A 115,343-nucleotide genomic window follows, 5' to 3' on the forward strand; every position below is an offset into this window, starting at 1 on the left:
ATAATAATGTGACAATTAAAGCAGCAAATAGAATCGGTGCTTTTTGATCTACAAGAACACTTTTACAAATGCTTAAAAGTAGCGAAAACTTTGAACTACCAAAAGGACAAATGAAAGATTACCCAAAATTTAAGAAGAGAGGGCTTTCATTTGATGTGGGAAGAAAAGCGGTCTCAATGGATATTTTAAAAGCTATTGTTAAAGAAATGTCATGGTATAAAATGAATGAACTGCAAGTTCACTTAAGTGACAATTTAATTTTCTTAGAGGATTATGTATCAGATAAAAAAGAAGATAAAGATATAGAGAGATCATTTGATGCATATTCAGGCTGAAGACTTGAATCTTCAAAATATAAAGAAGTAGATGGTAAAAAAGTATATCTACACAATGAAGATTACCACTATACAATTGATGAGTTCAAAAAATTTATGAATGATTCAAATGATTTAAGTGTTAATATTGTTCCAGAATTAGACTTTCCAGCTCATGCTCTATCAATTACAAAAATTTGAAAAGAATTTGCAGTTAAAAAATTTGGTACAAATGCTAATGGCAAAAGAACATTGGTTGATCATATTGATATCACAAATCCTGAGGCTGTTAAACTTATTAAAGAAATTTTGGATGATTATACAAATGAAGGAAAAATTTTTGATAAAAACTCTAGAACAACAGTGCATATAGGTTGTGATGAATTCTTTGATAACCCTGACGCATATTATGACTTCGCAAATGAAATGTTTAAATACTTTATCGATAAAGGAATTCAAGTTAGGTTATGGGGTAGTTTTACACATATAAGAAGTGCTTCTAAACATATAAAAGAAGAGTATAAAGATAAAGTGGAGATGAACATTTGAAGTCTAGGTTGAGCTGATCCTTCAGCAACATATGATGAAGGCTACAAATTAATTAACACTCTTGATAGTCCTACTTATATGGTTCCCAATGGAACAGGTTCGAGAGGTGCTTACAGAGATTTTTTAAATAACAAGAATATATACGATCATTATGAAGCGAATATAATGGGTAACTCAAATATTCCGTCCGGTTCACCTCAAATGTTAGGTGGTATGTACGCTATTTGAGGCGATTCTTTATTAGATGTAAGGGCTACTGGTGTTAGTGAATATGATTTATTTGAGAGATTCAAAGATGCACTACCATATTTTGCTACTAAAGTTTGAGGCGTCGGGTCTGATGGATTAGACTCTACATTTGAAGAATATAGAGATAATGTAATTACAAAAATTGGTAGTGCCCCAAATTCAAACCCTTCTCATAAAATTAAGTTAGAGAAAAATTCTTCTCACTATTTTAGTTATGATTTCAAGGGCTCTAGTGATAGCGAAAAACTTCTAGATAAAAAGGGAAAATTTGGAATTATGAATCTTTCTTCAGGAATGAGTACTTCTAACGAAGAAGGAATTAGTTCTCTAAAGGTTTTTGACAAAACAGCAAAAGCGGCCACAAATATTGATTTACTAGGCTTTAATAATAGAATTAAGTTTGTAATTAAAAGACAAAAAGTTTCTGATGTTCAAGAAGAAGAAGTTATTTTTAGTGCCGATACTCCATATGGTCAATTAGCAATAAAAGCAAGACAAAAAGGTTCTACTAAATTTGGTTTCAGCAGGGAGTTAATGGATTATACTTTTGATTATGAATTACCATATGACAAATGGGTTGAAATTGAATTAGTTAGTGAATTTGATAATGCAAAAAAGGTAGCAATTACTAAATTGTTTGTAAATGGAAAAGAAACAGGAGGAAAACCTGTTGGAACAAATGGTTCAAGATTAATAGATAAAAAAACTGGTGAATATAAAGTTGAACATACATTCACAAATTCTTCATCACTTTTCATTCCTTTGCAATATATTGGAGATGGTAAAAACACATTTAAAGGATACATAACTAATATTGAACATTCTCTTAATGAAGCAGACAAAAATAAATTTGAAAAAAGTGTATTAGAAAATATAGATTTTTCACTTAAGTTACTAAAAAATAATAATGTAACAGCAAGTGATATTTCAATCGAAGGTATTGATAAAAATAAGATAATGAGCGACATTCAATTAATTTCTAAGGATGATAAAAAACTAGTTGTTAAAGTCACTTTATCATATAAAAATGATCCAAATATTAGTATAGTCAAGAACAAAATAATAGATTTAGAAAATAAATCAGATAGTGTTGTTGAGCCACTAAAACCAAAAAATAACAAGAATAATAAGAAAACGAAAGAAGAGCCAAATTCAACAAATAAAGAAACGCCAAAAGATTCTTCCGATAAATTGTTAGAAAAAACAAATGATGACAAAAATACGTCAAAAATTGGAACATATATAGCTAGTGCTATAGCAGCAATGTTCGGTTCAATAGCCTTAGTGCTAGGAGTATTGTTATTTAAGAACAAAAACAAATAAGAAGAGCGCATATGCCTCTTTTTTTCTTTATTAAGTCGTAAATTATAAAAGTCATATGCAACTTAAGAATGCAAAGTCAAGTGCAACAGCTTTTTATGTACCCTTATATTTTTATTGCAAAAAAATAAAATTTAATCTTAAAAGTTTTCTATATAATATGATTTATGAAACAAAATTTTAAAACTAAACAACAATTGTCAATTTTCATAATGGGATTGTTTGTTCTTTTATCAACTATGTTTTTTGTTTTACTTAATGTTTTAAGAACAAGAATTAATGGTCTTCCAATTGATGAAAAGGATAACTTTTACATTAACTTTAGTGAAATATTTGACGTTTTTGTATACTTTTTATATTACACAACACTCTCAAACATATTTTTAGGTTTTGTAATGATGATTTTATCATTTAAATACAATTCTGAAAAAGTACTTAAATGGACTTTCAACGCAATAATTTTAATCACTATAACTTTTTTAGTATATTGAGCATTAATTTCGTGAACTCAAAAATGAAAGGATATTTCAAGATCAATTGGCTCAATAATAACTCGTTGTATCAATCCAATATTAGGATTTATTTGTTTATTTATTGTTAGAAAAAAAGTGAGATTTTGCATAAAAAGTGTTTTACTTTGTTCTATTCTTGTTATTTCATATTTCTTATTTGCATTTATTGTATATTTCGCAACTGGGGCAAATGAAAACTTTAAAAATGGAGCAATAATTTATAAATTCCTTCATTTCTATCGTCCTTTCTATGTCAAAAATGGACAATTAGCGATAATTATTCCACTTGATATTATTATCTTTTTAATTGGACTTTTTGTACCTATTGCAATTGGTTATTTTTGAAAATTTGTTTACAGAATTCAAAATGCTAAATGCAAAAAACAATAAACAATAATATTTAAATTTTAATTGTTATATGCATAATTGAAAATGCATATAACTTTTTAAACAAACAAACAAAAAAAAAAAAAAAAAAAAGATCAATAATATGCTATGAAAAATTCATAATCATTTTTCAGTGGATGTGTTATTTAGCAACTTAAATTACTATGTTAAACCTTAAGAAAATACCAAAAAATGAGCAACTTTTTATTAAGAAATGAAAAAGGGGATAACTAAATGTAAAAAACAACAACCATTATTTTATTAATGATCATTGTTTCATCAACAAAATTCAAGCTGTCATTCGATTTTGCATTTTGAATATTAGAACAAAATCCGAATTCTCTCACTTTGTTCTCTCCTACAACGCGTTATTAAATCACCCCGAACAAATCTAATATACCTATAACAATAAGGAAAAACACCCCGAAGGTAATAAATTTTCATATCCATCTCATATATAATCCTTTCTATTAAAATTAATTTTAACACAAGAACAAAAATATTTATAAATTATGAAAACATATGTAACTTAAGGATAAATACAGCTTTCTTTTTTTCATGTATTCCATAATAAAATTATTTTTTTAAAAAGGGGCGCCATTAAATTATTTAAAAAGTATATATAATCACTATAAAATATCAGAAAGTATTAAAAATATAATTATATATTACATTAATTTACAAACCAAAATTATATGATGCAAAATGTTAATGAGTATAGAACATAATTTCATATAATTAAGATAATAAGTAACAATTGGTGATCGCCTAGCTTTATATTTTTTAATTTCCTCACTCTTAACCGCTATTAAAAACCATTGCCTTTTTAAAGATGTAAGTAAAAACTTACAAAAACACCTTGCTCCCTTGATTTTCTTATATATCCTTTTTGAAATAAAAACTTTAGTAAGATTTAAATAATATTTTTTACTAATAAGTTGCACATGACTTTTGGAATATATAAAAATATTTTCTTGATTATTTTAAGAAATATGATATACTAACTTTGATGCTTGCTTATGCAAGACTGTGTATTATTTAAAATATACTTCTTGAGCCAAAATATATAATGCTCCTTTCACTTGAATAATACTAAAATAAAATTTCCACTAAATGTGGAAATTTTCATATCTTTGATATAATAAATTATATGAAAAATAATAGCAATATTGATAAGAAAACAATATCATATAAAGAAATAGCTGAACAAGCTCAAACATCTATTTCTACAATTAGTAGATATTATAATAATGGATATGTTTCAAACAAAACACGAGAAAAAATATTAGAAGTTGTAACAAAAAATGAATATTTTCCAAATCATGGGGCTAGATTAATAAGAGGTAAAGATAATTCTATTTTTGTTATTATGCCAGTTTGAGCACAAAATTTATATAATTCAATCATAGGCGGTATTATCACTTCATCATCAAAATCTGGTAGAAGAGTTAATACTACATATTCAAACAGTAATACTGTTGATTATATTGAAACTATAAGATATGCATTATCATGAAGACCATTAGCGATTGTAGTTTTTGTGCCTCAATACGACAAAGACTTATTTGATTTTTTAAGAAAAGTAAGTGATACTACAATTGTGGTATATGGACACAAAATTCACGGTCTTAATTGAATTAAACCTGATTTAAAACAAGGATTTTATGAGTTAGTCCATAAATTTATCGAACCTCAATCTGTAAAGGTTGCATTTATAGTTGACACTAAACTTAGTGATAGTCAAAGAACTGAACGAATAGCAGGTTTTGAGACTGCTTGTCGTGAACTTAATGTTGAAAGCGTTATTATTCCACTTGAAAGTAAAAAAGACTTACATGCCCTAGTAGAATTAAATAAAAATCTTAAAATGCTCGGAATTAGAAACCTTGTTTGTTCAACACATGAAACATATGTTTCAATTACTACAACATTAGGTACTAAGGAATTTAATGTTACTGATATTGGATATCAATCAATTTATGATAATATCAAAAACTATAAAGCTAAAATCTTTATTGATTACCCAAAAATTGGTATGTTAATAGATAAAATGATCACAAGTATTAAAGAAACTGGTGATCCACAAGAAAAAACTATTAATACTTTAATTATTTCAACAGACAAAAACTAGCCATAATTGGTTAGTTTTTGTATTATAATTATTAAAGTCAAAATAAGGAGATATATGAATAAAAGTTTTAGGAAAAAATATGATTTTTTACTCAGTAATCTTACGAACATTGTATGAAATACTGAACTAAAAAAAGATAATACTAGCACTATATATAAAAATGCTTATCATTTGGTTAGAAATTTGTATCTATTATTAATTAGTTTAACATGTTTAATATCACTATTAACATTATTTAAACCAGGACCATCCATAGCTAATGCATGATATATTTTTATCTCTATTTTACAGATATTTTCATTTTTCTTTTTTGCTATTGATTATATATTACATCTGATAACATACAATAAGTTTTTAGAATCTAAAAGATTGTATTTAAATCACCATCAAACAATTTTTAAATATGTCTTTTCATTTAGGGGAATTATTTTATTTTTATGTGTGTTAAGCTCAATACATGTTATTTCAAACATCGGAGCAATTGATCCAAGCGTCTCAAAAGTATTTGATACATTCAAATTTTTAAACATAGCTAGAATAATACGCTTTTTTGCTATTTTATCAATTTTTACACCGTTTAAACTAATTTATGGTGTGTTCGAAAAGCAAAAAAAAGTTTTATTCAATGTGTTGATTATTTCTATTTTCTTAATAATAATTTTTGCTTTATTGATTTGAAACTCAGAAACTACTCATTTATATGAAGTTCAAGATAATTTCTTGGCATCAAATAAAATCAAAAGGGGTTGAATTAGTATTTATGAATCATACATTAATAATCATATTGAAAATCTAAAAAAAGATGAAATAATTAATTGATTAGGTTCACACAACATCAATCAAGATAACCTTGATTTAGTTAAATCTAAGTATAAAGAATTTCAAAATCTATCTAATGGTTATGTAACTTCTTTTATAGATTCACTATATTTTTCAACTATTACATTAACTACTATAGGTTATGGTGATTTTACACCACATGCTCAAATTAGTAAAGTAATTGTTTCATTAAATAGTTTATTAGCAATTGCAATTGTTGCTATTCCATCAGGGGTTGTTGCTAGTGAATTCTTATTATTAACTCAACAAAAACTAAAAAAAGAAGAACAAGAACGTAAAAAAGACGATTCATTGTCGGCATCATCAAAAACAAAAACAATCTCAAACAGTGAAAGTCCAAACTTTATTAAGCAAAAAAATAAAACTCAAACAATTATGATTGATCAAAATCAAATAGATAATAATCAAAATCTTCAAATTTTAGAAACTAAAAAACTACCTAAAAAAATAAACTCAAAACAAACAAGAAAAAATTTAAAGGAAGTAGCTAAAAATGATTAAAATCGGTTCACATATTTCATTTAAAAAACCAGGATACTTAGTCGAAGCGGCAAAAGAATCGTTAAATAATAATGCAAACACAATGATGATATATTTAGGAGCTCCGCAAAGCACAACTAGAGTTCCGGTTGAAAATTATCGCCTCAATGAATATTTAGATGAATATGCTAAATATATTCCTCAAGAAGATATTATTATTCATGCTCCATATGTAATTAATCCAGCAAATCCAGATAAAGCCCTTTATTCAAATGATTTTTTAATCAAGGAAATTAAAAGAATGAATCATATTGGCGCTAAATATTTAGTGCTTCATCCAGGCGCTTATACAACCCATGAAACACAAGAAGCATTAGATCAATTAATAGATAGTTTAAAATACATTTTAGAAAACACTCAAGATGTAGTTATTTGTCTTGAAACAATGAGCGGTAAAGGAACAGAAATAGGAATTAATTTTGAGCAAATTCGTTTCTTGCTTGATTGAGTAAATTCTCCTAGGTTAAAGGTTTGTCTAGATACTTGTCATCTTTGAGATGCTGGTTATGATTTACAAAATTATGAAGAATTTAAAACAGAATTAAATAAATATAACTTACTTGATGAAATTAAAGTAATTCATCTAAATGACTCTAAACATGAAATTTTCTCTAAAAAAGACCGTCATGCAAATATTGGAAAAGGAACAATCGGTTTAAAAACATTAAAAAAATTTGTTCATGATCCTGATTTTGATAATATTCCAATAATATTAGAAACACCATGAGTAAATGATGAACCTATCTATAAACAAGAAATTCAAATGTTACTTGATTCTAATGACTAGTTTCTAAAATAAAAATTAATATGATAGATTATAATATAAAAAGTATTCAAAATTTTGATCTAAAAAATACGGTGCTGTAGGATATTTTGTGTATTTTTTTCTTACCAACATAAGTTGCTAGAAATAAAGAATAACAACACAAATAGAATAAAATTATAGCAAAAAACAAACACATTATATGGTCTAAATATAGAGCTGCCCTATTTTAATGAATGTGTTTGTTTTTTTATTATTCTTCAAATAATATTTTAAAGTTGATTTTTAATTGTGAAGTAAACAACTTTCATAAGAGATTCTCCTGCTAAAAAATGTTTTATTTTTAAAAATTTTTCTGATATTTATATCCAGATTTCAAACCATATTTGTAATATAAATTAATTTTCTAATTTCCTTTAAAAAATTAAAAAAAGTGAATAAATCATAAGAATTTTTTTCTGCCTTCATTTTTAGACTAAAAACATTAGAAAAGCCGCATGTAAAATTATGCGGTTTTTCTAGATTGTATTGATAAATTTTAATATATAAAATTATTTAACTTTGAGAAATTTTATTGTTTAAGTGCATCTAATTCTGCTTTTTTTTGATTTGCGAGTTGGATTTTTTGATTAAGGGTTTCTTGAGTCTTTTCTTGCTTTTCTTGAGCTTGTTTTTGCTTTTGTTTAGCATCCTCTAAGTCTTTTCTTGCTTTTTGTAAATCAGCTTCTTTTTGTTTAAGTTCATTACCTTTTTGTTGATATCTAACAAATAATTCAGTTAATTTACTTTCCAATTCACTAGTATGAGTATTTAAACGCTTCTTTTCTTCTTTAATTTTTTCTAACCTATCTTGTTCTTGTTTTAGAATTTTTTCCTTTTCTTCAACATTCATTTTTTGTGCTTTAGCACTATCAAGATCTTTTTGAGCATTATTAACTTCTTCTATTTTTTTATTTTCCTCATCTGTTTTTGTTTTAGAATTTTTTTCAGCTTGCTCCAAATCCTTTTCAGCCTTTTTCTTTTGCTCTTCAGCTTCTTGTTTTTCCTTTTCAATCTTTTGTTTTTCTTCTGTTTTAGTGGCTAAATCTGTTGTTTTTTGTTCTACTTCTTTTATAGCACTTTGCAATTCTTGTTTAGCTAAATTATTAGCATTTTCTGCATTTGATTGTTCTTCTTGGGCTTCACTATATTCATTAGTTTTTTTAGTAATTGCTTCTTGCTTTGCTTTTTCGGTTGAATTATCTTTATTATGACTTTCTTTTGGAGTTGATAAAGGTGGTTTTGGTTTGCTAGGTGTATCATTATTATGAGACATTGAAGAATCTTGATTATTACCAGCATCATGCGACTTATCAGGTTGTTTTGGCGGAAGAGGGTGTGAACCCTTGTTTGCATCATTTGAAGAATTATCATTAGATGGAGGTGTCTCATTAGCAGCGCCACTATTATTATTTTCACTTGTTACTGGTGGTTTTGACATATCATTACTTATATTATTTCCATCTTTATTATTATTATTTGTCGGTGGAATCGGTGTTTCTTTTTTACCTTGATCTTTTTTATTATCACTTTCATCTGGAGTTGATAAAGGTGGATTTGGTTTGTTAGATGAATCACTTTTATTTGATTCTCCACATGAGATTAATGAACCAAATAATGTTACTGATGAAATAACTCCTAATGCACTAAAAACTTTTTTTCATTTACACATATTTCTCCTATCATTTAATCAAATATATTATGCATTTTATATTCATACAATAAAACTTAAACATAAACGATTTGCTTTTATTATGATATATATAATATTATATATAAAAATATTTTATTTAATGCCTTTAATTTTTATTGCTAATTGCTAATTATTTTAAATAAATATAAATTTCATTTTTAAAATGCCGATTATTTAACATAATTCGGCATTTTAAAAATAATTTAAATAATTTATTAACTCATTTTCTTGGTTGATTCTGCTTTGATTTTGTCTAGTTCAGTTTTAATTTGATCAAGACTATCAGCTTTTAAATCGTTTATTTTCTTTTTCAATTTCGCTTCTTTACCATTAGCATTTTTAATAATATCTTTCACTTTTGTAACAACTTCTTTTATTTTAGCAATAATATCATCAACTTCTGTTATAGTAGTTGCTTTCATTATAAATGACTTTATTTTCTCAATTAATTCAGTAGGTTTTTTATCCATACCATCTAAAATTTTATCCGCGTTTAGGTCAGCGGCTTTTTTTGCAACTAAAATAATAGTTTCGACCATTTTATTTATTTTTTCTTGTAATTGATCAACATTTAAACCATGAGTAGTTTTCTTATCTGCTTGAATTGCATCAATTCCTGATTTTTTAATAAATTCTTCTCTTTTTTCTTGCGGAATAATTCCATATTTATTAACTTTTGCTTCAAAACCTTTCGGTCTAATTGTTTCATAAATTTGTCAAATCAATTCTTCTTCGGTGTATTTTTTCTCAGGGTCATTACTAAACAATTTTGATAAACGGTTATTTAACCCATTTTTTTTATCCTCAGGGAAGCTGGCATCTAATTTAAAACCTATTTCTAAAATCTTACTATATTTTTCAATTTTTGAGCTATATTCAATAAATGTCTTTTTTAACTCATCTAATTGTTTTAACTTTTCTTCATCTGCAACATTTTGATCTTTAATTTCAGTAACTTTTGATTTTAAATAGGTCTTTGTTTCATTAGAGGATTCAATATTTGCTGGATACTTAAATTTTTCATCAACATATTTTGTTAATTCCATTGATTTTGCTTCAACTGTAACTTTCGGAGTCATTTCATTACTATTTTCACCGTTATTATTTTGTTTTCCACCTTCATTTTTTTTATCTTTTTCTGGTTCTTTTTTCATTCCTTCACCTGGTTTATCTTTTTTATCAGTTTCATTAGTATTTCCTGAGTTTTCATTTGATGAACCATCACCTTGTTGAGGTGTTTTTTCTGGTGTTTTAGGTGCTTCTGGAGTAGGATTTCCAGGTGTATTTTCTCCATCTTTTGGTTTTGATGAATTTCCTTGATTATTGTTTTGATCTATTCCTTCTGTACTAGAATCACTTGGTTTAGGTTTTTTATTAGCACAAGCTACCACACTAGCACCAACTAAAGTTGAAATTGATAATAATCCAAGACCACTAAAAATTTTCTTGTATTTACTCATTATTCTCCTTAATACTTAAAATGTTAAAAATACTTAATAATAGATTTAATAATTAGTTTTGTATGTAGTACGAGAAAATTTTAGTGGTCAATCATTATAAAAATTTATCAATTTACTTTCCAAAACGAACAAGTTCCTTTTTTTTTTTTTTTTTTAGCAAAGTGTGATATAATGTTGAATTTAACTTATTTAACTATAATTAAACATTTGAAGTTAGAATTGAACTTTATATTTTTATTAATTTATTTTATTATGATATATTAGTGATTTTGAAAAATAGCATATTTAAATAAAAAAGTCATATTCAACCTATATGACTTTTTTAAAATTATTGTTGTGAATTTGGTTTTGCTGTCATAGTTTTTGAATTAGGTTGTGTATTAGCATCAGAATTTTTCTTAGATTTTTCTTTTGCTTTTTTAACTAATTCAACCATTTTTTCTATTTTTTGTTTTAATTGATCAATAGTTATACCAGGTTTTAATTTCATTGAAACAGGAATTTGTTTAACTTCTTTATTTTCAATATATTCCTTTTGTTTCAAACTATCTTTTTCAATTTCTTTAATTTTAGCAACAAATCCTTGTTGTCTAACAGTCTCGTAAATTTGCCAAATTAATTCACCTTCTGTATAATTAGCATTATGGTCATCGCCATATAATCTGGCTAAACGAGCATTTAATCCTTTTTTATTTTTTTCTGGGAACTTTTCAAATAAACCAAAACCTAATTTCAAAATTTCATTATATTTTTTAACTTTTTCCTCTAAATCACTTGGTATGGTTCCTTTTATTTGTTCAATAGTTGTTAATGAATTTAATTTGGATTTTAAATAATCTTTCGCTAATGGAATATCATTTTTTTCTGAATTAGGATAAGGTAAGGAATCTATTTTCGAAATAGTTTTATCTAATTCTTCTTTAATTTGAATAAGTTTTTTATTTAAATCGCTTAATTCTTCAAGTTTTTTATCCTCAGTTGTACCTGATTTTTTACTAATAGTTTTAATTTCATTTTTTAAAGTTTCCTTAGCAGGTGCATCTTTTTGAGGATAAGGGAGTTTTTCTACACTTAACAATAATTCCATCGATTTTGCTTCAACAGTAACTTTCGGTGTCATTTCATTATTATTTTCGTGATTTGAATTATTCATGCCTGCTTCACCTTTATTTTGATCTTGTGTATTACCTTTTGAGTCATTACTTTGACCAGTATTACCATTTTGTTCTGGAGTAGGTGCGCTAGGTGCATCTGGCGCAGGAGTGCCTTCTTTTGGAGTCTCAGGTTTTTCTTGATTATTATGATCTGTTCCTGGTGCAGGATTTTGTGGCATTTCAGGTTTTCCTTGTTCTGGTGTAGTTGAATTTCCTTGATTATTATTTTGATCTATTGCTTCTGTGTTAGAATCTTTTGGACTAGGGTTTTTAGCACAAGCAACAACACTAGCACCAATTAATGTTGAAATTGATAATAATCCAAGACCACTAAAAATTTTCTTGTATTTACTCATTATTCTCCTTAATACTTAAAAATTGTTAAAAATACTTAATATAGATTTAATAATTAGTTGTGTATGTAGTACGAGAAAATTTTAGTGATCAATCATTATAAAACTTATCAATTTATCATCGCAAAACGAACAAGTTCCTTTTTTTTTTTTTTTTAACAAAATGTAATAAAATAAGAAAATTTAACTTTAAGATCTATAAATAAGACTAATAAGTTTTAAATATTATTAAGATTTATTTTTAATATATTATTTAATTAATAAGAAAATAGTAATATTTTTCATAAAACTTAGTTATATTTAAAAGCCGCATTAGCAATGCGACTTTTAAATATAGTATTTTATTGATTATGATTTTTTCATTTCTTTTTGGGCATTTGCATACTCTGTTTTTAATTTATTAATATTTTCTTCTAATCACTTCATATCTTTTTTATGAGTGAATCTATTACTTTTAGCATTTTTATGATTTGACGCTTTCCCATCAGGTAATACTTCGACTTTTTTATTTAAATAATTTTCTTTCATATTTTCATCTAAATTATTCAATGCAAATATTTTAGTTTTATAAGCATTTTGTCTTATTGTTTCATAAATATTTCAAATTAAAACAGCTTCTGAATGATCTAATATATATTCATCAGTTTTATCTTTTATATCTTCATCATAAAAATTAAGTAATCTTCCGTTTAAACCTGGTTGATTTTTATAATCACCTCAAAATTTATCATTAATAATCTCTTTGTATTTATTGAACTTTGCTTTATATTTTTCTGTCACAACATTCATAACATCTTCAGCTGTTTCGAGGGTATTTAATTTTGATTTAAAATAAACTTGAGCTAGCTTTTGGTAAGCATCCTTATTTTTGTTAGGATCAATATTTTTTGGTTTTGATTTTTGATTAAGCTTACTGAAATCAAATAATTCATTAATTTCTTTATTTTTTGATTCTAACGCTTTTGCTAAGTCATCAGTTTTTCTATATTCTACTAAATATGTTTCAAGATTTAAATTTTCATTCCTTTGTTTTAATTTATCTTTTGTTGGTTTTGATAATGCAACATCAGGGTATGGTAATGAATCAATTTTAGAATTTAATTCCATTTTAGCTAATGGTATTAATTCAACATAAATTGTCTTTAGAGCCATATAATTTTGAGCTGTTTCTAATTGAGATGTTAATTCGGCTTTTTTAGCATCATCTTTTAATGTTTCAGCAGAATTTTTAATTACTTCATTATATTTATTGAATTCATTAATAGCATCAGTTTTTACTGCCTCTAAATCTTCTTTTGTGGTATTTTCTTTTTCGGCTTTTGTTTTTAATTCATCATATTTAGAATGACCCTTTAATTTTTCAACAACTGTAGAAACTTCTTTTTTAAGAGCTGTTAAATCACTATGTTCTTTATCTTTATCTGTATCATTTTTGTCAGGAGTTTCTGGGTCTGTTTTTCCTTCTTTTGGAGTCTCAGGTTTTTCTTGTTCTGGTGTAGTTGAATTTCCTTGATTATTGCTTTGATCTATTGCTTCTGTGCTAGAATCTTTTGGACTAGGTTTTTTAGCACAAGCAACCACACTAGCACCAATTAATGTTGAAATTGATAATAATCCAAGACCACTAAAAATTTTCTTGTATTTATTCATTATTCTCCTTAGTACTTAAAATTGTTAAAAATACTTAATATAGATTTAATAATTAGTTATGTATGTAGTACAAAAAAATTTTAGTGGTCAATCATTAAAAAACTTATAAATTTATCATCGCAAAACGAACAAGTTCCTTTTTTTTTTTTTTTTTTAGCAAAATGTAGTAAAATGAGAAAATTTAACTTTAAGATCTATATTTAAGTAAAAAAAAGCAAAGAAACTTACATATTTTTATTATTTAATAATGCATAATTTTAAATGTAAAAAATATTTTTCTATAATTTTATATAAAAAGAGCATCATTAAAATGCTCTTTCAATTATTATCTATGCTTTATTAAGCATTTTTTGAATTTTAAGCTCCTTGTGATGAATGAGGTTTTTTATCTTCATCTTGAGCATTTTTTAAAATTGAATTTAACTTTTTAAGATTTTCAATTAATCATTCAATATTCTTACCATGATTTTGCGATTGATTATTTTTTATTTCATCTGCTTGTTTTTTAAACTTATCTTTATTTTCTTTTGATAATTTACTTAATGAATCAATTTTAGGTATAAAACCAGAACGTCTAGCGGTTTCATAAATATTAAAAATTAATAAACTTTCAGTTCTACCCTCTCCTATTGAATTATCAGTTTGTAGAAATCCTTTTTTAAAATTTGTAATTTGTGAATTATTAAGTAGGCTGCTTAAAGATGATAATACATCATTATATTTCTTAATTTTCGCTTCTCAATCTGATGGTAAAACACTCGAAATTTCATTAACTGTTGATTTATCATTTAATTTTTCTTTAAATTTATCCTTAGCTGATTTTTCTTTGTTTTTGTCTAATTTAATATCTTTTTCTGGGTATGGTAGCTTATTGATATTTGAAATAACTTCATCAAGTTTTAGTTTAATTTGATCAAGTTGTTTATCAAATTCATTTAATTTTTCAATCTTTTTATCATTATCTACGTTATCATCTCCTTGAACTTTGATTGATTCAAGCATTTTTCTTAACTTTTCTTTTGCCGGCGCTTTTTCTGCTGGGTATGGAAGTTTTTCAATTTTCATTAATAATTCCATTGATTTTGTTTCAACTGTAACTTTTGGTTCAGGCAGTTGTGGTGTAGGAGCTGGTTTATCTTCTTGTTTTGAATCATTTTTACCTGCTTCGCCTTTATTTTGATCTTGTGTATTATTTTTTGAGTCATTGCTTTGACCAGTATTACCATTTTGTTCTGGAGTTTCTTTAGGCATTTCTGGAGTAGGTGTGCTAGGCGCATCTGGTGCAGGAGCACCTTCTTTTGGAGTCTCAGGTTTTTCTTGATTATTATGATCTGTCCCTGGTGCAGGATTTTGTGGCATTTCAGGTTTTCCTTGTTCTGGTGTAGTTGAATTCCCTTCATTATTGTTTTGATCTATTGCTTCTGTGCTAGAATCTTTTGGACTAGGTTTTTTAGCACAAGCAACCACACCAGCACCAATTAATGTTGAAATTGATAATAATCCAAGACCACTAAAAATTTTCTTGTATTTATTCATTATTCTCCTTAATACTTAAAAATTGTTAAAAATACTTAATATAGATTTAATAATTAGTTGTGTATGTAGTACGAGAAAATTTTAGTGATCAATCATTATAAAACTTATCAATTTATCATCGCAAAATGAACAAGTTCCTTTTTTTTTTTTTTTTTTTTAGCAAAATGTAATAAAATATGAAAATTTAACTTTAAGATCTATGTTTAAGGACAAAAGAGATGTGTTATTTTTTAAAAAAGTGATTTTTTTATCTATTAATATTTAATCATTAATAATAAATTTTCAGCAATAAATAAAAGAGAACGCATTAACGCTCTCTATAAAATTAATTTATTTTAACCTTTCATTATTGTTTTAGCATTTTCATCTTTGGCACTTTTTAATATAGTTTTTATATTATTGATATTTTCTTTTAATCAATCAACATTTTTACTGTGGTTGGTTTTTTGATTGTTATTTAATATTTTAACTTTGTCTTTAAATTTCTCTTGAATTTCCTTTTTCAGCTTTTTAAATTCAGGCTCAAAAACTGATCGTCTTACAGTTTCATAAACATTTCAAATTAATAAACTTTCAGTAAATTCACCTTCTTTAGAATCATCAGTTTGTTCAAATCTTTTAAGTAAAGAATTAATACGTCCTTTATCAAGGAAGTTATCTAATAATTTAAACACTTCATTATATTTTTCAATTTTATTAGTTCATCCATTAGGTAAAACTTTTGAAATTTCTTCAGCAGTAGCCTTATCATTAAGTTTTTCTTTAAATTTAGCTTTGGCAGATGTTTCTTTGCCTTTTGTTAAATTAACATTTGGATATTTTAATGCGTCAATATCTTTTGTTACTTTTTCAAGTGCTTCCTTGATTTTATTAAGTTTAGTCTCAAAAGTTACTAAACTAGCTAGCTTTTCTTCATTTGTTTTATTAGTTTCTTTTTTAATACTTTCTACTTCATCTTTTAATTTTTGTAATGCTGGAGCAGTTTTGCTTGGGTAACCAGGATTTTTTTCAATTTCAGCTAATAATGCATTTGATTTTTGCTCAACAGTTTCCTTAGGTTGTGGTTGAGGAGTTGGTTTATTTTCTTGTTTTGAATCATTCTTACCTGCTTCGCCTTTATTTTGATCTTGTGTATTATTTTTTGAGTCATTGCTTTGGCCAGTATTACCATTTTGTTCTGGAGTGTCTTTAGGCATTTCTGGAGTAGGTGTACTAGGCGCATCTGGTGCAGGATTTTGTGGCATTTCAGGTTTTCCTTGTTCTGGTGTAGTTGAATGTCCTTGATTATTGTTTTGATCTGTTGCTTCTGTGCTAGAATCTTTTGGACTAGGTTTTTTAGCACAAGCAACCACACTAGCACCAATTAATGTTGAAATTGATAATAATCCAAGACCACTAAAAATTTTCTTGTATTTATTCATTATTCTCCTTAATACTTAAAAATTGTTAAAAATACTTAATATAGATTTAATAATTAGTTGTGTATGTAGTACGAGAAAATTTTAGTGATCAATCATTATAAAACTTATCAATTTATCATCGCAAAATGAACAAGTTCCTTTTTTTTTTTTTTTTTAGCAAAGTGTAGTAAAATGTAAAAAATTCTATTTCTTGTTCATTATAGACTCCAAAGTAACTATTTTTAAAATAATTAATGTCATTATTTTCAATAAATGGAATAATTCATAATAATTATTTTCATTATTAACTAAAAAAAAAAAAAAAAAAAAAGATAACATAAAAATTTAGTCTTGATAAAAACCTAACATTTTTAATTTTTTATTTTTTTAAAATTTAATAGCAAAAAACACAATTATGTAAACAGTATAAATAATTTATAATATGGAAATATTTACATATATGAAAAAAAAAAAAAAAAACGTTCATTTCTATATTGTAGTTATAAACAGTTAATAATTTTTATATATTTTTTTCTTATCTCTTAAAATGCTGAATTATTTATATCTTATAAAATGAAATCACATTTCAATAATATTCTCATTATCTTTAACTTTGCATAATCTCAATACTAAAATTATCTATATTCATACATATAGAAAGAAGAGGAGATATGTCAAAAAAATTTTATGTATTAAACACTTTGATAGGAGCTAGTATTATAGTTCCAATGATCACTATTTCACAAAGCAATACAATAAAAAATAAAAATGAAATTAAGGATAACAAAAGTAAAAATATTGCCCTTTTTAAAAAAGTTGAATCAAGTTCAGTTAATGATACTGTAACAGTTGGACCAGAGAAAGTAGTGGATGGTAAGAAAAATACTTATTGACTATCAGATAGGTTTGAAGATGCTCCGATCGGCGGAAAAACCCAAAGTGGTCAAAGTAAAGCAAAAGACGGAAAAGGATCTTGATTATTAATTGATCTAGGCGAAAAACAAAAAGTAGGCTCATTTCAAATATTCCTAGATAGAGATAATATTTCTGAATATGAAATTTACGCCTCAGATACAAAGGAAAATATTGATAAACAAAAAAATAAAGTATATAGTTGAAAAAAGTCTGATAATGATTTAGAACAATTAGTATTATTTGGCAACTTCAAACAAGTCAAAGAAAATGTCCAATTTGTTAAATTTAAAGCATTAAAGTGACAAAAACAAGGCAGAACACAGGTTTTTAAAAATGAATTTGAAAAAAGAAAATTAAAAAATAGTATTTATGTAAATGAATTCGAACTGTACGCTGATGCTATGAATCTTGATAAAAATCCATATAAAATATTACAAAAATATGAAAACTGAAATCCTGAATATGACTCAACCAAAAAACAAATAAAATTACCTGATAGGATTGATTTAGAAACTACAAAAATAAAAGCTGATTATGAACAAATAGTTGATGAAAATGGAAAGGTTACTCAACCACTTACTGACAAAGATGTTGAAATTTTATTAGTGCATACTGATGAAAATGGGAGAAGATATCCACTTAAACCAAAAAAACCAAAAATCACTATTCCGGGATTACATAAACAACAAGATAACAAAAATCAAAAACCAAAAGTAGCAGTTGAAATTGCTGAATGATGATCAGATTCATCTGAAAAACTAAAAATTAAAGATAATTTAAAAGTATTTGTAAAAGGTAATTTAAGTCCTGAAATAAAAAAAATATTAGATGAATTTAAAAAAGATTATAAAGCATTATTTAATAAAGAATTAAGTTATCAATCTTTTGATAAAGATGCTGAATTAAAGAATAATGTTATTTTAGATTTATCAAATAAAAACATTAATGGTTTTGATAATGAAACATATAAAATGTCTATTGAAGATAATGTAATTATCACAGCAACACACAAGACAGGCGCAAATTGAGCAACAAGAACATTTTTACAAATGTTGCTATTAGATAAAGATTTCAGTATTCCAAAAGGAATAATGAAAGATTACCCTAAATACAAAGTTAGAGGTTTTTCTATTGATGTTGGTCGTAAACCAATTTCAATGCAACTTTTAAAGGATATTGTTAAACAAATGTCTTGGTATAAACTAAATGAGCTTCAAGTACATTTATCAGATAATTTAATTCAACTTGATGATTATTCATCGGAAAAAAATACAGAAAAAGATATTGAAAATAGTTTTAATGCATATTCAGGATGAAGGTTAGAATCAAGTAAATATAAAGAAATTAATGGTAAAAAACATTACTTACATAATGAAGATTATCACTATACTAAAAAAGAATTTAAAGAATTTATGAATTATGCACATGAATATGGTGTAAATATTGTTCCTGAATTAGACTTCCCAGCGCACGCTCTTTCAATCACTAAAATTTGAAAAAAATTTGCTATTAAACAATTTAATGATAAAAGTCAATATGGAAGCCTACATAAACCTTTAACAGATCATATTGATATTAAGAAAGAAGGTGCAAAAAAACTTATTAAAGAAATTTTAGATGATTATACCAAAGATGGTGCAATATTTGATAAAGCTTCAGGCACAACTGTTCATATGGGTGCAGATGAATTTTATGTCGATCATGATGCGTATTATGATTTTGTTAATGAAATGTTTAAATATTTTATAGATAAAGGTATTCAAGTTCGCTTATGAGGTAGTTTTTCGGCATTTAGATCAAAAACTAGATTTATAAAACCAGAGTATCGAGATAAAGTTCAAATGAGTATTTGAAATATAGGATTTTCACATCCGCAAGATATGTACAATGATGGTTATAACATTATAAATGTAATTGATTCACCAGGATATATAGTTCCAGATGGAGAAGGACAAAAAGGCCCATACAAAGACTTTTTAGATAACTCTAAGGTATATCAAGAATATGAGGCTAATACTTACTTATGATTAAACGGAAAAGTAGAACACAAGGTAGAACTACCATCAGGTTCAGATCAGGTTTTGGGTGGAATGTTTGCTTTATGAGGCGATAAACTCCTAGATACAAGAGCAACAGGGTTAAATGAATATGACCTATATGAAAGATTCAAAGATGCTGCTCCTTATTATGCAACTAAATTATGAGGAATTGGTTCAGATGGTTTAGATTCAGATTTTGAAGATTATAAAAATAATATTGTTAATAAACTAGGACAAGCTCCAGGAATTAATCCTGAACATAAAATTAGTTTAAATAAAAATCAAAGACAATACTTTAAATATGATTTTAAAGGAAAAACAAAAGAAGAAAAATTATTAGATAAAACTGGTGATTTTGGAATTTTAAATCTATCTAATAATGTTGAATTAGTGGATGATGAAGGTATAAATGCACTTAAAATAAATGATAAAACATCAAAAGTTAATTTAAATCTTGGTTTAATCGGTTTTGATAACAAGATCTCATTTAAAATCAAAAGATCTAAGCCCAAAACTGATCAAGAAGAAGAAGTGATATTTAGTGCAGATGCTCCATATGGACAAATTGCTATTAAAGCAAAACAAAAAGGTTCAAAGAATTTTGGATTTAGTCGTGAGTTAATGGATTATACTTTTAATTATGAATTACCTTATGATAAATGAGTAAATATTGAATTAGTAAGTGAATTTGATAAAGATAAAAAGCTCGCTAAAACAAAATTATTTGTTGATGGAAAAGAAACTGGTGGTGAGGCAATCGGAACAAATGGTTCAATGAAATATAATTACAATACAAATAAACCAGAAATTCATACATTTAAAAATTCATCATTATTTTTACCTTTAGATTATATTGGAGATGGTAAAAACACATTTAGTCGTTTGATAACCGATATTGAACATGTAAGCAAATTTAAAGATGATAAAAATAAAACAAAATATGAAGCACTAGATAAAATTCAACCAAAGTTAACAACAGTAAAAGTAAATAAAGTTGAAATTAATGATATTAACATCTCAAATATTGATGAAGCAAAATATGACTATCAATCGAAAATACTTCATAAATATAGTGATTTTATTGTAGTGAACATAACTATTAGTGATAAAACAAATAAAGATATTTTTATATCAAAAAACTTTGCATTAACTTTACACAGTACTGAACTAGCTCAAACAAAACAAACAATTGAAGCTATTAAAGGTTCAAGTGAGTATAATGAATTATTAAAATCTTTAAATAAAGAAGAAACAACTATTGAACAATTAAATAGTATAAATCTTAGGGCGAATGAAATACTTAAGAATCAAAAACAAAAAACTTTTAATCTTTTAAATCAATTAAAAAATGATAATAACTTAAAGCCAGAATTAAAAAATAAATTAGATCAAGCAAAAAGTTATAATGAACTGTTAGAATTAAATAAAGAAATTTCAAAAGCTCTAGAGCAACAAAATCTAAAGTCAATAGAGAAGCCAAAAGAACCTCAAAAACCAAAAACACCAGATAAGCCAATTGACAAACCAAAAACACAAAATAAAAAAACAAAGGAAATTTCAAAAAAATCAATATCTGGTATTATAATTGGCATCATTGTCTCTATTATTACTTTATTACTAATAATTAGTGGAATTTACTTTATCAAAACAAAGAAAAACAAAAATAAAAACTAATTTAAACACCTCCTAATCTAGGAGGTGTTTAAATTTATAAAACAAAAATGAGTATAACAATATTGAATTGTTGATACAAAAATCAATGTCTAGACTAAAAAAGATATGTAAATTAGAATCTATAATTCAATGAACTTGGTGAATTATAATACTTTTAATCCTATATTATAGACTCAAAAACTTACAAGACTCATAATGCTTCTTCAGTTCCTACATAGACAAAATATATTGTAATTGTTATAATTTTAACATCAATAACAAAATATAAATAAGGAAATATTATGAAAAAACGTTCAAAACTCATATTATTTAATTCATTTTTATTAGGCGGAATAGTTGCGCCTATCATGATAGTTTCAGCAACAAATAAACCTAATAATATATCTCAAAATATTGAATACTACAATTTATCACAGCAAAAAACAGAATGAACTCCAGTTTATGACCCCAAAACACATAAAATTATCATTCCAAAAGCTAAAGGTGATGATAAAGTACGCCTTGAAGCGGACTATGAACAAATAGTAGATGAACAAGGAAATGTTTATGAACCTTTAAATGATAAAGAAGTTGAAGTTATGTTAGTTTATGAAAAGAAAGTATCATAAATTGAATAAAAACAAATAATGTTTTTAACAAAGAATACTTTTATATGTGATGTATATATAGTATTCTTTGTTCTTTTTTTATTTAATCTCATAAACAAAAAAACTTATTTTTAAGAAATAAATGCTTTATAATAGATTTACAAACAAGCAGATTAGGAAATATGTATGAAAAAAATAAGAAAAATATTTAATAAATTAGGTCTTACTACATCAATTATTTTATTAAGCACTATCACTTCTTGTACAAATCAAGAATCTAATGAAAAACCTTCAATAAAGCATAATAATAATAATAATAATAGAAATAAGACAAAAGATGAAAGCAAAAAAAGTGAAAGAGAAAATGAAAAAACAAAAAATATTAAAAATGCAAAAGAGATAGTTAAATTATCAATTCAAAAACTTGAAGAACACCCAGAATATAATAAATTATTGGATAGACTTAATTCAAATGATGACTCAATTGAGAATTTAACAAAATTAAAACAAGATATTGATGAAATTTTTACCAACGAAAAAAATAATTTAAAAAATGAATTAAATAAACTTGAATCATCAGAAAAGATTGCTATTAAACAAAAAATTGAGGAATCTAATAATTACAAAACTTTAAAACAAATAAAATCTAATATTAAACAAAAACTTGAAGAACAAGAAAAACTTAAAAAAGACGTAGAAGAATTAGAAAATACCATTGAAAATATTAAAACTAAAAAGTCTAAATTAAGTGAGTTGGATGATAAATATAAAAAGAATAAAAATGTTGTTTTAGAAGCTATTAAAGTCGATGCGACACAAATTGAATTCGCTAATCAAGAGCTAAAAAATGATCTTGATGTTGTAAAAGAAGCCATTAATCAAAATGGTGAATTATTAAAATTTGCTTCTGATGAAATTAAAAATAATAAGAATGTAGTTTTATTAGCCATATCAAAAACAGCAAATGCATATAAATATATTTCTAATATTCTAAAAGCTGATGTTGATTTAGCAAAAGCAGCATTTGCAAAAGATGGTTTATTAATTAAAGAAGCAGACTCTAAAATAAAAACAAATAAAGAAATCGCTTTAATTGCAGTAAAACAAAATGGACTTGCTTTTGAGTTTATTGATGATAAATTAAAATCTAATAGCGATGTTGCAATTGAAGCATTTAAACAAAATGGACTTGCTTTGCAATTCGCTTCTGAATCATTAAAAAATAGTGTTTTTACTGCTAGATATGCAATAGTAAACAATCCAAAAGCTATTGAATTTGCAACTGAAAAAGTAAAAAAAGATCCTGAAATTATGTGTATTCTAGCTAAATTAGGAACACATCAAAAAAATGATCCTGATAAAATTTTAGAAGAATGTGAAGTTGCTTCAAATTCTTAAATCATTAAAAAATTGGACAAAATTGTCCAATTTTCATTTTATTTATTATAACCTTTACCATCACGGATTTTTCCGTTTTCACCATGTATATAATATGTTCCATTATTTTTTTTAGCTAAATCTCTCGCATATGGAATCGCTTCTTTTTGAGTTTCAAATAAAATTGTTGTTCTTTCTGCTCCTTCACGATAAACTCTTCATTTATCTTTTTCTTTATCTTTTGTTATATGTCAAATTGGTTTTAAATCTTTTTTAATTTCTTTATTTTCCATCTTTATTCCTCTATATCTAATTGATCAATTCTAATTTGGTGACGACCACCCTCGTATTTTGTATGAATATATTCATCAATAATTTTTTTAGCATCTTCAAATGCAATTTGTCTTCCACCAAACACGAGCACATTGGCATCATTATGTAATTTAGCAAAATGAGCATCTTCAATAGAAACGACCCTTGCGGCTCTAATGTGTTTATGTCTATTTAACGCATATGAAATACCTAAACCAGTACCACACATTGCTATACCAAAATCAGGATGTTTATCATTAATATAATTGGCTAATTTATGTCCTTGTTCAGCATAACTAATTGGAATTTCATCTGTTTCTGGACCTAAATCCACAACTTGATAGCCTAGCGTTTTTACATAATCTATTAATTTTTGTTTTAATCTAAACCCACCATGATCACTTGAAAATGCTATTATTTTATTTTGCATTTATACTCCTTAAAAGTTCTTGAAAATAACTAATTAATTATACAAGAATTAGACACAAATTATTATAATTTTATATATGAAACTAATTAGAATTGAAAAGTTTATAAGTAATAATTTAGGAATTTCTAGAAATGAAATTAAGCGACTAATAAAACAACAAAAAATAAAAGTAAATAATCAAATTATAAATAAAATTATCCATATTACTGATAAAGATAAAATAACCATTAATGATGAAATAATTCAAGACTTTTCTCGTGTTTACATAATGTTAAATAAACCAAAAGGTTATATTTGTGCCAACCATGATAAATACCATAAAACAGTTTTTGATTTATTAGAACATAAATATCAAAATATCAAAAATCTTCACACCATTGGACGCTTAGATAAAGACACAGAAGGTATATTAATTTTAACTAATGATGGAGAACTTACTCATAATTTAGTATCATCAAAAAAACATATTCCAAAAACATATTATGTAAAGGTAGACAAAAAGCTAAATGATGATCTTATTTTTCAGTTCAAAAAAGGTGTTAATATAAATGAAAAAAAGCTAACTAAAAGTTCAGAATTAAAAATTCTGAATGACTTTGAGGCAGAATTAATAATTTCAGAAGGTAAATTTCATCAAATTAAAAGAATGTTTCAAGCATTTAATTATAAAGTTATTGAACTTAAAAGAATTAAATTTAATAATTTAAAACTACCTAATTCCCTAAAATTAGGATCATATCTTGTGATAAAAAAAGAAGATTTAACTAAATAAAACTAAAAAATAACAAATTATTTATTATGACTTATTAAAAAGTAAATTAAGTAGATTAATTCGTTAATAATACAATATTATCTACCTTTTTAAATATTCTAAATAAAAATATTCAGATCACACTGAATATTTTTATTATTTTTAATCTTGATCAACTAATTTTTTAGCTTCTTCTAGTTCAACACTAAAAAAGTTTGTAACTCCCCGTTTTTGCATTGTTGCACCAAATAAAGCATCAACTCTTGTCATAGTTCCTGTTCTATGAGTAATAACTAAAAATTGAGTTTGTTGTTTAAGTTCTTGTAAATATTCAGCATATCTAATAACATTAGCTTCATCAAGCGCAGCTTCCACTTCATCTAAAATACATAATGGAAGAGGTCTTGCTCTAAGAATAGCAAATAATAATGAAATTGCAATAAGTGATTTTTCGCCACCAGAAAATAATTTTAAGTTTTTAACAGTTTTTCCAGGGGGCTGAGCATAAATGCTAATACCACTTTCAAGAATATTTTTTGGATCAATGAATTCTACTTTTGCAGTTCCACCACCAAACATTGATGAGAATACTTTATGAATTTCACGATTTACATCATTAACAATATTTGTCAATCTGGTTACTATTTTTTTATCCATTTCAGCAATAGCAGCTAAGCAAATATTTTTAGCCTCAATAACTTCATCACGATTTTTGACATCATTTTGATATCTTGCATCAACCTCTTCATATTCCTGAATTGATTCAAGATTTACATTTCCTAATTCAGATATTTCTAATCTAAGATTTTTAACATTTTCAGCAGCTGCCTCTGGCGAAATTGTTAAAGGATAATTAGCCTTTGCATTTTCGAGTGTCAAACCATAATATGAAGTCAATCTTTCTTTATCGACCGCCAATGAAGCTTTAGCTTTTTCATTTGCATTAGTTTTATTAGTAAATGATGAAAGTAATTGACTTAACATTCCATTTTGCTCATTATTCTTTTTGTTCAACACTTGTATATCAGCATCTAATGAATCTTTTTGTTCAATTGCTGTTGTAAGATCAAAATCTAAAATAGCTAACTCACTTCTTTTTTGAGAAATTGTTTTTTCAGTTTCATTCAATTTAGTAAGATCATCAGTCATATCTAATGCATCATTAGAAAAGTCAATATCTGTTTTATGTTTATTTATTTGACTTTTTATATCAAAAATTTTTGACGAAAGTGTTTTAATTACAACTTCTTTATTCTTTTGTCTTTGTTCTTTAAGCATTAATTCTTGATTTTCTTTTGAGACATTAGATTTTAACTTCTCGATCATTGCTGATAAACCAGGAAGAAATTCCTCATTTTCTCTAATTTTATCGTCTAGTCCTAAAATATTTTCGGAAGCTTCTTTAGTACCACCGACCATAATACCACCGACCCTAATAATATCTCCATCAAGAGTTACAACCATATATTTCTTATCCATAATGGTTGAAATTTCATTAGCGGTTTTAATATCGGAAACAACAATAACATTACCTAATAAAAACTCATTTAATACTCTATATTCTTCTGAAACTGTAACTAACTCAGAAGCAATACCAACAAATCCAGGATTATTTCTAATCACTAATAAATAATCATCTCTAACAAATTTAGATTTAATGGTTGATAAAGGAATGAATGTTGCTCTACCACCATCATTAGATTTTAAGAAATTAATTGCTTTAACAGCTGTATCAGAATGATCAACAACTATATGTTGAGCAGCACCTTTCAAAATGGTTTCAAGTGCAGGAAGATATTCTTGTGAAGTTTTAATCAAATCAGCAACAATACCTTTGATGCCTCTAAAATTATTTTTATTATCTAAAATGGTTTTTGTACCTTTAAATAGGTTTGTCTTACTATCCCTTATTCTTTTTAATTGATTTAAATTAAATTTAATATTGCGTTCTTGTTCTAAATGATTATTTATTTCAATATTAATATTGTTTATTTTTTTTCTTAATTCATTAATTTCATTATCAAGTTCATCTTTTTCTTTTAATGAATTTTGATAATTTTCTTCAAAAGTTTTTAGGTCTATTCCTAGTGAATTTACTGTACTAATAAGAGCATTCATTCTTTCTTTTTCATCGAACTGACCTTTTCCTTCTGCAACTACGGCTCTTCTGGCTTTTGCCTCCATTATGGTTTGTTCTAATGAAGAAATATGTGCTTCTATTACTTTTTTATTAGCTGAGAATTGAGAAATAATTTTAGTAATTTCTTTTATTTTATCTGTTTTCTCATTTATTTGATCTGAAAGACTTTTGATATCATTTTTATATGCGATCTCAGTTTCAGCAACTCCTGCCAATTCTTCACTAAGCTGATTATGAATTTTGGTATTTTTTTCAATTTCATAAACTAAATAACCGACTTCAATATTTTTTAAATCATCACTTATTTGTTTATATTTATAAGCTTTTTCAGCTTGCTTTTTAAGAACCGACAATCTTTTTTCAAGTTCATTGATTTTAGTATCAACAATTTTTAAGGTTTGGTCTGCCGATTCAAGTTTTCTAGTTGCTTCAATTTTTCTAAATTTATATTTCGAAACACCTGCTGCCTCTTCAAAAATTAATCTTCTATCATCATCAGAAGATTGAGCAATGTCAGAAACTGTTCCTTGCGAAATGATAGCAAGAGAACTTTTTCCAATACCTGTTTCCATCGCTAGAGCTTTAATGTCTTTGTGTCTTGCTTTTTCACCATTAATAAAATAATCATTAATTCCTTTTCCACGTTCTAAAACACGTGAAATAGTAATAAAATCAGCATCAATAGAACTTATTCTATCTTTATTATCAAAGGTTAAAGAAACCTGAGCCTTATTCATTGGTTGAACAGTTTTAGAACCAGCAAAAATAACATCTTCCATTGTATCACCACGCAATTCTTTTGAGCTTTGTTCTCCTAAAACTCATCTTATTGCATCGTTTATATTGCTTTTTCCTGAACCATTGGGTCCAACAATTCCTGCAACCCCGCCGTCAAAGCGTAATACAATTGGATCTGCAAATGACTTAAATCCATGTGCTTCTAACTTAACTAACTTCATTTTTACCCCTTATTTAATTTTTTTAATGCATCTTTTGCTGCATTTGTTTCAGCTTCCTTCTTTGTTGTTCCGCAGCCGATTCCATAAATATTTTTATTATGTATTGCTTTCGCTTCAAAAGTTTTATTTTCCTTTTCTTCAACAAAATATGAGATATTTTCTCTACTAAAACTTTGAAAATGTTCTTGTAATTCTGTTTTTGGATCCTTGTGATCTGAAATAATTAAACTCTTATTCGAAATTTGTGAAAGCAAATGTTTTTGAACAAATTCCTTTGCTTTTAGCAATCCTTGATCTATAAAGATTGCGCCTAATATAGCTTCAAAAACATCTGCTTGCACCTTCATTGAACCGGTTACTTCATAATACATTTGACCGGGTCCGGTTCTCAAAAGTTTTATTAATCCTAGTTTTTTAGATAATTCGGATAACGTTTCAGTTTGTACTATTGATGAACGATATCTTGTTAACTCTCCTTGAGATGCTTCATTGATTTTTTTAAAAATGTGCGCAGAAACAATGAAACTTAGTATTGCATCACCTAAAAATTCTAAGCGCTCATAATTATATGCTTTTGTATCATTTCTATTAAATGATTTATGTGTAGTAGCTTGATAAAAATATTCTAATTTTTTAGGAATTATTTTTTCTTTTTTTAAAAATTCTAAAATTTTACTTTCATAACTAGACATTTTTAAATTCCCTTAATTTTTTATCAAGCTCTTTTTCAATTGCATAATACATTTGGAATAAGGCGCTATATATTGATTTTTCATCACTTGAACCATGAATTTTCAAGGCTAAATTATTAACTCCAATAACCCATGCAGCTCCTACGTTACGATAATCTAAAACATTCATAACCTTTTTAAAAGCCGGTTTCATTAATAAAGCACCAATTTTAGTTCTTATTGAAGATAAAGCAGTCGATTTAATCGCATCTTTAAAAGTAAAAATTGCTCCTTCATAACTTTTCAAAACTAAATTACCTCCGTATCCATCAATCACGGCAACATCATACATTCCTCTTAAAATATCTCTTGGTTCAGAAAAACCAATATAATTAAGTCTTTGATCATTTTCGATTAATTTAGCAGCTAATTTAACATATTCCAAGCCTTTATACTCTTCTGTACCAATATTTAAAAGTGTTACTTCTGGGTTTTTAGAACTAAAAATTGTTTTATGAAAAATTGTTGCTAATTTTGCTCATTCATAAAGATTTTCAGGCTTAACTTCCAAGTTCGCACCGACATCTAATAAAAGCACCTTTCTCCCATTCAATCCGGTAGCAACAGGCATAAATGCCGGGCGTAATATGCCTTCAATTCTTTTTGATTTAAAAATTAATGAAGCAATGTAACTGCCGCTATCACCTCCTGAAATCACACCATCATTTTCATTATTAACTACTGACATAATTGCTTGATTCATAGATGTTTTTTCTTTTAACATTGCTCTAATATTTTTTGGATCAGATGGAACTAAGCTATTTTGAATTAATTTTATCTGAGAATTTTCCATTAGTTTTAAACCATTAAAATCACCTATCAATGTAACCCTAACATCTTCAAATTTTTTTGTAAATTCTAATACTGAATTATATACCACATATGGGCCATTATCAAGACCATTTGTATCAATTATAATTTTCTTCATTATTCAACCCCTATCAAATAATGATAATTAGGTTGGTTCCCTTCTATAATTTCTACTTCAATATCATAATTTGAATTTATAAAATTTAACAATTCTTCTGACTCACTTATGCTTCCTTCATCGCCATAATAAATCGAAATTATCTCACTAGAGCTCTTAATCATTTTAGTAGTTAATGTTTTCAAGGCTTGGCTAGCTGTTCTTGTGCTAGCAATAATTTTGCCATTAAGAATTGCAAGATAATTTCCGACTTTAATCTCGATACCATCTATTTTTGTATTTCTAATTGCCTTTGTAATCATTCCAGTTTGTACATCTTCAATTGAATCAACCATAATTTCATTATTTTCTTCTGGTTCAAAATCTGAGTTAAAATTTAATACCGCTGTAATACCTTGAATTTGTGTTTTAGTCGGAATGACAATAACGTTTTTATCATCAACGACTTGTGCTGCTTGTTGAGCAACCAAAATAACATTTGAACTATTAGGTAAAATAAAAACATTATCTGCATTTACTGAATTAATTGCGTTTATCAAATCCTGTGCAGATGGATTTTGGGTTTCACCTGATTCTACAATATAATCAGCACCTAATTCCTTCATTTTACTAATGATACCGCTTCCTAAATTACATGAAACAACAGCACATTTTTTACGATCTTGATTTTTCTTTGATTCATTAAATTTTTCATTATTAGCTTTTGAATTATTAGCTTGCAAAGTCATATTTTCTGATTTAATTTTAATAAATTCACCATATTCCTGAGTAATATTTAAAAATTCTCCTGGTTTTTCAGTGTGACCATGAACTTTTAAAATGTTATCATCATTAACAACAACAAGGGAATTAACTTGTTTAGATATTTTTTTAATAAAAGATTTTTTGTTAAACTTCTCAGGTTCATTAAGATCAATTAATACCTCAGTACAATACCCAAATTCACCATCATAAACTTCTTTATCACTTAAAAATATTGATACTTCTTCTGTTGCATTTGAAATTTCAACTGGTCTTCCATTTAAATATTCATTAATACCTCAAAAAATTTTATAAAGACCTTCTCCACCTGAGTCAGTTACTCCAACTTCTCTTAATATTTTTAATTTATTAGGAGTTTCATCACAACTTTTTCTACTAAAAGTAAGTACATCAGCTCAAATCTCTTGTAATGAGACATGTCTATTTACATCTTTATATTTTGCAACTACATTTTCAGTTGTTTCTCTAATTACAGTTAAAATTGTTCCTTCAACCGGTTTAAATACAGATTTATATGCTCGATCAACCGCTTGTTCTAGCGCATCTAAAAATTCATCTAAATTTAGGTTTTCCATGTTTTCACAACCGATTGAAAAACCTTTAAAAATCTGGCTTAATATAACACCAGAATTACCTCTAGCCTCATAAATCATTGCAGTTGAAATAATTTTAGACACTTCTGAAATAGAAGTTTTATTTGATACTTGTGACATTTTAGAACCAATTGTACCAACTGTAGAAGCTAAATTAGTTCCAGTATCCCCATCCGGTACCGGAAAAACATTTAAAGCATCAATTTTATCTTTTGAGTTTATTAATGCATTAGCACCAGAAATAATTGCCTTTGCAAATGTCAAACCATCTAAAAGCACTTTTTTATTCATTAACAACTCCTTTTAAATAGATTGTAAGATTATTAAATTTAATTTTGTTCTGTTTAAATTCATAACTTAGTTTTTTATATAATTCAGTATTTAAATCTTTAACTCTAATTCCACTTAAAACTGAAATAGCTATTTGAAAATTTCAACCTTCAATAGTTTCGTTTGCAATAATCATATCTTCAAGCGGCAATAACTCATTGTCATTAATTGTCAGAATTGTATCAACATATGAAAGCTGGTGTAATTTCTTAATTCCAGGAGTTGATGTAATTATTCGGATAAAAATTTCTTTTATTTCTTTTTTATTCATAATAGCCTCATTAATAATCGATTGAAATTAATATGATATTTTAATAATATTGATATTATTATAATGCATAAATGTATTTTTTGAAACATATATATATTACTAAATAATCATAGGAGCAATATGTCCGTTAATATTGAAAAAGCAATTGTAATTGATATAAATCTCAAGAGTGATAACAATCATATTGTAACTTTTTTTAACCAAAAAGGCATTTTTAGATTAGTTGCAAGCGGGATAGATAATTTACTTTCTAAAAATCGTAATAATTTACAACTCGGTTCCATTGTTGAAATAGCATATTTCCCCACTAGATTAAAAGGCAAGATAGGGAGATTAAGATCTGCATACTTAGAAACCTTATTAAACCTTTTAGAAATATCGAATTTAACATTTTTTAAAAATATTTCAAATCTTTTAAAAAATATAAATTCATCAAATCATTTATTCGAACTTTATCAAAGAGTTTTTCCATTTATTGGTAAAAAATATAATAGCAAACTAATGACTTTTTTTTATGCTCAAAGTTTGTTTTACTTTGGTATTGATCCGAATTATAACCAATGTAGAGTATGCCATAGAAAAAATAATTTAATAAACTTTAATATTGATAAAGGCGGTTTTATTTGCAATCGCCATTCTAAAGATGAGCCAATACAAAGTATTGAATATCTTAATGCAATTTGACTATCATTTAACAATTTCAAAAAATACATATTCACAATTGGATATAACTTAAATTATAAAATAAAAAATCTATATATTAACATAATTAAAGAAGCAGGATACTATGTATAAAAAACCCGTTAGACTTTAACGGGTTCTACGACGGTATCTGCGAGCTAAATTATGGATCATATCTGTTTCTTCTCACAAGCTTTTTTTATGAACGCAACGATAAGAATTTAATTTATGTTCATTAATTAATTTATCTTTAAACATTATATCTAAATAATAGTCGATAATTGTATCATTGAAGAAATAACCATTCATGCTATATAATTCCACAACGTTTCTTACTTCTTTAAAAATTTTAGTTTTAGTTAATTTAGAATATCCATAATATCTTGAATTTTCATTAAATTCTTCTTTATCAACTATTTGCAATTCCTTAGTTGGATAACTTTTTAAATCAAGATCATAATCAATAAATTTAATAGTACGATCTTCAAAAATTGGATATGATGATAAATTAATATAATAAGATTTACCAATACCGGATTTAAATAAAACAATTGCATTATAAAATGATTTTTTTGGTATGAACCATAAAGCATCATCTTTATAAATTCAACCCTTTCTGGCTTTTAAAGTTTCGGTTACTCTAGTTCCTTTTAATGACAAAACAATATGTCTCTTATTATGAAATATAACTTTCGCATTGGTTCATTGACGATATAAAAAACCATCATGTTTATAAGCTTGGATATTTATCATTTTACCAACCTTAACTTGACTAAAATCTCATTCCATTAACTTTCTGTCCTTTTATTTAAAATTCTAATAATAGTTTTATTATCATTATTTTCTACAATAAATTTATTAAAATCATATAATGAAACATTAGTTGAACGTTGAGATGAAACTGCTCTTTGAGTTGGCAATGTGATTTTTTTATCTAACAATAATTCATCATCTGTTGCAATGTTATCATTATTGATATCATTTCACAAATATATTTCAGTATCATCATCATTAACAGTTATATAATCATTTGTAATATAACTTACATAATTTTCAGAATAACCTGCATCGGCTGGATAATATCTATTTTCTATTTGCTTTTGTCTATCAGAGGTTAAATAATACTTATTTTCATCAATTTCATATAGCTTAGCACCTTCATCATAATTTTTATGACCAAAAAAACTAAAAGTACTTAAGTACTTAAATTTAGAACTTCCATAAATACCATTTTTGCCTTTTAAAACTATACCTGATACTTTCTCATTTGCTTTTAAATAACCAGAAAATTTAATGTTGTTTGCGGCACTTCGATCATATTTCACATTATTTTTATCAACGGGTGTAACCTTATTTTCATAATAAATTTGGCTAATTGTTTTTCCATATCCCATTGTTTCTAAAAATAATTTATAAAATTCTAAAGATCTATTTTTTGATTTAACACTAGGTAATTTTGCCTTCACTTTCTTGTTATTCTTATTTTCAATATATCTAAATCCGCTAATGTCAAACACTGAATTCGGAAAAGCAATTGCATTATCTTTTCTTGTTCCATCATTAGGATTAATTCCCACACCATCTTGAAATCAATATTGTCTAGTTGGTGAATCGAAATTATTTAAATATGTTTTTGATCAATCTTCTGCATTTCCAGAAGGTGAAAAAACCTTTATTTTTCTGCCTTTTTTATCAAGAGTAATGAATCTAGTTCCAAATCAATTAATGGTTGCCTTTTCTTCAATTTCATTATCTAATGATTTATTTTCATCATTAATCGAAAAATATGACTCATAACCATATTTTGTATATTCTCTAGGAATAAGCTCAGTTAATGAAAAGTTATATTTCAATCTTGGTGTTGATAAAGTAAATGCTCCACTTGGTGAATATGGCATCTCTAAATTGGCAGGTGGATTATTAAATAAATAATTTGGGGTTTGAAACTCATTTGAAAGTCTTCAAATATCATTTAATGACAGTTTCATATGCAATAAATTTCTAGGATAGTTTTCTTCCGGACTCAACGAGTTAATTCTCAATTTATATAATGTTGAAGGTTCAATATATGATTTTTTATTAAAATCATAATTTAATAATTTATAAAATTTAGAGGCAAAATAAGCATTTCAAAATTGTTGAGATCCATGTGTATGATTGGTATTTTCGGGTGTTGTTGAGGGATTATAATATATTAATGTTGTTTGCCTTTTATTTATATCATCACCATTATTAATATCAACTTTTTCGTCATCTAAAATACCGGTTTCAGCATAAGTTGTAGCTCAATGATGCATATATTCATGAAATATTGTTGGCATTAGTCCGCCTATTATTTCATATGAACTAAAATCTTTTTCAGCAAATATTGAACCATTAATAAATATTTTTTTAAATTCAGGTAAATATAATCCATTTGCATTTTGATTTATAACAGTAAAATCATTAATATTAATTGAGTCAAGGTCAAAAACTTCTGTACCAAATGGAATTTTTCTCTTAAATTCTTGGGCTAAATTTAAAAGACCTTCTCTATCTAGTAGATATCTCCTTGATCCATCTTTGTCCTGATGATAACTAAAATCTCTGAACTTAATATTTGTATATGGGTCAATATATTCTAAATAATAGTCATCTTTTCTTTTATATTCTTTAATTTCACTATAATCACTAATTGAAACGCCGTTATAGCGATTTAAAACTTTTTCTTTATTTTCGTTTGATAATCCAGGAGTTAAATAAACTTCACTTTCTTGGATTGGAATTAAAGTTTCATTATTCTTAGACTCTTCGTTAGGTTCTTTTGGATTAAACTTTTCAATATTCGGTTTTGAGTGAGGAGGTTTAGGTTTAATAATAATAGGTGGTGTCACTTGCACATCTGGCGGGTTCTCTTTTGTGTTTCCGGTATTTAAAACACTATCGATTAAACTACAAGATGTTAAAATAGATAATCCTGAAAACAAACCTATTGATATAGGCAGTCTTAAAAACTTCTTTTTTTTCATTTTTTCCTCCGCTTTAAAATATAGATAATTTTACTACATAATAAATTTTATTTTTTATATTTTATTTATTAAAGATTTCTATAGATTTTATTATTAACATACTTAAATAAACTAAAAATTTCATTATTTTTATTTAAGTATGTTAACTCTACTGCAATGTATATAAAGTTAAATTTAATATAAAAGAATTTTAACTTTATATACAAATTTTCCTTATCATAAAAGATTATAAATTATATTAAGTTTCATATTATTATTTTGCAAAAAATGCATAAAACAACTAAATTTAATCAAAATTAACACTTTTATCATTTTTAGAAAATTTTAAACATTAGTAAAACAAAAAATGGTAAAAATATGAAAAAGCAAGTTAAAAGGTCAACTTTTTGTTCTGTTTTGTAAAATTTCTATCAATAATTTATATAATATTAATAGAAATACGGAGGAAATATTATGTACAAATATAAAGCTCGTCTATTATCAAATAGTGAAATTGTAGCTAAAGCTAACTCATTAGAAGAGTTAGAAGGATTAATAAAGGGATTCCGTCGTGGCCAAAAGCACGGTGTTCACACAAAAGCAAATGAAAAAATTGAAATAATTCATGTTGAAAGGGATAATCTAAAAGGTGAACACTATTCAAAGGAGAATTTAATAAAAATCGTATAAAAATAAATTTAAATTACTAGGAATTATTCCTAGTTTTTTATTCAAAATAATATAATAAACTAGGAAAATGTTAATTATCAATAAAAAATGTTTATAATATTAAAATCTAATAATAAACTAGTCAAATGTGATATCAATATCTTATTAATAAAATGTTTTATAAGGTTAAGATCAAGGAGACAAAATGAGTAAAATTCTAGTTATAAATGCTGGAAGTAGTTCAATTAAGATAAGTTTATTTTTAAAAGAAAACTACAAATTGATCGCTAATGGAATCGCAGAACGAATAACTCTTGATTTGAGTAAAATAAGCATAAAATATAATGGCAAAAAATATGAAAAAGAGATAAAATTGCCAGATTATGAAACCGCAATTAATGAGCTTTATAAACTAATGCATAAAATAGAACTTGTAAAATCAAAAAAAGAGATCCAAAATATTGGTTTTAGAGTTGTTCAAGGGGGAAATTACATCAATAACACAGTTATAATTGATCAAAATATAATCGATATTATTGATAAATGTTCTATTTATGCACCACTACATAATCCAGGAGCTTTACAATCTATTTTAGGATTTAGAAAAGTGTTTCCTGAAGCTATATTAACTGCTGATTTTGATACATCTTTCCATTCAACTATCGAAAAAGTCAACTACGTATATCCAATTAATAAAGAAATTACTGAAAAATATAATGTAAGAAAATATGGTGCGCACGGAATAAGCCATCAATTCATAACGGAAAAACTAAGCCAAATTTTAGATAAAGATAGAGTGACTTTTATTAATTTACATCTAGGTAATGGGGCAAGTATATGTGCTGTAAAAGATTCAAAATCAATTGATACTTCAATGGGTCTTACTCCACTTGCTGGCATTATGATGGGAACAAGAAGCGGAGATATTGATCCATCAATTCATCAATTTGTAATGAAATCAATGAATATAAACATTGATCAATTCACAAACATTTTAAATAAAGAAAGTGGTTTAATGGGGGTCTCAGGTATTTCCAGCGATATGAGAGACCTTAGAAAAGCAATAGATGAAAACAATAAAGATGCATTATTTGCACTTGAATTATTTACTCAAAAAATAGCTGATTATACATCTATATACTTTAATAAATTAGGCGGAAAAATTGATGCAATAGTTTTTACAGCTGGAATAGGTGAAAATAATGCATATGTTAGATCTGAAATAATAAATAAGTTATATTTTAGAAAAATTAAACTAAGTCAAAAATTAAACAATGGCAAAATTGGTGAATTTCAATTAATTTCTACATTTGATAGCGAAATTCCCGTATATGTTATTAGAACTAATGAAGAATTAGTAATTGCTAGAAACTCTGTTAATATAACTGATTAAAATGAATAACTTAAAAAACGCTCTTTATGCTGGCTCATTTAACCCAATTCATGAAGGGCACATATCAATTTTAAAAAAAGCTTGCGAAATATTTAATACCGTTTATGTCCTAGTTAGTCAAAATCCAGATAAAGAAAAAAATGATATAATTAAAAACATTAATGATGTTATTAAAAAGACAGCAAATTTAAAAAATATTAAAGTTTTAACAGGTTTTCAAGGTCAATTAACAGCATTAGTAGCTAAACAATTAAATATTAAGTATTTAATTCGTTCAGCCAGAAATAATTTCGATTATCAATTTGAAATTGATTTAGCCAGTGGAAATAAAATTTTAAATCCAGAATTAGAAACAATTCTAATTATCCCAGATAATGAATACTTAAAATATTCTTCATCATTAACAAAGTCAATGAAAGGAAAATAGAATGTTTAAATTTGTTAAATCAGCAACAAACCCATCTAATTGATATGAACATAATAATTATGAAATCGCTTTTTGAGGACGTTCAAATGTTGGCAAAAGTAGTTTAATTAATTTAATTGTGCAAAATAAAAAAATGGCTAGGGTTTCAAAAACACCAGGAAGAACGCAATTGATAAATTTTTTCGAAAATGAATATGGGGCGGTTTTTGTTGATTTACCTGGTTATGGATATGCAAGAGTTTCAATAGCACAAGCAAAAAATATGATGTTAATGGTAGAAAAGTACTTAGAAACCCGCCAAAACCTAAAAAATGTTTATTTATTAATCGATTCCCGCCATGGAATCACAAAAAACGACCAAAAAATAATTGAATATTTATTAAAAATTAATCTTTCATTCATTTTAATTTATACAAAAATTGATAAATTAAATCAAAGAGAAAAATCAAAGCTTCTTAAAGGGATAAATGAATCTCAAAAAATCTATGGAAAATTCAAGTATTTCATTATTTCATCCGAAACCGGATTTGGAATAAATGAATTAATTGTAAACATTAACGAAACCATTCAAGGAGATAATTATGAAAAATAGATTAGCAATGTTTTGCGTGCTTAGTTTAGGCACTGCTGTTGTTTCAGGAATTTCTATTGCTGTTATTCTATCACAAAGCAAACAACCAAAAAATGAATTAGATGCAGCTAAAAGACATATTTTAAATGGGGTAAATCTAAATGAATTCACCCTTACCACAGGTAATTTAGATCCAAAAAATGTTTTGGCAAGTAAATATGCTGATTCACCTACTTACATTAAATCTTCTTTTCAAACACCAAGTGGAAGTTCTGATTTTTGAACAAAACAATTAATTAGTTCTGTTATTCTTGATCAAGCAACCAAAAATAAAGAAAAACTTTTTGGTTTTAATCATCCTAAAGGTTTATTACTAAACTATTTTACTGATAATTATTTAATTTCTTTTAACTCATATGCAAATGATAAAAATGGTACTTTATATTTAAAAGTTATTTTTAAACCAAAAGAAGGGAAAAAACTAAATCAACAAGTTGAATATATCTATAAATTAACTGGATTTAATAAATATTCAGAAAATTATTTCAAAGATGGTTTATTTATCAAAGGACTTGAATGAAAAAAAGACGAAATTAAAAAATATAAAACTATTCAAGAACTTAAAAACGCTTATGATGAAGCAATAAAAAATAAAACCATATCAACATTTATAAAAAATATTTTCTCATTCCAAACTTCACCATCTTCATCAATTAATCTAAAAGAAACAAAATTAGAATTTAATATAGATAAAAATTTAGTCACTCTTAAAACAAAACTAAATGCTCTTGTTAATGAAGCGACCGAAAATGATTTATTAAAAATCGCCATTGAACCAACAAATGTTGACGCAAGCATTGATAAGGAATTTCAAAATAAAGCATAAATAATTTAATAAAAATTTTTTCTCACTTTTTCAATATTTTTATGTTTATAATATAATTTAGATTATGAAAAACATTAGCGTTAAAATCGAAATCCAAAAAAACTCAAAAATTAAGTATGAATACAATAGAAAAACCAAAGAAATCGAAGTAGACAGAATTCTTAGAGGTGATTTTGTTTATCCATGCAACTATGGTTTTGTACCAGAAGCATTAGATTGAGACGGCGATGAGCTAGATGTATTGGTTTATTCAGATGAAGTTTTTCAACCTGGTACTAAATTAAATGCTAGATTAGTTGGTGCTATGAAAATGATTGATAATGGTGAAACTGACACTAAATTAATTGCAGTTCACGCTGACGATTATAGATTAGATCACATTCAAAAACTTGAAGACCTACCAATGGAATTTTTAAATTCAGTTAAAACATTTTTTAGCACATATAAAAATTGAAAACGACCTAACATTACACAAATTTCAGGTTTCGAAGGACTTGAATATGCAATTTCAGAATACAATGAATGTGTTGAGTTAATGGATAAATATGGTGCAATGGATAAAAAAGAATTCATAGCAAAAATGAAACTTGAACATCCTGAAAAATATACTTTTTAAATTAATTACTTAAAATTAAGGTGTATAAAATTATATAATATGTAATGCAATAAATATTAAAAGGAGTAAAATGGCAAGAGAAGGATATACATTAACATGTCAATCATGCAAAATGGAAAATTACATTTCTAAAAAGAACAAAAAGAACCATCCTGAAAAAGTTGAGTTATCAAAATATTGTTCAAAATGTAATGCTCATACAAACCATAAAGAAAAAAAATAAAAACTTCAATAATTGAAGTTTTTATTTTTTAAAACCATTTTTGGTTATTCTATCCTAAACTCATATACTTTATTTATTTTTATATCACATATAAAATTTATTTTTCATATGAATCATTAAATGATAAAAAATATAATAGTATGTAATAAAATTCTTATAATTGTTTTGTTAATATTTATAAAATATATCAAAATATCTCAATTTCTACTTAATAAAATATAAAAATTTTATTAATAAAAACATAATGTTTAAAAACAAACTATTATAATATATATACACAGAAAGGTCTTATTATGAATAGAAAAAAATTAGATAATATATTTGAAAAATACCAAATTGATGCTTTAATTTCAGAAGCGCCTCAAACTAGATTATGATATTCAGGAATTCAAACAACTGATGGATACTTGGTGATTGAAAAAGATAAAGCAACATTATTTGTTGATGGTAGATATATTGAATATGCTAAAAAAAATGCTAAAAATGTTGATGTTGTGCTTTTGCAAGGTAATGTAATGTCAGATTGACTAAAAGCAAAAAATTTTAAGAAAATAGCTTTAGAAAAAGATTACTTAATCAAACAAGTTCAAGATCATATTATAAAATTAATTGAGCCTCATGAAATTATGTGAGTAAGTGCACAGGAATTACGTATTGTTAAATCAAAAGAAGAATTAATTAAAATGCAAGCCGTTATTGATATTTCTATGAAAGCATTAGATGAATTCAAAAAATGAGTTAAGCCAGGAGTAACAGAAAAAGAAGCAGCTGCAATGCTTAACTTTATGTTGAAGAAAAACGGTGCTGATAAAGAAGGATTCGATGAAATAATTGCTAGTGGTCCAAATTCAGCTGAACCACATCATCACCCTACTGATAAAGTAATAGAAAACAATCATTTACTAAAAGTAGATTTTGGTGCATTATATCAAGGGTATACAGCTGATATTACTAGAACATTTATAGTTGGAAATGAATCAAAAACTAATGAAGAAGCTAAAAAAATATTACAAATTGTAAAAGAGGCAGCTGCATTAGGGCGGAAAGCCGTAAGACCAGGTATCAAGGTAAGTGAAATTGATAAAATATGTAGAGATTATATTACTGAAAAAGGATATGGAAAATACTTCACTCATTCAACAGGTCACGGTTTAGGAATTGACGTTCATGAGTTACCATCAGTTTCTTCTAGATCTCAAACAATTTTAGAACCAGGCATGATAATAACCGTTGAGCCAGGAATATATATTGAAGGATTAGGCGGAGCAAGAATAGAAGATGATGTTTTAGTAACCGAAAATGGACATTATGTCTTTTCAAGACCAGAAGAAACAAATGAAAAACCATTCTAGTACTTCTTTATTAAAAGCAGATTTTTTAAGAGTTTCTGAACTACATAAAATATACTATGAAATACATGGGAATCCTATTGGAATTCCTGTTTTCATTGTCCATGGTGGTCCAGGCGGAGGCAGTTCATTCAAACTAAAAGAATTATTTAACTTAACAAAGTTTAAACTAATTTTCTTTGACCAAAGAGGTTGCGGTAAAAGTCAACCATTTTTAGAATTAAAAGACAATAATACAAATGAATTAGTAGAAGATATCGAAAAACTTAGAAAATACTTAAATTTAGGGCAAATTAATCTATTTGGTGGCAGTTGAGGCACTACTCTTAGTTTAATGTACGCTATTAAATATCCAAAAAATGTTGCTAAAATATTATTAAGAGCTGTTTTTTTAGCAAGACAAGAAGACGTTAATTTTCTTTATGAAAAAAATGGCGCCTCAGAGTTTTATCCAGATTTATTTGAAAAATATTATGGGCTAATTAAAAATGAAAAAGGAAATAGTATTTTAGAAAAATACTACAAAATTTTTATTAGCAAGTCATCAGCATTACAAAAAGAAGCTGCAATTATGTTTTCTAATTGAGAAAATTCTCTTGTTTCTATTAAAAAATTTAACGCTAAGAAAAGATATTCAAAAACCGACATTAATGATGCATTAGCCATCTCATTACTAGAAAGTCATTATTTTATAAATCAATCTTTCTTGCCATATGATAACTATATTTTAGATAATGTAAACATTTTACTAAATCATGATGTTACAATAATTCACGGAAGACAAGATATCGATTGTCGGCCAATAGGTGCATATTTATTACATAAAAAACTACCAAATTCAAAACTTTTTCTTATTGATGCAGCTGGGCACACGTCACTTGACAAAAATTTATGAAATCAACTAAAAAAATCAATATCAGATTGAGAAAAATAAATCATCATTCAAGAGGAAAAAAATACTTATTTTTGCTATTTTTCTAGTTTTTTAATAAAAATGAATATTTTTTTTCTAAAAAAAGTGAAAAAAAATATTCAAGTTATAAAGAAAACTAGCTTCATAAAAATTTCAAAAATTAAAAACATTTTAACTTTTAAGCCTTGTATAAGTGCATTTTAGTAACTTTTAATAAAAAAATATCTAAAGTATAATGAATAATTAGAAGAATATTTTTTAAAAATTTTGTTAACTTTTAAAATTTGTAAATCAAAAAAATATATGGTATACTTTTAAAAATACTTAAAAAAAAAAAAAAAAAAAATACTTAAAAAAAATATTAAAAGAAATACTTAAAAATTAAAAATACTTATAAATAAGAAGACAATAGTTTGTAATTACAGCTATTGTCTTTTCTTTTTTTGAAAAATTAAGTTTTCTTTATAATATTTATACAATAAGGAGGAAAAATGTTCGACAAAGAAAAACGTTTAAAAGAATTAACTGAACTTCAATATAAAATAACTCAAGAAGGACACACAGAGCCCCCTTTTAAAAATGAATATGATAATCATTTTAAAAAAGGTATATATGTGGATATCGTGGATGGAACACCACTTTTTAAATCAACTGATAAATTTAATTCAGGTTGTGGTTGACCTGCTTTCAGTAAACCAATTAATGATAGTGTAATCAATGAATTTATGGATTATTCACATAATATGAAAAGAGTTGAAGTAAAAAGTAAAAATGCCGATTCTCACTTAGGTCATGTTTTTAATGATGGACCAGCTGAAAGTGGCGGATTAAGATATTGTATTAACTCAGGTTCACTTAAATTCATTCCATTTGATGAAATGGAACATGAAGGATATGGTGAATTAAAAAAATTATTTGAAGATTAAATTATTGTATATGGATAATTATCCATATACAATTTTTAAAAATATAAAAATGTTTTCACATTTTTCATTTTGATCGTACTTTTTTATTTTTTATATTTTTGTTTAGTATAATAAAAGATATTTTTGATTAAGGAATAATTATGAATTTTTCAAGCATATCATTAGCAATAATTTTTGCACTAGCTAGTTTAGCATTATTTATTTTTTCTACCAAAAAATTATCATCTTCCTTAAAATCACTCGGAGACACAAAGTTTAAAAAAATATTAAATTTTATTTCAAAAAATAATTTTATGGCTCTTATTATAGGTGTATTTATAACAACATTAATACAATCATCTGATGGCGCTGTAGCACTTATTATGGGTTTACTAGCAGCGAGGTTTATAAGTTTGAAGGTCGCGATCGCCTTTTTATTGGGCGCTAACATCGGTACTGCTACTACATCATTAATCGTTTCTTTTCAATCATCATTTGCATTTACTGAATATTTTATTTTATTAATGTTTATAGGTGTTTTTGGTTGAATTCTAACAAAAAGAACCAATTGAATTAATATATTTTTAATAATTCTTTCGATTGGAATGATTTTCTTTTCATTAAAAATTCTTTCATCATCTGCGGTTGCTATTGTTAAGACTGATTTATTCAAAAAATCAATTGGTGTAGTTGGAATAAATCCTTGACTCGCGTTTATATTTTCGTTTGCTTTAACAGGAATATTGCAGTCTTCAAGCGCAACTGTCACTTTATATCAAATAGTTTATGCACAGAGTGATAATATTCTTCCAACTAATTCAGCAATTGCTTTGGTACTTGGTTCAAATGTTGGAACTACCATAACAGGACTAGTTGTTTCATTTACATCAAAAAATAAAAATTCTCAAAAAATTGCAATTATTTGAGGAATTACAAATCTAAGCATCTCATTACTTGTTTTACCATTTTTATATCCATTAAATTTCTTTGAAACATTAATCACTTCAATCGTAGATAATTCAAACAAAACGCTTCAATTATCTATCGCTCACTTGTTGTTTAATTTCATCCTCGTTGGAATATATATATGGTTAATTAAGTATTTAGAAATATTAGTTAACAAAATAATTAAAGATGATAATCTAACAACAAATTATCAAATTATACTCCCATATGAACTTATTAATCAAAATGCATTTTTAGCTTTAAAATCTGCTAAAAAGGCACTTCAAGAGCAAGCAAGAATTTCAAAAAGTGGACTAATGATTCTTGAAAAATACTTAAATACCGGAAATTATAAATTAATTGACAAATATGAAGAACTTAGTAATATCATTGATGAAACAAGACGGAATATTTATAATTACTTAATCAAAATAACTTCAAATAATTTATCAACTGAAGAAGCAAAAATACATTTATCCTTAGTACTATCTTCTAGATCTGTTGACAAAATTATGACAATAGGATCAAGAGTAATACTAGAATTGAAAAAAGTTAACGATCCTAAAAAACCTCAAAAATTCATTCTAGATAATGAATTGATCTTAGAAATTAAAAATTTATTAAATATCACATCTAAAATATTAGATAATGTTATTTTTCAATTAGAAGAATTTTCTCACGAAAGAAGTATATATATTAATGAGCTAAAAGATGATGCTAATAATTTGTCCTTAGAATATGCGAAAACCAATATATATAGATTAAAAACAAACCTATCACAAAAACAATTAGAATTCGATTTTGATTATAGTCGTCTACTTAGAGCGATTGAAAGAATCATTCATCATTGTCAAAGAATCGATCAATATATTGCTAATGAAGCTATAAAAATAAAAATCAATGAACCCATTGAGCTAAATTATTATGATAGCATTTAAAAACAAAACTCTAGATTTATTTATTCTAGAGTTTTGTTTTTAAAAATTAATTGAGTGTTATATTTTGGCCATTTTCAATTTCGATCTTGCTTTCTGATATTAAATTATTGTCATAACTCAATTTAGATACTTGAACTAAAATTCTTTGATATGGCTTGTCTTTCTTTTCAAGCTTTAAAGTGAAAACCACTTCATTAGCAATGCTTCCTTTTTTACCAGAAACCAATTCGCTTTTTGTCTTTTTATCAGCTTCGCTTGAACCAAACTTATCGACTACTTCAATATTTAATTTATATAATTCAGCTTTTGGTTGATATGCTTTATCATCAAAGTTTAACGCAATAGTTATTTCATCATTTTTAGAAGCTTTAATTGACAAGCTATGTTTTTTAGCAAGTACGTCCATTACTTCTTTACTTTTGGTTTTTGAATTTCCAGCATCATCAATTCCTTTTTCCTTTTCTTTTTCATCAGTATTAGGTGTTTTATGACCATGTATTTGACGATCGAAGTCCTCTTTAGTGATATCTTTATTTATTTTTTTGTCAGGTTTTGACCCTTTTTCGGTCTTAGTACCAGAATTATCTTGCCCTGTTTGTGGGGTTTTAGGCCCTTGTTTAGGTTTTTCCTCTTTAGGTGAACATGCTACAATACTAGCACCCATTAGTGTAGTGATCGATAATAGACCAAGGCCGCTGAATATTTTTTTATACTTCTTCATAATTTGTAGAAACTCCTATAATTATTTACTTAACTACTTAAAAAACAAAAATGCTTATAAATTCAATTTATTGAATTTCTATTTTATAAATTAAAAAATCAATCGATATTTTAATTCTAATGAACTAATTAAACCGTTGATAACATGTGTTATAAAGTGACAAGTTCTTTTTTTTTTTTTTTTTAGATAAAAAAAATATTATAATGCAATAAAACATAGGCATCTATATAGAATAATATTAAAAGTTAATGAAAATGTTGTCTTTTTTGCTTTTAACAATTTCAAAAGGAAAAAATATAATTATTTAATTTCCATAATACATTCAATTCTTATAAATAAATGTCTAAAATCAAACTTAGATTATTCTTAAATTTCATATATTAAACAAAAAGCGAAGAAGATATTATTAATAGAATAGATAACTAAAGAAAATAATTATGTTATTGATATAAATATCATTATATAAATTCAATATAAAAAATTTATACAAACTCAACATTGAAGTTAAAAATTAAACAACAAGTTTAGTTTCACATCATTTTTTATGTTCTTACTTTTCTACAAAATCCTTTTATATCATATAGGAATTAATATTAGTTATGTAAATAATATTTAAACATCTCATTTCATTAATTTAAAAACACTCAGAATAAAATTGTGTTTATAAAAACAATAGGTTATTATTAAATTTACATAATTTTAATTAAAATATTTCTATAAATTCATAATGAGAAATAAAAATAATAAATAAATATATATGAAAATATAAAAATAATGAAGTTACTTGCAAAAATAAAGATTAATAAAAATTAATTTATTAATTAAATTTTTCTCTTATTATATAGGACAATTTAACAATTTATCAATTGTATTACATTTTATTAAAAAAAAAAAAAAAAAAGGAACTTGTCTATTTTCTAGCTGATAGTTTTACGTTTGAGCACGAATAAAAAAATAAAATTTTTTTGAACATTTAAATATTTTTACTAAATTTAATATTTATATTGCTTATTTATAAGTTTTTTTTTTTTTTTTTAAGTAACAAATCTTTAACTATTATAAGGAGAATTTTTAAAAATCATGAAAAAATATAAAAAAATATTCAGCGGCCTTGGTCTATTATCGATCACTACACTAATGGGTGCTAGCATTGTAGCATGTTCACCTAAAGAAGAAAAAGCTGATAAAGCTAAGGCTGAAAAGGAAAAAGCTGATAAAGCTAAGGCTGAAAAGGAAAAAGCTGATAAAGCTAAGGCTGAAAAGGAAAAAGCTGATAAAGCTAAGGCTGAAAAGGAAAAAGCTGATAAAGCTAAGGCTGAAAAGGAAAAAGCTGATAAAGCTAAGGCTGAAAAGGAAAAAGCTGATAAAGCTAAGGCTGAAAAGGAAAAAGCTGATAAAGCTAAGGCTGAAAAGGAAAAAGCTGATAAAGCTAAGGCTGAAAAGGAAAAAGCTGATAAAGCTAAGGCTGAAAAGGAAAAAGCTGATAAAGCTAAGGCTGAAAAGGAAAAAGCTGATAAAGCTAAGGCTGAAAAGGAAAAAGCTGATAAAGCTAAGGCTGAAAAGGAAAAAGCTGATAAAGCTAAGGCTGAAAAGGAAAAAGCTGATAAAGCTAAGGCTGAAAAGGAAAAAGCTGATAAAGCTAAGGCTGAAAAGGAAAAAGCTGATAAAGCTAAGGCTGAAAAGGAAAAAGCTGATAAAGCTAAGGCTGAAAAGGAAAAAGCTGATAAAGCTAAGGCTGAAAAGGAAAAAGCTGATAAAGCTAAGGCTGAAAAGGAAAAAGCTGATAAAGCTAAGGCTGAAAAGGAAAAAGCTGATAAAGCTAAGGCTGAAAAGGAAAAAGCTGATAAAGCTAAGGCTGAAAAGGAAAAAGCTGATAAAGCTAAGGCTGAAAAGGAAAAAGCTGATAAAGCTAAGGCTGAAAAGGAAAAAGCTGATAAAGCTAAGGCTGAAAAGGAAAAAGCTGATAAAGCTAAGGCTGAAAAGGAAAAAGCTGATAAAGCTAAGGCTGAAAAGGAAAAAGCTGATAAAGCTAAGGCTGAAAAGGCTAAAAAGTAAAAAAATTTTTTTATTTTCAAAAACCGCGCAAAAGCGCGGTTTTTGAAAATAAATATTTTATAAACTATATATTAAATAATCAACATAAATATAGATTTCAACTTTTTCTCATTTAATGATATAATAATCAAGCAAAAGCCGTCATAGCTCAGTCGGCAGAGCACATCCATGGTAAGGATGGGGTCGCTGGTTCAAGTCCAGTTGTCGGCACCATATCTATTTATTAGACTAATTAAAAAAATCAGTTTAATAGCTGATTTTTTTAATTATTTTAAAAAACTATCTAGTTCACTTAATAAGTCATCATAAGTTCTATATCCGACTAAATCTTTTATCATAGAACCATCTTGATAAACTTGTGTATAAGGAATAGCTCTAACACCTGATTCTGTTGCAAATTCCTTATTTTCTTCAATGTTAACCCTTAAAATTTCTACACCATTTTTATCTGCTAGTTCTTCTAATGTAGATTTATACATTTTACATGGTCCACAATATAAAGCGTGAAATACTAAAAGTTTTTTTCCTGTTTTGATTTCATTTTTTGCTTCTTGTGCATTTATTTCACGTAACATATTTACCTCTTTTCTGATTTGAAAAAATTATACAATATAAAAATAAAAAAGTAAAAAATAACTTTTTTATTTAAATTTGCATAAAAAAGTTATTTTTTGGTAAATCTATTAATTTTTATTATTTAGAGCTAATTGAACTAAAGTTTTAACCATAACACCTGTTGGTCTTCCACCTTGTTCAGCTGTTCCTGCCACGTCAAGATGAATATATTCAACATCTTCTGTAAATTCTTTTAAGAACATTGCAGCAGATGAACTTCCTCCGCCTGCACCAGATAAATCAGTATTTTTTAAATCTGCAACTGGTGAATTTTTAATTTCCTTTGCAAAAGCTTCATCAAGTGGCATTCTTCAAACAAGTTCATGTTGTTGATCGGCTGCTTTTTTAAGATCATCTCATGCTTTATCTGATGTAGCTCATACACCTGTGTATGTGCTACCTAATGCAACTAAGATTGCGCCTGTTAAAGTAGCTACATCAACAATTCTAGTCGCTTTAAGATTTCTAACAGCATATGTTATACCATCAGCCATAACTAAACGACCTTCAGCGTCGGTGTTATTAATTTCAACAGTTTTTCCATTCATACTAGTTCATACTGAATCTGGTAATGAAGCATCTGCATTAACTCTATTATCAGTGATGCACATAATTGCAGCTACATTTGTTTTTGGTTTTAATTGAGCAATAGCTTTCATTGCACTAGCCACAAACACAGATCCAGACATATCAAATTTCATCCCAAGCATTGAGCGACTTGGTTTTAATGAATATCCACCTGAGTCAAAAGTGATTCCCTTACCTACATAAACACTTTTTTCATCTGAATCAGGATTTCCATTATATTCAATAACAACTACTCTTGGTTCATAAACACTTCCTCTATTTACAGAAAGCAACAATCCCATTTTATGTTCTTGAATTTCTTTTTTATTTAAAACAGTTATTTTTAGATTTGAATATTGTTTCAAATCATTGACAACATCATCAGCTAATTTTTCAGAATTCAAAATATTCGGTGGAGTAATTTGTAGATCTCTAGCAAAATTAACACAATCAGATAAGATATTTGACTTATTTAAAGCTTCAAAATATTCATTTTCGCTTTTTATAGTGTATAATGAAATATTAAATTTATCAGCTTTTTTTGAAGTTTTAGCATTATAAATATCAGCATTTACATAATTGTATGCATTAATAAATGCACTAACCACTTGATCAATTGTGAGATCTTTTTTAATAAAACTATCTAAATCAATTTGATAATCTCTCGCTTGATTAGTGAAAAAACCTTTTGCAAAATTGAATAATGATTCATATGTAAATTTATCTTCATCTCCAAGAAAAACAAACGCTTGATTTGTATCAAAATATTCAGTTACAACATTATTTTTTTCTATTAAATTTTTAGGTAATTCTTGTTTTTTAAAAATCGCTTTTAATAACATAGAGTTATTTCTAGCATTTTCTACTTTATTTAATTTCATCATTTCCTTTCTAATCATAAAGATATAAATATTTTACTATTATTTATTAATTTTCAATTATTTTTAAGCATTGAATGTGATTAGTCTAAATATTATTTTTGTAATTCTAAAACAAATTCAACTAATGTAGCAATTAATGGACCTTGTGGTTCTCCATTGATATCAGCTGTTCCGGCTATATCACAATGAATAAAATCAACATCTTTAGTAAATTCTTTTAAAAACATTGCTGCTTGTGAAGAATCTTGTCTAACAATTTTTGATCAACTTGCTAAATCAGCAACTTTTGAACTTTCATTTCCCTTATGAAAATCCTTGTGTAAAGGCATTCTTCAAACTTTTTCTTGTGCTGTCTGAGCTGCCTTTTCAAATATTGCTCACTTAGTTTCATTAGTTGATCAGATACCTGAAAACACATTAGATAACGAGGTTAAAATAGACCCAGTTAAAGTTGCAACATCTACAATTGTTGTTGCATTTAATCTGTCAGCTGCATAAAATATTCCATCAGCTAATACCAAACGACCTTCGGCATCAGTATCAACAACCTCAACTCATTTACCGCTCATTGATTGGTAAACATTTTCAGGCAATGAAGCATCTGCATTAATTCTATTATCGGTAATACACATAATTGCTGAAACATTTACTTTTGCTTTTAATTCAGCTAATGTCTTAACAGTATAAGCAGCAACAACTGAACCAGACATATCAAACTTCATTCCATCCATATAATAACCTTTAGTATTAACACCACCAGTATCAAATGTGATACCCTTACCAACTATTGATGTATGTTCTTTTGATTTTTTATCTCCTCTATATGAAATAACAACAACTCTTGGTTCATGAGTGCTTCCTTTATTTACAGAAAGCAAGAGTCCCATATTAAGATCTTTTATTTCTTTTTTAGTTAAAACTTCAACTTTTAAACCATCTATACCGGAAAAATCATTTACAATTTCAGAAGCTAACATTTCTGAATTTAGGAAATTCTCGGGCATAATTTGTAAATTTCTTGCTTTATTAACATTGAGCGCAATTAGTTCAAATTTCTTAATTAATTTTTGGACTTCAAGTGTTTCATTTTTTACTAAAATGCCAATTTGTTTGGTTTCAAATTTTGCTTTTTTATCAATTGACTTTTTAAATAATTCAGCTTTTGCAAAAATAGTTTTAGTAATAAACATTCTTAATAATTTTGAATACTCAAAATGTTTACTGAATTCTTCAATATCAATCAGATAATCTCTTTGATGTGAATTTGCAAATGATAAAAATCAATTGCAAAATTCAAATCAAGTTTGGTGTTTAGTATCAAAATACACATATGATGTTTTATTAACTAAATCATCAGTAATACTAAAATTTTTCTTTCCAACAAGTTCTGGAAAAATTTCCCCTTCAAAAGCTGGTTTTAATAATTGCATCTTTTCGTTAATTTCTTTATAAATTTTTAACATATCTTCTCCTTATTTTTTATATAATTTTCTATTGCAAGTTTTGCAGATTCTCGATAAGCTTTTATTAACCCGCCTGCTCCTAGCATAATTCCGCCAAAATATCTCACAACAACAACCAAAACATTATTTAAATTTTTAATTTTTATAATTTCATAAATTGGTCTTCCTGCTGTATTTTTAGGTTCTCCATCATCATGAAATCCAGCACTTTGATTGCCGTTTTTATTTATTGAATAACTATAACAAATATGTCTTGATTTTTTATGCTCTAATTGTAATTTTTGAATTATTTCTTTAATTTCTTTTTTATCACTTATTTCAAAAATATATGATAAAAAAGTTGATTTTTTAACAATTATTTTAAACTCGTCATTAATCAAATGTTACACCTTTTAAATTTTTAACTCATTGAATAAAGTGTCTTTGAGCTTTAATAATATCTAATTTACCTTGATCTTTGAAGAATTTAAATATTTCAGCATATTCTCTAAATAAACTATAAATTTCAATTTCATCATTTGATGGTTTCAATCCTAGCTTAATAAGTTTTTCAGGATAATATTTTGAAACTAGTTCATAAATTTTACAAGCTACAAATTCTACCGGAAAGTTTTCTGCCTTAATTGAACCGACTGCTAAAAGTTTTATTGCCGGTTCTTGATCATTAAATTTAGGTAACAAAATTCCTGGCGTATCTAAAAATAAATACTCTCCATTTACAACTCATTTTTTTTCTCTTGTAACTCCTGGAAAATTAGCTACTTTCAATACTGCTTTATTAGAAACTAAATTTATTAAGGTGCTCTTTCCGCAATTAGGAACTCCCACAACAAATGATTTTATCTTTGTTTGAATCATTCCTTTCGCTTTATTTTTTAAAATTCTTTCTTGACTCATTTCTTTTAATTTAGATAAAATCATTTTCTTAGATGAAGTATTTCTTAAATCAAGTCATAATAAATTTTCGCCTTTAAATCTACTTGAAATTAAATCTCTTTTCTTTTGATCCATTAAATCACTTTTAGTAATAATAAATAAGCGTGGTTTATGTGGGGCAATTAAATCAAAATCCTCATTGTATGAACTTATTGGACATCTAGCATCTAAAACAACGATAAAAATATCGGCTAAATTAGATATATCTTTTATTTCTCTAATTCCTTTTGCCATATGTCCTGGATATCATTGAACTAGATTATGCGGTTTTTCTAGGTTTTCGTTCATCGTTTACTTTCTCCAATTGTTTTAATGTAGTTTTATATCTTTGGATCTCAAATTCTGCTTTATTTAATTCATTAGTCTTATTAAATAACTCTTTTTCTAACAATTCCATTTTTTGTTTTAATTCTTCATTGTCACTATTAATTACTTTCACTCATGAAATTATCTTTTTTACAAATTCATCAATTTCATGCACATTATATCCATCCAATGAAATAGTGAACTCATTTTTTTCAATTCAAGAAATTAATTGATCTATTTTTGTTAAATCGTTATTCATCTTTACTCCTATTATAAACCTTATCTAATACAATACCAGCAGAAATAGCTACATTAAGACTTTCAAATTCAATTGGAATATAAATATTTAAATCAGAAAGTTTTTGAATATTTGGTCTAATTCCATTTGCTTCATTACCAAAAACAATTACCATTTTATCTTCTACAAATTTTATTGAATTAAGAACTTGGGCATTTTTATTTAAAAGTGTCTCATAAATTGTATAATCATTATTTTTTAATTTAATCAATTCACTTTCAAGATCATTTGTTTCAATAATATTTAATTTGAATAATGCACCTTGACTAGCTCTTATTACTTTATCATTAAAAACATCTAAATTTTCAATAATTACAGTATCAAAATTAAAGGCCTTTGCAATTCTAATAATTGTTCCAACATTACCTGGATCTTGAAGATTATTTAAAGCTACAACCTTTTTTATTGGATATTTACGTAATTTTCTTTTATCACAAACAGCAATTACTTTCTGAGGTGTTGTTGTTTGTGATAAATAACTAATTATGTCATAACTAACTTTTGTTGAATTTTGATAAAAATTAGAATCTTCAGTTTCTAAAATTTCAACAACTATATCCTTTGTTAAAGCTTCATTAACAAGATGATATCCACTAATCAAAAAAAGATTAGACTCTTTCCGAAATTTTTTATTATGAAGTTTTTTTAATTCTTTTATTTTAATATTCTGTTTGCTTGTCAAAATCATTCTTTAATAAAAAGTCCTTACCTTTTTCAACCTCATATATAGATAAATCTTTTCAGTTTAACTGCCTCATTACCTCATATCCAATAACGCAAACAGAATTAGCTAAATTAATTGAACGCATTTTAGAAACCATTGGTATTCTTAAACATTTCTCAATATGAGATGCTAGTATTTTTTTAGGTATTCCAGTTGATTCTGTCCCAAACATTAATCAAATATCACTATTTTTTTTAAATTCTGCATTATAATCAACTTTTTCATATGTTTTTAAACCATATCTAGTTATATAAAAAATATTTTTATCAGCATATTTTTTATAAAAATCATCATAAGAATTATGTATTTCATGTCTAATATCAGACAACATTCTACCTGCGCCATAACGGCGTAAATATTTAGGATGTAAATCAAAACTAATCGGTTTTATAATATGTAATTTAGCGCCTAATGAATAGCATGTTCTAATAATATTCCCTGTATTCGGTGGTATTTCCGGTTCGAATAAAACAATGTTTATCATTTTAACTCCTTTAATAGTTCATATTATAAATTATTATTAAACATTTATATGTATTTATAAAATAAATCAAAATGAGACAAAAAGGTAAAAAGTTACTTTTTAATTTAATTTTAAGCAAAAAAATAACTTTTTACTTTTTTTATAAAAGATAGTATAATTTTTAAAACGGAGGAAATATGAAAAAAATAAAAAAAACAATTAGTATATTAGGAGGTTCGCTTGTTTCAATACCAGTTGCGGCCATTGTGGCATGTTCTCCAACTGAACAAAACAAGCGTAAAACCAATCAGACAATTGATTTTACCGAACACGGTATCGCTAAACATACAGGTAGTGTTAAAACTAGAGAATTATTATTCCCAGCGGCTAAAAATGAAAATAAGTTAGATGCAAATGGAATTTTTAATATTGGATTACATCATTCACCAGTTGAAGGTGTTCAAGGAGAGTGGGTTGCATTTGCAACAGAAGTAAAATCAGAAACTGATAACACGCTAGTTGAACCAGTTGTGATTAAACAAGCAACTACAACAGCAACAAATGGAGAATTCCCATTAAGATGAAAATTTGAAGGCGAAAATAAACTTCAAGATGGAAGATTCTATACATTTATTTTCTGAAAGAAAGATGGAACAGAAAAAATCGTATTTAGCCCGGACAATATCAAAAATAGTAAAGATGTTTTCCCTGCTAAATTACCTGAGGGAACTGTTAGAAAAACCAATCAGACAATTGATTTTACCAAACACGGTATCGCTAAACATACAGGTAGTGTTAAAACTAGAGAATTATTATTCCCAGCAGATAAAAGCAATAAATTGGATGCAAAAGGAATTTTTAATATAGGATTACATCTTGCTCCAGTCCAAGGTGTTCAAGGAGAGTGAGTTGCATTTGCAACAGAAGTAAAATCAGAAACTGATAACACACTAGTTGAACCAGTTGTGATTAAACAAGCAACTACAACAGCAACAAGTGATGATTTCCCATTAAGATGAAAATTTGAAGGCGAAAATAAACTTCAAGATGGAAAATTCTATACATTTATTTTCTGAAAGAAAGATGGAACAGAAAAAATCGTATTTAGCACAGACAATATCAAAAATAGTAAAGATGTTTTCCCTGCTAAATTACCTGCTTAATTAAGTCATTGAAAAAAACACACTATAGTGTGTTTTTGTTTTATTTTTGAAAAATTATTTAACGATTTTTGTTACTGAACCAGCACCAACTGTACGTCCACCTTCACGAATTGAGAATTTTGTTCCTTCTTCAACAGCGATAGGTGCAATTAATTTAACTTTTAAGTTAACGTTTTCACCTGGCATAACCATTTCACGTCCAGCTTCGAATTCAACTCCACCTGTAACATCTGTTGTACGGAAATAGAATTGTGGTTTATAGTTCTTGAAGAATGGTGTGTGACGTCCACCTTCTTCTTTTTTAAGAACATAAATAGCAGCTTCAAATTCTGTGTGAGGAACGATTGAACCTGGTTTAGCAAGAACTTGTCCACGTTCTACATCATCACGGTTAACTCCACGAAGTAATAATCCTGCATTGTCTCCCGCGATAGCTTCTTTAAGATTTTTACGGAACATTTCAATTCCTGTAACAACTGTTTTCTTAGTAGATTTTAATCCAACAATTTCAACTTCTTCGTTTAATTTAAGTGTTCCACGTTCAACACGTCCAGTAGCAACTGTTCCACGTCCTGTAATTGTAAATACGTCCTCAACAGCCATTAAGAATGGTTTGTCATATTCTTTAACAGGTGTTTCAATATATGAATCAACTGCGTCCATTAATTCTAATATTTTTTCTTCGTATTTAGCATCACCTTCAAGTGCTTTTAAAGCTGAACCACGAATAATTGGCGCATTATCTCCATCAAATCCATATTCTGATAAAAGGCTACGAATTTCAACTTCAACTAATTCAATCATTTCTTCTTCACCTTCTAACATATCAACTTTGTTTAAGAAAACAACGATACGCGGAACACCAACTTGTTTAGATAAAAGAATGTGTTCACGTGTTTGAGGCATAGGCCCATCTGTTGCAGCAACAACTAAGATAGCACCATCCATTTGAGCTGCTCCTGTAATCATGTTCTTAACGTAATCAGCGTGACCAGGACAGTCAACGTGTGCATAGTGACGTTTTTCTGTTTGATATTCAATGTGTGATGTGTTAATTGTTATCCCACGTGCTTTTTCTTCGGGTGCATTATCAATAGAAGCATAATCACGAGCTTCTGATAATCCTTTTTTAGCTAAAACAGTAGCAATAGCTGCTGTTAATGTAGTTTTACCATGGTCAACGTGTCCAATTGTACCAACGTTAACGTGCTCTTTACTACGGTCAAAATCTAATTTTGCCATATTTTCCTTTCATAATCCTATAATTTTATAATTTTTATGTTTGTTTTAGCGCTAAAACCAACCTAAGTCTAGCCTTTCATCTAGATCCTGTCCTTTTCCTAAAACATATATTTATAATAATAAATCTATTTTATCAAAAAACTTTAAAATCGCTTTTATTTAAAAGTCTTATATATTTTAACACAAAAAAGCAAATCATATATATTTTTATTATAAGACATAATTTATTAATAAATATAAATAATACTAAAAAATCAAAATTGTTTTCTAACAATATTCTTTTTCATTAAATAAAGTACGATTATACTTCAAAAGATGAATTATTTAATATCTAAATATTAAATTAAATTAAAAATAATTTATAATATCAAATATTAATTAGGAGAATATAATGAAACACATAATAAAAGATTTTAAAATCGACGGAACTGAATGAATTAAGATTCAAAATGATGCATTAAAATTTTTAGAATCCAAAAATCAAAAAATTAATCAACAAGTTATTTTAGATTATGCAGTCGATGCTTATGGAGATCATATTTTAAACAATGAATTTAAATTAAATAATCAAAAAATTAAAGAAAATAAATATTATTTTAGACCAATTATTTTAAATAAAAAATTCAGTATCAATGAATTTACATTTCAATTAAAATCATATTATCTAGATGAAGAATTTACTAAAAATTTAAAAATAGATCAATGCAAGAAAGTTCCATTTAGTATGAATCCTGAATATGAAACACAAATTAATGAATTCACAAAATCATACATCAATAATTTTAAATTTAGGGATAAAAAAGAAATCAATTCAGTAATAAATGAAGGTGATGTGGTCCATATTGAAGCGTTGCACAAAGGTACAAATCGTGTTAATAAATTTGAAATTATAGCATCAAGTGATATAAAAGATGATTATAAAGATGTTAATTATTTAGAAAATAAGTTAATTGGTAAAAATGTAGGTGAAACATTTACTTTTGAAGCTAATAAAGATGTATCATTAGAAATTAAAATAGAAGAAGCATTCACTATTACACCAGAACCAATCACAGATGAAAATGCATATAAAATAGGTATTGAAGAATTGAAAACACTAGATGATGTCAAAAAATACATCCGTAAATCTATATTAGAACAAATTATTTCAGAAACACTATTCGAATTTGGATGAAGGGTAATTGAGTCAATTAGAGAATCTAATGAAAAAATTGAATTACCTGATGATCTAGTCAATAATGATATTGAAGCTTTTCAATTTGAATCTGACTTTGTAGGAGATAAAAAAGAAGTTGTTGAGGATGCTATTATATCATTTTTCTGATTTAACTTCGTTGCGCACACCTTTGACATTTCAATATTTAATAAAGAAATAAATTATGAAATTAAAAGAGTTAAGACATTTTTAAATATGGAAAATAATAATGATATAAACATTAGAAAGATTGCTGATGCAATTTTACTTAAAAAGCTTGCTTTAAAGATTTTAGAAGAAACCGATAAATCATTTATAGAAAAATTTAAAGATTATATTGTTTTTGAATAAAAATAATAATTAAAAAACATACTAGTAGTTAAAATACATTAGTATGTTTTTTAATTTACTTTACTAAATTCTTGGTATTTATTCTTCTTTTGATGTTTTAACTTAGGTTTCATTAAGCAAAGAGTAAACTCGCCTTTAATACTAGGCTTTTTCATAAATATGCTAATTAAATTTGAAACAGAATCAAAATATCAAGTTTCATGGATTTTAGTTAATTCTTTCACTAAACAAATCTTAATATTATCATCAAAAACTTCATAAATATCATTTAAACAATCAAGTAATTTATGTGGTGAAACATAATAAATATATGAATGATTTTCATTTATAATTTGTTGTTTAAATTCTTTTTTTCTTTGTTCAGATTTATCTTTTACAAAACCTAAAAAACTAAATGTATTACTAAATGCTGCGCCAACAAAACCTGTTATAACAGCACTAACACCTGGGATAATTTCAAGCTCGATATTTTGCATACGAGCTAATTTAATGATTTCAAATCCGGGGTCAGAAACACAAGGCATTCCGGCATCACTCACAATGGCAACATCTTGATTTTTATTTAAAACATAATCAATTATTTTCAATGAAGTAGTTTCTTCTGTAAAAGCATTGTATGTTATTAACTTTTTGCCAATAATTTGATATTTATCAAGTAATTTTTGAGTTACTCTTGTGTCTTCACAGGCAATTATTGGAACATTTTTTAATATTTCTAAAGCACGAATTGTAATGTCGCTAAGATTTCCTATCGGCGTTCCAACAACATAAATTTTACTCATAAATTTCTCCTAATTTAAGCAACATAACACTTTTTTGAATTTTAAAACTTGCATTTAATGATAAATTATTTAAAAATTCATTAATATGTTTAACTCAAATAAATATTTTTGGATATTTTAAAATTAGAGAATTTATTTCACTTATTTTTTCAAAAAACTCATTTTTTATAAAAAAATTGTTCCTATTATTTAATCCTAAAATGCACATTTTAATAAAACTTAATATAAACATAGTTCTATTCATATCTTCTTTATTTAAATCGTCATTTATGGCAATATAAAATTGTGGAAAATAATTATGTTTTTTTGTTATTAAAGCCTTCATTAAATCTGTGTATTGTTTAAATAAATCTTGATACTTTTTTGAATTAAATTCCTTAGCTAAATCTAATGAATTATAAGCAAATTTAATTGCTACAGGGGTAAATTCGTTTGTTTCATTAATATCAAAATTTTTAATAATGTCAGCATATTCATCTTCTTTTAGTTTGATATATTGAGCTCTAGAAATAATCGTTGCTAATAGCGACTTTGGATTTTTTGTTATTAATAAAATGCAAGTATTTTTTGATGGTTCTTCAATCTCTTTTAAAATTGCATTTAAGGCTTCATTTGAAGCAAATTCGATATTTTCAACAATAATTATTTTTTTCTGATTTTCTAAAACGGAAGCGATATTTGTACTACTAAAAAAATTTCTTAATTCTTCTTTTTTATGAACAGCTTTTTTAATATCAAAATAAAAAATATTTGGATAAAGATCATTAAAATCAATCTCTTTAAAAATGAATGTTTTATCATTTACCTGATTCAAAATTTGGACAATATTATAAATAACATTTTTTATATCCAATATTTTAGAAGCATCAATTAAATATAAGTGTGATAATTTATCAGTTTTAACAAGTTTTTGAAAATGTAAATAAACTTCTTGCATTATAATTCTTTAACAAAATTCTTAAATTTTTGATTTTGTTCAAGTTTTTCCATTATATTATCACACACTTCATTCAAACTTAACATTGCATTAACAATGATAAAACGTTTTGGATCTTCATTAATTAATTGTTTATAGCCACTATATACTTTTTCATGAAATTCATATGTTTCATTCTCTAAGCGGTCTTCAAATAAACGTGATTCTTGTCTTCTTTTTTTTGAATCACTAGGTGTAGCATCTAAAAATATTGTAATATCAGGAATTGCTCCATCTATTATTAATGTAGTTAGATTTTTAACAAATTTATAACCTAGGCCTCGCGCAAAGCCTTGATATGCATAAAAACTGTCAATGTATCTATCGCATAAAACAAGTTTATTCTCCTTTATAGCTGGCCAAATAATTTTTTCTAAATGTATTCTTCTACTTGTTGAATATAACATCGCTTCAGCAACTGGCGAAAGGTCACTTTTATTATCTAAAATTATCTCTCTAATTCTTTCGGCCTCTTTAAGATCCTTTCCACCTGGTTCGCGTGTTTCTATCAATTCAAGTTTCGAATATTTTTGTTTTAATCTAATCGCGATTTCTTTCATTATTGTAGTTTTACCGCTACCATCAAGACCTTCAAGTGTTATAAACATAATTTACTACCCCTTTTTATTCTTTTGTTCTATTAATAAGTGATTGTTTAAGTGTCATTTCATCAATATAATCAACTGAGGAACCAATTGGAAGTCCAATTGCTAATTCACTTATTTTTTTTGCATTATTTTTTAAATATTTTCTTAGAACATATTTGATAATTTCACCATCAAAATTTGGTGAAATTCCTAAAATTACTTCATCAAATCCTTTTGCATATTCACTTAATTTATTAATCAAATCTATTTCTTTTTCAATTAAATAATCACTTTTTAATTTCTTACCAAATACAAAATACTTTCCTTTGAAAAAATTAGCTTTTTCTATTTTATTAAGTATTTGCAGTGATTCGACTACTAATAATTTATTTTCTCTAGAATCATCTGTACAAATTTCACATTCTTCATCATTAAAAATAGGATTAGTACACATTTGACAAAAAGTAGTGTTTTCTTTCACATTTCTAAATGCATTTGCTAATAGATTTACCTCTGATTCATCGGTTTCAAAAATTCAATAAACTATCTTTTCCGCTGATTTTTTAGTTATTCCTGGCAACTTTATAAGTCTTGAAATAAAATTATTGATCTTATCTGAATTAAACATTATTAAAACGGAAATCCACCAGGCATATTATTAGGAGTAAGTTCTTCTTGGGCTTCTTGGATTTTATCCATCAATTCATTAAATGCAACAACTAATAAATCTTGCAATAATTCTTTGTCTTCAGGGTCAATTAAAATTTCATCTAATTCTATATTTTGAATTTCACGACTTCCTAGAGCTGTTATTTTAATTCCTTGTTTTTCTACTACAAATTCTTTTGATTCTAATTCTGCTTGTTTAGTTTCAAGTTCTTTTTGCATTGATTTAAGTCTTTTAATTAATTCTGGGTTCATAATTAGTCCTCTTTCTTTTTTTCAAAAAATGTTTTATAAATATCTTCCGCATTATCATTTCTTTTTGGATTTATTAATGTCGGAGGTTTGGGTTCAATTAATTGAAATGGAATTTTTATTTTACCATCACTTGTTCTAAATGAATTAAATTTTTCAATAATTTGATCTTTCTCATTAGAAGATATAAAATACAAAGTTTTATATCCATCATTAAATAAATAATCAATATATGATTGCAAATTGTAGTCTTTTGCTTTATTTTTTAATTTTTCTAAAATTTCATAATTTTCAACACAAAAAACAATTGCGTTTCTAGTAGCACCAATTATTTTAGTATTTTTTAATAGTTCTTTTTCTTTTAAATATTCCGAACTAACATCACTTGTAATCATTTCATCATTACGTTTTAATGCAGCATATTGCTTTGCGCAATCACTTTTTTTATATTTAGCAAACAATAATAAGTTCAAAACATTATGCATATATTCTTCATAAGTTTCTATCTTAAAGTTGTTATCAAAAAAATTGATTTCATTTGCGTCAATAATTTGTTCAGATGTATTTGCATCACTTTGTAATGATTCGATTTCGGAGGTCAAATCATTAATTTCACCTGTTTGATCGTTAATTTTAAAAAAGTATTCTTTTGTGTTATTTAAAACTTCTTTTGCATCATTAAAAATTTGTTCATGCTTGGGAAAATTAGTATCTTCTATTTTAATTTTACTTTTTAAAAAATTATCTTTTTTTGCTTGAACAAAAAAATCATCATCTACTTCTTCTTTTTCACTAATTGTATTGTTTTGTTCAGGTATTATATCTTTTTTTATGGGCGAAGTTTCAATGTAAGGTTTTGTATTTTTAATAGGTTCTATTTTATTTTCATTTAAGGTTAATTCTGTTAATATATCCAATTTTTCAATTAGAGAAATTAATGCAATTTGTAACAATTCAAACGGAAACTCATGTCTAGATATCTTCCCTAAAACCTCATAAAGTTCTTGATAGATTATCAAACTATTTTTAACACTTAATTTGAGCTTTAAACATTGCTCTAAATTAATTCACTTTAAAAAACTTCTTTCTTTGGTTTTATAATATAATAACCACTCCTTATTAATGTTTATTAAACCATTAATTAATCTACTAGCATCAGCACCATTTATATTAAACTCATTAACTTGCTTTATAACACTTTTTATATCCCCTTTAATAAGGCTATTTAAAAGATTAATATAATTATCAATTGAAACGACACCGAAATTTTTTTCTAATCCTTCAAGTGTAATTTTATTTTCATAAAATGAAGCCATTTGATCAGCAATTGATAAAGCATCACGCATACCGCCAGAAGACAATAAAGCAATTATTTTTAACGCTTCATCATCATACTCTATCTTTTCATTATCTAAAACTTTTTTTAAATGATTTATGATTTCTAAATCACTCATTCTCTTAAAGTTGTATCTCTGCACTCTTGATAAAATAGTTAAAGGTATTTTTTGTGGATCAGTTGTAGCTAAAATAAAAACAGTATGCTTTGGTGGTTCTTCTAAAGTTTTTAAAAGGGCATTAAATGCACTTTTACTCATCATATGCACTTCATCTATGATATAAACTTTGTATTTCCCATTAATTGGTGCTTGTTCAATTTTTTCTTTCAAAAATCTAACTTCATCAACACCATTATTAGAAGCGGCATCCATCTCAATAATATCTAAATTTATATCAACTTTTTTTAAACAATCATTGCAAGCAGCTGTTGAATCAACACTATGAACGCAATTCAATACAGTGGCAAAAATCTTGGCTATTGATGTTTTTCCTGTTCCTTTTGGACCAGAAAACAAATATGCATGATTTATTTTTTCATTTACAAGAATATTTTTAAGTGTTTTTACAACATGTTCTTGTCCTACAACTTGTTCAAAACTTCTTGGACGATATTTACGATATAGTGATTTATATTCACTCATTAATTCTCCTTTTTTAATTAATAATAATTATAATAAATCCCTTAATTTTTTTGGTATTGATTTTATTTTTTTCAGCTTTGCAATATTTATTTTTCATAAAATTTATTATTTTTTTGTTTTTAAATTAGCAAAAAATAATAAAAAACACCATATGGTGTCAATAACTATTACGCAACTATTAAGCGACAACAGCTTTATCTTGTCTTCTTTTATCTCTAGCTGTTTCTTTTGAAAGTTTCTTAGCTCTTTTTTCAGCGCGCAATTTGTTTTTAAGTCTTACTACTTTACGCATTTTAATTCCTTTTTAAATAATAAATTGCTTTATTATTTTACAATAATATTAATTATTTAAAAATAAATAAAATCTAATTAACATAAAAATAACATTATCATCATAATATTTATTTTTTCGCTAAACTTTCATATGTATAAAATAATAATTATGGCTCATAATATAAATAAACACTAATTATCTTTCTTTTCGCTTGTAATTTCTCAAAAAGATAATAACTTGAAAAACAATAAAAAATAAGACGAAAGCAAAAATCAAAATTGTGATAAAAATTGCACTATCCCTAAAAAAAGTAATTGGTAATATTTTAATGATTTCATCAGTATTAGGATTAAAGTTTCAATTAGTTTTTCCTGGAAAAAATATCTCATGAAATTTTCTAAATGCAAATTCAAAATCTCTTGCAGCAAAAATACTAATAATGACAATTAGTAATAATAAAATTATTGAAGCAATAAAACCTGATTTAATAAAACTTATTTTTTGTTTGATTAACTTTGAAACTATTAAAACTAAAATAATTATAAAAAGTGTCACTCCAAAAACGATAAAATTGACCATAAATAGTCTTCTAACATCTTCAAAATGTTGCATTCCCGATTGTGAAAAATCTAATTCGCCAGTTCCGAATTTTTTATTAAATATTAAGTAGTTAAATAACTCATCATAAGCACTTTTTAATTGGTTATAGTCCATTTGTCCATTATTAAAATCAATTGATTTATAATCAAAGTGAGCTAAGTGATAATAATAAAATGGTTTAATAATAATTGGAGGGATTATTGAAAATGTAAAAATAAAAAATAATATCGAAATACTCAATAACGAATATAAAAATAGTTTAATAAATAGTTTCATACAATTATTTTTACCTACTTTTTTTATTTTGTCTTTTCAGGAAAAATATATGGCTTTCCTTCAATAAATTCTTTTAAGTTAATGGGATGTTTATATCTTTTAGAAGCTTCTTCATCTTTTTTAAGGATTACTTCTGTTAGATCAATATCATTAATACTTGCCAGCGCAACAACATAATGAATAACATCTCATAATTCCTCCGCTAATGAAACTCCATCTTTTTTAGGCTTTCAGCCTTTTGAAATATTTATAGCCTCTGCAACTTCTCCAACTTCTTCTATTAATTTTGTTAATAGTCTAACACTATCATTACGATCTTTATATCTATTTTTTAAATACTCTTGAAGTTTTCTTATTGTAATTTCCATTTGCATACTATTCAAGTCCTTTTTTATTTTTAAAAATCATTTTAATCGGGCAACCCTCAAAATTAAATGTAGCTCTTAGTTGATTTTCAAGAAATCTTTCATATGAAAAGTGTAAGAATTTTTTATTGTTTACAAAAAATGTAAATGTTGGTATTTTCGCAAGTTCTTTACGAACATAATAAATATTTAATCTTCCGCCATTATATGGCTGTGCAGGTTGAATTAATTGAGTTTCTAAAATTAATGATGATAATAAAGATGGTTTAATATCTCTTTCTAAGTTTTCTCTAACTTCATTAAGTTTATCAACTAATTTATTAATTCTTTGGTTAAACTTAGCCGAGATAAAAACGAAGGGAACTCAAGGAACAAAATGAAATTTGTTTCTTAACTTTTTTTCATATTCAGCCATAGTATTTGTTTCTTTAGTTACCAAGTCTCATTTATTAATAACTATAATTAATGGTTTATTATTATCAAGAGCATATCCGATAATTCGAGAATCAAAATGCGAAACCTCAGGTTGTGTAGCATCAATTAAGATTAGTGATAAATCAGCTTCAGCTAATGAATTCATAGCTCTCATCAAAGCATAATGATCAACACTCTCAATTAATTTTGATTTTTTGGTAATTCCAGCTGTATCAATAACATTATATGTTTTGCCCGATATTTCAACTAATGACTTAACACTATCTCTAGTAGTCCCGGCGATTTCAGAAACAATTGAACGATTTTCTTTTGAAAGATTGTTTAATAAGGAACTTTTACCTGCATTAGGTTTTCCGATAATTGCTAAATTAAATGAATCATTCTCTTCATTATTAGAAAAATCTAAGTACTCTACACAAGCGTCAAGAACTTCTCCAACTCCTTCACCATGTAGAGCAGAAATAGGAAAAATCTTATCAATACCTAATTTATATCATCCATAATCAAAATCTTGATTAGATTCTAATTTATTAGCCGCAGCAATAATTGGTTTATTACTTTTTCTTAAAATATTCATTATGAAAAGTTCATCATTAGAAATTTCATTAGTACCATCAAAAATAAAAACAATTACATCAGCTTCTTCAATAGCTATTTTTGCTTGAATTTGAATTTGCTCTTGAAATGGTTTATTTTCAATCTCTATCCCGCCAGTATCAATTATTTTAATTTCATTACCAGCTCACTTAATAGTTTCATATAAACGATCCCTAGTAACACCTGGTTCATCATACACAATCGATACTTTTCTACCAATAATGCGATTGAATAAAGTGCTTTTTCCTACATTTGGCTTCCCAATAATTGCAATAGTATTTTTCATTATTTATCCTTTTTTAAATTAACTAAATCAATTATTTTATCTATAACTTCTTCAATTGTTAAGTCAGTGCAATCAATATAGGTAGAATCCTCAGTTTTGTGGAGTGGATCAACTGCTCGATTCATATCCATTTCATCACGTTTTTTAACATCATATAAAACTTCATTAAAACCAGTATTATAACCTAATTCCTGATTTTGAAGCATTCTTCTACGAGCTCTTTCTTCTGCCTCAGCTCATAAAAATACCTTCACTTCTGCATGGGGCATAATTTTAAATGTAGTATCACGTCCATCAATAATATAGCCTTTTCTCTTTTTTGTCATAAATTGAATATAATCGACCACAAATTGTCGCACTTCAGGTATTTTTGCAATATTCGGTGTAATTTGAGAAATATAATCAGCTCTTATTTGATGTGAAACATCATTCCCATAAAGTTCAATGCGATCATTCTCTAAAAGTTTAATCATACCAACTTCTAGCGTTTTAATAACATTTTCTACATCGCGAGAATCAACACCTTTATCAACAACATTTTTAGCTATTGCACGATACACACTTCCACTATTAATAAATGTATAACCATATCTTCTTGCAATTTCTTTTGAAACTGTTGATTTTCCAACTCCACTTGGTCCGTCAATTGCTATATTTACTTTCATAATGCTCCTTACAATATTTTTATTTTAGTATTCAATCTGGATCATCACTTTGAAAATCATAATCATTTATAAACAAGTTCTTTTCTTGATTAATTTTTAATTCTAACTCATTAAATTCCATTATCTTTTCTTTAATTTCATCAGCTGATAAAAGATCATATCCCTCATCAAATAAATTTATTTTTTTTGTAATTAAATTTAGTTGAGTATTAAGAGTTTTTCCAGTAGTTTTTGATAATCATTTTTTATCTTCAATTAATTCTACATTGGAATTAATAGCTAATATCTCAAACCGTTGATAAAGATTTAAATTATCATAATTATAATTTTTATTTTTTTTGGTCTTTTTCATATATTTAATAATTTTACCTTTATTTAGAAAAATAATTATAAAAAGTCAATAAAAAATTGACTTTAATAAGTTAAGCCCTTAAGATTTTTTAATAATTCTTCAAGAGTAATTTTTTGAACAAATAATTTATTTAAAATACTAATAGATGCAATCAAATACATACATATTAAATTTTTATGATTTTTTTCAAATGAACCATTCGGAATTGCGTATGGACTGTATAAAACAAATGAAACAGTTTTTTTGATAATGCTCTTATAAAAAAATTTCTTGCTTAATTTAAAAAATATTAAACTAGATGAAATATAGCTTTCATAAACTACAGTCTTTTCAACTTGATTTGCTTTTTTAGTTTTCGAAGGCTTTAAAACATAATAACTTTTAGCGACTTCATCAATATTAAATGAATAATTATCATAGAATATTAAAACTTCATCTGGTTTAATATATTCAGATACTTTTGAGTTTAGTAAATAGTACAATACTAGACAAAATGGAATTAAACTAGTAAGTAAATAAAGTGCAGGCAATAAAAAGTCAATGCTAGTATAAACATTTATAACTTCATTATCCTTAGCAATTCTATTTCCTTTTTCATCAAAAGTATATTCAATAGTATAAATTAGACCTTTTAAAACTAATACAACAATGATAATAGATAAAATTAGTGAAATTAAATAAAATCCTAAATAAAATATCATAGTTTTCTTATTAGTTACATAAATATCTCTATTTAAATGTCAAATTCTCAATTTAAATAGAATAATATATGTACTTCATATAAAAAATAATATAAATAAAAAAATAACTAAAAAAGCTGAACGACTTATTTCCATATTTCTCCTTTAGACCTTAATTAAATTATAACAAAAACATAATATATTGATTTTCATATTATATTTATATGCTTTAAAAATAAAATTTTGTAAAACAATAAAAATGTAATAATTAAGCGCTAAAACTCATTATTTTTATACTTTTTAACTAAATAGAGTAAAATATAAATATTAATTAGAAGGAGCATAAATGGACCAAAAAAATAATAAAATAATAGTCACTGGAGCAAAAGAGAATAATCTTAAAAATGTTTCATTAGAAATACCTAAATATAAATTCATTGTCTTTACTGGTCTTAGTGGCAGTGGTAAAAGTTCTTTAGCTTTTAACACTATTTATGAAGAAGGTAGAAGAAGATATATTGATTCATTAAACTCTTATTCTCGAACATTTTTAGGCGGTACCAAGAAACCGAATGTTGAAAAAATTGAAGGACTTAGTCCATCTATATCTATTGAACAAAAAACTATTCACAATAATCCTAGATCAACCGTTGGTACAGTAACAGAAATCTATGACTATTTAAGACTACTTTATGCTAGGGTTGGTAAATCTTTTTGTCCAAATCATAATATTGAAATAACTTCTCAAACAACAAAAGACATCCTAAACACATTGTATAAGCAAAAAAATGGTTCTAAGTTGATTATTTATGCTCCTTTAATTGAAAATGAAAAAGGGACTCATGCAAACTTACTTGAACGTTTAAAAGTTGAAGGTTATATAAGAGTAAAAGTCGATAATAAAATCTATATGCTTCAAGATAAGATTGAGTTAGATAAAAATACTAGACATAATATTGATTTAATCATTGATAGAGTTGAATTAGTTGAAGAAAAATATAACAGAATTGCAGAAGCTATAAATATTGCAACAGATAAAGCAAAAGGAATTGCGAAAATTGAAAACCTTGAGAATAATGAAATTTTAACTTTTTCAAAATTGCACGCTTGTATTTATAAAGATTTTTCAATTCCTAAAATCGAAACTAGATTATTTTCATTCAATGCACCATATGGAATGTGTGAAAATTGTAAAGGTTTAGGAATTGAGTTTAAAGCTGACTTTGATGCTGTAATTCCTTTCACATGAAAAACAATTGAAAATGGCGCAATAAAATATTTTGAAAACACTGTTAATTCAAGTAATTTAGAGTGACAAGAATTTAATGCATTATTAAACCACTATGATATTCCTCTTGATCTACCTATTGATGAAATTCCTGATCATAAATTGAAATATTTATTATATGGTTCTGGAGAAGAAAAAATTCAATTCGATATCGTTTCTTCTTCAAATAATAAATATCGCAAAAACCAAACAATTGAAGGGATACTAACAAAAATTGAACGCTTGTATTTTGAAACTACTTCAGATGCAAGAAGAGAGTATTTAAGTAAATATATGAGTTCTGTTGCTTGTCATTTATGTAAAGGAGCTAGATTAAACCCTTACGCTTTAAGCATCAAAATCTCACAAAAAAATATTTATCAAATGACACAATTATCGATTGCTGATATGCTATTAACATTTGAAAAAATTATTTATGAATTTGATGAATATCAAAAAACTATTTCGAACATTATTACCACTGAAATAATCAACCGTTTGAGTTTCTTAAAAGATGTTGGTTTAGATTATTTAACTCTTGACAGAAGTGCTGAAACTCTTTCTGGGGGCGAAGCACAAAGAATTAGACTCGCAACTCAAATTGGTTCTAATTTAAGTGGTGTTTTATATGTTTTAGATGAACCTTCGATTGGACTCCATCAAAGAGATAATTTAAGACTAATAAACACTATGAAAAAAATGGTTGATTTGGGTAATACTTTAATTGTTGTTGAACATGATGAAGAAACAATTTATGCAGCAGATCATATTGTTGATATTGGCCCATTAGCAGGTGAAAATGGTGGACGAATAGTAGCAAGTGGGACATTACAAGACATTGTTAATTCCCCAGAATCAATTACAGGAAAATATATTTCAGGTGAATACAAAATTGAGGTTCCAAAATTTAGAAGAAGTGGAAATGGTAAATCAATAACTATTAAAGAAGCAAAAGAAAACAATCTTACAAACATTAACGTAACTATTCCATTAGGTAAATTTGTATGTATAACCGGTGTTTCTGGAAGTGGAAAGAGTACATTAGTCAATGATATTTTAGTAAATGGATTTCATCAAATGCAAGGTATTGTTGATGCCTTGCAAAGAAAAAAAGCTAAATTTAATAGTATTGATGGTCTAATCAATGTTGATAAAATTGTTTCAATTAGTCAATCACCAATAGGAAGAACTCCAAGAAGTAATCCCGCTACATACACAGGTGTTTTTGATGATATTAGAGATGTTTTTGCAAATGTTGAAGAATCAAGAGTAAGAGGTTATACAAAAGGAAGATTTAGTTTCAATACTGCTGGTGGAAGATGTGAAAAATGTTCTGGAGATGGTTATTTAATTATTGAAATGCATTTTTTGCCCAATGTTTATATAACTTGTGATCAATGCGATGGAAAACGATATGATCATGAAACATTAGAAATAAAGTATCAAAATAAAAATATTAATGATGTTTTAGAAATGAGTGTTGACTATGCAATTGAATTCTTTAGTTCTAAAACAAAAATTGTTGAAAAACTTTTATTTTTACAAGATGTTGGTCTTGGTTACATAAAACTTGGTCAAATCTCAACAACCCTTTCTGGAGGCGAAGCTCAAAGAGTGAAGTTAGCAACTTACTTGCAGAAAAAACCTACTGGAAAAACAATATATGTATTAGATGAACCAACAACCGGTCTACATATCCATGATGTAAAAAAATTAATAAATATTTTAAACAGAATTGTTAATAATGGAGATACTGTTGTTGTTATTGAGCATAATTTAGATGTTATCAAATCTTGTGATCATATAATCGACCTAGGTCCAGGAGGCGGTATTCATGGAGGGAGAATTGTTGCTACCGGAACACCAGAACAAGTTGCGCTAAATAAAAATAGTTATACAGGCGAATTTTTAGAAAAAGTTTTAAGCCAAAAATAATATGGAAAAGATTGTTTTAAAAAAATAGTAAAGTTTAATATATAATTAAATATATTAAATAGAGGAATTATGATTAAAAATAAAAAAGTTAGTGTTAAAGAATTGATTGATTTCTTTAGCTTAAAACTAATCAATAAAAATAAAGATAAAATTTATTATAACTACATTTATCGACCCGCCATTAAAAGATTAGGATTAGAATTATCTCAATCAATTAACAATGAAAGAATAAACAAGAACACGATCGCCTGAGGAACAAGTGAGTCATTTTGGTTTCAAAAAATTGGTAAATCGGCTTCTATAAAAGCAATTGACAATGTTTTCTCACAAAAGCCGCCTATTGTTATCCTATCAAAGGGTGTTTCAAAACCTGCTTTAAATTGAATAGTACAAGTTGCAGATAAATATGGGGTTCCTATTTGCTTAACTAGAGTTAGTACTTCATTACTTTCTACAAATGTTGGATCATATTTAAATAATTATTTTTTAGATGAAATACAAGTTCATGCTTGTTTAGTTATGGTTGGAGGAACTGGTGTTTTAATAATTGGTCAAAGTGGTGTAGGTAAATCTGAAGCTGCTTTAGAATTGATTCAACGTGGCCATATATTTATTAGTGATGATTCTGTTTTAATTCAAGATAACGGAAATATTTTTATTGGTCGCTCGCCAAAAATAACTAAAAATATGCTAGAAGTCCGGGGAATAGGTTTAATTGATGTAAAATATATTTATGGGGTTAAATCTGTTGCTTCTTCATCAGTTATTGACTTAGTTGTTGAATTAGTTAAAACAGATAAACAAACAGAATTAGATCGTTTAGGAATTGATTTTTTAAAATATCCTGTTTTTGGTAGATATATAAATAAAATCCAAATCCCTATTAAAGAGGGAGGGTCTGCTGCTTCGTTAATTGAAACTGCTGTAGGTTTTTATTTATCTAAAAAAGACGGATTAAATGTAATACAAGAAATAGAAAAAAGGAGGTTAGAAAACAATGACTAATTTAATTGCACCAAGTTATGTCCCTGATATAGCTTTTCGCGAAGGAACACCAAGTATTTTATTTACTATCGGGTCATTTACTTTTTATACATATTCATTAATGATTATGTCTGGTTATTTAGCATCAATTTTAACTATTTTATTCTTTTGAAAAAGAGAAAAATTAAAAATGGATGTTTTATATGGATTAATTTTGATCACAGTACCAATGGGAATCATTGGTTCACGTTTAGGTTTTGTTTTTGAAGAATTAATTTATAGTCCAAATCCATTTTTAGGTTCTGCTTGATACGCGATTTGAGATGGTGGTTTAAGTATTCAAGGTGGTGTATTCTTCACAATGATTGCTGATTTAATATATGCTTATACCAAAAGAGACCAAATCGATATTAGAAAAGGAATTTCAATAATTATCCCAACAATTTTAGTCGGTCAATTCCTCGGAAGATTTGGTAATTATGGTAACCATGAAGTTTATGGAAAAATAGATTGAACTGGTGCTTCATCAATAATATTCGGAAAATCTTTTGCAAATAATTTATATATCTCAGATTCATACACAGATGCTTTAGGATTAAAAGGAGCTTATAGATATCCATTATTCTTATATGAAGGATTAGCGAATCTAGTTGGATACTTATTAATTGTTTGAGTATTTAATTTATTATGAACCTTTAAACCAGGAGCAACAGCTGGATTATATTTACTTTGATATGGTATATTAAGACTTGCCTTAGAACCATTAAGACAAGAATCATATTTATACTACTCAATTATAGCTATTGGTTTTGCTATCGCCGGAATGTTAATATTTATATATTATCAATTCTGAGGAAGAATTACATATAAAACAACATATTATAAAAAAATTTTTAAACACTATGAGTATGAATATCCTGAATACTACATAGCTTATGTAAAAAGAACAACATTTACTCATTTATTCAAAAGAGTTTTATCATATACATGAGTTAAATAAATAAAGGAGAGAAAATGGAAAAAATTTATGATCTTGCCATTATAGGTGCTGGTCCAGCTGGATTAAATGCAGCCCTTTACGCTTCAAGAGCAAACCTAGATGTTATTTTTGTTGAAAAAGGCGCACCAGGAGGAAAATTATCATCAACAAATAAAATAGAAAACTGATTAGGAACAGAAATAGTAGAAGGGTGACAATTAGCGACTAGCTTTTTTGATCACAGTAAAAAATATGGTGCAAAATATCAATACGGGGAAGTTATAGAATTAATAAACCATTCAGATTTTAAAAAAGAATTAGTTTTATCTAATGGAACATCAATTTTTAGTAAGACAGTTCTTATTGCATCAGGAATGAAAAATAGAGAACCAAATTTTATTGAAAATATTGAAAAATATTACCATAATGGAGTGAGTTTTTGTGCAATTTGCGATGGGCCATTATTCAAAAACTATCCAACACTTATTTTGGGTGCAGGAAATTCCGCTGTCGAAGAAGGAACATATCTTACCAAAATTGCTTCACATGTTTATTTTGTAATTCGTGATCAAGAATTTACCGCTGAAAAAAGATTAGTAGATGATTTAATGAAATCAAAAAACATCACTATATTTAGACAAAGCCAAATTGTTAGTTTAGAAGGTGAAAAACAACTTGAAAAAGCCATTATTAAAAATAATGTTACTGGAAAAGAAACAACTATTGAAATTGCATCATTTTTCCCTTATATCGGAATGGAAGCAACAACAAAATTCATTAAAGATTTAGATATTACTGATGAAAAAGGTTTTATTATCACAGATGAAAATATGCAAACTAAAATAAAAGGAATTTTTGCAGCCGGTGATATTAGAAAAAAAGAAATTCGTCAAATCGTTACAGCTGTTGGCGATGGAGCTATTGCTGCAAAGAAAATTTCAGATTTACTTAATTCATTATAAATCACATATTTTTACTTTTGAATTTCAAATATGAACAGAATGCTTAAAATTGCTTAATAAAACAACAACCATTAATAAAGTAGAAAAATATTCGGATTTTGTCTGAATATTTTTTCTACTTTAAAAAGATTTATTTTTCTTCTAATACTTGGGCAGTAATAATTTCTTTTAATGAAATATTATAATTAGTTTTTATTCTATCATGTGTGCTATGAGTTTTTGGATCAATAATTTGCAGTTTTTCATTAATGTCTTGAATTAAACTTGCTCTTGCAAAATAAAGTGTGCAATTAATTTTATTCTTTATTTTTATAATTTTAACTAGGCAAACACAAAGTGTTAATTTAAAAGTATTATTTTTATTATTTATAGATTGGGAAAAATCACTCGGAAGTGTCCAAATGATTTTCCCAATATAATTTTAATTTTATATTTTGTTTAGAAAATGCCCCCCATTCAAACACGAAGAAACTTAATTGTTTATATGTTCGAGTGGAGGGGGGTTTTAATTAAACTCTTGTACCTGACTTTATAATTCAGCCTTTTATTTATTCCAACTTAATATGTCGTTCAATGAAAAATAGTAATCACTCTTAATTTTATCGTGTAATTTTACGGAATTGCTTTTAGTTTCTTGTAACTTTTCATTTAGCGAAGTTATTGTACTTGCACCTGCAAAATATAAATTATACTCGTCCTTTTTTTGTTCAACTAAACAAATGCAAAGAGTTAATTTAATATTATTATTCTTATTTTGCTTTATGTAATTTAAATACTCTTGATAAAGTTTTTTAGTTTTTTCTTCATCTATATCATTATTATAAGTTTTAATTTCTAGATAAACAAAGTGATCATTACTTTTTATTAAAAAGTCTGGGTATGAGTTAGCTACTTCTAGCTCACTAGTTATATATTGAAAATTTACTCCATTATTAACTGGATTTTTTGATCAAACTTTTACATTTTTGTTGATCCTAATAACATCTTTAAGTTTTTTAACAAATAATTTTTCTGAATTTGAATCTAATCTAAATTCGACTTCTTCTAATAAGTTATCTCTATATGCAAATTCTTCATTAGATTTTATTATATTTTTAAAATCTCCATAATCATTCATATAAGCTGGTAAAAGGTTATTTTGATCTAGTTTATAAGTGATTGAATTTTGTGATATTTCCTTTTGAAATTGTTTGTTGTAAGTTTCTTTTAATAAGTCACCGAACCTTTTAATAAAAATAAACCAGAATATGTGTTTGTTAATTTTTTCTTTCAAATTCATATCATAAAAGTTTCAAATAAATTCTAATATTTTATTAGTTAGATAATTTCTAAATTGACAAAGTGATTTTTTATTGTAAATTTCAAGTTCAAGTAAATTGTAAATTTTACTGCTTACAAACAAGCTTTTTCCATATGTTTTTGACTCATTTATAATAAAACCATTTTCTTTAAATTGATTTTTAATAGACATACATTTTTGATCAAAAATTTCTTTATTAAAGTGATTTTTATTTTCAAGTTCTTTCAAGATTTCTGCACTATAAACTTCTTCATCAATTAACTTATTCTTATATTTTAATTCAATGCTTCCTGAAATAAATTCCTCAGAAACAAATTTTTCTTTTAAAATAAATGATTTTGATGATTCTTCTTTAATATTCACATTACTATATAAATAATAATTTTTTGCAATAGATGTTTCATGGAAATCAAACCCAGGAAATGGGTTTCTTTTGATTCTTCCAATTGTTTGAATACTTAAATTACTTGATGAGATATGTCTTAATTGCACTAACATACATGCTCTAGGTATATTTCATCCTGTTGCTGGACCTACCTTAAAAATAATTACATCAACTGGTGATGAATCTTTGGAAATGTCTCTTAGTGAATAATTTGCTTTATGTCTTAAATTACTATCTTTGTTATTTTGGTCAAAATATTTTACTCATGATAAATTATTCTTTTCTAATGTTTTTATAATTAAATCAATGTTTTGGTCAAAAATTAAACTTTTTTCTTTATCAGAACTATCATTATCAACTTGAATAAGCATAGCAGGGTTAATTCCAACTAGTCCGGGTTCAATAATATTATCATTATATTTTTCTTTTATTATTTTAAATTCTTCACATGCTTTTTGTAAAATGACTTCATTATCTAATAAACTACCATCTTCAATATTTTTGTTGTAATATTTCTTGTTTTTTAATAATTGAATTCTATCATTAAGTAATTCATCTTCAGTTAATTCAATTAAATTATGGTCGGTTTTTGGTGTTGCAGTCATTTTAACAATAAAATGAGCAGAATTTTGCATTTTTTCTTCAAAATTCTTTTCATATTGATTAGTTTTTTTAACTTCGGCACCAATATGTGCTTCATCACGAATGTAAATTAGTTTATATCCGTTTAATCTAATTTCTCCTAAAAAAGATTCTATTGATCCTTGTTCTGATAAAATAGAGTTTTTTCTAAAAGAAGCTCCCCCCATTATGTATAAATGATTTTCCTTAGCAAAAAATTGATAGTTTTTTTCTACTTTAGAATTTTTAGATATATTTGATGGACTTTCAATTCTTTCAATTTGAATATCCTTGTTTAAAAGATAATCTTTATAGCTTTTAAAACTCTCTTCCATTTGTTTTGGTAATTCAGCACTTGATAAAGTAACTATTACAAAAACAAGTTTTTGGTCACTCTCTAATTTACTTCATTCAATTAATTGGTCAACATAATTAAGCATCATAAAAGTTTTACCAGAACCTGTTGGAGCCTTAAAATATGTTGCATCAGGAATATTTGATTTTATACTATTAAGTGTTTTATTAACCAAAGCATTAATTACACGAGATTGAGAATTAGTTAGATTCATTATTTTCCTTTAATTGTGGTTTTAATGATAATAATGAATTTAATAAATTAGTATAGTCTTTTTCATTTTCTTCACTAAGCGAATTCACTCCAAAATCTTTTAATAATTTAATTAATTCTTTTACAATTTCTTTAACATCAATATTATTAAATAAACTAATATCATAATATTTTATGTTATAAACATTTAAATTAGATTTATATGGCTCGTTTTTGTTAGCTCATTCAAAAGTTTCGCCTTTTGATCCTATCCCGTGATTTATTCTGTAAAGTCTTTCATAATTTACATCTAAACCAATATTATTTTCGTTGTTTGTGACTAATGTGAAAGTTCTACTTCCGCCATCTTCTTTGTTAAGATCCAAAACGGCATGAGCAGTAGTACCGGAACCTGCGAAGAAATCTAAAATTCTAGCATTTGGTTTATTTAATACCTTCAATATTAAATTTATTAATGATATTGGTTTTGCTGTATTAAAATCAGCATAATTCAAAATAGAATCTAGTAAAACATTTCCAGATCGTGTGCTAATCTTCTCTGATAAAAATATATTTTTTAACTTATAGCTAAATTTTCTTACTTTGGTATATATTTTAAACTGACCTTTTATTTCTAAAACTTCTAGATTATAGCTTTCATTATTTATTTTTTCTTTACCCCACCTTCAAACGCCATTAACGCCATATTTATTTTTGGGTGGATAAATTGTTGAATAATTTTCTTTATAAATAGTTGTTATCTCTTTCCCATTTGTAAATATTGGAAAATATAAATTCGGACGAGTTTTTTCATTAAATGCTTTTATATTTGTGTTATAAAGCTCATTTTGTATTATGTACTTTCCAAATTTATCTTCTTTAATTTCTAAATCTTTCTTTTCATAAATAGAAGGCATCAATTTTGTTGCATATTCTCAATCTATATTAAAATCCTGGTAAAATTCTTCGCTTTTCCTATACATTAAAATATATTCAAAAGTTTCTGAAACAGCCTTATCACCAGCAATTTGTCTTCCTTTCTTGTTCGAAATTCAAACAAAATTAGTAATAAAATTCTCTTCACCAAAAATTTCATCCATCAAAACTTTTAAATAGGCTTGTTCCGCATCATCAATTGATACAAAAATTACTCCATCATCTTTGAGAAGTTCTTTAGCTAGTTTTAACCGTTCATTCATTAAATTCAATCAACCATTTCGAGAATATTTGTCTCTATAAACAAATTTGGCTGCTTGAACATTTTCTTTATCATTTGCAATGGAATTTCCATCATTTTTTGTTGCTTCTGTATTATAAGGAGGATCAATATAAATTAAATCGTACTTAGCTGGCTCACCAGCTCTCTCTCTCTCTCTCTATGAGCAATAAGTTCTTTAATGCGTCATAGTTCTCTCCTATTAATAAAGTATTTTCCTTTGTTTTGTTTTCATCTAAAACAAAACTAAGATTGTTATCTTTTTCTAATAATGCAATAGTTTGAGAATTTGATTCAGGTGCTGAATCAAATCTAAATCCTGTTTTTATTCTTTGTGCTATAAATTGAAAAACATATTCCAAGTCTTTATCTTCGAATTTTTCTAAAATTCTTATAGCTAAATCTTTTTGATCTTGGTTCAATTCTTTTGACGAAATTTCATAAATTAAACCTTTAAACTTTTCTAATAATTCCATTGATCCTCCTGTAATATATTTTTTATATTTTATCATTTAGATATTTTTTAGTGAATGAAAAACCAAAAATTAACTTTAATTTCCATTAAAAAAACTTCTAGCACATAAAAGTATTAGAAGTTTTTTGATCTAAATCTTTTTTCTCTTCATTGTTGGGAATAGTAATACATCACGAATTGATTCTTTTTCTGTTAACAACATTGTAAGGCGGTCAATTCCGATTCCACAACCACCAGCTGGCGGCATCCCGTATTCAAGGGCATCAACAAAATCTCAATCTATATCACTAGCTTCATCATTTCCATTTTCTTTTTCATCAAGCTGACTTTTAAATCTTTCTAATTGATCAATTGGGTCTGAAAGTTCTGTATACATATTTGCATATTCTTTAGTATTAATAAATAATTCAGCTCTTTCTGTAAATCTTGGATCAGTAGTTTTAGCAGTTAATGGAGAAATTTCAATCGGATGACCATAAACAAATGTGGGTTGAATTAAAGTTTTTTCAATTAATAATTCAAATAATTCATTAATTATATGACCTAATTTAAAGAATTTTTGGATTTTAGCCCCATTTGCTAATGCGATTTCTTTCGCTTTTTCAAAACTTATGGTTCTAAAATCATATCCTGTCGCTTTTGAAACTGCATCAACCATATCAATTCTAGCAAATGGTTTTTCTAAATCAATTAAAACACCTTTATTCATTACAGTAGATTTATTTAATTTTTTAGCTAATTGTTTAAATAAACCTTCAGTACGGTTCATCATTCCTTCAATATTAGAATAAGCTTCATAAAATTCAATTGAAGTAAACTCTGGATTATGTGTTGTATCAATCCCTTCATTTCTAAAGATTCTTCCGATCTCATAAACTCTGTCTATTCCACCTACTAAAAGTTTTTTAAGTGGAATCTCAGTTGCAATTCTTAAAACAAAATCTTGATTAAGTGCATTGTGATGAGTTTTAAACGGTTTAGCTGCAGCTCCTGAAATATAATCATGTAAAAATGGTGTTTCAACTTCCATATATTCAAGATCATCGAAATATCTTCTTATCTCTGTTATGATTTTTGAACGAGTTCAAAAAACATTGCGAGACTCTTCATTAGTTATTAAATCTATATATCTATGTCTATAAATTTCTTCAATATCGGCTAATCCATGAAATTTATCTGGAAGTGGCTTTAGCGACTTAGTTAAAAGTTTTAGCTGAGTAATTTTTACACTAATTGCACCTGTATTAGTTTTCATTACAGTACCCTCAGCATAAACAATATCACCTAAATCAAGAGTGTTTATTAATTTTATTAATTCTTCATGTTCTTTTTTATTGAAATAAAGTTGAATCTTAGAATGATAATCCTGAATTAAAATAAATGGCCCACGAATTGTTATAATTCTTCCTGTTAATGCAACTTCAAAGTTTTTTTTATGTAATTCTTCTTTAGAAAAAGCTTGATATTCATTTTCTATTTCATCGGAATATTTCAATTCTTTAAGCCCATAAGCCTTGGCAAAAGGTTCGATACCTAATTCACTATATGTAGCAAGTTTATTTCGTCTAATTATTTCTTGTTCTGTATATTTTTCCATAATAACCTCTTATTTTCCACCATTTATTTTCTTTAATAATTCTTCTAATTTTTTTGAACTTTCTTCAAGTGTAATTTCACTTAAGGCAAATACTTCATCTTCTTGTTTTCTAACTTCAGCTGAAAACATATTTTTAAATTCCACATCATTTTCAACTCAATTCTTTTGGAATTGTATATTTAATAATTGAGGAATATCAAGTTGAATAATTTCTGAATTTACTTCATTATTGGTATATTCAGAAATTTTTTCAATCAAGGTTTGATTATTTCCGTTTGTAGCTAGAACTATACCAGGTTGATTAATATGTACATCTACAATTTCAAAATCATTTTTAACATCTACAACCTTCTTACCTTTAATGTTTTTAGGGATTGGAGTAATTTTTGAAGCCCTTAATTGCTTTATTTTTCCATTAGATGATAAGATATTTACTATATCACTAGCATCGACTAATGTATATCCAGCTACTTTATCATTTAATGATAAATAAATTCCTTTATTTCCTTTTGCTTTAGGTGAATAAATAGGAATATCATTTTCTGAATACATTGAACATAAACCATTTCTTGTTATTATCACAATGTTTTTTAGTCCGTTACTTAATGTTACATTTATAACTTCATCATCTGAATTAATATTAATACCATTATATGATTTATTGATTCTTTGAATCTTAAATTCACTTAATTTAACCTTTTTAAAGTAGCCATTTTTTGTACCTAAAACTACAAAAATGTTTTCACTTCAATTAGACACTTCAATTACAGAAATAACTCTTTCATTAATTTTAAATTCACTAATATCACTTAATTTAATTCCGTTTTCCCTTCACTTAGCCTCATTAATCTTATAAATCGGTAATTGAATATAATTACCTAAATTAGTGAAAATTAAAATAGTTTTCATCGTATTAGTTTTATTATAATAAACTAAGTTATCATCATCTTTTAAAGCATAAGTTGACATTGAATTACTTTCAGCAGTTCGCTCAGAAAAACGTTTAATAAAGCCGTTTCTAGATATACCTAAATAAGTTGATTCATCTTTAATTAAATCAATTTCTTCATATGAAAGATCAAACTCATCTTCATATATTTGTGTTCTTCTTTGTCATCCAAAGAGTTCTTTAATTTCTATTAAAGCTTTAATGATAAATTCATTGAATTCTGATTCATTTGATAAAAGTAACATTAATCTTTTAATTAATTTTTCTAATTCACTTTTTTCATTTATTAAAGCCAATTTATCTGTTTTACTTAATTTATATAATCTCAGTTCTGCTATTGCTGTTGCTTGATTTAAAGTAAAATTAAAGCATTTCATCAAAGCATCAATTACACCAGATTTTGAACCTTCAGCATTTCTAATTACTTTAATTACTTCGTCGGTAATTTCTGTAACTTTTAATAATCCGATAACAATTTCTAATCTTAAGTTAGCTTTTTCTAAATCAAAAGTTAATGTTTTAGTTTTTACATCCTTTATCTGCGTTAGATACGCGTCTAATAACATCATTAAATTCGCTATTCTTGGGCGTCCTTTATTAATTACAACATTATTATAGTTATAAGTACTTTGCAATTTTGTTTTTTCAAATAAATATGTTAACACACTTTTTTCATTTACATTTTTTTCAAGAGTTAATAAAATATTAATCCCATTGCGATCTGATTGATCTTTTACTTCAAGCAATCCAAAAACAGTTTTATTTTGAATTAAAAGATCAATGGAATAAACTAATGATGATTTAACAACACCATAAGGTATTTCTGTTATCTCAATAAACTTATTTTGGGCTGTTTCTGAAATTTTATATTTACTAAATAGTTTTATTTTTGCTTTTGATGAATTAATTCCTGTTTCAAAACCTTCAATAATTCCTTTATTTCCATATATTATTCCACCAGTTGGAAAATCAGGCCCTTTGATTATCTTTAATATTTTTTGTAATGAAACATTTGGATCCTTGACCTTCAAAATAGTTGCATCAATTATTTCATTTAGATTATGCGGCAACATATTTGTGGCCATACCAACAGCAATACCCATAGCTCCATTAACTAATAAATTCGGAAACAAAGAAGGTAACACAATAGGCTCAATCTCTGAGTCATCAAAGTTTGGAATGAATAATGTAGTTTTCTTTTTAATATCCCCTATCATATAATGTGCTAATTTTGAAAGTCTTACTTCCGTATAACGCATTTGCGCCGCTGGATCATCATCAATTGAACCAATGTTTCCGTGCATATCTAATAATGGTGTATTCATCTTTCATCATTGAGACATATTAACCATTGCTTCATAAACCGATGAATCACCATGTGGATGATACTTACCAATAACATCACCAACTACTCTAGCAGATTTTTTATAAGGTTTATCATAATCAAGACCAAGACCAAACATTGAGTAAATAATTCTTCTTTGAACTGGTTTTAAACCATCTCTAACATCAGGTAATGCTCTTTGTTGTATAACATATTTAGCGTATTTCTCAAAACGCTCAGACATAGTATTTTCAAGCGTTTCATTAACTATTTTCTCAATTTGTTCCTTTATATTTTTACTCATTTAATGTCCTTAAAAGTAATAGATAATTTAATTATAACATTTTAAATCTTTTTGTCCCTAAAATAACGAATTAGTGTGTCTATAATACTTAAATTTTCTTTTTTAAAACACATCATTTACAATCTTTATAAATAATATCATTGTTAATGTATTATAATTTTAATAATAATTAATTAAATAATGATTACTTAAAGAGGTTGTATGTTTCCAAAATATCTTAATCCAATTTTAAATAAATTCCCTAACTATATTTGAACTAAAGATCAATTAATTTTAGATATTGCTTCTAATGAAGTGATTATTGATTTTGCAAAAAATAAGTGATCGATTTCTGAATTTAACAACTATGATCATGGGCGTATTTTTAATCTAAATTTTAAAGAAAATTGATCTGCTTTGATTTTAGTTTGTGAGTTATTAAATAAAGGTTATTCAAAAGAAGACATTCATCTTGAGAAAAGTTGAAAACTAGGTCATAATGCATCTGGCTATTGTGATTTAGTTTTATACAAAAACAATCAAGCTATTTACTTTTTTGAAATTAAAAACCTTGATGAAATACATAAATATACCTCATTAAAAAATGATAAAAGCACAAAGCAATTATTTAGTTATTTATACCAAGAAAAAACTGCAAGGGTTGGTAGTTTTTATTCATTCAATTTTATTAATGAAACACATCAATTCTTTAATATTTTTATTAATGATATTCTATCAAAAGCGATTTCTGTTGATGATATGTTTGATAAATGAAACAAGGTTTGAGACCATACTAATTTCATATTAAATAATAATTTATTTGATTTAAAATTCAAATCATTAAAATATTCTGATCTTAATAAAATTGATCATAAATCAGTGAAAATTATTTTTAATCAATTTTTATCAATTTTAAGACAAAATAGTGTTTCAGATAAATCTAATGCATTTGATAAGATGATTAATTTATTTATTGCAAAAGTCTATGATGAATTAAATGAAGATACTACATTTAAAGTTAATAATCAAACTATAAATGGAATAAGATTTCAATATATTATGGGCGTAGATGATGATTTGTCATTTTTAAAAAGACTTAATGATTTATATAAACAAGGTATGAATATTTATATGAAGAAAGATATCATTGATTATACTGATGATGAAATTAATGAATTACTTAATTGAAATAAAAATACAGATAAATTAAGAAAAATAATTGATGATTTGAGATTAAAGAAAAATAATGCTTTTTCTTTTATTGAAGTTTTCGATGATAAAACATTTAAAGAAAATAATAATATTTTAAAAGAACTTGTTTTATTGCTACAATCATACAAATTTAAATATAATAACAAACATCAATTTCTGGGTGACTTTTTTGAAGAGTTATTAAACACTTCATGAAAACAAGAATCTGGTCAGTTTTTTACACCAATGCCAATTGTTGATTTTATGATACATGCCTTACCAATTAATGAAAAACTTATTTCAAATATTAATTCAAATTTAGATGAAATTGTTCCTAAAATGATTGATTATGCTAGTGGTAGTGGACATTTTATTATTTCATATATGGAATTTATTCAAAAGTGCATAAATGAAATTGAAATAAATGATGTAACAGAACATATTAAAAGAAAAATCGAGAGTTTTAAAATAAACCCGTTTAGTTGAGCAAATAAAACAATTTTAGCTATTGAAAAAGATTATAGATTATCAAAAACAACAAAGATTTCAACATTTTTGAATGGTGATGGTGATGCTGTTATCATTAATGGAGATGGTATAAATAAGTTTAATTCTTATGAATATCAAAACACAATATTATATACAGATAAAAATGAAAATTGTATTTTTGATTTTGTTATAGCTAATCCACCATATTCTGTTGCTGGTTTTATGAAAAATATTAAAAATAATTCAATCACTGAAAAGGACTTTTCTTTATTAAAATATCTTGATCAAAAATCAACTGAAATAGAAATTTTATTCATCGAAAGAACTATGCAATTACTAAAAAATAAAGCATATGCAGCGCTAATTTTACCTAGGTCATTTTTGACAGCAAATCAATACAAATTTGCAAGAGATTATGTTCTTGAGAATTTTAAAATAAAAGCAATATTTGAATCAGCTGATATTACTTTTAGTGGTACAACAACTTCTCCGATTATTTTATTTTTAGAAAAACAAAAAATGGATCTTAATAAGATTAATTATAATTTACTAATAATTAATTCACCAAAAATTATTTTTGAATCTAATGAAAAAGAAAAAGAATTCTTAGGCTATGAATTCAGTAAAAATCGTAATAAACTTGGCATAAGCATTAAAAATAATAATTTAGTTAAAAATTATTCACCTATTGTTAAAGAATTCATTAACACAAATTCTATTACTAAACTTCCTAAATATGCTTTCATAACAAACATAAGCGAAATTTTAATTAAAGACAAAAGCCAAAATAATAATCTAATTTATACACGTTATAAAGCACCAAAATCCGGTTTTGTTCCATTAGGTAGTCTAATTGATGAAATTAATCCTAAATACGATAACTCTAAGATTTCAGATATAGATATTTCTAAAATAAAATATTTAGAAATATCTGATATTGAAAATGGAAAAATAAAGCACAAAAATAATAAACATAAAAAATCCAATAAATTAGCATTTAGTGGTGATATTTTATTTTCTAGCATTCCAAACAATAAAAAAGTTGCAATAGCTGATGATACGTATTTTGTTTCAAGTGCTATATATGTTTTTAGAATTAAAAATAAAGAAATAAAAGAAAATCTATATAAATATATTTTTCAAAACAAAAATAACATAATTGGTGATATGAATGTGTTTTTAGATGGTTTTAAAATAACTTATGGAAAAATAAATGAGCATAATATAGCAAATAATATCTTCATTCAAAAAGATGAAATCATAAAATAAAAATGAAAAATCACACTATTAGTGTGATGCTGAATTGCAAAGTCAAGTGCAACAGCTTAATTAAAAATTCCCCCCACCCAAACACAAAAAAAACTTAATTGTTTTTATGTGTTTGGGTGGGGGGAATTTTATTATTCTTTTCTTAATAAAATATAAAATTAAATTGGTGCTTTAAAAAAGAAAAAGCACCAATTTATAAACTCAGGAGGTGCTCATTATTAATTATAAACATTTTAACTTAGAAAAAAGAATTGAATTAGAAATTTTACTTAAAAAGTTTGAAACTCCAATTTCTGAAATTTCTCAAATTTTAGGTTACACAAAATCATCAGTACTAAGAGAAATTAAAAATAATTCAACTGAAAATGGTTATATTGGTATGGAAGCACATAACAAACATTTAAATAGAATAAGGTGAAAAGAACAAATTAAACTCATTAATAATATAAATAAATATGAAGAATTTACTAATCAATTTATTTTAAAATTTAACAAAAAATATTTTGGAGTAGATCTAACTCATTTTTATATTCAACATCATTTCAAATTTAAAATACCTATTTTAAGAACAATATTTAATTGAATAAATAGTGGTCTATGAGTATTGGATTCGAAACAACGTTTAAGAAAATATAATAAAGGAAGAAAAACACATGATGTTGTCAAAACTTTAGTCGGTAATAGAATAGTAAAACCTATATGGACAAGGGGTTTTAATAAAAATTTTGAGAATGAATTTGGTCATTGAGAGATAGACTTAATAGTCGGAAAAAAGAAGTAGTTTATCATCCCATTTATTAACATTTACTGAAAGAAAAACAAGATGAGGACTTATAATAAAATTAGAAAACAAGAATCCATGGAAATTAATATTAAAGCTTTGGGAATATATTAAAATTTACAAACTAAATGTTAAATCAATAACTACTGATAATGGATTTGAATTTAAAGCTTTATTTTATATTGGCTATAGGTTAAACATACCAATTTATCAAGCTGATCCTTACGCTTCCTTCCAAAGAGGACTAAATGAAAATTTTAATGGATTGGTAAGAAGAGAGTTTCCTAAAGGAACAAATTTCAACAAAATATCGGAAAAAGAAATTTATGACCTTCAAAAGACCATAAACAATATGCCAAGAAAAATTCATAATTATTTCTCTGCTGATGAATTATTTTTTAATTTAAATTATAGAGATGAACCTTGAAAGGAAATACCTAAGGAAGAACCTCTTTATATTTATAATCAGAAAAAAAGAACTTCAAACACAAGTAGAAATTTATTTTTAAAAAAATAAAATAAATAAATTTTTTAAATTTTCTAAATAAAAAAATAACAATCATTTTTACAATTCTTGATTGTTATTTTTATACAAAATAAGTGTTGCACTTGACTTTGCATTTTGGGATCACACTATTAGTGTGATTTTTAAACAACAATTTTAGTAATGATAAATAAATTAGGAACAGTATATTGACCAATGTAATGGTAATTAAATTGTCATATAGATGGATCAAAAAGTGTATATTTTACAATTATGTGATTCATTATAAAAATAACTAAAACTAGGCTAAAAAATGTAATTAATAAAAAATCAGTTCATTTTAATTTAAATACACGATATTTAGTTCTTTTTTCATAAGGATCATATCCTCTTGTTTCCATCGAATTTGAAAGATCTTCTGCTTTTTGAAATGATGAAACAAAAAGTGGAATTATTAAAGTAGTAAAAGCAATAATTTTTTCTTTTGTATTGCCATGTTTAAAATCAACTCCACGAGATGATTGTGCTTTAATTATTCTATGTGCTTCATCAACCAATGTTGGTATAAATCTTAAAGCAATTGAAATTATTGTTGCCACAATATGTGTTGGAACAAATAAAAATTTTAATGGTCATAATAAACTTTCTATTGATTTATTTAACAAAATTGGTCTGGTGGTATTTGTTAATAAACTAGTAGTTAAAATCATAATGTAAATTCTACTAAATAAAGAAAATGTTCTATTAATAGAGTTTAATGAAACGCCATATTGAACTTTTGCATATTCACCATATGTACTTTTATAATAATTAATCAATTCACTGCCTACAATATTTGTTTTATAAAAATCATCTCATTTAATATCTTTACCATTAACATCTGTTAAGTTCTTGCCTGGGTTAGTATAAAATGACCAAAAATAAGAAGTATAATAGTCATTTTTGTATACTGTTTCACTATTGACAGTATACAAATTAACTAAAAATAAAAATAATGTAATGTAAAGCGGAAGTTTTAATAATTTTATGACAGGACTAATTTTTTTAGTAGAAGCAATATAAACAGAAGTAACAAAAATTATGACAAGAGCTAATTCAATGAAACTGCTAGCTAAAAAGATAAGTATAATAATTATGATGCTAAGTAAAACTTTGATTCTTGGATCAATACGATACATAAAAGTATCACCAGGTATATAACGACCAAAAACACTTTTCATAATTATCTCCTTTCTTTTCTATAATTATTAATAAAATCTGCTAATTCATAAATATTTGTAACACGAGGAACATCGATACCTTTTTCTCTTAATTCATTAACAAAATCTAAAAGTTGAGGCGGCTGTAGATGATTATCTTTAAGAAGTTTTACATCATTTAAAATTTCATAAACTTCACCATACTTTGAAATTTTTCCTTTTTCGAGCAATACTACTTTTTGAGCTCTTTCTAATACATGATCTAAATCATGAGTTACATTAATAATTGTTTTCCCTTTTTTATGAAGCTCAGTCAAAATGTCTAATATTTCTTTAACACCAACTGGATCTAAACCAGCGGTCGGTTCATCAAAAACCATAAAATCTGGATTCATAGCTAAAATACCAGCAATTGCAACCCTTCTTTTTTGACCACCAGATAGCTCAAATGGACTTCTTTCTAAATATTCTTCACCAAGACCTACATCGAGTAAACATTGTTTTGCTCTTTTATACGCTTCATCTTTTGGCACTCCAAAAGCAATTGGCCCAAAAGCAATATCTTCTTTAATGGTATTTTTAAAAAGTTGATATTCAGCGAATTGAAATACAATCCCAATTCTCTTTCGAATATCTTTCATTTTAAATTTTGTACCATTTTCACCATATATTCAATTATTTACTACATTGTCTTTGACTATTTCTCATTCAACTGAACCAGATGTTGGCTTTAATAAGCCGTTTAAATGTTCGATTAATGTTGTTTTTCCTGAACCAGTTGCGCCTATAACACCAATATATTCACCGTCAACGATAGATCAATCAATTCCCTTTAAAGCAACAAACTCTCAAGGAGAATTCTTGTTAAAAATATGCGATAAGTTTTTAATTTTTACTTGCATAATTCTTTTATCAGCTCCTCTCTGTTGTATGTTGGTTCAATTCCATTAATTAAGGAACTTAAACGGTAGATAAAGGGCGAATCTATTTTGGCAATATCTAAGATTTTTTTATTTTTTAAAATTTCTTTTGGGTTTCCAGAAGCTACTAATTTTCCATCTGCAAAAACAAGACATTTATCAGCCAAGATCGCCTCATCCATATCATGAGTAATTGAAATTAAAGTCTTCTCACGAGTTTCTTTAATTTCTTTTATAATATTTAAAACACTTGATTTTCCTTTTGGATCAAGCATTGATGTAACTTCATCAAAAATAATTACCTCGGGATCTAAGGCTAACACAGAAGCAATGGCAACTCTTTGTTTTTGACCACCTGATAAGTTTTCAGGTTCTCGTTCAAGAAATTCCAACATATCAACTTTTTTAGCAAAATGAACAATTTTTTCATGCATTTGTTCAGTTGGTACTCTTCTATTTTCTAAACCAAAAGCAATATCATCTTCAACAGAAGAACCAACAAATTGATTATCTGGATTTTGAAAAATAATTCCAATTTTTTTTCTAATATCTAGAAGCGTTTTTCTACTATATACAATATCATCAATCATTAACAAGCCTTCTTGCGGTTTCAATAAGGCTACTAAAACTTTTGATAAAGTACTTTTTCCACTACCATTATGACCTAAAACTGCAACATATTCACCTTTTTGGATTTCAAAACTCACATTATTAAGTGCAGGTTTTTGTACTCCAGGTTTATAACTAAAAACAATATTTTCTACTTTTATCATAATTATTATAATTTTATTAGAAAATGAATAATATTAAACATAATTTAAAAAATAATTTACTTACTTTTATTCATCTTTGCAATTGGCTTGTATTTAATTCGATATAACCCAGTAATTACGCCGTACTTTTCTAATACTTCTTTATGCTTTTTAGTTAAATATCCTTTATGAGATTTAAAATCATATAAGGGATATTTTTTGTCAATCTTAATCATTAAATTATCTCTATAAACTTTAGCTAAAATTGATGCAGCTGCTATATTTATAGATTTTTCATCGCCTTTGATTAGGTTTGTTTGGTCAATATTTATTGAAATTTTTTCAAAATCAGTCAGAACATGTTCAGGTGTAACTTTTAAAGATTTAATACATAATTCCATAGCAATTTGAGATTCTTTTTTTGGATTTGAATTATTTATTTTTTCAACGCTTCTTTCTATAATACAATAATCTAAAGCGTCTTTTTTTATTTGTTCAAATAATTCATTTCTTTTTTTCGATGTTAATTTTTTAGAATCATTTATAAAATCATTTTTATAATCAATCGGAAATATAACACATGCAGCTACTAGCGGACCCGCGACGCAACCTCGTCCTACTTCATCACATCCAGCAATTAATTTATTTTTAAAATTTTCTTGTTCATAATTTAACATATATTAATTTTAATATAAAATTTAAATAGACGTAATAGGAGAATAAATGGGAACTAAGGTAACAGCAAAATGCATTAAATGTAATAGAGTTTTTGACTATTTATTTGGTAATATTCAAGAGTATGACTTATTTAATACATTCTTATCTATATTTGAGCAAAAACAAAAAAATTTGTTTATTAAAGATATCTTTTTTGAAGTATTTAAAACAATGTTAAAATCAGACCCAAAACTTGATGATCTCACAGATGAGTATATTGATAAATTACTTGAAGAAAATTATTATAGAGTACAAAATTTCTTTTTTTCTGAAGAAATTACATTATTACAAAAAAATATTATTGTTGGTCATGAAATAAGAGTCCATACAGCTTATAATACTGATCTTGAACCAGAACAAAGAGAAATGATATATTTACCATTATTAAAGGTTAAGTTACTAGATGGAACAGAATATAATAGAAGATATACCTTAAATGCTAAATTTGTTGATTTTACTCAAGATCAAGCTTTTTTAAGTTGTTGCGTTTGCGATGAAATTTCTTGTAGCATAATTAGAGAAGAAAATTTTGAATAAATTTTAAAAAGACAAGAAAGTTCTTGTCTTTTTAAACTACCATTAAATGAGTTATTTATGAACTTTTAACTTAATCTTAGCAAAAGTATGATCTGATATCTTTTTAACAATATCATTATCTTTGATATTTTTTAATGATTCTTTACCTTTTTCTTTTGAAAATATTGATAAATATTTTTGTCTATCAAGTACATTATTTTTAAATACATTATAAAGGTCAAATTTATATTTATTTGGCTCGACTTGATCAACAGAATTATTCGGGTCAAAAATAATGAATTTATCATAAGGATTAACATATCCATTTTTTGACATTGATGTTAAAAAATGTTCAGTTAAATTCCCTTGTTTATGGTATCCTGTTTCATAGCCAAGATCCTCATAATACTTATTTGCATAATTAAAATGTTCTTTTTTAATATTTGTATCACCATTAAAAATAATTGCTTCATCTATTTGAGAATTATCATAATTTTTTTTAATGGATTCAAATGCGTTTTTAATATCTAAAAATTCTTTTACTTCCTGTTCGCCCTGTTGCGTTCATTTATATCCATTAATAGTTGGATTTGCTTTTTCTTTTTCTTTTTTATTATTTGATGGACTATCTAAATGGCCATTAATTATCCAAAATTTAGTACTTGAATTTCTAACGCCTCAGTGACTGATTCAAAGCGGTCTTGTAAATTCTATATCTTTACCTTCAAACTTATCAAGTCCTTTATTATCTATTTCTTCAAAGATAGTAGGATCATAAATTATTGCATAAGATTCTTTTGATTTTGGTCTAGATGTTGAAAATAATTTCAATGGACTTTTAGCAAATGAGTAGTTTTTATTATATCTTTCTTTTAATACTCTAATAACTTTTTCTATTGCTGATCAATTTTCATAACTTACTTCTTGTACTGAAACAAACTTTAGATCTTGATTAGAAATTAATTCAGCTACTGCTTGAACTTTAGTGCCTTCTTTGGGGCTTGATGAACCAAAATTTTGAATATTTCATGTTGCTAAATCAAGTTCAGGTAAAGTGTTTTGTGATTGATTTTTAATATTAGTGGTTGAATTATTATCCTGTTTTGTTTCACTTGCATTAACTATTTTATTGTATGCTACATATCCACCATATCCAATTGCACCTAATGTTATGAACATTATGATGAGAACTAAATAATAATTTTTCTTTTTTTTCATGTTAAACCTCAAAATTGTTAATATTATTTTATAAAAAAAAGAAAAAAATCATATAAAAAACAAACTTATTTATAAAAAGTTTGTTAATTATTAAGTTGAATATTGTTTAAATACTACTCATCATCTTTAGATTGAATATTTCTACGTTTAACAATTTCATCAGAAATGTTTTTTGGTGTTTTTTCATAGTGATCAAATTGCATTTGATATGTTCCACGACCGCTTGTCATAGATCTAAGTTCAGTTGAATAACCAAACATTTCTGATAATGGAACTTGAGCTCTAACTACCACAGCTCCATCGTTTCTTTGTTCTTGATCATTAACAAGTCCTCTACGACGTGATAAATCACCAATAACATCACCCATATGTTCAGAAGGAACAACTACAGAAACATCCATAATTGGTTCTAATAAAACAGTACCAATTTTATCTTTTGCTTTTGTCAATGCCTTAGATGCTGCAATTTTATAAGCTAATTCTGATGAATCGACATCATGGTATGAACCATCAAACAATGTAGCTTTAATATCAATCATTTGATATCCAGCTAAAATACCAGCTGCCATTTTTTCTTCAAGACCTTTTTGAATTGACTTGATGTATTCTTTAGGAATCTTACCACCAACAATTTTGTCAACAAATTCAAATCCACCATCTGGATTAGGTTCAAATTTGATTCATACGTGTCCGTATTGTCCTTTACCACCAGATTGTTTGATATGTTTACCTTCAACCTCTGCTTCTTTTGTAATTGTTTCACGGTATGAAACTTGAGGTGCACCAACTTTTGCTTGAACACCAAACTCACGTCTTAAACGATCAACTATAATATCAAGATGTAATTCACCCATTCCAGCGATAATTGTTTGTCCGGTTTCATCATCTGTATATGTTCTAAAAGTTGGATCTTCTGCTGCTAATTTTTGAAGACCTAATGATAATTTTTCAGTTGCGGCTTTTGATTCTGGTTCAAGAGCTTGCGAAATAACTGGTTCAGGGAACACCATTTTTTCTAAGACGATTTTTGCTGATTTTTCATCAACTAATGTATCACCTGTTGTTGTATATTTCAATCCAACAGCAGCAGCTATATCACCAGCACGACATTCATCAATTTCTACACGACTATTTGCGTGCATTTGAAGAATACGCCCGATACGTTCTTTTTCGCCTTTTGTTGAATTATATACATAACTTCCCTTATTTAAAACACCACGATATACACGGAAAAATGTTAATGAACCAACAAATGGATCGTTCATTACTTTAAATGCTAAAGCAGCAAAATCACCGTTATCAGTAGCTTCAACATTAATAATTTCTTCATTATTGTGTGCTTTAATAGCAGGAATATCAATTGGTGAAGGTAAATAATCAACTACTGCATCAATCATTTTCTTAACACCTTTATTTTTAAATGATGTTCCACATACTACAGGGAAAAATTCAGATGTTAAAGTTGCTTTTCTTATTGCATCTTTAAACACATTTACATCAACATCTTTACCATCTAAAACATCCATCATTAATTCATCATCAAATGAAGCAACAGCTTCTAATAATTCTTGACGTTTAATTTGAACTATATCTTTTAAATCCTCTGGAATTTCGGTTGGAAACTCTTCTTCTTGTGGTTCACCATTATAAGTATATGCTTGTAAAGTAACTAAATCAACTAATCCTTTAAAGTCAGATTCAGCTCCTATTGGTCATTGAATGGCAACTGCATTACCTCCAAGTCTTTGTTTAACTGAAGCAACTGAAGCTGCAAAATCAGCACCGGCTTTATCCATTTTATTAACATAAACAATTCTTGGAACTTTATAATTTGTTGCTTGTCTTCAAACAGTCTCTGTTTGTGGTTCTACACCTGATTGAGCATCTAAAACAGCTACTGCACCATCTAATACACGTAATGAACGCTCAACTTCGACAGTAAAGTCAACGTGTCCTGGTGTATCGATAATATTAATTCTTTTACCTTTTCAAAATGCTGTTGTCGCTGCAGAAGTAATTGTAATACCTCTTTCTTTTTCTTGCTCCATTCAGTCCATTTGTGAAACACCATCATGTGTTTCACCTATTTTATGAATTTTTCCTGTATGGAATAAAATTCTTTCTGTTGTTGTTGTTTTTCCTGCATCAATGTGGGCCATAATACCGATGTTACGGTAATCTTTTAACTCGTAATCTCTAGCCATAAATAATTAACTATTAAATAAACACTATCATCTGAAGTGCGCGAATGCACGGTTTGCTTCAGCCATTTTATGTGTATCTTCACGTTTTTTAATAGCTCCACCTGTTTTATTTGATGCATCAATAATTTCATTTGCTAAACGAACGTCCATAGTTTTTTCGTTTCTTAGTCTAGCATATTGCACTAATCATCTAAGTGCTAATGTTTGCTTTCTTCGCACAGGAACTTCTGTAGGAACTTGGTAGTTTGTTCCTCCAATTCTTCTGGTACGAATTTCTAATTGCGGAGTAATGTTTTCAACAGCCGCTAAAAACACTTCCATCGGTTCTTTATTTGTTTTTTCTTTAATAATTTCAAAAGCTGAATATAAAATATCTTGTGCAATTGATTTTTTTCCGTCAAGCATAATTTGGTTAATTAATTTTGTAACTACAACTGAGTTAAAAACTGGATCTGCAAGTACTTCACGGATAGGTGCACTTTTCTTTCTTGACATATTGTCCTCCTATTTAATTAATTTTAATTATGCTTATTAGCTTTTAGCTCTCTTTGTTCCATATAAGCTACGTCCTTGGTTACGTTTTGCAACTCCTGCTGCATCTTGTGTTCCACGAACTATATGATATCTAACCCCAGGTAAATCCTTAACACGTCCTCCACGAATTAAAACAACTGAGTGTTCTTGAAGATTGTGTCCTTCTCCTGGAATATATGCTGTAACTTCCATTGTGTTTGATAACTTAACACGAGCATATTTACGTAATGCTGAGTTAGGTTTTTTAGGTGTCATTGTTGCGACACGAGTACATACACCACGTTTAAATGGTGAAGCCATTTTCTTAGATTTTTTAATTAATGAATTGTAGCTCAATGATAAAGCAGGAGCATTTTGCTTTTTAATTTTTGAACTACGTCCATTATTAACCAATTGATTTGTTGTTGGCATTATCATTTCCTTTCTATGATTGATTATTAATATTTAAACAATGAAGGCTATATATAAATAGCTTTAAAATTATAACATAACAACATATCCTAGTGTATCATATTTTATTTTTTTTAAGACTATAATATAGACTTAAAAACAAAAATATTCTATAAATTCATCTAAATAAAAAAGAAAAAAGCAATTTTAGTGCTTTTATTTTTGAAGCGCTTTATAAAACTATAGAATGTTAAAAATATTTGCATTTTTAAGTTCACTCATTAAATTGTGCTCAAATAATTTTAAAGTAGGAGAAATATTTAGACGAATTCTAAATATTTCTCCTACTTTTTATATTTATAACGTAAATATGATCCTTATGTATTCTATTATATATACTTATTTATAAGGAATAATATGAATATGAGTATGAAAAACTACTTGTCCGGCTGTTTGTCCAGTATTTATTACTAATTTAAAACCACTACAATTATTCTTTTTTATGTACTCAGCAGCAAGTTTTCTTGCAATTTTCATTGCATATAAAAAATCTTCTTCTGAGTTTTCTAAAATATTAGTTTCTGGACTTTTAGGAATAATTAAAAAGTGCCCAGGTTGATTTGGTTTTATATCGTATATTGAAATAACTTTATCATCCTCATAAATAATATCTGCAGGTGCTTGTCTTTTTATAATTTTTGTAAAAATACTATCCGACATACTTTAATCCTTCAAGTGCTTTTTTAAGATTTGGGTCATCTACTTTAAGAGTGATTTTATTTCCCAAATTAACAAACGCCTCTGTTGCTAAGGTGTATAAGTTATTGTCATTTTGAGACAACGCAACTATTAATTTTAATAAATTAGAAGAAAAATAAGTATTTTCTAATGTTAATTTCTTAACAGTTATTTTAGGGTTCTTTGTTTTTTCTTTTGTATTAGGATTATCTATTTGAAAACTTTTTCCAATTGGCACTAATCTATTTAAATAAGTAATATTAATTTTATTACCTTCTGGAGCCACTGATATTGCTTGAGCAAGTGTTTTGTCACTATTAACTTTTACTAATTTGTTATTATTAAAGTCATAAAAACCACTTAATATTGTATCACTAGTATTTTCTTTAAGTGCGTTTAATGAATAATCAAAACTTAGTGATGTAGTTTCTATTCCCTTATATCCACCCAATGTAGCTTCAAATTCATTTTTTGAAAATAAAACATCTTTTGTTGCTATTTTTTTAACATCAAATATTTTTTGAGTTATTTTATTGTAATCATCTATATTACTAATTGTTTTAACTGATAAAGTAAATATATCATTATCATTAGTACTTTCATATTTTCAGACTTGTGCAATTTTCTTATTAACCAAGTAATCGATTAAAATAAAATTTTGCAATACATAATCGTCTTTTCTACTTTGAAAGGCTGAATTGTATACTTTTTTAATATCATCTTCCTTAGAAAGAGTAAAGTACTTATAAATTAATAACAATTTATTTACACTTAATTTAACACCAGATTCTTTCAAATTGTATAAAGTTAAAAATTGATTTAATTTAATATCTGGATTAACTTTTAATGTAATAGATTCTAATTCTTTAAATTGAGCGTCACTAATTAATCCTTCAGATAATAATTTTGAAATTTCTTTAGCCAAATATTTTGAATCTTTTTGCAGTTCGATTTGGACAAATGTTTTATAAGCACCAAATGCATCATCTTGGAATTTTCTATTTTTAATAATGTCATCACTTTTTCCTATTGAATAAAGGTTTTTTAACGTATTATCAAGTCATAATGATTCCACAACATTTTTAACATTAGTGCTAGAGAATAATTGGTCCTGAGTGATCTTTTCATTAGAATTTACTTCTCTACCACAGGCAATCGCAACAGTAGGAAAGACTAAAATAGGAGCAAACGCTAAAAATTTCTTAAAAATTCTCATTATTTTTCTCCTTTTTTCAATGTGTTATTTAAATATGCATTTACCAAATCATAAGCATTTTTATCACTTTGAGTAATAGTAAAATCATTGTTATTTCCATTTTTTAAGTAGTTTATTTTTACTTGTCCATTTAAGTTAGAGAAATTAATATTATTCAATGTATTCACTTTTGAATTAATATATTTTTCTACTCTGTCATATAAAGAAATTTCTGAACTTATTTGCTTTCCTTTTTTAACTGTTTTTATTTTGCTTAAACTTTTATCCAATTCACTTAATGTATAAACAGTTTTATTATCTTTCTTCTGAGTCAATAATCAATTTTTAAATGGTTGATCTTCTAATAAACTGATAACAAGTTGCTCTTTATTATTTTTATCACTTATTTTATTAGCTAAATCAAAATATGTTTTGTTTCCTTTTGCCATATTTTTTAAGTCACTTGTTATAAGTTTTTTAAATTCTTCTAATGTTAAAACTTTTTTGTTTGAAAATAAAGATAATCCAGTTGGAGTTACAATTAATAACAGATCATTTTTATCTTTAACTTTATAAACTATTGAACTATATTGTTTATTATTTGCATTAATTATTAAATGAGAATTGTAATTATCTAAAATAACTTTATTAAATTGATCTTCAGATAATTCAGAAAAATATTTATCAATAATTTCATTAACTTGTTGAATTTTGTCAGAAGCAGTATTAAATTTTTGATTTATATCTGTAATTTTAGAGTCCATCTGAACTTTTTCTGCTTCATCAACCAATTTTTTTATTTCAGATTCTGCATTTGTGTTTAATCCAGTTGGCATTTTAAATAAATCATCAAGATTAATTTCTTTAAAGGTTGAGTCAGCTGATTTTAAAAGTTCGTTAGCAAATGATCCAAAAGCTAAATCGATATTATTATTAATTAATTCGCTAGTTGTTGAGACACCTAAAAATCCTAATGTATCACCTTTTGTTAAAGTTAAAGCATTTAGATATTGTTCATATACCGACCTTTTATCATTAAACTCTTTTAACTTGTTTTTATCTTTTGATTCATCTTTAAAAATCGCATAATCTTCAGGCTTATTGAATGATTTTAAAATATCAATATTTCTTTTTATTTCAATAGTGTTGTCTTGTCCTTTTATCACTGAATATTTAAAATTATTAATGTATTTTTTCTTTGCATCACCATCTTTAAAACTAAATGCAAATCTTAAATTTGAATTTATAACACCAGGTAATAAAATTGATGTAGGAATATTAACTGAATGATTATTAAAATAAGTTTCTATTATTTTATCAGCACTAACTAACTCTGGAATAAATGATTTAGTCATAATAACAATAGCTTTTTTAGGATCATTATCGAGAACAAAATAATTTTTGTCTTTTACAAAATGAGGAAAAACTCTTTGACCTTTTTTAAACATTATTTTTGCTTGACCTTTAGCATCTCTTTTAGGGGAATTATTAACATCTATTTCATAAATATCTTTTTTAGCAGTTCTTTCTAAAAAGTCAACATCAACTGTTTTAACTTCAATTTCTAGACTTCTTAAAGCTACACCTTCTATTTCTTTAAAAGTTAAATATTCAATAGCTTGATCTTCAGTAGAACTTTTACCGTATTCTTCAGACAATAATCTCTCTTTAAAAACATTTTCTCAAGTTGAAAAACCAAATGTTGATTTAAGGTTGTTCTTTTGATCTTCCAATTTATTTTTTTGCTCGTTTTTAATTACATCAAGAGATTTAAGTTCAAGTGACAGATTTATACCTTCATTATTATTTAATGAACCATTGTAAATTTCTTGGTATTGTTTTGAAGCTAAATATTCTTTTTCATACATATAAAATATAGCTTTTTTATATATATCATCAAACTTTTCATTGTAATTGGTTTTATCGTTTTTAAGCAATTTTGAAAAATCACCTATTGATATATTTTTTAAATTATTAAAAGTAAATGCTGTCTCAGCATCTTTTTTAGGCTGGATGTAATTTATTTTTGTAGTATTAATTGCTAAAGGAATAGAAATACCAGAAATTAAACAAACTGCAAGAGTTCCTAAAATACCTCAGTTGATCCAATTTCTTTTTGTCTTTCTAGTTACCTTTTTATTTTTCTCTTCAAAATTATCATTCAACTCTGACAAACGTTCGAAAAATGATTTTTGTTTCTTCGCCATTTTTCCTCCTTAAAGCATTAAAAATATAATTACATAAAATTACAATTTTTAATTAATTATACCAAAAAATGTGCATTAATTTTACTTAATAATTTTATATAATTATAGAATGAATGAAAGCAATTTTTTAGAGACATTATTATACTTTGACAACCTTGCTAGAAAAAACAATTTTGTCTATAGTTTATTTGCAGGAACGTTAAAAAGTTTGTTAAAAACTAAAACAGCAAGCGCGCCGTATGAAGTAGCTATTAGTTTAGAAACATTAACAACCTTGTTATTTATTGAAGAGAATGTTAATTTTAATAAAAAAGAGTTCGCAGCTGAAAATCCACTTCCTTATATTGAGTACAAAGGTTCAAAAATCTATCTTAATATTTTAATCAAATCATCATGAAAAAAATTTAATTATTGAAAATGAAAGAACATTAACAAAAATATTGAAAGTAATTTTTTTTCAACATTGAATAAATTGTACTCAAATGATCCTGATTTATTAATTCTTATTTATTTTGATCAACAAACTTCAAGTTTAAAACTCAAAAAAGTTACCAACATTAATCCTTCTTATTACTCAGTAATTAATATTAACAATTCTTCTTTTCCTTACATTGATTATTTAAAAAATGAATAAAAAAACAGCGGTTCCCTATTTTCACCTTTCGGCTATTTTCGGCGTAAAGAGGCTTAACTACTGAGTTCGGAATGGTATCAGGTGATCCCTCTTGCTATGACCACTGATTAATATTATAGTATAAAAATAAAATATGTAAAAATTTTTTTTAATACTTTTAGGCCTATAAATAAGGACTATTAATAAAAATTAATAAAAATTTTTTATTCATTTTTATTAAAAAACTAGGGTTACCCTAGTTTTTTAATAATTTTTTGGAATATTTATTTTTAAATCATTTGGTCTTTTTAAGTTTATGCATAGCTAGTACTTGACCAATTTGTCATAATCCACCAAATAATCAATATACTTGAACACCAGCACTAAATAATACCGTAATACCAGTAAAGATTATCATCATTATTTTTTGAGTTCTCTCTGATTTTTTAAGTGCTTGCTTTTCGCTAATAGACATTGTTCTATTATTCTTTTTACGGTTAAGTAGTTGCGGTAATAGTTGTGATAATAATTGAACTAGAATGGTAACTATTAAAATTCATAGATAAACAAATTCACCACTAGTTACCTTCTGTCATGAAACTGATGAGAAGTTAATTCCTAATCAAAAAGTTTGCTTAATTTCAGGGATACTTTGAATAACTCTCCACATCGCAAAGAATATAGGCATTGAAAGTAAAATATTAGCAAATTGATCCATTGGATTTATATTATATTTACTATATAAAGCTTGAATCTCTTGGTTTTTCTTTATTTTCATCTGTTTATTATTTTCTAAACCAATATATTTTGCTTCTATTGCTGCTTTTTTACTTCTTAAACCTTCTTGGACTGATTGCATTACAGTTGATTTAAAAGACAATGCTAAAACAATTAAACGAGTAAATATAACAGCAATTAAAATAGCGAAGATTGTTCCTCATCCATTTAATTCTGGCATTGCTTGTCTTAATGATTGAACAATTACCGATAATGGATAAACTAATAAACCATAAAATGGTCCATATCCTCATGCTTGACCTCATGTTGTAATAGGTTTTTGAGCATAATCACCAGCGAAAGAAATATTTGTATAAAACTTGTTGGTTTTTACTTTTTCATTATGATTTTCAACATATTCTTCTAATGAAATATTTTTGTTTAAATCATATTTATTTTCTGAAGTTGAAATATCATCTCAACCTTTTGTAGCATTAGCATCTGCATTTCTATTAGGAGCTAATCCTAATTCGGTAATTCATGAAATCATTAAGTTTTGATAAATACCAATTAATGCATACTCTTCTTGGGATACTTTAAATAATTCATGAGTATTATTATTTGATATTTTTGTACTTCGATCTTTGATTTCACTAACTTTCTTTTTTAAATAATCGCCAAAAGATTCAAATGAACCACCAGTAATATTATTTAATCTTTTAATAAATTCACTTTCCTTTCCAAATGAATATTCATAAAAAGTATGTAATATATCTCTTGAAAATGCTCTATTAAGTAAATTTATTGAATCTTTATTATTTAAATCAATATTAGTTAGTTTATTTTTTGGAACAAAACCAATTTTTTGCAATCCAGTAATAAATGAAACAGTATATTTCCCATCGTTATCTACATCTGCAACAGTTGTTTGTTGTTCTTTGCCTGATGCACCTATTGTTTTTTCAATATGAGTTTTCAAACTAATAAAATTATTTGTTGCATTAGGTACATAAGATAAAATAATTATTTCTGATTTCTCAACGTCATTTACATAAGAATATTGTTTTTCAGATTCATTTCTAAATAATAATTTTCCATTTTTTTCTACAATATTATATTTATTTTGTTTTCCATTCTCATTATATTTTAATGATTTTAATTTCTCATTAGAAATATTTAAATTAATTGCGGATGAAAATGAACCTGACTGACCATATTGCCCACCATGGGCAATAACTTGATTTCTCAGCTTTGATAATATTTCTTTATTGTCAATCAAAATATTATCATCAGCACTAAGTTTTAATACATCAACTGATAATTTAATTTGTTTTTTATTGTCGATAGTTCCATTATTTTTATAAAAATTAATATTATTTTTTATTTTTTCAGGTTTAAAAGTACTTACTTTAGGTGCTATTTCCTCTTCTTTTCTATAAAATTCGAGACTATTACCAACATTTGATGATGTTTTTATTACAAATGATTGGACACACCCTGTTAATGTTATTGAAAATGCAATTAAATATAGAAGAATTTTTATTATCTTTCATGTTTTTTTAAAAACATCTTTTCTTTTTTCTCCTGGATCATTTGCATTATTCTTAAAATAGTTAAATAATTCTTTTTTTTGCATAAATCCTAAATTTCTCAAAAAGTTGTGCTACAGCCTCTTCTTTCTCTTTAAATGAAGCCTGACAAAACTCTTTGCGGGCTATAAAAACAAAATGATATTTATATCCTAATATATCCATTTGATTTAAAATTGCTTTTATTTGCCGTTTGTTATAATTGCGACCAACTGAGTTTTCAAATTTCTTAGGAATAGTAATTCCAATTTTAAATTCATTAGATTCTAAAAAATAGATAATTAAATATTTATTTGCGACATATTTTTTATTATCAATAACTTTTTGAAAGTCTCAATTCTTTTTAAGTCGAAATTGTTTTTGCATAATAATTATTTATCAGAAACAGTAAGTCTTTTTCTTCCTTTTGCTCTTCTTGCAGCTAATACTTTTCTACCATTTGCAGTTTTCATTCTCGCTCTGAAACCATGAATTTTTGCATGTTTTCGTTTGTTTGGTTGATATGTTCTTTTACTCATTGTTCCTCCTGATTTTATTAAGTTTTTTTCTTATAAGTGCTTTAATATTATACAACAGAATTATATTTTTATAAATCATATTAATATGTCCGTTTTTTATTTAAAATATGCATTTTTAGTTTAAGTAGAAATTTATTTTATAATATTAAATCAAATAAAATGCATTAATATTGTATAATTTAAAAAGTAAAGAATAGGAGTTAAAATGTTAGATTTAAAATTCGTTTTAATGAATCAGGAATATGTTAGAAAATCACTCTCTAATCGAGGTTTTGATATAGACATAGTTAATGAGTTGTTTGAAAAAGCTCAAAACCGTGGTCGGTTAATGTTTGATGCTCAATCTAAAAAAAGTGAACTAACAAGACTTTCTAAATTATTTGCTCATTACAAAAATGAACCAAGAGCCTTAATTAATCTTAAAAATGAAATCGATCAAGTAAAAGCAGCTGAAACAAAATTAGCAGCTGATGTAGAAACATTAAATAAAAAAATTAATGATCTTTTGGTTATAATACCTAATTTACCACTAGATAATGTACCAATCGGTGAAAATGAAGACCAAAATGTTGTTTTAGAAATGAATGATAGCATTGGAAGAGGATTAGTTAAAAATGTACTTCCACATTATGAAATAGCTAAAAGACTTGATATGATCGATATTGATAGGGCGGTTAAACTATCAGGTTCACGTTATGTGATATATAAAAACACAGGTGCTAAATTAGTAAGAGCATTAATTAATTTTATGTTGGACTTACATCATGAAAAAGGATATCAAGAATTTTGTACACCAGTTATTGTAAATGAAAATATTTTGTTTGGTACTGGACAATTACCTAAATTTAAAGATGATTTGTATAAATTAGAAAATTCAAATCAATATTTAATTCCTACCGCCGAAGTTACTTTAACAAATATTCATAACAATGAAATTATTGACTTATCAAAACCTTTTAAGGCGACTGCATATACAGAATGTTTCAGATCAGAAGCTGGTAGTTCTGGTAAAGATACAAGGGGTTTGATTCGTCAACATCAATTTAAGAAAATAGAATTAGTAAAAATAACAAATGAAGAAACAGCAATGTCAGAATTTCGTTTAATGCTAAATGATGCTAAGGAAGTTTTAGAAAAACTTCAAATACCTTATCGTTCAGTGCAATTATGTACTGGTGATTTAGGTTTTTCAGCAAGAACTACAATTGATTTAGAGCTTTGATTACCGTCTGAACAACGTTTTAGAGAAACTTCAAGTGTTAGTTATATGGGTGATTTTCAATCAAGAAGAGCAATGATAAGATATAAAGATTCAAATGGCGAAACCAAATATGCACACACTATGAATGGATCAGGTCTAGCGGTTGATAGGGTAATTGCTGCATTATTGGAAATATATCAAAACGAAGATGGAACAATAACTATTCCAGAAGTGTTAATTCCTTATATGGGCGGAATGAAGGTTATTAAATAATGAAAAGAGCATTTGTTTTTGATCTAGACGGAACGTTATTAACATCGCAAAATAGAGCACATCCAAATACTATTGAAGCACTAAAGAAACTAAGAGAATTAAAACATATAAACATTATCGCTACCGGTAGAGGTCTAATTAGTATTCTACCGCTGCTTGAAAATAGAGCTATTGATCATATTGATTATATAATTTGTTCTAATGGGACTTTAATTTATAATGTTAAAACTAAAAATTATGAATTATTAGGTACATTAGATCCAAAAATCTTCGAAATTGTTTATGAAAAATTCATTAAATTTCAATCTATTCTTCGTGTTGATGCTATTAAAGAAGATCAAACAATTTTCCCAAATAATCAAGTTCCTGAGTGACTTAAAAAGTTCTTAATTATGGATACCGATGTGAAAAAGATTGGTAGTGAAGAAAAAATGCGTCAAATAGTTTATAATCCAAATTCAATTTTAACTCAAATGGCTTTAAGAAATGATCTTCCTATTGCAAGAGAAGTTACTGATGAACTTAGAGAAGAATTAAAAAATTACAATTGTGATGTCTTTCTAACAAATTCAGTTTACACTGATATTAATCCTAAAGATGTTTCAAAACTAAATGCCTTAAAACATCTTTCTAAAAAAATAAATGTTAAACTTAAGAATATGTATGCATTCGGTGATAGCGGCAATGATGTTGATATGCTAAAAGGTGTAGGTTATGGCGTAGCTATGGGGAATGCTACAGATGAAGCTATGCTTGCAGCGAAAGAAATAATTAATCATCATAACTCTGATACTATCGCGAGGTTTATTAAGAAGATTTTAAATGATATTTAAAAAACACACATATGGTTAAATTTATCAACCATTGTGTGTTTTTTAATGTTTGATTTTATTTTTAGAGTATAATAATTCTATGAAAAAACCTAAAATAATTTTTATAGATCTAGACGGCACTACACTTGATGGGCCAGGTGAAAAGTTCTGAGAAAAAGAGCCGACCGAATACACAAAAAGTGTTATTAATAGACTACAAAGTCAAATACCAGTAGTTGTCTCAACAGGTAGAGGGGTTAATGATAAAACATTAAATATTGTAAGAAAATTAGGTAGTGAAACATATATTGCTTGAAATGGTGCTCAAACTGTTGAAAATGGCGTTGTTGTTAAGAAACATATAATTGATAAAGATATTTCGCAAGAATTATTTAATGAAATTAGAAAGAATAAATGTTTTGTTGTTTATAACTCAAATGTTAAATACTATGCTTTTGTTAAAAACTGATTTTACAAACTCCTAATGGGATTTGGAAAAAAATCAGCCAAAAAATATAATGAATATAAAAATGATTTTGATGTTTATAAAGCCTTAATTTGAAGTTTATCAAAAACAAAAATCAAAAAGCTTGCTGAGAAATGAGGAAAAATGTTTGAAGGCAAGTTAGAAGTTTCATTAAGTGGATCAAATAATGTTTTGGAAATCACTGCCGCTAATGTTTCAAAAGGCAGTGCAGAGGTTGATTTTTGCTTATCAAAAGGCATTGATCCAAGTGAAGCAATTCACTTTGGTGATTCAATGAACGACTCATCAGCAAAGGGCAAAATTGGAAAATTAATAGCTATGGCTAATTCGGTTGAAGAATTAAAACAAATGGCTGATGATATCACAGAACATGAATGTAATAACTCAGGTTTAGCAAGATATCTTGAAAAGAATTTTTTAAAATAATTAATATGATTAAAATTTTATTAATGAAAATCACGCGCTTAATTACACGTGATTTTCATTTATTATTCTTTTCATTCCAAATCTTTAGGGTGTTTAGGAAACTTATTTTCTACAACACTTTTTATTTTTCCATTTTTAACAGTTATTATTTTTGAAGCAATATTAGCAATGTGTGGGTTATGGGTAACCATGACAATTGTTGTTTTATATTTTCTATTAATTTCAAATAAATAATTAAGTACTAATTGTGTTGTTTGCTCATCAAGAGCTGCAGTAGGCTCATCAGCGAAAATTATTGATGAATTCTTAGCTAGCGCTCTCAAAATCGAGATTCTTTGTTGTTGTCCTCCTGACATTTGAGATGGATACTTATTCTTAACATCATCCATACCAAATTCAGAAAATAACTCATGAATATCTAATTTCTTATTTTTATCTTTTTGTAGATATGCACCAGTTTGAACGTTATCATATCCTGATAAATTTTGTAATAAATTATAATTTTGAAATATAAAACTAACATGCTTTCTTCTAAATAAGGTAAGTTGTCAATCACTTAAATAAGGTAAATTAGTGTCACAAACAACAACGTTTCCTTTTGAAGGTCTGTCAAGTCCACTGATAAGGTTTAATAAAGTACTTTTTCCTGATCCAGACTTACCAAAAATCATAACAAATTCGCCTTGTTTTATTTCTGCTGAAACATTTCTAAGAACTTTTGTAACAGAATTACCTGACAAATAATATTTACTCACATTTTGCACTTCAATAATATTTTTATTTGAATTTTTAAGGCTAATAAATTCATCCTTATATCTTTTTCTTTTTGCAGCATTATGTAATTTTTTAGCAATATATCTATCTACTACAATCTCTAATCCACCTTCTTCATCTAAAACATCAAAAACATTTTTTTTGGTTATTTTTACACCTGATGTTTTCTTGCTTAAAACAACATTCCCCTCATCGTTTTGAGTTTCTTTTTGATGCAAATCATTATCTTTATTAGAACTTAGTTTTTTAAATTTTGATCAAAACGCTTTTGTAAAAAACTTTTTCATATTATTTACCTTTCAATAAATCTATTGCCTTTACTTTATTTATACCGTATCATGATAATAATGATGTAATCAAGAATACACCAAATACAACAGATACAGTCGCTAGCACATTAAACACTGAAATTGATAATGGAATTGAGATAGATGCAGATATAGTTAAGAATGAACTGAAAATACTCATAAATCCAAATGCCAATGGAAATGCAAATATTAATGAAACTATAATAAATGGAATATATATTCCGAAAAATATTAAGATTTTTTCTTTATTTGAATAACCTAGAATACTTCAAATTGCTATGTTTCTTTCGTTTTCATTTATTAATATTGTTGAAATAATAACAAGAATAATTATAGCAATTGCAAAACAAAGTATTGTAACTATTGTAACTATAATCTGCACTGTCTTTGCAATTGATAAGGTAAATCCGATTTCAATATCTTTTGATTCTAATGTGTATGCACTTGGTATAAATAATTTACCATCAAAAACTTCTGCAAATGCTTTTATGTAAATATCAGGATTGTTTTTTGCTTCTTCATAAAACTTTTTATAATCATCTCTTTTTGGATCAAAGTTTTCACTTAAGAATTTACCAATTTGATTATCACTATATCCTAATCTAGCTAAAATTCCTTCACTTGAATTAGGATTTGTTGTTTTTGAACCAAATAATCCATCAAAGAAATCTTTTTTATCTTTTGAACTTAAGTTCTCAATATTAAAACTATCTATACTTCCTGAATAACCAGAAGGTGTATATAAAGAAGTTGATAAGATTAGTTGAACTGGTAATTTATCAGTTGAAAAAATACCATTGAATTTATAATTTTCTTCATTAAAGTTTTTAGGTAGATTTGGTTTATTTTTATTATCCTTATTATCATTAATTTTAGCTAGCTTTTTGTTAATTAACTCATCAAAGCCAAGAATTTTATCTGCTGCTAATTTAGGAATAATAAATTCATTGTTTATAAAAGTTGGGTTGTATTCATAAACATAAAATGTATACTCTTTTTCAGACGGTTCATCCTTTAAAGTTGGTTTTTTAGTTTTCTTACCATCGATTCTATCTTTTATTTTCTTTGTAAATCTATCGATTTTGTTAGTTATTTTCAACTTAATTTGATCACCATATTTCAAATTAAACTTGTTCTTAGAAACATTATTAATAATTAAAGGAATTGGTTTATCAATTGATGATCCATTACGTTTAAATTCATCTTCTATTTTATATAAAAGATTTTCATTATTTGAACTAACTATTTTAATTTGTTTCGAATTACTTTTATATCCATATAATCTAATATCTTGCTTTTGGTATGAAGAATCAAGATATGTATAAGTTTCATTAGTATCTGGATTTAGAATAATTCCATTAAATGAAACGAAATAATCTCTAACATCTGTGTGTTTTTCTATTCATTTGTATCCTGCTACAAGAAATTTACGATATTCATCACGGTATTGATTAGTTGATATAACTTTGTGGTTGTATGTTTTTTGAATGTTATCTCATTTTAAATAGAAGAATTTCCCATTAATAATATTATCTTTATTTGGAACATATTGGAAAAATTCATAGACCTTATTTTTTACAGTTTCATTAATATCAATAACATTAGAATCAACTAATTTACCTTCTTTATTCTTTATTTTCTTAAACACAAGGTTTTTTTGAGATTTTGTTAAGGCGTATCCCACTTTGTCTCTTAATTGAAGGATTCTTGCCTTTTGAGTATCAGGCAGAGAATTATAAATTATTTCAAAGGGATCAACTGAAACACTTGAATCAATCTTAATATTAACTGAAAATTGTGTTATAACATGGCCATCAAATTCAGATGGAATTCCATTCTTATTTTCAACATTCACAGCGCTTGACTTACCTGCTGCAAAATAGTCAGATTGATATTGATTCAATTCTGTAATTTTTCCAATTGGAACATAGAGTGTTCTATCTAAATCATCAATCGTAAATGGATTATATAAACCACCCTCTTTCGTTGGAGAAACTAAGTCAAATTTATAATTATATTTTCTATTTACATATGTTTCATTAATAGATTTTTCAAACACACCGAATGTACCAAATCCAATTATTGTTGTGATACTTGCTAATATTACTGAAATAGCAAATGAAGTTAATTTTCAAAAACTATTAAATATTAATGATGCGCCAAACTTTGTTTTTATATTAAATTTACTAAATGTTTTTTGATACTTATTATGAAGTTCATTTACATTAACATCAACAATACCAGACATTAAATCAATTGCTTTATATCTCAATGATCTTAAAGCAATAAAAATGATTAAAATTGTCATTGTTAATAAAGGAATTAATAAGCTAATTATCAATGTTATTGGGTTAAATGACAATGTTTCTATCGGAACAGTTCAATAACTTTCTAAAATTCTTATTCCTTTACCTTGCAACATAAATCCAGTAATATATCCGATAATATCACCAATAACAATGGTAAAAATCGCGAACACAGATAATGAAGCTGCGATTTGCAATGGTGTATAACCTTGAGCAATTAAAATACCGATGACTTTATTTTTATTTGCTATATATCTTTTAATAATAAATATTACAGAAATAGTAACAAGAGATATTAAAATAGCTAAAAGAATATTAGATGTATATGAAACAGAACCAATAATTTGCTCAATTGTTCTAATTCTTAAACTTCTTTCAGGGTTAATAGGGTCTAATTCGTTATATAAGTATGTTCTTTGTAATTTCGCAACATCATCGATATTGCTTTGAACGAATGTTTCAAGATTATTTTTAAAATTGTTTAAATTTTCATCAGCTTTACCATCGTATTTAATTGTTAAATATTCTTTAACAACGGTTCCTCTAAATGCTTGACGGATTCTATCAAAACCATTGTCATTTACATAAACAATTGCTTGATCTTTGGTATTTATTTGTAAATTATTTTCATCTAAAATTGGATAAAAGTAATCAAATGAAATATCTTCTCCAACAATTATATATTTAGAACCATTAACATTCAAGGTATATTTGTCAGGTAAAATTGATAACAATTGATTTAACTCGATCGGGTTCTCAGGAATGCTTCCTTCATATATTTCTTTATTATTATTCTTTAAAAATGCATAATTTACTTTTGCTATATACGAAGCTGGTTGATTAAATCTTAAAATATTATTTGACTTAGTTAATCCAGTAATTGAGCTTAAAACAGCATCAAAAAATTGGTATAAATCAATATCAAAGAACTTATATTTTTTATTGGTTTTATCTTTTTTATATTCGTCTTCTAATTTAACAAAAATATCATTATCAATGGCGACACGATAGACAAAATCTTTTTCAACTACGGGAACATATACACTTTCTTTAGTAAAACTCTTCACAAATTCTTTTACTAATTTTTCATCTTTTAAAAATTCTTCAAAATTAATTAATTTATTTTGAATAAAATAAGCTAAGTTTGAATTATTTTGAGAAGAACTTCCTGTGTTATTTGTATCAACCAATGTTCATATTAACACTTGTGGAAATAATTTACGCAAAATACCATTAACCAAAACATCAGAAATTCCAATGCTTTCAAATGAAGTATTTGCATAATCATTGTATAAAATTTTTCTTAATGCATCAATATTATTTTTAATTACGTCTCTTTGTAAAAAATTATTAATAAATTGATCAATATATAAACTAAAAATACTTGGATACTTAATTTTAATGCCTTTATATGTTTTCGCTTCATTATCAAGTGGATTAAATTTCAATGACGCTGCTATATATGAAATTGTTTGTGTAATTATAAAACTATTATCTTCTATAAAGTTTTTAAATTCTGGATATTTTTTAGCTAGTTCGGCTAGTTTTAAATTTTTATACTCTCCTTTAACTTTTTCAAATAACAGATTTCTCATTGCTCTTGGATTAGCTAGCGATCTTGAAATACCAAATCCTGTTTCATTAAATCCAACTATGTTTTGAGCAGATGGCTTAAATAAATCAAATGAATTAAATAATTCTACAATTTCTTTATCATTAGCAAATGATAGGAAATCATTAGCAAATGATGTTGCTTTATCAAATGAAATTTTATTATCTTCAAATATCTTAAATCATATTTTAACAATTGGAAAAATATCTTTTAAGTATGAGTAACTACCATAATTACTTTTTAATAATTGACTAAGTAATTTTGACGAAACTATATTAAAAATGCTTGAAACATTTATGTTTTTATATGTGTCTAATTCTAAACTTAAACGTGCAAAAGAATTATTTAAATTATCAATAGCAATTTCTGTACTATCATTTTTAAATATATTTATAATTTCTTTTCATTCTTTAACTTTAGCTTTAATATCTGAAATTTTTATTATATTGTTTTGCTTAATATTTCAACCAAAGTAAGCTAAAGCGATTTGTTGATATTCATAAACTCATTTTGAGGCATCAACATCAACTGTTTGCTTATCTAAAAAGTTTATAAAGTTCTCAATACTTAAAAATACCTCATTGCTGCTATTTTTAAGTATTTCATTTTTAGAATTAATATCTTTTTTATTTAATGAATTCGACTTATTTGTCAATAAATTAATTAACTCAAAAAAACCAATTTTATCATTATCAGATGTAGGAATTGTTAAAAACTTATTTTCAGCAATTTCAATGCTTGATCCTTTTGATGATAAATTAAACATTTTTATAAGTTCTTCTTTAACTCTTTTATTCGAACCAGGTATATTGAAATTTCCTTTTAAAAATGCAAATATAATATCATCAAAATCTAATGAAGTTAAAAGTAAATTTCTTTTTACAGTATTTGATGAATTCAATATAGCATTAAATTCTTCTTCTTCATATGAAAATGTTTTTTCGCTCTTTTTTTGATTCAACACATTAATAAATGTATTAAAATCAAAATTTCTAATAAAAAACTTAGCTCCATCTAAAATGTTCTTGTAAGCATTCTTATCATCATTTTTATATGCATTTAATGAACCTAATAAATCCTTCGCTTGTCCAGGAAGAAATGATAATAATAAATTGATTGGATTATTTTTGTTAGAAAAGTTTTTTAAATAAGAAACATCAATATTATCTAATAATTTAATTAAAGCTTCTTTAAATTCTTTTTGTTCAATTCCTCTTAAAACAGCAAGCATAATATCATAAACACTTAATTTTCTTGTGTATTCGATACCATTAATAACTTTTACCTTGTTGTGCTGTGTTAAAAAGAATTCATTTGTATAATCAGTTATTTTTCTATAGTTTATTGAATTAATTAAATCTTTTAGAATTAATAAAAATTTATTAACATCTTTTGATATTTTTAAGACTTCAAATATTGATGCAAAATCTAAAGCTTTATTTCCAGAAAGTAGTGAAATAAAGTTAAAAAGATTATCTATATTTTGAGCTATATATTTTCTTTTTTCCTCTTCTGTATTATTTTTTTCATTAACTTTTTTTATTATATTATCAATAAATTCAATTAAAAATTTTCTTAAATAATCACCATTTGAATCATGTGTTATTTCATAAATTCCATCTAAAATAATTTTAGGTAAAACATTGAAATTAATTAATCCACTTGAAAAAACTTTAGCAAAATTGTTTTTATTAAATGTTGTTAAAAGTGCTTTTACAAACACTAATCACGTATCCTCTTTAATAAAACCTTCACTATAAAATGTTGAATTCAAAATGTTTTTTTGTAATCTTTCCACTCCTAAATTTAAAACATTTTCATTAAGAGCTTGGTTTACAACTTCCACATCTGGTCCTCTAAAACCAAATGGAACAAAAACTGAATTTGTAAAATCTGGAACTTTTTCAACAAAACCATTTTCGTTTATTTTTGCTTTTAAAGTTAATTTATTATTGGTTAAATAGTCTTTTAAATTATTTCTTTTAATTATTCCGTTTGTTGCGTTATCTATTTTAGCATTTCTTCATCTAATGATATTATTTTGATTATCAGTTTCAGGTACAACAATTAAATATTCATTATCATTTAAAAATGTAATTCCAATATTGGCAAAAATGTTGTAATCTTTTTCTTGTCTATTTTTTTCTCCAATATATTTTGCCAATTTATAAATCTTTGCTCTTTTTTGAACAGTTACATCATTATTTAATTGATTAGTAAACACTAATTCTTGAAAATCATAGTCAGGCTTAATATAGTTAGGATAAGGCAAAATGTTAGCAATTGCATTATTTAATATAACAGTAGAAATATAAGGATCAATTTCTTTTGTCTTGAAAAAATCAGCAATGTTTTGTGTTTTTCTATTTAATGAATTATTTTTATTTTCATTAACCAAATTGTTAATATTATTTTGAATACCAGAAATTTTTCTTTCTTTATCACCTAAATTAACAAAATGATAAACCTTCTTACCATCATTATCATCAAATGAATCTATTGTTATAGATTGTCTAATTCCAATATTTTGTTTACTTATTTTCTTATCTAATACATATTTATAAATATCTTGTTTTGTTATCGCAAGTGCACCGTTTCTTATTTTGATAAAAGTATCAGCAGCAATTGATTTATTTGATATTCTTTTGTATTCTTCTTCATTAGCCTCATATTTAATTTTTTGATCGTTACCGGTTTTTTTTATATTTTCTATTTCTGCAATAGTTTTGGTTCCATCAAATTTATAAGCATTATAGTCAATTTTTTTGGGTTGATCATTAAGAGGGGCAAATGATAGCTTTTCATTATTAACTTCATCAAATGTAATAATATTTTTATCTTCTTCTGAAGATATTTCATTCCCAACAAAAGGAATTAATTCAGTTTTAATATTTTTCTCTCAATAAGAAAAGTCCGAAAATTCCTTTGGAATTTTCTTATCCTTGCTTAAGGATATTAAATTATCCATAAAAGTCTTGAATGAACCTGATCATCTTTTTTTGTATTCATTAACATATGTAGTTTTATAATGTTTTCTCTCATAACTTATTGTCTTTTTTCTATTATAAGCTCATTCTTTTGGAATATTGTAGTCTTTATTTGCCTCAAAAGTAAAATGATTAATCTTTTCTATTGATTTATCACTATTATTAAATAATGTTTTATAAGGTAATTCATTTTTTAATACCTTATCAACAAAGTTAGGAACTTTATCATCACTTTTTATATCTATAAGAATGGCAGATTTGCCTTTATCAAGTTCATAAACAAACTCACTATTTTTAATTCTTTTAAAACCAAGAAGACCGGCTAACTCATCTCCGAAAACCTTTATTGCTCCGTCGATATTTTCTCATTCAGAACCTTTAATTGAATCAAAAGTCATTTGGTGGGTTTTAAAGTTTATAAATAAAGTAGATAATTGAGATATATTCACACTTTTCTCATCATTACTAGTTATATAACTTATATCACTTAATTTATATTGTTTATCAAAAGTATATTTTGCATTTTTGTCAAGTTTTACATTTTCAGAATCTAGTTCAAAATTATTATTAATATTTTTAACATAAACATTAAAAGTAATTTTATGGTTTAATTTAAAAGTTTTTTGTGGTTTAGAAAAATCTAACTTAAATAATGATTCTGGTTTTTTCTTATTATCATTTTTTTGACTATCATCATTTATATTGTTTTTTAATTCTTCAGGAGCGTATGAATTATAAAAACTTAAAAAATCATTTCTTGAAATATATTTATTTACATATGAACTATCATTTATAAAATTAGATAATAAAAAATAGTTATCACTAACTTTACTAAAATTAATAACTTCTGTTGTTTGAATATGATTTTTTGGATAATATTTTAATGGTTTATCATAATAATCTTCTTGCGCATTATTAAGATAGTTTTTAGCTTTCTCATTAGCGCTTAAACTGGCTCCTTCTTTGCTTAAACCATTTATAAAATATCCATTATTATATGCTGATCCGCTAATTGGTAAATTTAAATCCACAGTTAAATCGTGTGGTCTAGAAACATCCTTATATCTATCATATTGTTTTTTCATTGCTTTTGCTGTATCATGCAACACTGTAAAAACACCTGAAGTTAGAAAAACTAATATAGTCAG

General features: G+C 26.0%; 92 protein-coding genes, 1 tRNA gene, 1 rRNA gene and 1 pseudogene (2 of these 95 cut by a window edge). 36 read left to right on the forward strand and 59 right to left on the reverse strand.

Annotated elements, in window-relative coordinates:
* From EXC48_RS03900 to EXC48_RS03920, 5 genes are all read left to right on the forward strand, one after another.
* Nucleotides 1-2,435: the 3' portion of a family 20 glycosylhydrolase gene (locus EXC48_RS03900; RefSeq protein ID WP_129720919.1), read on the forward strand. 1,153 nt of this gene lie to the left of the window's left edge; only the last 2,435 of its 3,588 coding nucleotides appear in the window; the start codon falls outside the window, past its left edge; the stop codon is at nt 2,433-2,435.
* 164 nt (nt 2,436-2,599) lie between these two features.
* Nucleotides 2,600-3,334 (forward strand): MAGa3780 family membrane protein, encoded by a 735-nt coding sequence (locus tag EXC48_RS03905; RefSeq protein ID WP_129720921.1) that lies wholly within the window; start codon nt 2,600-2,602, stop codon nt 3,332-3,334.
* 1,147 nt (nt 3,335-4,481) lie between these two features.
* Complete coding sequence (locus EXC48_RS03910) at nt 4,482-5,462, forward strand: LacI family DNA-binding transcriptional regulator (RefSeq protein ID WP_129720922.1); 981 nt, start codon at nt 4,482-4,484, stop codon at nt 5,460-5,462.
* A 54-nt stretch (nt 5,463-5,516) separates the two neighbouring features.
* Nucleotides 5,517-6,803, forward strand: coding sequence for a potassium channel family protein (locus EXC48_RS03915; RefSeq protein ID WP_129720925.1), 1,287 nt, complete (start codon nt 5,517-5,519; stop codon nt 6,801-6,803).
* Nucleotides 6,796-7,629, forward strand: coding sequence for a deoxyribonuclease IV (locus EXC48_RS03920; protein WP_129720927.1), 834 nt, complete (start codon nt 6,796-6,798; stop codon nt 7,627-7,629). The genes EXC48_RS03915 and EXC48_RS03920 overlap by 8 nt, the downstream gene beginning before the upstream one ends.
* A 547-nt stretch (nt 7,630-8,176) precedes the next feature.
* Here the strand turns inward: EXC48_RS03920 and EXC48_RS03925 are convergent.
* The 6 genes from EXC48_RS03925 to EXC48_RS03950 all read right to left on the reverse strand — a co-directional run bounded on the left by EXC48_RS03925 (nt 8,177) and on the right by EXC48_RS03950 (nt 16,911).
* Entirely contained in the window at nt 8,177-9,316 is a 1,140-nt protein-coding gene (locus tag EXC48_RS03925; protein WP_129720929.1) for a hypothetical protein, read from the reverse strand.
* Nucleotides 9,317-9,552: 236 nt separating this feature from the next.
* A complete protein-coding gene (locus EXC48_RS03930) occupies nt 9,553-10,797 on the reverse strand; it encodes a V-type ATP synthase subunit I domain-containing protein (protein ID WP_129720931.1) in 1,245 nt (414 codons plus the stop codon).
* Between the two features lie 328 nt (nt 10,798-11,125).
* Nucleotides 11,126-12,307, reverse strand: a complete 1,182-nt coding sequence (locus EXC48_RS03935) for a ubiquitin family protein (RefSeq protein ID WP_197725030.1) — start codon at nt 12,305-12,307, stop codon at nt 11,126-11,128.
* 345 nt (nt 12,308-12,652) lie between these two features.
* The gene (locus tag EXC48_RS03940; protein WP_129720933.1) at nt 12,653-13,954 is read right to left on the reverse strand and encodes a V-type ATP synthase subunit I domain-containing protein; all 1,302 of its coding nucleotides are present in this window, start codon (nt 13,952-13,954) and stop codon (nt 12,653-12,655) included.
* Between the two features lie 357 nt (nt 13,955-14,311).
* Entirely contained in the window at nt 14,312-15,490 is a 1,179-nt protein-coding gene (locus tag EXC48_RS03945; protein WP_129720935.1) for a hypothetical protein, read from the reverse strand.
* Between the two features lie 335 nt (nt 15,491-15,825).
* Nucleotides 15,826-16,911, reverse strand: coding sequence for a hypothetical protein (locus EXC48_RS03950; RefSeq protein WP_129720937.1), 1,086 nt, complete (start codon nt 16,909-16,911; stop codon nt 15,826-15,828).
* 650 nt (nt 16,912-17,561) lie between these two features.
* Here EXC48_RS03950 and EXC48_RS03955 point away from each other — a divergent pair.
* The 3 genes from EXC48_RS03955 (at nt 17,562) to EXC48_RS03965 (ending at nt 23,503) form a co-directional block, all read left to right on the forward strand.
* The gene (locus EXC48_RS03955; protein ID WP_129720939.1) at nt 17,562-21,518 is read left to right on the forward strand and encodes a family 20 glycosylhydrolase; all 3,957 of its coding nucleotides are present in this window, start codon (nt 17,562-17,564) and stop codon (nt 21,516-21,518) included.
* A gap of 281 nt (nt 21,519-21,799) precedes the next feature.
* A complete protein-coding gene (locus EXC48_RS03960; RefSeq protein WP_181441364.1) occupies nt 21,800-22,126 on the forward strand; it encodes a hypothetical protein in 327 nt (108 codons plus the stop codon).
* A gap of 165 nt (nt 22,127-22,291) precedes the next feature.
* Nucleotides 22,292-23,503, forward strand: coding sequence for a DUF4116 domain-containing protein (locus EXC48_RS03965; protein ID WP_129720941.1), 1,212 nt, complete (start codon nt 22,292-22,294; stop codon nt 23,501-23,503).
* A gap of 38 nt (nt 23,504-23,541) precedes the next feature.
* Here EXC48_RS03965 and EXC48_RS03970 read toward each other — a convergent pair whose 3' ends face one another.
* Together EXC48_RS03970 and EXC48_RS03975 are read right to left on the reverse strand one after the other, a co-directional pair.
* Nucleotides 23,542-23,775, reverse strand: coding sequence for a DUF2188 domain-containing protein (locus EXC48_RS03970; protein ID WP_129720943.1), 234 nt, complete (start codon nt 23,773-23,775; stop codon nt 23,542-23,544).
* Between the two features lie 2 nt (nt 23,776-23,777).
* Entirely contained in the window at nt 23,778-24,224 is a 447-nt protein-coding gene (locus tag EXC48_RS03975; protein WP_129720945.1) for an RpiB/LacA/LacB family sugar-phosphate isomerase, read from the reverse strand.
* Nucleotides 24,225-24,300: 76 nt separating this feature from the next.
* Between EXC48_RS03975 and EXC48_RS03980 the strand changes: the two genes are divergently transcribed.
* Nucleotides 24,301-24,996, forward strand: coding sequence for a pseudouridine synthase (locus EXC48_RS03980; protein ID WP_129720947.1), 696 nt, complete (start codon nt 24,301-24,303; stop codon nt 24,994-24,996).
* 141 nt (nt 24,997-25,137) lie between these two features.
* On the opposite strand, the gene EXC48_RS03985 is transcribed toward EXC48_RS03980, so the two are convergent.
* The 5 genes from EXC48_RS03985 to EXC48_RS04005 are packed head-to-tail and all read right to left on the reverse strand — an operon-like array spanning nt 25,138 to nt 31,689.
* Complete coding sequence (locus EXC48_RS03985) at nt 25,138-28,074, reverse strand: AAA family ATPase (protein ID WP_129720949.1); 2,937 nt, start codon at nt 28,072-28,074, stop codon at nt 25,138-25,140.
* A gap of 2 nt (nt 28,075-28,076) precedes the next feature.
* A complete protein-coding gene (gene rnc, locus EXC48_RS03990) occupies nt 28,077-28,766 on the reverse strand; it encodes a ribonuclease III (protein ID WP_015287646.1) in 690 nt (229 codons plus the stop codon).
* Nucleotides 28,759-29,733 carry a phosphate acyltransferase PlsX gene (plsX, locus tag EXC48_RS03995; protein ID WP_129720951.1) on the reverse strand — a complete coding sequence of 325 codons (975 nt, stop codon included), beginning with the start codon at nt 29,731-29,733 and terminating at the stop codon, nt 28,759-28,761. Before plsX ends, rnc begins: the two co-directional genes overlap by 8 nt.
* On the reverse strand, nt 29,733-31,379 hold the full coding sequence (locus EXC48_RS04000) for a DAK2 domain-containing protein (protein ID WP_129720953.1): 1,647 nt from the start codon (nt 31,377-31,379) through the stop codon (nt 29,733-29,735). Before EXC48_RS04000 ends, plsX begins: the two co-directional genes overlap by 1 nt.
* Complete coding sequence (locus EXC48_RS04005; protein WP_015287649.1) at nt 31,372-31,689, reverse strand: hypothetical protein; 318 nt, start codon at nt 31,687-31,689, stop codon at nt 31,372-31,374. Before EXC48_RS04005 ends, EXC48_RS04000 begins: the two co-directional genes overlap by 8 nt.
* A 120-nt stretch (nt 31,690-31,809) precedes the next feature.
* On the opposite strand from EXC48_RS04005, the gene recO reads away from it, so the two are divergent.
* Nucleotides 31,810-32,484 (forward strand): DNA repair protein RecO, encoded by a 675-nt coding sequence (recO, locus tag EXC48_RS04010; protein WP_041593828.1) that lies wholly within the window; start codon nt 31,810-31,812, stop codon nt 32,482-32,484.
* Between the two features lie 15 nt (nt 32,485-32,499).
* Here recO and EXC48_RS04015 read toward each other — a convergent pair whose 3' ends face one another.
* A complete protein-coding gene (locus EXC48_RS04015) occupies nt 32,500-33,123 on the reverse strand; it encodes a DUF402 domain-containing protein (protein WP_223216328.1) in 624 nt (207 codons plus the stop codon).
* A 35-nt stretch (nt 33,124-33,158) separates the two neighbouring features.
* Nucleotides 33,159-35,378 (reverse strand): MYPU_1760 family metalloprotease, encoded by a 2,220-nt coding sequence (locus EXC48_RS04020; protein ID WP_129720956.1) that lies wholly within the window; start codon nt 35,376-35,378, stop codon nt 33,159-33,161.
* 453 nt (nt 35,379-35,831) lie between these two features.
* Here EXC48_RS04020 and EXC48_RS04025 point away from each other — a divergent pair, with 453 nt between their 5' ends.
* The 11 genes from EXC48_RS04025 (at nt 35,832) to EXC48_RS04075 (ending at nt 45,192) form a co-directional block, all read left to right on the forward strand.
* Nucleotides 35,832-36,047 (forward strand): MAG6790 family protein, encoded by a 216-nt coding sequence (locus EXC48_RS04025; RefSeq protein WP_015287654.1) that lies wholly within the window; start codon nt 35,832-35,834, stop codon nt 36,045-36,047.
* 184 nt (nt 36,048-36,231) lie between these two features.
* Nucleotides 36,232-37,419 carry an acetate/propionate family kinase gene (locus EXC48_RS04030; protein WP_129720957.1) on the forward strand — a complete coding sequence of 396 codons (1,188 nt, stop codon included), beginning with the start codon at nt 36,232-36,234 and terminating at the stop codon, nt 37,417-37,419.
* Between the two features lies 1 nt (nt 37,420).
* The gene (coaD, locus tag EXC48_RS04035) at nt 37,421-37,846 is read left to right on the forward strand and encodes a pantetheine-phosphate adenylyltransferase (RefSeq protein ID WP_129720959.1); all 426 of its coding nucleotides are present in this window, start codon (nt 37,421-37,423) and stop codon (nt 37,844-37,846) included.
* Between the two features lies 1 nt (nt 37,847).
* Nucleotides 37,848-38,438, forward strand: a complete 591-nt coding sequence (gene yihA, locus EXC48_RS04040) for a ribosome biogenesis GTP-binding protein YihA/YsxC (RefSeq protein WP_129720961.1) — start codon at nt 37,848-37,850, stop codon at nt 38,436-38,438.
* Nucleotides 38,428-39,303, forward strand: coding sequence for an MAG1430 family protein (locus tag EXC48_RS04045; protein ID WP_129720963.1), 876 nt, complete (start codon nt 38,428-38,430; stop codon nt 39,301-39,303). The genes yihA and EXC48_RS04045 overlap by 11 nt, the downstream gene beginning before the upstream one ends.
* 64 nt (nt 39,304-39,367) lie before the next feature.
* Nucleotides 39,368-39,919, forward strand: coding sequence for an inorganic diphosphatase (locus EXC48_RS04050; protein WP_129720965.1), 552 nt, complete (start codon nt 39,368-39,370; stop codon nt 39,917-39,919).
* 70 nt (nt 39,920-39,989) lie between these two features.
* Complete coding sequence (gene rpmG / locus EXC48_RS04055) at nt 39,990-40,142, forward strand: 50S ribosomal protein L33 (RefSeq protein ID WP_015287661.1); 153 nt, start codon at nt 39,990-39,992, stop codon at nt 40,140-40,142.
* A gap of 293 nt (nt 40,143-40,435) precedes the next feature.
* Nucleotides 40,436-41,494, forward strand: a complete 1,059-nt coding sequence (locus tag EXC48_RS04060; RefSeq protein WP_129720967.1) for an aminopeptidase P family protein — start codon at nt 40,436-40,438, stop codon at nt 41,492-41,494.
* Nucleotides 41,478-42,425: a prolyl aminopeptidase gene (pip, locus tag EXC48_RS04065; protein WP_223216329.1), complete on the forward strand. Its 948-nt coding sequence runs from the start codon at nt 41,478-41,480 to the stop codon at nt 42,423-42,425. Before EXC48_RS04060 ends, pip begins: the two co-directional genes overlap by 17 nt.
* 470 nt (nt 42,426-42,895) lie before the next feature.
* Complete coding sequence (gene msrB, locus EXC48_RS04070; protein ID WP_129720971.1) at nt 42,896-43,330, forward strand: peptide-methionine (R)-S-oxide reductase MsrB; 435 nt, start codon at nt 42,896-42,898, stop codon at nt 43,328-43,330.
* A gap of 140 nt (nt 43,331-43,470) precedes the next feature.
* The gene (locus tag EXC48_RS04075) at nt 43,471-45,192 is read left to right on the forward strand and encodes a Na/Pi cotransporter family protein (protein WP_129720973.1); all 1,722 of its coding nucleotides are present in this window, start codon (nt 43,471-43,473) and stop codon (nt 45,190-45,192) included.
* A gap of 46 nt (nt 45,193-45,238) precedes the next feature.
* Here the strand turns inward: EXC48_RS04075 and EXC48_RS04080 are convergent, their stop codons facing one another.
* Nucleotides 45,239-45,913 (reverse strand): hypothetical protein, encoded by a 675-nt coding sequence (locus EXC48_RS04080; protein ID WP_129720975.1) that lies wholly within the window; start codon nt 45,911-45,913, stop codon nt 45,239-45,241.
* Nucleotides 45,914-46,993: 1,080 nt separating this feature from the next.
* On the opposite strand from EXC48_RS04080, the gene EXC48_RS04085 reads away from it, so the two are divergent.
* A complete protein-coding gene (locus tag EXC48_RS04085) occupies nt 46,994-47,968 on the forward strand; it encodes a hypothetical protein (RefSeq protein ID WP_129720977.1) in 975 nt (324 codons plus the stop codon).
* Between the two features lie 137 nt (nt 47,969-48,105).
* A tRNA-Thr gene (locus EXC48_RS04090) sits at nt 48,106-48,181 on the forward strand.
* 53 nt (nt 48,182-48,234) lie between these two features.
* Here EXC48_RS04090 and EXC48_RS04095 read toward each other — a convergent pair.
* From EXC48_RS04095 to EXC48_RS04130, 8 genes are all read right to left on the reverse strand, one after another.
* Nucleotides 48,235-48,543 (reverse strand): thioredoxin family protein, encoded by a 309-nt coding sequence (locus EXC48_RS04095; RefSeq protein WP_041593830.1) that lies wholly within the window; start codon nt 48,541-48,543, stop codon nt 48,235-48,237.
* Nucleotides 48,544-48,651: 108 nt separating this feature from the next.
* A complete protein-coding gene (locus EXC48_RS04100) occupies nt 48,652-50,031 on the reverse strand; it encodes a M17 family metallopeptidase (protein WP_129721092.1) in 1,380 nt (459 codons plus the stop codon).
* A gap of 92 nt (nt 50,032-50,123) precedes the next feature.
* The gene (locus tag EXC48_RS04105) at nt 50,124-51,494 is read right to left on the reverse strand and encodes a M17 family metallopeptidase (RefSeq protein ID WP_129720978.1); all 1,371 of its coding nucleotides are present in this window, start codon (nt 51,492-51,494) and stop codon (nt 50,124-50,126) included.
* Nucleotides 51,488-51,874: a YigZ family protein gene (locus tag EXC48_RS04110; protein ID WP_129720979.1), complete on the reverse strand. Its 387-nt coding sequence runs from the start codon at nt 51,872-51,874 to the stop codon at nt 51,488-51,490. Before EXC48_RS04110 ends, EXC48_RS04105 begins: the two co-directional genes overlap by 7 nt.
* The gene (gene ylqF, locus EXC48_RS04115; protein ID WP_129720981.1) at nt 51,867-52,718 is read right to left on the reverse strand and encodes a ribosome biogenesis GTPase YlqF; all 852 of its coding nucleotides are present in this window, start codon (nt 52,716-52,718) and stop codon (nt 51,867-51,869) included. The genes EXC48_RS04110 and ylqF overlap by 8 nt, the downstream gene beginning before the upstream one ends.
* A complete protein-coding gene (locus EXC48_RS04120) occupies nt 52,690-52,995 on the reverse strand; it encodes an MAG0865 family DivIVA-related protein (protein WP_015287677.1) in 306 nt (101 codons plus the stop codon). Before EXC48_RS04120 ends, ylqF begins: the two co-directional genes overlap by 29 nt.
* Entirely contained in the window at nt 52,988-53,722 is a 735-nt protein-coding gene (locus tag EXC48_RS04125; RefSeq protein ID WP_129720983.1) for a TrmH family RNA methyltransferase, read from the reverse strand. The genes EXC48_RS04120 and EXC48_RS04125 overlap by 8 nt, the downstream gene beginning before the upstream one ends.
* Entirely contained in the window at nt 53,694-54,242 is a 549-nt protein-coding gene (locus EXC48_RS04130; RefSeq protein ID WP_129720985.1) for a tRNA (cytidine(34)-2'-O)-methyltransferase, read from the reverse strand. Before EXC48_RS04130 ends, EXC48_RS04125 begins: the two co-directional genes overlap by 29 nt.
* A gap of 176 nt (nt 54,243-54,418) precedes the next feature.
* On the opposite strand from EXC48_RS04130, the gene EXC48_RS04135 reads away from it, so the two are divergent.
* Nucleotides 54,419-55,384, forward strand: coding sequence for a hypothetical protein (locus tag EXC48_RS04135; protein WP_129720987.1), 966 nt, complete (start codon nt 54,419-54,421; stop codon nt 55,382-55,384).
* 54 nt (nt 55,385-55,438) lie between these two features.
* Here the strand turns inward: EXC48_RS04135 and tuf are convergent, their stop codons facing one another.
* On the reverse strand, nt 55,439-56,626 hold the full coding sequence (tuf, locus tag EXC48_RS04140) for an elongation factor Tu (RefSeq protein ID WP_015287681.1): 1,188 nt from the start codon (nt 56,624-56,626) through the stop codon (nt 55,439-55,441).
* Nucleotides 56,627-57,017: 391 nt separating this feature from the next.
* Between tuf and EXC48_RS04145 the strand changes: the two genes are divergently transcribed.
* Nucleotides 57,018-58,172, forward strand: a complete 1,155-nt coding sequence (locus tag EXC48_RS04145; protein WP_129720989.1) for a trigger factor-related chaperone — start codon at nt 57,018-57,020, stop codon at nt 58,170-58,172.
* Between the two features lie 50 nt (nt 58,173-58,222).
* Here EXC48_RS04145 and rsmI read toward each other — a convergent pair whose 3' ends face one another.
* The 12 genes from rsmI to EXC48_RS04205 form a co-directional block, all read right to left on the reverse strand.
* Nucleotides 58,223-58,954 carry a 16S rRNA (cytidine(1402)-2'-O)-methyltransferase gene (gene rsmI, locus EXC48_RS04150; RefSeq protein ID WP_129720991.1) on the reverse strand — a complete coding sequence of 244 codons (732 nt, stop codon included), beginning with the start codon at nt 58,952-58,954 and terminating at the stop codon, nt 58,223-58,225.
* A complete protein-coding gene (locus tag EXC48_RS04155; protein ID WP_015287684.1) occupies nt 58,947-59,891 on the reverse strand; it encodes a DNA polymerase III subunit in 945 nt (314 codons plus the stop codon). The genes rsmI and EXC48_RS04155 overlap by 8 nt, the downstream gene beginning before the upstream one ends.
* Nucleotides 59,891-60,538 carry a dTMP kinase gene (gene tmk / locus EXC48_RS04160; protein WP_015287685.1) on the reverse strand — a complete coding sequence of 216 codons (648 nt, stop codon included), beginning with the start codon at nt 60,536-60,538 and terminating at the stop codon, nt 59,891-59,893. The genes EXC48_RS04155 and tmk overlap by 1 nt, the downstream gene beginning before the upstream one ends.
* Nucleotides 60,539-60,554: 16 nt before the next feature.
* The gene (locus tag EXC48_RS04165; RefSeq protein ID WP_015287686.1) at nt 60,555-61,145 is read right to left on the reverse strand and encodes a toprim domain-containing protein; all 591 of its coding nucleotides are present in this window, start codon (nt 61,143-61,145) and stop codon (nt 60,555-60,557) included.
* Nucleotides 61,146-61,147: 2 nt separating this feature from the next.
* The gene (locus EXC48_RS04170; RefSeq protein ID WP_129720993.1) at nt 61,148-61,438 is read right to left on the reverse strand and encodes a YbaB/EbfC family nucleoid-associated protein; all 291 of its coding nucleotides are present in this window, start codon (nt 61,436-61,438) and stop codon (nt 61,148-61,150) included.
* Between the two features lie 2 nt (nt 61,439-61,440).
* Nucleotides 61,441-63,414 (reverse strand): DNA polymerase III subunit gamma/tau, encoded by a 1,974-nt coding sequence (gene dnaX / locus EXC48_RS04175; RefSeq protein ID WP_129720995.1) that lies wholly within the window; start codon nt 63,412-63,414, stop codon nt 61,441-61,443.
* Nucleotides 63,415-63,883: 469 nt separating this feature from the next.
* Nucleotides 63,884-64,564, reverse strand: a complete 681-nt coding sequence (locus EXC48_RS04180; RefSeq protein WP_129720997.1) for a TIGR01906 family membrane protein — start codon at nt 64,562-64,564, stop codon at nt 63,884-63,886.
* Nucleotides 64,565-64,587: 23 nt separating this feature from the next.
* Nucleotides 64,588-64,932, reverse strand: a complete 345-nt coding sequence (locus tag EXC48_RS04185) for a MazG nucleotide pyrophosphohydrolase domain-containing protein (RefSeq protein WP_232954710.1) — start codon at nt 64,930-64,932, stop codon at nt 64,588-64,590.
* Between the two features lie 7 nt (nt 64,933-64,939).
* Nucleotides 64,940-66,247 carry a ribosome biogenesis GTPase Der gene (gene der, locus EXC48_RS04190; protein ID WP_129720999.1) on the reverse strand — a complete coding sequence of 436 codons (1,308 nt, stop codon included), beginning with the start codon at nt 66,245-66,247 and terminating at the stop codon, nt 64,940-64,942.
* Nucleotides 66,247-66,912 carry a (d)CMP kinase gene (cmk, locus tag EXC48_RS04195; protein ID WP_129721001.1) on the reverse strand — a complete coding sequence of 222 codons (666 nt, stop codon included), beginning with the start codon at nt 66,910-66,912 and terminating at the stop codon, nt 66,247-66,249. Before cmk ends, der begins: the two co-directional genes overlap by 1 nt.
* 19 nt (nt 66,913-66,931) lie before the next feature.
* Nucleotides 66,932-67,264, reverse strand: coding sequence for a hypothetical protein (locus EXC48_RS04200; protein WP_129721003.1), 333 nt, complete (start codon nt 67,262-67,264; stop codon nt 66,932-66,934).
* Nucleotides 67,265-67,326: 62 nt separating this feature from the next.
* Nucleotides 67,327-68,100 carry a hypothetical protein gene (locus EXC48_RS04205; protein WP_129721005.1) on the reverse strand — a complete coding sequence of 258 codons (774 nt, stop codon included), beginning with the start codon at nt 68,098-68,100 and terminating at the stop codon, nt 67,327-67,329.
* Nucleotides 68,101-68,290: 190 nt separating this feature from the next.
* On the opposite strand from EXC48_RS04205, the gene uvrA reads away from it, so the two are divergent.
* The 4 genes from uvrA to EXC48_RS04225 all read left to right on the forward strand — a co-directional run bounded on the left by uvrA (nt 68,291) and on the right by EXC48_RS04225 (nt 74,071).
* The gene (gene uvrA, locus EXC48_RS04210) at nt 68,291-71,146 is read left to right on the forward strand and encodes an excinuclease ABC subunit UvrA (RefSeq protein ID WP_129721007.1); all 2,856 of its coding nucleotides are present in this window, start codon (nt 68,291-68,293) and stop codon (nt 71,144-71,146) included.
* 69 nt (nt 71,147-71,215) lie between these two features.
* A complete protein-coding gene (gene hprK / locus EXC48_RS04215; protein WP_129721009.1) occupies nt 71,216-72,151 on the forward strand; it encodes an HPr(Ser) kinase/phosphatase in 936 nt (311 codons plus the stop codon).
* Nucleotides 72,144-73,130: a prolipoprotein diacylglyceryl transferase gene (gene lgt, locus EXC48_RS04220; RefSeq protein WP_129721011.1), complete on the forward strand. Its 987-nt coding sequence runs from the start codon at nt 72,144-72,146 to the stop codon at nt 73,128-73,130. Before hprK ends, lgt begins: the two co-directional genes overlap by 8 nt.
* Before the next feature lie 14 nt (nt 73,131-73,144).
* The gene (locus EXC48_RS04225) at nt 73,145-74,071 is read left to right on the forward strand and encodes an NAD(P)/FAD-dependent oxidoreductase (protein ID WP_129721012.1); all 927 of its coding nucleotides are present in this window, start codon (nt 73,145-73,147) and stop codon (nt 74,069-74,071) included.
* 544 nt (nt 74,072-74,615) lie between these two features.
* Here the strand turns inward: EXC48_RS04225 and EXC48_RS04230 are convergent.
* From EXC48_RS04230 to EXC48_RS04245, 5 genes are all read right to left on the reverse strand, one after another.
* Nucleotides 74,616-76,946, reverse strand: coding sequence for a DEAD/DEAH box helicase (locus EXC48_RS04230; RefSeq protein WP_129721014.1), 2,331 nt, complete (start codon nt 76,944-76,946; stop codon nt 74,616-74,618).
* On the reverse strand, nt 76,933-78,261 hold the full coding sequence (locus EXC48_RS04235) for a site-specific DNA-methyltransferase (RefSeq protein WP_223216335.1): 1,329 nt from the start codon (nt 78,259-78,261) through the stop codon (nt 76,933-76,935). The genes EXC48_RS04230 and EXC48_RS04235 overlap by 14 nt, the downstream gene beginning before the upstream one ends.
* A 7-nt stretch (nt 78,262-78,268) precedes the next feature.
* Entirely contained in the window at nt 78,269-78,616 is a 348-nt protein-coding gene (locus tag EXC48_RS04910; RefSeq protein ID WP_223216330.1) for a type III restriction endonuclease subunit M, read from the reverse strand.
* A 129-nt stretch (nt 78,617-78,745) separates the two neighbouring features.
* On the reverse strand, nt 78,746-80,212 hold the full coding sequence (gene lysS / locus EXC48_RS04240) for a lysine--tRNA ligase (RefSeq protein ID WP_129721016.1): 1,467 nt from the start codon (nt 80,210-80,212) through the stop codon (nt 78,746-78,748).
* A gap of 9 nt (nt 80,213-80,221) precedes the next feature.
* On the reverse strand, nt 80,222-82,789 hold the full coding sequence (locus tag EXC48_RS04245) for a DNA topoisomerase IV subunit A (RefSeq protein ID WP_129721018.1): 2,568 nt from the start codon (nt 82,787-82,789) through the stop codon (nt 80,222-80,224).
* 201 nt (nt 82,790-82,990) lie between these two features.
* Between EXC48_RS04245 and EXC48_RS04250 the strand changes: the two genes are divergently transcribed.
* Together EXC48_RS04250 and EXC48_RS05165 are read left to right on the forward strand one after the other, a co-directional pair.
* Nucleotides 82,991-85,717, forward strand: a complete 2,727-nt coding sequence (locus EXC48_RS04250; protein ID WP_129721020.1) for an HsdM family class I SAM-dependent methyltransferase — start codon at nt 82,991-82,993, stop codon at nt 85,715-85,717.
* Nucleotides 85,718-85,925: 208 nt separating this feature from the next.
* Nucleotides 85,926-87,015 (forward strand): annotated as a pseudogene (locus EXC48_RS05165) (IS30 family transposase).
* A gap of 131 nt (nt 87,016-87,146) precedes the next feature.
* Here EXC48_RS05165 and EXC48_RS04260 read toward each other — a convergent pair.
* Genes EXC48_RS04260 through EXC48_RS04275 form a run of 4 tightly spaced genes read right to left on the reverse strand, consistent with a single transcriptional unit; the run spans nt 87,147 to nt 90,530 of the window.
* Entirely contained in the window at nt 87,147-88,202 is a 1,056-nt protein-coding gene (locus EXC48_RS04260) for an energy-coupling factor transporter transmembrane component T family protein (RefSeq protein WP_129721022.1), read from the reverse strand.
* 2 nt (nt 88,203-88,204) lie between these two features.
* Nucleotides 88,205-89,083: an energy-coupling factor transporter ATPase gene (locus EXC48_RS04265; RefSeq protein ID WP_129721024.1), complete on the reverse strand. Its 879-nt coding sequence runs from the start codon at nt 89,081-89,083 to the stop codon at nt 88,205-88,207.
* Nucleotides 89,074-89,874, reverse strand: a complete 801-nt coding sequence (locus tag EXC48_RS04270; RefSeq protein WP_129721026.1) for an energy-coupling factor transporter ATPase — start codon at nt 89,872-89,874, stop codon at nt 89,074-89,076. Before EXC48_RS04270 ends, EXC48_RS04265 begins: the two co-directional genes overlap by 10 nt.
* Before the next feature lie 56 nt (nt 89,875-89,930).
* A complete protein-coding gene (locus EXC48_RS04275; RefSeq protein WP_129721028.1) occupies nt 89,931-90,530 on the reverse strand; it encodes a ribonuclease HII in 600 nt (199 codons plus the stop codon).
* Between the two features lie 46 nt (nt 90,531-90,576).
* On the opposite strand from EXC48_RS04275, the gene EXC48_RS04280 reads away from it, so the two are divergent.
* Entirely contained in the window at nt 90,577-91,107 is a 531-nt protein-coding gene (locus tag EXC48_RS04280) for a hypothetical protein (protein ID WP_129721030.1), read from the forward strand.
* A gap of 51 nt (nt 91,108-91,158) precedes the next feature.
* On the opposite strand, the gene EXC48_RS04285 is transcribed toward EXC48_RS04280, so the two are convergent.
* The 7 genes from EXC48_RS04285 to EXC48_RS04315 all read right to left on the reverse strand — a co-directional run bounded on the left by EXC48_RS04285 (nt 91,159) and on the right by EXC48_RS04315 (nt 99,572).
* Nucleotides 91,159-92,304: an MnuA family membrane nuclease gene (locus tag EXC48_RS04285; protein ID WP_129721032.1), complete on the reverse strand. Its 1,146-nt coding sequence runs from the start codon at nt 92,302-92,304 to the stop codon at nt 91,159-91,161.
* A 113-nt stretch (nt 92,305-92,417) separates the two neighbouring features.
* Entirely contained in the window at nt 92,418-94,508 is a 2,091-nt protein-coding gene (gene fusA / locus EXC48_RS04290) for an elongation factor G (RefSeq protein ID WP_015287714.1), read from the reverse strand.
* A gap of 24 nt (nt 94,509-94,532) precedes the next feature.
* The gene (rpsG, locus tag EXC48_RS04295; protein ID WP_129721034.1) at nt 94,533-95,003 is read right to left on the reverse strand and encodes a 30S ribosomal protein S7; all 471 of its coding nucleotides are present in this window, start codon (nt 95,001-95,003) and stop codon (nt 94,533-94,535) included.
* Between the two features lie 36 nt (nt 95,004-95,039).
* On the reverse strand, nt 95,040-95,453 hold the full coding sequence (rpsL, locus tag EXC48_RS04300; RefSeq protein ID WP_041593834.1) for a 30S ribosomal protein S12: 414 nt from the start codon (nt 95,451-95,453) through the stop codon (nt 95,040-95,042).
* Between the two features lie 378 nt (nt 95,454-95,831).
* A complete protein-coding gene (gene hinT / locus EXC48_RS04305; protein ID WP_015287718.1) occupies nt 95,832-96,152 on the reverse strand; it encodes a histidine triad protein HinT in 321 nt (106 codons plus the stop codon).
* Entirely contained in the window at nt 96,142-97,386 is a 1,245-nt protein-coding gene (locus tag EXC48_RS04310; protein ID WP_129721035.1) for a HinT-interacting membrane complex lipoprotein P60, read from the reverse strand. The genes hinT and EXC48_RS04310 overlap by 11 nt, the downstream gene beginning before the upstream one ends.
* A complete protein-coding gene (locus EXC48_RS04315; RefSeq protein WP_129721037.1) occupies nt 97,386-99,572 on the reverse strand; it encodes a HinT-interacting membrane complex protein P80 in 2,187 nt (728 codons plus the stop codon). Before EXC48_RS04315 ends, EXC48_RS04310 begins: the two co-directional genes overlap by 1 nt.
* A 109-nt stretch (nt 99,573-99,681) precedes the next feature.
* On the opposite strand from EXC48_RS04315, the gene EXC48_RS04320 reads away from it, so the two are divergent.
* Complete coding sequence (locus EXC48_RS04320) at nt 99,682-100,206, forward strand: hypothetical protein (protein WP_015287721.1); 525 nt, start codon at nt 99,682-99,684, stop codon at nt 100,204-100,206.
* A 2-nt stretch (nt 100,207-100,208) separates the two neighbouring features.
* On the opposite strand, the gene rrf is transcribed toward EXC48_RS04320, so the two are convergent.
* The 4 genes from rrf to rpmH form a co-directional block, all read right to left on the reverse strand.
* Nucleotides 100,209-100,314, reverse strand: a 5S ribosomal RNA gene (rrf, locus tag EXC48_RS04325).
* Nucleotides 100,315-100,441: 127 nt separating this feature from the next.
* Nucleotides 100,442-102,538, reverse strand: a complete 2,097-nt coding sequence (yidC, locus tag EXC48_RS04330) for a membrane protein insertase YidC (RefSeq protein ID WP_129721039.1) — start codon at nt 102,536-102,538, stop codon at nt 100,442-100,444.
* Nucleotides 102,516-102,857 (reverse strand): ribonuclease P protein component, encoded by a 342-nt coding sequence (rnpA, locus tag EXC48_RS04335; protein WP_015287723.1) that lies wholly within the window; start codon nt 102,855-102,857, stop codon nt 102,516-102,518. The genes yidC and rnpA overlap by 23 nt, the downstream gene beginning before the upstream one ends.
* 5 nt (nt 102,858-102,862) lie before the next feature.
* Entirely contained in the window at nt 102,863-103,009 is a 147-nt protein-coding gene (gene rpmH / locus EXC48_RS04340) for a 50S ribosomal protein L34 (protein WP_015287724.1), read from the reverse strand.
* Nucleotides 103,010-103,214: 205 nt separating this feature from the next.
* Here rpmH and serS point away from each other — a divergent pair, with 205 nt between their 5' ends.
* The 3 genes from serS to EXC48_RS04355 all read left to right on the forward strand — a co-directional run bounded on the left by serS (nt 103,215) and on the right by EXC48_RS04355 (nt 106,208).
* Nucleotides 103,215-104,483, forward strand: a complete 1,269-nt coding sequence (gene serS, locus EXC48_RS04345; protein ID WP_015287725.1) for a serine--tRNA ligase — start codon at nt 103,215-103,217, stop codon at nt 104,481-104,483.
* Nucleotides 104,483-105,316, forward strand: coding sequence for an HAD family hydrolase (locus EXC48_RS04350; RefSeq protein WP_015287726.1), 834 nt, complete (start codon nt 104,483-104,485; stop codon nt 105,314-105,316). The genes serS and EXC48_RS04350 overlap by 1 nt, the downstream gene beginning before the upstream one ends.
* A 79-nt stretch (nt 105,317-105,395) precedes the next feature.
* Entirely contained in the window at nt 105,396-106,208 is an 813-nt protein-coding gene (locus tag EXC48_RS04355) for an HAD-IIB family hydrolase (RefSeq protein WP_129721041.1), read from the forward strand.
* Nucleotides 106,209-106,270: 62 nt separating this feature from the next.
* Here the strand turns inward: EXC48_RS04355 and EXC48_RS04360 are convergent, their stop codons facing one another.
* Entirely contained in the window at nt 106,271-107,269 is a 999-nt protein-coding gene (locus EXC48_RS04360) for an ABC transporter ATP-binding protein (RefSeq protein WP_015287728.1), read from the reverse strand.
* Nucleotide 107,270: 1 nt separating this feature from the next.
* On the reverse strand, nt 107,271-115,343 hold the 3' portion of the coding sequence (locus EXC48_RS04365; protein ID WP_129721043.1) for an ABC transporter permease. It continues 63 nt past the right edge of the window; only the last 8,073 of its 8,136 coding nucleotides appear in the window; its start codon lies beyond the right edge, outside the window; it ends in the stop codon at nt 107,271-107,273.

The sequence above is a fragment of the Mycoplasmopsis cynos genome (assembly GCF_900660545.1).
In the GTDB taxonomy this organism is placed as follows: domain Bacteria; phylum Bacillota_I; class Bacilli_A; order Mycoplasmatales; family Metamycoplasmataceae; genus Mycoplasmopsis; species Mycoplasmopsis cynos.